This window comes from Kitasatospora sp. NPDC094015 (genome assembly GCF_040304075.1).
In the GTDB taxonomy this organism is placed as follows: Bacteria; Actinomycetota; Actinomycetes; order Streptomycetales; family Streptomycetaceae; genus Kitasatospora.
This window is the reverse complement of sequence record NZ_JBEOUL010000003.1, coordinates 1-113248: the sequence shown is the minus strand read 5'-3', so window position 1 is coordinate 113248 and position 113248 is coordinate 1. Positions and strand designations below refer to the sequence as shown.

At 72.7% G+C, this 113248-nt stretch carries 101 protein-coding genes, 1 tRNA gene, 1 pseudogene and 1 riboswitch (1 of these 104 cut by a window edge); of the genes and pseudogenes, 62 read left to right on the top strand and 41 right to left on the bottom strand.

Annotated elements, in window-relative coordinates:
- A protein-coding gene (locus tag ABT014_RS04810) for an SDR family NAD(P)-dependent oxidoreductase (RefSeq protein ID WP_350637138.1) crosses the window boundary here: on the bottom strand, nt 1–215 show its 5' portion. 226 nt of this gene lie to the left of the window's left edge; only the first 215 of its 441 coding nucleotides appear in the window; it begins with the start codon at nt 213–215; the stop codon falls past the left edge of the window.
- Nucleotides 216–375: 160 nt separating this feature from the next.
- On the opposite strand from ABT014_RS04810, the gene ABT014_RS04805 reads away from it, so the two are divergent.
- The 7 genes and pseudogenes from ABT014_RS04805 (at nt 376) to ABT014_RS04775 (ending at nt 8199) form a co-directional block, all read left to right on the top strand.
- Nucleotides 376–1623 (top strand): cytochrome P450 family protein, encoded by a 1248-nt coding sequence (locus ABT014_RS04805; protein WP_350637136.1) that lies wholly within the window; start codon nt 376–378, stop codon nt 1621–1623.
- A gap of 223 nt (nt 1624–1846) precedes the next feature.
- A riboswitch (cyclic di-AMP (ydaO/yuaA leader) is annotated at nt 1847–2041 on the top strand.
- Between the two features lies 1 nt (nt 2042).
- A pseudogene (locus ABT014_RS04800) lies at nt 2043–2732 on the top strand (transglycosylase family protein); the annotation flags it as partial.
- 202 nt (nt 2733–2934) lie between these two features.
- The gene (eno, locus tag ABT014_RS04795) at nt 2935–4221 is read left to right on the top strand and encodes a phosphopyruvate hydratase (protein ID WP_350637132.1); all 1287 of its coding nucleotides are present in this window, start codon (nt 2935–2937) and stop codon (nt 4219–4221) included.
- 118 nt (nt 4222–4339) lie between these two features.
- Nucleotides 4340–4813, top strand: a complete 474-nt coding sequence (locus ABT014_RS04790; protein WP_350637130.1) for an FtsB family cell division protein — start codon at nt 4340–4342, stop codon at nt 4811–4813.
- A gap of 13 nt (nt 4814–4826) precedes the next feature.
- Complete coding sequence (locus tag ABT014_RS04785) at nt 4827–5462, top strand: DUF501 domain-containing protein (protein ID WP_350637128.1); 636 nt, start codon at nt 4827–4829, stop codon at nt 5460–5462.
- Nucleotides 5459–6400, top strand: a complete 942-nt coding sequence (locus ABT014_RS04780; protein ID WP_350637126.1) for a Ppx/GppA phosphatase family protein — start codon at nt 5459–5461, stop codon at nt 6398–6400. Before ABT014_RS04785 ends, ABT014_RS04780 begins: the two co-directional genes overlap by 4 nt.
- A gap of 428 nt (nt 6401–6828) precedes the next feature.
- Nucleotides 6829–8199, top strand: a complete 1371-nt coding sequence (locus ABT014_RS04775; protein ID WP_350637124.1) for an NAD(P)/FAD-dependent oxidoreductase — start codon at nt 6829–6831, stop codon at nt 8197–8199.
- A gap of 244 nt (nt 8200–8443) precedes the next feature.
- Here the strand turns inward: ABT014_RS04775 and ABT014_RS04770 are convergent, their stop codons facing one another.
- Nucleotides 8444–10999 (bottom strand): ABC transporter permease, encoded by a 2556-nt coding sequence (locus ABT014_RS04770; RefSeq protein WP_350637122.1) that lies wholly within the window; start codon nt 10997–10999, stop codon nt 8444–8446.
- A 110-nt stretch (nt 11000–11109) separates the two neighbouring features.
- Nucleotides 11110–11862, bottom strand: a complete 753-nt coding sequence (locus ABT014_RS04765; RefSeq protein WP_350637474.1) for an ABC transporter ATP-binding protein — start codon at nt 11860–11862, stop codon at nt 11110–11112.
- A gap of 345 nt (nt 11863–12207) precedes the next feature.
- On the opposite strand from ABT014_RS04765, the gene ABT014_RS04760 reads away from it, so the two are divergent.
- The 3 genes from ABT014_RS04760 (at nt 12208) to ABT014_RS04750 (ending at nt 13696) form a co-directional block, all read left to right on the top strand.
- Nucleotides 12208–12292 (top strand) — tRNA-Leu (locus ABT014_RS04760).
- Between the two features lie 118 nt (nt 12293–12410).
- Complete coding sequence (locus ABT014_RS04755; protein WP_350637120.1) at nt 12411–13301, top strand: Bax inhibitor-1/YccA family protein; 891 nt, start codon at nt 12411–12413, stop codon at nt 13299–13301.
- Nucleotides 13302–13375: 74 nt separating this feature from the next.
- A complete protein-coding gene (locus ABT014_RS04750) occupies nt 13376–13696 on the top strand; it encodes a hypothetical protein (protein ID WP_350637118.1) in 321 nt (106 codons plus the stop codon).
- A gap of 99 nt (nt 13697–13795) precedes the next feature.
- On the opposite strand, the gene ABT014_RS04745 is transcribed toward ABT014_RS04750, so the two are convergent.
- The 3 genes from ABT014_RS04745 to ABT014_RS04735 all read right to left on the bottom strand — a co-directional run bounded on the left by ABT014_RS04745 (nt 13796) and on the right by ABT014_RS04735 (nt 17386).
- Nucleotides 13796–14740 carry a hypothetical protein gene (locus tag ABT014_RS04745; RefSeq protein ID WP_350637116.1) on the bottom strand — a complete coding sequence of 315 codons (945 nt, stop codon included), beginning with the start codon at nt 14738–14740 and terminating at the stop codon, nt 13796–13798.
- A 280-nt stretch (nt 14741–15020) separates the two neighbouring features.
- Entirely contained in the window at nt 15021–16241 is a 1221-nt protein-coding gene (locus tag ABT014_RS04740) for an acetyl-CoA C-acetyltransferase (protein ID WP_350637114.1), read from the bottom strand.
- A gap of 83 nt (nt 16242–16324) precedes the next feature.
- Complete coding sequence (locus ABT014_RS04735) at nt 16325–17386, bottom strand: SGNH/GDSL hydrolase family protein (RefSeq protein WP_350637112.1); 1062 nt, start codon at nt 17384–17386, stop codon at nt 16325–16327.
- 160 nt (nt 17387–17546) lie between these two features.
- Here ABT014_RS04735 and ABT014_RS04730 point away from each other — a divergent pair, with 160 nt between their 5' ends.
- The 6 genes from ABT014_RS04730 to ABT014_RS04705 all read left to right on the top strand — a co-directional run bounded on the left by ABT014_RS04730 (nt 17547) and on the right by ABT014_RS04705 (nt 23101).
- On the top strand, nt 17547–18947 hold the full coding sequence (locus tag ABT014_RS04730) for a cystathionine beta-synthase (RefSeq protein WP_350637110.1): 1401 nt from the start codon (nt 17547–17549) through the stop codon (nt 18945–18947).
- A 537-nt stretch (nt 18948–19484) separates the two neighbouring features.
- Nucleotides 19485–19811, top strand: a complete 327-nt coding sequence (locus tag ABT014_RS04725; protein WP_350637108.1) for a hypothetical protein — start codon at nt 19485–19487, stop codon at nt 19809–19811.
- Nucleotides 19812–20052: 241 nt separating this feature from the next.
- A complete protein-coding gene (locus ABT014_RS04720) occupies nt 20053–21333 on the top strand; it encodes a L,D-transpeptidase (RefSeq protein WP_350637106.1) in 1281 nt (426 codons plus the stop codon).
- A 92-nt stretch (nt 21334–21425) separates the two neighbouring features.
- Entirely contained in the window at nt 21426–21947 is a 522-nt protein-coding gene (locus ABT014_RS04715) for a DUF1203 domain-containing protein (protein ID WP_350637104.1), read from the top strand.
- Between the two features lie 108 nt (nt 21948–22055).
- A complete protein-coding gene (locus tag ABT014_RS04710; RefSeq protein ID WP_350637102.1) occupies nt 22056–22496 on the top strand; it encodes a hypothetical protein in 441 nt (146 codons plus the stop codon).
- A gap of 146 nt (nt 22497–22642) precedes the next feature.
- Complete coding sequence (locus ABT014_RS04705; protein ID WP_350637100.1) at nt 22643–23101, top strand: hypothetical protein; 459 nt, start codon at nt 22643–22645, stop codon at nt 23099–23101.
- 51 nt (nt 23102–23152) lie between these two features.
- Here the strand turns inward: ABT014_RS04705 and ABT014_RS04700 are convergent, their stop codons facing one another.
- A complete protein-coding gene (locus ABT014_RS04700; RefSeq protein WP_350637098.1) occupies nt 23153–24775 on the bottom strand; it encodes a M48 family metallopeptidase in 1623 nt (540 codons plus the stop codon).
- Nucleotides 24776–24930: 155 nt separating this feature from the next.
- Here ABT014_RS04700 and ABT014_RS04695 point away from each other — a divergent pair, with 155 nt between their 5' ends.
- On the top strand, nt 24931–26085 hold the full coding sequence (locus ABT014_RS04695) for a cystathionine gamma-synthase (protein ID WP_350637096.1): 1155 nt from the start codon (nt 24931–24933) through the stop codon (nt 26083–26085).
- 69 nt (nt 26086–26154) lie between these two features.
- Here the strand turns inward: ABT014_RS04695 and ABT014_RS04690 are convergent, their stop codons facing one another.
- On the bottom strand, nt 26155–26628 hold the full coding sequence (locus ABT014_RS04690; protein WP_350637094.1) for a MarR family winged helix-turn-helix transcriptional regulator: 474 nt from the start codon (nt 26626–26628) through the stop codon (nt 26155–26157).
- Nucleotides 26629–26751: 123 nt separating this feature from the next.
- On the opposite strand from ABT014_RS04690, the gene ilvA reads away from it, so the two are divergent.
- From ilvA to ABT014_RS04675, 3 genes are all read left to right on the top strand, one after another.
- The gene (ilvA, locus tag ABT014_RS04685) at nt 26752–27963 is read left to right on the top strand and encodes a threonine ammonia-lyase (protein ID WP_350637092.1); all 1212 of its coding nucleotides are present in this window, start codon (nt 26752–26754) and stop codon (nt 27961–27963) included.
- A 274-nt stretch (nt 27964–28237) separates the two neighbouring features.
- Complete coding sequence (locus tag ABT014_RS04680) at nt 28238–29257, top strand: ATP-binding cassette domain-containing protein (protein WP_350637090.1); 1020 nt, start codon at nt 28238–28240, stop codon at nt 29255–29257.
- Between the two features lies 1 nt (nt 29258).
- The gene (locus ABT014_RS04675; protein ID WP_350637088.1) at nt 29259–30116 is read left to right on the top strand and encodes an ABC transporter permease; all 858 of its coding nucleotides are present in this window, start codon (nt 29259–29261) and stop codon (nt 30114–30116) included.
- A gap of 92 nt (nt 30117–30208) precedes the next feature.
- Here ABT014_RS04675 and greA read toward each other — a convergent pair whose 3' ends face one another.
- Together greA and ABT014_RS04665 are read right to left on the bottom strand one after the other, a co-directional pair.
- Complete coding sequence (greA, locus tag ABT014_RS04670) at nt 30209–30706, bottom strand: transcription elongation factor GreA (protein ID WP_350637086.1); 498 nt, start codon at nt 30704–30706, stop codon at nt 30209–30211.
- Between the two features lie 279 nt (nt 30707–30985).
- Nucleotides 30986–31402 carry a DUF4307 domain-containing protein gene (locus tag ABT014_RS04665; protein WP_350637084.1) on the bottom strand — a complete coding sequence of 139 codons (417 nt, stop codon included), beginning with the start codon at nt 31400–31402 and terminating at the stop codon, nt 30986–30988.
- 149 nt (nt 31403–31551) lie between these two features.
- On the opposite strand from ABT014_RS04665, the gene mca reads away from it, so the two are divergent.
- Together mca and ABT014_RS04655 are read left to right on the top strand one after the other, a co-directional pair.
- Nucleotides 31552–32421: a mycothiol conjugate amidase Mca gene (mca, locus tag ABT014_RS04660; protein WP_350637082.1), complete on the top strand. Its 870-nt coding sequence runs from the start codon at nt 31552–31554 to the stop codon at nt 32419–32421.
- Nucleotides 32422–32487: 66 nt separating this feature from the next.
- Nucleotides 32488–32679 carry a hypothetical protein gene (locus tag ABT014_RS04655; RefSeq protein ID WP_350637080.1) on the top strand — a complete coding sequence of 64 codons (192 nt, stop codon included), beginning with the start codon at nt 32488–32490 and terminating at the stop codon, nt 32677–32679.
- 892 nt (nt 32680–33571) lie between these two features.
- Here the strand turns inward: ABT014_RS04655 and ABT014_RS04650 are convergent.
- The gene (locus tag ABT014_RS04650; RefSeq protein ID WP_350637078.1) at nt 33572–34459 is read right to left on the bottom strand and encodes a hypothetical protein; all 888 of its coding nucleotides are present in this window, start codon (nt 34457–34459) and stop codon (nt 33572–33574) included.
- A gap of 1004 nt (nt 34460–35463) precedes the next feature.
- On the opposite strand from ABT014_RS04650, the gene ABT014_RS04645 reads away from it, so the two are divergent.
- Nucleotides 35464–37500, top strand: a complete 2037-nt coding sequence (locus ABT014_RS04645; RefSeq protein ID WP_350637076.1) for a thioredoxin domain-containing protein — start codon at nt 35464–35466, stop codon at nt 37498–37500.
- Between the two features lie 72 nt (nt 37501–37572).
- Nucleotides 37573–38427 carry a GNAT family N-acetyltransferase gene (locus ABT014_RS04640; protein ID WP_350637074.1) on the top strand — a complete coding sequence of 285 codons (855 nt, stop codon included), beginning with the start codon at nt 37573–37575 and terminating at the stop codon, nt 38425–38427.
- A gap of 31 nt (nt 38428–38458) precedes the next feature.
- Here the strand turns inward: ABT014_RS04640 and ABT014_RS04635 are convergent, their stop codons facing one another.
- Nucleotides 38459–39391 carry a hypothetical protein gene (locus tag ABT014_RS04635; RefSeq protein WP_350637072.1) on the bottom strand — a complete coding sequence of 311 codons (933 nt, stop codon included), beginning with the start codon at nt 39389–39391 and terminating at the stop codon, nt 38459–38461.
- 244 nt (nt 39392–39635) lie between these two features.
- On the opposite strand from ABT014_RS04635, the gene ABT014_RS04630 reads away from it, so the two are divergent.
- The 3 genes from ABT014_RS04630 (at nt 39636) to ABT014_RS04620 (ending at nt 41677) form a co-directional block, all read left to right on the top strand.
- A complete protein-coding gene (locus tag ABT014_RS04630; protein WP_350637070.1) occupies nt 39636–40343 on the top strand; it encodes a papain-like cysteine protease family protein in 708 nt (235 codons plus the stop codon).
- A 10-nt stretch (nt 40344–40353) separates the two neighbouring features.
- The gene (locus ABT014_RS04625) at nt 40354–41217 is read left to right on the top strand and encodes a hypothetical protein (RefSeq protein ID WP_350637068.1); all 864 of its coding nucleotides are present in this window, start codon (nt 40354–40356) and stop codon (nt 41215–41217) included.
- Between the two features lie 178 nt (nt 41218–41395).
- Entirely contained in the window at nt 41396–41677 is a 282-nt protein-coding gene (locus ABT014_RS04620) for a hypothetical protein (RefSeq protein WP_350637066.1), read from the top strand.
- On the opposite strand, the gene trhA is transcribed toward ABT014_RS04620, so the two are convergent.
- A complete protein-coding gene (trhA, locus tag ABT014_RS04615) occupies nt 41648–42340 on the bottom strand; it encodes a PAQR family membrane homeostasis protein TrhA (RefSeq protein ID WP_350637063.1) in 693 nt (230 codons plus the stop codon). The two genes, ABT014_RS04620 and trhA, sit on opposite strands and share 30 nt — an antisense overlap.
- A gap of 276 nt (nt 42341–42616) precedes the next feature.
- On the opposite strand from trhA, the gene ABT014_RS04610 reads away from it, so the two are divergent.
- Nucleotides 42617–44443, top strand: coding sequence for a phosphoenolpyruvate carboxykinase (GTP) (locus ABT014_RS04610; RefSeq protein WP_350637061.1), 1827 nt, complete (start codon nt 42617–42619; stop codon nt 44441–44443).
- 82 nt (nt 44444–44525) lie between these two features.
- Here the strand turns inward: ABT014_RS04610 and ABT014_RS04605 are convergent, their stop codons facing one another.
- Nucleotides 44526–45740 carry a pyridoxal phosphate-dependent aminotransferase gene (locus ABT014_RS04605; protein WP_350637059.1) on the bottom strand — a complete coding sequence of 405 codons (1215 nt, stop codon included), beginning with the start codon at nt 45738–45740 and terminating at the stop codon, nt 44526–44528.
- Nucleotides 45741–45918: 178 nt separating this feature from the next.
- Here ABT014_RS04605 and ABT014_RS04600 point away from each other — a divergent pair, with 178 nt between their 5' ends.
- Nucleotides 45919–46656: a prepilin peptidase gene (locus ABT014_RS04600; RefSeq protein WP_350637057.1), complete on the top strand. Its 738-nt coding sequence runs from the start codon at nt 45919–45921 to the stop codon at nt 46654–46656.
- Between the two features lie 32 nt (nt 46657–46688).
- Here the strand turns inward: ABT014_RS04600 and ABT014_RS04595 are convergent, their stop codons facing one another.
- Together ABT014_RS04595 and ABT014_RS04590 are read right to left on the bottom strand one after the other, a co-directional pair.
- Nucleotides 46689–47264: a hypothetical protein gene (locus ABT014_RS04595; RefSeq protein ID WP_350637055.1), complete on the bottom strand. Its 576-nt coding sequence runs from the start codon at nt 47262–47264 to the stop codon at nt 46689–46691.
- Between the two features lie 57 nt (nt 47265–47321).
- Nucleotides 47322–48296 (bottom strand): LuxR C-terminal-related transcriptional regulator, encoded by a 975-nt coding sequence (locus ABT014_RS04590; protein ID WP_350637053.1) that lies wholly within the window; start codon nt 48294–48296, stop codon nt 47322–47324.
- A 400-nt stretch (nt 48297–48696) separates the two neighbouring features.
- Between ABT014_RS04590 and ABT014_RS04585 the strand changes: the two genes are divergently transcribed.
- The 3 genes from ABT014_RS04585 (at nt 48697) to ABT014_RS04575 (ending at nt 51039) form a co-directional block, all read left to right on the top strand.
- Nucleotides 48697–48837, top strand: a complete 141-nt coding sequence (locus ABT014_RS04585) for a hypothetical protein (protein WP_350637051.1) — start codon at nt 48697–48699, stop codon at nt 48835–48837.
- 6 nt (nt 48838–48843) lie between these two features.
- A complete protein-coding gene (locus tag ABT014_RS04580) occupies nt 48844–49173 on the top strand; it encodes a hypothetical protein (RefSeq protein ID WP_350637049.1) in 330 nt (109 codons plus the stop codon).
- Between the two features lie 240 nt (nt 49174–49413).
- Nucleotides 49414–51039 carry a hypothetical protein gene (locus tag ABT014_RS04575; RefSeq protein WP_350637047.1) on the top strand — a complete coding sequence of 542 codons (1626 nt, stop codon included), beginning with the start codon at nt 49414–49416 and terminating at the stop codon, nt 51037–51039.
- 179 nt (nt 51040–51218) lie between these two features.
- On the opposite strand, the gene ABT014_RS04570 is transcribed toward ABT014_RS04575, so the two are convergent.
- Nucleotides 51219–52802, bottom strand: coding sequence for a chitinase (locus ABT014_RS04570; protein WP_350637045.1), 1584 nt, complete (start codon nt 52800–52802; stop codon nt 51219–51221).
- Nucleotides 52803–53171: 369 nt separating this feature from the next.
- Here ABT014_RS04570 and ABT014_RS04565 point away from each other — a divergent pair, with 369 nt between their 5' ends.
- From ABT014_RS04565 to ABT014_RS04550, 4 genes are all read left to right on the top strand, one after another.
- A complete protein-coding gene (locus ABT014_RS04565) occupies nt 53172–53966 on the top strand; it encodes an isoprenyl transferase (protein WP_350637473.1) in 795 nt (264 codons plus the stop codon).
- Nucleotides 53967–54286: 320 nt separating this feature from the next.
- The gene (gene phoH2 / locus ABT014_RS04560; protein WP_350637043.1) at nt 54287–55621 is read left to right on the top strand and encodes an RNA 5'-3' helicase PhoH2; all 1335 of its coding nucleotides are present in this window, start codon (nt 54287–54289) and stop codon (nt 55619–55621) included.
- 452 nt (nt 55622–56073) lie between these two features.
- Nucleotides 56074–56766 carry an aggregation-promoting factor C-terminal-like domain-containing protein gene (locus tag ABT014_RS04555; RefSeq protein ID WP_350637041.1) on the top strand — a complete coding sequence of 231 codons (693 nt, stop codon included), beginning with the start codon at nt 56074–56076 and terminating at the stop codon, nt 56764–56766.
- A gap of 424 nt (nt 56767–57190) precedes the next feature.
- The gene (locus ABT014_RS04550; protein ID WP_350637039.1) at nt 57191–58651 is read left to right on the top strand and encodes an AI-2E family transporter; all 1461 of its coding nucleotides are present in this window, start codon (nt 57191–57193) and stop codon (nt 58649–58651) included.
- A gap of 125 nt (nt 58652–58776) precedes the next feature.
- On the opposite strand, the gene ABT014_RS04545 is transcribed toward ABT014_RS04550, so the two are convergent.
- Both ABT014_RS04545 and ABT014_RS04540 read right to left on the bottom strand, forming a co-directional pair.
- Nucleotides 58777–59313, bottom strand: coding sequence for an alkyl hydroperoxide reductase (locus ABT014_RS04545; protein ID WP_350637038.1), 537 nt, complete (start codon nt 59311–59313; stop codon nt 58777–58779).
- A 3-nt stretch (nt 59314–59316) separates the two neighbouring features.
- Nucleotides 59317–59868 carry a peroxiredoxin gene (locus ABT014_RS04540; protein ID WP_350637037.1) on the bottom strand — a complete coding sequence of 184 codons (552 nt, stop codon included), beginning with the start codon at nt 59866–59868 and terminating at the stop codon, nt 59317–59319.
- A gap of 199 nt (nt 59869–60067) precedes the next feature.
- Between ABT014_RS04540 and ABT014_RS04535 the strand changes: the two genes are divergently transcribed.
- The 3 genes from ABT014_RS04535 to ABT014_RS04525 are packed head-to-tail and all read left to right on the top strand — an operon-like array spanning nt 60068 to nt 62896.
- Nucleotides 60068–61018, top strand: coding sequence for a LysR substrate-binding domain-containing protein (locus tag ABT014_RS04535; protein ID WP_350637035.1), 951 nt, complete (start codon nt 60068–60070; stop codon nt 61016–61018).
- Between the two features lie 46 nt (nt 61019–61064).
- Nucleotides 61065–62165, top strand: a complete 1101-nt coding sequence (locus tag ABT014_RS04530) for an AAA family ATPase (RefSeq protein ID WP_350637033.1) — start codon at nt 61065–61067, stop codon at nt 62163–62165.
- On the top strand, nt 62162–62896 hold the full coding sequence (locus tag ABT014_RS04525; RefSeq protein ID WP_350637031.1) for an HNH endonuclease: 735 nt from the start codon (nt 62162–62164) through the stop codon (nt 62894–62896). Before ABT014_RS04530 ends, ABT014_RS04525 begins: the two co-directional genes overlap by 4 nt.
- On the opposite strand, the gene ABT014_RS04520 is transcribed toward ABT014_RS04525, so the two are convergent.
- From ABT014_RS04520 to ABT014_RS04505, 4 genes are all read right to left on the bottom strand, one after another.
- Nucleotides 62879–63373, bottom strand: coding sequence for a hypothetical protein (locus tag ABT014_RS04520; protein WP_350637028.1), 495 nt, complete (start codon nt 63371–63373; stop codon nt 62879–62881). The genes ABT014_RS04525 and ABT014_RS04520 overlap by 18 nt on opposite strands.
- Before the next feature lie 404 nt (nt 63374–63777).
- Nucleotides 63778–65634 carry a SpoIIE family protein phosphatase gene (locus ABT014_RS04515; protein WP_350637026.1) on the bottom strand — a complete coding sequence of 619 codons (1857 nt, stop codon included), beginning with the start codon at nt 65632–65634 and terminating at the stop codon, nt 63778–63780.
- A 39-nt stretch (nt 65635–65673) separates the two neighbouring features.
- On the bottom strand, nt 65674–66360 hold the full coding sequence (locus tag ABT014_RS04510; RefSeq protein ID WP_350637472.1) for a class I SAM-dependent DNA methyltransferase: 687 nt from the start codon (nt 66358–66360) through the stop codon (nt 65674–65676).
- A gap of 518 nt (nt 66361–66878) precedes the next feature.
- Nucleotides 66879–69848, bottom strand: coding sequence for an AfsR/SARP family transcriptional regulator (locus tag ABT014_RS04505; protein ID WP_350637024.1), 2970 nt, complete (start codon nt 69846–69848; stop codon nt 66879–66881).
- A gap of 217 nt (nt 69849–70065) precedes the next feature.
- Between ABT014_RS04505 and ABT014_RS04500 the strand changes: the two genes are divergently transcribed.
- Nucleotides 70066–70281 carry a hypothetical protein gene (locus ABT014_RS04500; RefSeq protein WP_350637022.1) on the top strand — a complete coding sequence of 72 codons (216 nt, stop codon included), beginning with the start codon at nt 70066–70068 and terminating at the stop codon, nt 70279–70281.
- A 178-nt stretch (nt 70282–70459) separates the two neighbouring features.
- Here ABT014_RS04500 and ABT014_RS04495 read toward each other — a convergent pair whose 3' ends face one another.
- Nucleotides 70460–72127 carry a fumarate hydratase gene (locus tag ABT014_RS04495; RefSeq protein ID WP_350637020.1) on the bottom strand — a complete coding sequence of 556 codons (1668 nt, stop codon included), beginning with the start codon at nt 72125–72127 and terminating at the stop codon, nt 70460–70462.
- A gap of 206 nt (nt 72128–72333) precedes the next feature.
- Here ABT014_RS04495 and ABT014_RS04490 point away from each other — a divergent pair, with 206 nt between their 5' ends.
- Nucleotides 72334–73014 (top strand): DUF1707 SHOCT-like domain-containing protein, encoded by a 681-nt coding sequence (locus ABT014_RS04490; RefSeq protein WP_350637471.1) that lies wholly within the window; start codon nt 72334–72336, stop codon nt 73012–73014.
- 258 nt (nt 73015–73272) lie between these two features.
- Nucleotides 73273–73665 carry a WhiB family transcriptional regulator gene (locus tag ABT014_RS04485; protein ID WP_502894848.1) on the top strand — a complete coding sequence of 131 codons (393 nt, stop codon included), beginning with the start codon at nt 73273–73275 and terminating at the stop codon, nt 73663–73665.
- 61 nt (nt 73666–73726) lie between these two features.
- On the opposite strand, the gene glpX is transcribed toward ABT014_RS04485, so the two are convergent.
- Nucleotides 73727–74767 carry a class II fructose-bisphosphatase gene (gene glpX, locus ABT014_RS04480; RefSeq protein ID WP_350637018.1) on the bottom strand — a complete coding sequence of 347 codons (1041 nt, stop codon included), beginning with the start codon at nt 74765–74767 and terminating at the stop codon, nt 73727–73729.
- A gap of 223 nt (nt 74768–74990) precedes the next feature.
- Here glpX and ABT014_RS04475 point away from each other — a divergent pair, with 223 nt between their 5' ends.
- Nucleotides 74991–75494, top strand: a complete 504-nt coding sequence (locus tag ABT014_RS04475; protein WP_350637016.1) for a DUF4245 domain-containing protein — start codon at nt 74991–74993, stop codon at nt 75492–75494.
- Nucleotides 75495–75738: 244 nt separating this feature from the next.
- Here ABT014_RS04475 and ABT014_RS04470 read toward each other — a convergent pair whose 3' ends face one another.
- The 4 genes from ABT014_RS04470 to ABT014_RS04455 form a co-directional block, all read right to left on the bottom strand.
- Nucleotides 75739–76332 (bottom strand): malonic semialdehyde reductase, encoded by a 594-nt coding sequence (locus tag ABT014_RS04470; RefSeq protein WP_350637014.1) that lies wholly within the window; start codon nt 76330–76332, stop codon nt 75739–75741.
- Between the two features lie 134 nt (nt 76333–76466).
- A complete protein-coding gene (locus ABT014_RS04465; RefSeq protein ID WP_350637012.1) occupies nt 76467–76706 on the bottom strand; it encodes an exodeoxyribonuclease VII small subunit in 240 nt (79 codons plus the stop codon).
- A 66-nt stretch (nt 76707–76772) separates the two neighbouring features.
- Nucleotides 76773–77984 carry an exodeoxyribonuclease VII large subunit gene (gene xseA, locus ABT014_RS04460; RefSeq protein WP_350637010.1) on the bottom strand — a complete coding sequence of 404 codons (1212 nt, stop codon included), beginning with the start codon at nt 77982–77984 and terminating at the stop codon, nt 76773–76775.
- An 84-nt stretch (nt 77985–78068) separates the two neighbouring features.
- Nucleotides 78069–79415 carry an APC family permease gene (locus ABT014_RS04455; protein WP_350637008.1) on the bottom strand — a complete coding sequence of 449 codons (1347 nt, stop codon included), beginning with the start codon at nt 79413–79415 and terminating at the stop codon, nt 78069–78071.
- A 76-nt stretch (nt 79416–79491) separates the two neighbouring features.
- Here ABT014_RS04455 and ABT014_RS04450 point away from each other — a divergent pair, with 76 nt between their 5' ends.
- Together ABT014_RS04450 and ppgK are read left to right on the top strand one after the other, a co-directional pair.
- Entirely contained in the window at nt 79492–80466 is a 975-nt protein-coding gene (locus ABT014_RS04450) for a 4-hydroxy-3-methylbut-2-enyl diphosphate reductase (protein ID WP_350637006.1), read from the top strand.
- 153 nt (nt 80467–80619) lie between these two features.
- A complete protein-coding gene (gene ppgK, locus ABT014_RS04445) occupies nt 80620–81372 on the top strand; it encodes a polyphosphate--glucose phosphotransferase (RefSeq protein WP_350637004.1) in 753 nt (250 codons plus the stop codon).
- A 151-nt stretch (nt 81373–81523) separates the two neighbouring features.
- On the opposite strand, the gene ABT014_RS04440 is transcribed toward ppgK, so the two are convergent.
- Nucleotides 81524–82084: a DUF6542 domain-containing protein gene (locus ABT014_RS04440; protein WP_350637002.1), complete on the bottom strand. Its 561-nt coding sequence runs from the start codon at nt 82082–82084 to the stop codon at nt 81524–81526.
- Between the two features lie 108 nt (nt 82085–82192).
- On the opposite strand from ABT014_RS04440, the gene ABT014_RS04435 reads away from it, so the two are divergent.
- The 4 genes from ABT014_RS04435 (at nt 82193) to ABT014_RS04420 (ending at nt 84417) form a co-directional block, all read left to right on the top strand.
- Entirely contained in the window at nt 82193–82603 is a 411-nt protein-coding gene (locus ABT014_RS04435) for a VOC family protein (RefSeq protein ID WP_350637000.1), read from the top strand.
- A 76-nt stretch (nt 82604–82679) separates the two neighbouring features.
- A complete protein-coding gene (ychF, locus tag ABT014_RS04430) occupies nt 82680–83753 on the top strand; it encodes a redox-regulated ATPase YchF (protein ID WP_350636998.1) in 1074 nt (357 codons plus the stop codon).
- 131 nt (nt 83754–83884) lie between these two features.
- Complete coding sequence (locus ABT014_RS04425; protein WP_350636996.1) at nt 83885–84166, top strand: type II toxin-antitoxin system Phd/YefM family antitoxin; 282 nt, start codon at nt 83885–83887, stop codon at nt 84164–84166.
- The gene (locus ABT014_RS04420; protein ID WP_350636994.1) at nt 84163–84417 is read left to right on the top strand and encodes a Txe/YoeB family addiction module toxin; all 255 of its coding nucleotides are present in this window, start codon (nt 84163–84165) and stop codon (nt 84415–84417) included. Before ABT014_RS04425 ends, ABT014_RS04420 begins: the two co-directional genes overlap by 4 nt.
- Before the next feature lie 47 nt (nt 84418–84464).
- Here ABT014_RS04420 and ABT014_RS04415 read toward each other — a convergent pair whose 3' ends face one another.
- The 5 genes from ABT014_RS04415 to ABT014_RS04395 all read right to left on the bottom strand — a co-directional run bounded on the left by ABT014_RS04415 (nt 84465) and on the right by ABT014_RS04395 (nt 88444).
- Nucleotides 84465–85034, bottom strand: coding sequence for a GNAT family N-acetyltransferase (locus ABT014_RS04415; RefSeq protein WP_350636992.1), 570 nt, complete (start codon nt 85032–85034; stop codon nt 84465–84467).
- 17 nt (nt 85035–85051) lie between these two features.
- Nucleotides 85052–85312, bottom strand: coding sequence for a Txe/YoeB family addiction module toxin (locus ABT014_RS04410; RefSeq protein WP_350636990.1), 261 nt, complete (start codon nt 85310–85312; stop codon nt 85052–85054).
- Nucleotides 85309–85563 carry a type II toxin-antitoxin system Phd/YefM family antitoxin gene (locus ABT014_RS04405; protein WP_350636987.1) on the bottom strand — a complete coding sequence of 85 codons (255 nt, stop codon included), beginning with the start codon at nt 85561–85563 and terminating at the stop codon, nt 85309–85311. Before ABT014_RS04405 ends, ABT014_RS04410 begins: the two co-directional genes overlap by 4 nt.
- 98 nt (nt 85564–85661) lie before the next feature.
- Nucleotides 85662–88259: a class IV lanthionine synthetase LanL gene (gene lanL, locus ABT014_RS04400; RefSeq protein WP_350636985.1), complete on the bottom strand. Its 2598-nt coding sequence runs from the start codon at nt 88257–88259 to the stop codon at nt 85662–85664.
- A 2-nt stretch (nt 88260–88261) separates the two neighbouring features.
- On the bottom strand, nt 88262–88444 hold the full coding sequence (locus ABT014_RS04395; RefSeq protein ID WP_350636983.1) for an SflA family class IV lanthipeptide: 183 nt from the start codon (nt 88442–88444) through the stop codon (nt 88262–88264).
- Between the two features lie 576 nt (nt 88445–89020).
- On the opposite strand from ABT014_RS04395, the gene ABT014_RS04390 reads away from it, so the two are divergent.
- Nucleotides 89021–90238: a transposase domain-containing protein gene (locus ABT014_RS04390; protein WP_350636981.1), complete on the top strand. Its 1218-nt coding sequence runs from the start codon at nt 89021–89023 to the stop codon at nt 90236–90238.
- Nucleotides 90239–90321: 83 nt separating this feature from the next.
- Here ABT014_RS04390 and ABT014_RS04385 read toward each other — a convergent pair whose 3' ends face one another.
- Nucleotides 90322–91854, bottom strand: coding sequence for an MFS transporter (locus tag ABT014_RS04385; RefSeq protein ID WP_350636979.1), 1533 nt, complete (start codon nt 91852–91854; stop codon nt 90322–90324).
- Nucleotides 91855–91994: 140 nt separating this feature from the next.
- Between ABT014_RS04385 and ABT014_RS04380 the strand changes: the two genes are divergently transcribed.
- Nucleotides 91995–92726, top strand: a complete 732-nt coding sequence (locus ABT014_RS04380; protein WP_350636977.1) for a TetR/AcrR family transcriptional regulator — start codon at nt 91995–91997, stop codon at nt 92724–92726.
- Here the strand turns inward: ABT014_RS04380 and ABT014_RS04375 are convergent.
- The 4 genes from ABT014_RS04375 to ABT014_RS04360 form a co-directional block, all read right to left on the bottom strand.
- On the bottom strand, nt 92723–93508 hold the full coding sequence (locus ABT014_RS04375; RefSeq protein ID WP_350636975.1) for a hypothetical protein: 786 nt from the start codon (nt 93506–93508) through the stop codon (nt 92723–92725). The genes ABT014_RS04380 and ABT014_RS04375 overlap by 4 nt on opposite strands.
- 132 nt (nt 93509–93640) lie before the next feature.
- Nucleotides 93641–94297, bottom strand: a complete 657-nt coding sequence (locus ABT014_RS04370) for an HAD-IA family hydrolase (protein ID WP_350636973.1) — start codon at nt 94295–94297, stop codon at nt 93641–93643.
- 55 nt (nt 94298–94352) lie between these two features.
- The gene (locus ABT014_RS04365) at nt 94353–94814 is read right to left on the bottom strand and encodes a cytidine/deoxycytidylate deaminase family protein (RefSeq protein ID WP_350636971.1); all 462 of its coding nucleotides are present in this window, start codon (nt 94812–94814) and stop codon (nt 94353–94355) included.
- Nucleotides 94811–95497 carry a RibD family protein gene (locus ABT014_RS04360; protein ID WP_350636969.1) on the bottom strand — a complete coding sequence of 229 codons (687 nt, stop codon included), beginning with the start codon at nt 95495–95497 and terminating at the stop codon, nt 94811–94813. Before ABT014_RS04360 ends, ABT014_RS04365 begins: the two co-directional genes overlap by 4 nt.
- A gap of 152 nt (nt 95498–95649) precedes the next feature.
- On the opposite strand from ABT014_RS04360, the gene ABT014_RS04355 reads away from it, so the two are divergent.
- The gene (locus ABT014_RS04355) at nt 95650–97026 is read left to right on the top strand and encodes a DUF3616 domain-containing protein (RefSeq protein ID WP_502894846.1); all 1377 of its coding nucleotides are present in this window, start codon (nt 95650–95652) and stop codon (nt 97024–97026) included.
- Nucleotides 97027–97056: 30 nt separating this feature from the next.
- Here the strand turns inward: ABT014_RS04355 and ABT014_RS04350 are convergent, their stop codons facing one another.
- The gene (locus tag ABT014_RS04350) at nt 97057–97641 is read right to left on the bottom strand and encodes a pyridoxamine 5'-phosphate oxidase family protein (protein ID WP_350636967.1); all 585 of its coding nucleotides are present in this window, start codon (nt 97639–97641) and stop codon (nt 97057–97059) included.
- Nucleotides 97642–97929: 288 nt separating this feature from the next.
- Between ABT014_RS04350 and ABT014_RS04345 the strand changes: the two genes are divergently transcribed.
- From ABT014_RS04345 to ABT014_RS04300, 10 genes are all read left to right on the top strand, one after another.
- Nucleotides 97930–98082 carry a hypothetical protein gene (locus ABT014_RS04345; RefSeq protein WP_350636965.1) on the top strand — a complete coding sequence of 51 codons (153 nt, stop codon included), beginning with the start codon at nt 97930–97932 and terminating at the stop codon, nt 98080–98082.
- A gap of 11 nt (nt 98083–98093) precedes the next feature.
- Entirely contained in the window at nt 98094–98492 is a 399-nt protein-coding gene (locus ABT014_RS04340) for an NUDIX domain-containing protein (protein WP_350636963.1), read from the top strand.
- Between the two features lie 275 nt (nt 98493–98767).
- Nucleotides 98768–101581 (top strand): SpoIIE family protein phosphatase, encoded by a 2814-nt coding sequence (locus tag ABT014_RS04335; protein ID WP_350636961.1) that lies wholly within the window; start codon nt 98768–98770, stop codon nt 101579–101581.
- 384 nt (nt 101582–101965) lie between these two features.
- Complete coding sequence (locus tag ABT014_RS04330; protein ID WP_350636959.1) at nt 101966–104434, top strand: SpoIIE family protein phosphatase; 2469 nt, start codon at nt 101966–101968, stop codon at nt 104432–104434.
- A 119-nt stretch (nt 104435–104553) separates the two neighbouring features.
- The gene (locus ABT014_RS04325) at nt 104554–106290 is read left to right on the top strand and encodes an ABC transporter family substrate-binding protein (RefSeq protein WP_350636957.1); all 1737 of its coding nucleotides are present in this window, start codon (nt 104554–104556) and stop codon (nt 106288–106290) included.
- A gap of 354 nt (nt 106291–106644) precedes the next feature.
- Nucleotides 106645–108513 (top strand): translational GTPase TypA, encoded by a 1869-nt coding sequence (typA, locus tag ABT014_RS04320; RefSeq protein ID WP_350636955.1) that lies wholly within the window; start codon nt 106645–106647, stop codon nt 108511–108513.
- A gap of 423 nt (nt 108514–108936) precedes the next feature.
- Entirely contained in the window at nt 108937–110565 is a 1629-nt protein-coding gene (locus ABT014_RS04315; protein WP_350636953.1) for a peptide ABC transporter substrate-binding protein, read from the top strand.
- A 137-nt stretch (nt 110566–110702) separates the two neighbouring features.
- A complete protein-coding gene (locus ABT014_RS04310; RefSeq protein WP_350636951.1) occupies nt 110703–111629 on the top strand; it encodes an ABC transporter permease in 927 nt (308 codons plus the stop codon).
- A complete protein-coding gene (locus ABT014_RS04305) occupies nt 111622–112560 on the top strand; it encodes an ABC transporter permease (RefSeq protein ID WP_350636949.1) in 939 nt (312 codons plus the stop codon). The genes ABT014_RS04310 and ABT014_RS04305 overlap by 8 nt, the downstream gene beginning before the upstream one ends.
- 17 nt (nt 112561–112577) lie before the next feature.
- A partial coding sequence (locus tag ABT014_RS04300; RefSeq protein ID WP_350636947.1) for an ABC transporter ATP-binding protein occupies nt 112578–113248 on the top strand: 671 nt, incomplete at its 3' end.

The window sequence follows — 113248 nt, the reverse complement described above, 5'->3', positions numbered from 1 at the left end:
GCGGCCACGTCGCTGGGCTGGCGGACGTCCGCGCTCACCCCGACCACCGGGCAGCCCGGCCGGTCCAGCTCGGTGGCCAGGTCCTCGGCCACCCCCGGGTGGAGATCCGCGATCAGGAGTCCGGCCGCGCCCGCGGCGCTGAACCGGCGGGCCAGGTCGGACCCCGATCCCCCGCCCAGCACCGCGATGACCACCACTGCCCCGGCTACTCGCATGGCCTGCTCCTCCTTCAGAGCGAAACCCCGTGGACCGCACCGCACAGCCGCCCACCGATGATTGTCGGAGGATCGTAGGCACGCAGCGACCCTCCGCAACAGGGATTACCCCTCAGGTGACCAGACTCACGCCCGCGCAGGCAAAGGTTACGGTCATGACATGCCGGAATCCGTCGAGTCCACCCAGCCGCAGCTCTTCACGTGGGAGTTCGCCGCCGATCCCTACCCCGCGTACGCCTGGCTGCGCGAGCACGCCCCCGTGCACCGCACCACGCTCCCCAGCGGGGTGGACGCCTGGCTGGTCACCCGGTACGCCGACGCCCGGCAGGCGCTGGCCGACGGCCGGCTCTCCAAGAACCCGGCGCACCACAGCGAGCAGGCGCACCGCAGCGGCCGGGTCGGCATCCCGGGGGAGCGCCAGGCCGACCTGATGACCCACCTGCTCAACATCGACCCGCCGGACCACACCCGGCTGCGCCGGCTGGTCTCCAAGGCCTTCACCCCGCGCCGGGTCGCCGAGTTCGAGCCCAGGGTGCAGCAGCTCACCGACCGGCTGATCGACGGCTTCGCGGCCCGCGGCTCGGCCGACCTGATCCACGAGTTCGCCTTCCCGCTCCCCATCTACGCGATCTGCGACCTGCTCGGCGTGCCCGCCGAGGACCAGGACGACTTCCGGGACTGGGCCGGCATGATGATCCGGCACGGCGGCGGCCCGCGCGGCGGGGTGGCCCGGGCGGTCAAGAAGATGCGCACGTACCTGCTGGAGCTGATCCACCGCAAGCGCGCCGACCTCGGCGACGACCTGATCTCCGGGCTGATCCGGGCCAGCGACCACGGCGAGCACCTGACCGAGAACGAGGCCGCCGCGATGGCCTTCATCCTGCTCTTCGCCGGCTTCGAGACCACCGTCAACCTGATCGGCAACGGCCTGTACGCGCTGCTCGGCCACCCCGAGCAGCGGGCCCTGCTCCAGGAGTCGGTCCACCGCGGCGAGCGCGCCCTGCTGGCCACCGCGGTGGAGGAGCTGCTGCGCTACGACGGGCCGGTGGAGCTGGCCACCTGGCGCTTCGCCACCCGGCCGCTGACCATCGGCGGGGTGGACATCCCGGTGGGCGACCCGGTGCTGGTGGTGCTGGCCGCGGCCGACCGCGACCCGGCCCGGTTCGCCGCCGAGAACACCCTCGACCTCGCCCGCCGGGACAACCCGCACCTCGGCTTCGGCCACGGCATCCACTACTGCATCGGCGCCCCGCTGGCCCGGCTGGAGGGGCAGCTCGCGATCGCCACCCTGCTCACCCGGCTGCCGGACCTCTCGCTCGCCGCGGACCCGGCCGAGCTGCGCTGGCGCGGCGGTCTGATCATGCGGGGTCTGCGCGAACTGCCGGTGGCCTTCACCCCGCGTCCCTGATCACCCGCCCGGACGCCCGGGGCCCGTTCTGACGGCGTGTCGAACGTGCGTGTCGCGCCGCCGTCCGAAACGTCATCAACCTGGACATACCTAGACGGTTGGTGAACGATCTGGCGATGTTCGTAATTTCCTCGTGATACCCACGATATGAGCTTGTGATTGACCGACAGATCTGCCTAACCTCCGTGCAGCCCGCAGCCGTGGGCCCCGGACCCGGTACGCCGAATCCTGTCCGCCGTGCCCGGGAAACCGACCAGACCAAGGACAGGGGCGGGGGACCCAGGTTTGTTGCCGTCCCCGACGGCTCGGGGTGAAGCCGCCGGCGGGCACAGGTCCTCCCTGTGACCCGCCGAGCGGCCGGGCCACCTCCCGGTCCGAACCCGACAGCTCACCTCGCAGGCGTTCGGAGAGGGAACCACATGCTCTTCACCGGTACGGTCTGTCACCGCCGCTGGACCCGGGCCGAGCAGGCCATCGTCGCCGGCGTCGCCGGCGCCGGGCTGGCGCTGCCGCTGCTCACCGCCGGCGTCGCCGCCGCCGCGCCCGTCTCCACCTGGGAGAAGGTCGCCCAGTGCGAGAGCGGCGGGAACTGGGGCATCAACACCGGGAACGGCTTCTACGGCGGCCTGCAGTTCACCCCCAGCACCTGGCGCTCCTTCGGCGGCACCCAGTACGCGGGCCAGGCCCACCAGGCCACCAAGGCGCAGCAGATCACCGTCGCCGAGCGGGTGCTGGCCGCACAGGGCCCGGGCGCCTGGCCGGTCTGCTCGCTCAGAGCCGGCCTCGCCAAGGGCGGTTCACCGGCCCGGGTGGACGCCGACGGTCCCGGTCGGGACGAGGCGCCGGGCCGCTCCGGCGCGAACGGCTCGAACGGCGGGAACAGCGCGAACGGCTCGCGCGGACCGCGCGACGCCGAGGCGCAGGCCGCCCCCGAGCCGGCCGCCGCGCCGTCGGGCGAGGGCTCGTACACCGTCTCGCCGGGGGACACCCTGTCGGCGATCGCCGAGGCGCAGCGCGTCGAGGGCGGGTGGGAGCGGCTCTACCAGGCCAACCGCTCGGTGGTCGGCACCGACCCGGACCTGATCGAGCCGGGCCAGGTGCTCCACCTCGGCTGATCCGGCGGCCCGCGCGCCGGGCCGGTCCGGCGGCCGCCCCCGGGACCGGCCTGGTTTGCGGGCATTCAGGTGAACTACCGGCGAGTAGCCGGGTCACACGGTGAGACGGAGCCGAGGTCTGCGCGGCCGGGCAGCCGGGTGCGGTTAGGCTCTGGTCGTAACGACAACACATCCCGCTTCCGCAAGGAGATGCCTCGTGCCGTCCATTGATGTCGTCGTAGCCCGTGAGATTCTCGACTCGCGCGGTAACCCCACGGTCGAGGTCGAGGTCGGGCTCGACGACGGCAGCACGGGCCGTGCCGCCGTCCCGTCCGGCGCCTCCACCGGTGCCTTCGAGGCCCTCGAGCTGCGCGACGGCGACAAGAACCGCTACTTCGGCAAGGGCGTCGAGAAGGCCGTACTGGCCGTCATCGAGCAGATCGGCCCGGAGCTGGTCGGCTACGACGCCACCGAGCAGCGCCTGATCGACCAGGCCATGCTCGACCTGGACGCCACCCCGGACAAGTCCTCGCTGGGCGCCAACGCGATCCTCGGCGTCTCCCTCGCCGTCGCGCACGCCGCCTCCGAGGCCTCCGACCTGCCGCTGTTCCGCTACCTCGGCGGTCCCAACGCGCACGTGCTGCCCGTCCCGATGATGAACATCCTCAACGGCGGCTCGCACGCGGACTCCAACGTGGACATCCAGGAGTTCATGATCGCTCCGATCGGTGCGGAGTCCTTCTCCGAGGCCGTCCGCTGGGGCGTCGAGGTCTACCACACGCTCAAGGGCGTGCTGAAGGAGCGCGGCCTGTCCACCGGCCTCGGCGACGAGGGCGGTTTCGCGCCGAACCTGGACTCCAACCGCGAGGCGCTCGACCTCATCACCGAGGCGATCAAGAAGGCCGGCTACACCCCGGGCAAGGACGTCGCCCTGGCCCTGGACGTCGCCGCCTCCGAGTTCCACCAGGACGGCACCTACCAGTTCGAGGGCAAGGCGATCTCCTCCGCCGAGCTCATCGACTACTACGCCGAGCTGGTCGCCGCCTACCCGCTGGTCTCCATCGAGGACCCGCTGGACGAGTCGGACTGGGACGGCTGGAAGGCCATGACCGAGCGCCTCGGCGACAAGGTCCAGCTGGTCGGTGACGACCTGTTCGTCACCAACCCGGAGCGCCTGCGCCGCGGCATCGAGTCCGGCACCGCCAACGCGCTGCTGGTCAAGGTCAACCAGATCGGCTCGCTGACCGAGACCCTGGACGCCGTCGAGCTGGCCCAGCGCAACGGCTACCGCTGCATGATGTCGCACCGCTCGGGCGAGACCGAGGACGTCACCATCGCCGACCTCGCCGTCGCCACCAACTGCGGCCAGATCAAGACCGGCGCCCCGGCCCGCTCCGAGCGCGTCGCCAAGTACAACCAGCTGCTGCGCATCGAGGAGATCCTCGACGACGCCGCCGAGTACGCGGGCCGCGGGGCGTTCCCCCGCTTCCGCGCCGCCGAGTGAGCAGCCGCTAGGCAGCTGAGCGACAAGACCGGCTGACACACGGCCGGTGCACCTGGGCCCCGGTCCTCACCCCGTAGGGTGGGGGCCGGGGCACCAGTGTTCGCAGGAGGGGTACGAGATGGCCAGGTGGAGGATTCCGGGGCTGGCGGCACGGCCGCGGTTCACCAGCCGGGCCACCGTCCTCGTGCTCGTCCTGTGCTCGCTGGTGGCGATACTCGCCTACCCCGCGCGGCAGTTCATCGCGCAGCGCGCCGAGCTCGCCGAGCAGCGGGCCCGCGCCGAGCAGGTCCGCCAGCAGGTCGACCAGCTCACCCGCGACCGGGCCCGCTGGCAGGACCCGGAGTACGTGAAGGCGCAGGCCCGCGAACGGCTGCACTACGCGCTGCCGGGCGAGACGCCGTTCGTGTCGGTGGACCCGTCGCCCTCGGCGACCGTCAGGTCGTCCTCGACCGGTGCGGCGCCCGCCGCCCAGACGCAGGCCGGCAAGCCGTGGTACGCCGGTTTCTGGGAGTCGGTCGACCTGGCCGACGCCGCCCCGCCGCCGGCCGCGCCCGTCGCCGAAGCACACCCCCTCACCCCCGCCCCTCACTGAAGACAGACCGCTGATGACCACTGAGCACACCCCCGTCGCCGACTCCGACGTCGCCGCCATCGCGGCCCAGCTCGGCCGCGTTCCGCGCGGCCTGCGCGGGGTCGCCCACCGCTGCCCGTGCGGCAACCCGGACGTCGTGGAGACCGCGCCCCGGCTGCCGGACGGCACGCCGTTCCCGACCCTGTACTACCTGACCTGCCCCAAGGCGGCCTCGCTGATCGGCACCCTGGAGGCGGACGGGGTGATGAAGGACCAGACGGCGCGGCTGGCCGAGGACCCGGAGCTGGCCGCCGACTACCGCACGGCGCACGAGGACTACATCGCGCGCCGGGACGCCATCGAGGTGCTGGAGGGCTTCCCGAGCGCGGGCGGCATGCCGGACCGGGTGAAGTGCCTGCACGTGCTGGTCGGCCACTCGCTGGCGGCCGGCCCCGGCGTCAACCCGCTGGGCGACGAGGCGATCGGCATGCTGGAGGACTGGTGGGCCAAGGGCCCCTGCGTCTCCCCGGCCGAGGTCGAGGCGAGCGCCGCCCGGGTCGCCGAGCAGCGGGCGGCCGCGCAGGACGACGAGGCCGTGATCGCGGCCAAGGAGCAGAAGGCCGCCGAGCGTGCCGCCAAGCGCGCCCGGGCCGAGCAGGAGGACCAGTGACGCTCAGCAGGGTCGCCGCCATCGACTGCGGCACCAACTCCATCCGGCTGCTGATCGCGGACCTCGACCCCGCGACCGGTGCGATCACCGACCTGGACCGCCGGATGGTGATCAACCGGCTCGGCCAGGGCGTGGACAGCACCGGCCGGCTGGCCCCCGAGGCGCTGGAGCGCACCTTCGCGGCCTGCCGCGAGTACGCGGCCCTGATCACCGGGCACGGCGTCACCCCGGACCGGATCCGGCTGACCGCCACCAGCGCCTCCCGGGACGCCGAGAACGCCGAGGAGTTCACCAAGGGCGTCCGGGAGATCCTGGGCGTCGAGCCGGAGGTGATCACCGGCGAGGAGGAGGCGCACCTGTCCTTCCTGGGCGCCACCAAGGAGCTCGCCGGCTCCGACCTGCCCGCCCCCTACCTGGTCTTCGACCTGGGCGGCGGCTCCACCGAGTTCGTGCTGGGCGCCGAGGACGTGCAGGCGGCCCGCTCGGTGAACATCGGCTGCGTCCGGATGACCGAGCGGCACTTCGCCCCCGCCGAGCTGCCGACGCTCGGTCAGATCTCCCGGGCCAAGGCGGACATCAAGGCAGCGCTGGACCAGGCCGCCGAGAGCGTCCCGCTGGACGCCGCCGCCACCCTGGTCGGCGTCGCCGGCACCGTCACCACGGTGGCCGGCATCGTGCTGGAGCTGCCCGAGTACGACTCCGCGCGGATCCACCACAGCCGGCTCACCCTGGACCAGGTGCGCGAGGTGACCGGCCGGCTGCTCAGCTCCACCCACGCCGAGCGCGCCGCGATCCCGGTGATGCACCCGGGCCGGGTGGACGTGATCGCGGCCGGCGCCCTGGTGCTGCTGGAGATCATGGAGCGCACCGGCGCCGCGGAGCTGGTGGTCAGCGAGCACGACATCCTGGACGGGATCGCCTGGAGTATGGCCTCCTGAGCGCACTCACCCCTTACCGGAACGGCCCCGGGACGGCATCCGCCGCCCCGGGGCCGCGGTCCGGATGGCGTGTCGCGAGAAAGTTCGTGAATTTCTTCACATGACGATCCGGCCAATCGACGCACCTCCTGGCCCGCTCCGTCCGATATGCGGGACCGAAGGCGTGATCGCCGGATCCTCCAGCGGATCCCAGGCAGGGCCTCCGGATCGGCGGTGGAATCGAAACGGTGCGCGGGAACCCGGCTCCCGCCCGGATCGTTGCTGCTCAGCGGGGCCGCCGTCGGAGGGCCGCCACGCACCGGGCCGGCGGGGCCGCCCGGTGCCCCTCCGGGGCCGTCGATGTGGCCGCGCAGTGTAGCAGAGGGTGTCCAGGGGGTTGTGACGGGCCTCACGAAGGGCGCTCGGGGCGGGGGTGGATACTTTCGGATATGAGCACCACGGAGCGTCCTCGCATCCTCATTGTCGGCGGTGGTTACGTCGGCCTGTATGCCGCGATGCGCATCCTCAAGAAGATGCGTTATGGCGAAGCGACCGTCACGGTCGTGGACCCGCGGCCGTACATGACGTACCTGCCCTTCCTTCCCGAGGCGGCCGGCGGCAACGTCGCGCCTCGCAACCTCGTCGCCCCGCTGCGCAGCGCCCTGAAGAAGGCGGAGGTGCTCACCGGTGCGGTCACCGGTGTGGACCACGCCCGCAAGGTCGCCACCATCCAGCCCGCGGCCGGCGACCCGTACGAGCTGCCCTTCGAGTACCTGGTCGTCGCGACCGGCTCGGTCTCGCGCACCTTCCCGATCCCGGGTCTGGCCGAGCACGGCATCGGCATGAAGACGGTCGAGGAGGCGATCAGCCTCCGCAACCACGTCATGGCGCAGCTGGACAAGGCCGAGTCCACCACGGACGAGGCGGTCCGCCGCAAGGCCCTGACCTTCGTGGTGATCGGCGGCGGCTTCGCCGGCGTCGAGACCATCGCCGAGGTCGAGGACATGGCCCGCGACGCGGCGAAGATCTACAAGACCGTCAGCCGCGAGGACATGCGTTTCATCCTCGTCGAGGCGGCCAACCGGATCCTCCCCGAGATGGGCCCGGACCTCGGTCTGTGGACCAAGGAGAAGCTCGAAGAGCGCAACATCGAGATCTACATCGAGACCTCGATGGACTCCTGCGTCGACCAGCACGTGGTGCTGAAGAACGGCGTCGAGGCGGACGCCTCCACCATCGTGTGGACGGCCGGCGTGAAGCCGAACCCGGTGCTGGCCAACTTCGGCCTGCCGCTGGGCCCGCGCGGCCACGTGGACACCGCCCCGACCCTCCAGGTCAAGGGCTTCGACTACGTCTGGTCGGCCGGCGACAACGCCCAGGTGCCGGACCTCGCCGCCGGCGAGGGTGCCTGGTGCCCGCCGAACGCCCAGCACGCGGTCCGTCAGGCCATCGTGCTCGGTGACAACGTCATCTCCGGCATGCGCGGCTTCCCGCAGGCCGAGTACAAGCACAAGAACCTCGGTGCGGTCGCCGGTCTCGGCCTGCACAAGGGCGTGGCGATCCTCTTCGGCAAGTACAAGCTGAAGGGCCGTCCGGCCTGGTGGTTCCACCGCCTGTACCACGGCAGCCGGGTGCCGACCATGAACCGCAAGATCCGGGTCTTCACCGACTGGACGCTGGCGATGTTCCTCAAGCGCGAGACCGTGGGCCTCGCCGAGATGGAGAAGCCGTTCGTGGCGTTCCAGGAGGCCGCCGCTCCGGCGCCGAAGATCGTCGCGCAGGCCGCTCCGGCCGAGAAGGAGCTCGCGGCCAGCAAGTAAGCGACCAGATCCGGGCGCCTTGACGCCCGGGTACGAGTCGGAGGCTCTCCGCCCGGCAGTGTCGCCGGACCACGACCTCCGTGGTGCTCAGCCGGCAGTGCGACCGGGCGGAGTACAGAAGTCCGAAGAAGTGGAACCGCAGAAGGCCCCCGGCCGACCCCCACCCTCCGTGGGGGGTCGGCCGGGGGCCTTCCCGCGTAACCGGACCGGGGGTGCGCGCCGGGCGGCGCGCACCCCCGTGCGGTCAGTCCGTCTTGATGCTGGTCAGGATGTCGAGCTTGGCGGCCCGGCGGGCCGGCCAGATGGCGGCGAACATGCCGACCAGGCCGGCCAGGACCAGGAAGAGCAGCATCCTGCCGTAGGGGATCACGGTGACCAGGCCGGGCAGGTCGCTCGCCAGGGTCCGGTTGGTGGCCCAGGCCAGGAAGCAGCCGAGCCCGACCCCGATCACCGCGCCGAACAGCGAGATGACCACCGACTCCAGCCGGACCATCCGCTTGATCCCGCGCCGGTCCAGGCCGATCGCCCGCAGCATGCCGATCTCCCGCTTCCGCTCGAACACCGACATCGCCAGGGTGTTGACCACGCCCAGCACCGCGACCACCACCGACATGCCCAGCAGGCCGTACATCATGTTGAGCGCGAAGGAGATCGCGCGGCTGGACTCGTCCCGCATGTCCTGCTTGCTCTTGACCTGGATCACCGGGTTGCTGCCGGTGGCGTCCTTGATCGCCTGCTTGAGCGCGGGGGTGGCGCCGTCCTTGCCCTTGACCAGGATCTCGTTCACGTACGGCTGGACGGTGTGGCCCAGCACCTCGGAGTTGGCCAGCACCACCGGGGCGAGCATCTCGGTCCGCTGGAACACCCCGCCGACCGTGACGGTGCCGGTGGTCTCGTCGGCGTACGTCACCTGGAGGGCGGAGCCCACCGAGGCGCCCGAGCTCTTCGCCATCTCGGTGTCGATCAGCGCCTGGCCGTGCTTGATGGCGTCGGTCGAGCCGCTCGTCATGGTCGGGTGGATCACCTGGTCGAAGGCGTCCGCGTCGAAGCCGTTGACCGCCTGGTGCCGGCCGCCGAAGGACCAGTAGGCGTTGGAGACCGGGCTGGAGGCGGCCACCCCGGGAGCCTTGGCGATCGCCTTGGCCACCTCGGGGGACAGGTCGTCGTGGGTGGCCATGGCCACGTTGTAGTCGGCCTGCATGGTGCCGGTGACCGTCCGGGCGACCACGTCGTTCACCGAGGCGCCGAGCACCGTCATCGTGCTGACCAGGGTCAGACCGATGGTGAGGGCGGCGGCGGTGGCGGCCGTCCGGCGCGGGTTGCGCACGGCGTTGCGCCGGGCCAGCTTGCCGGGGGTGCCGGCCAGCTTGGCGAGCAGCGGGCCCACCAGGGCGATCACCGGGCGGGAGAGCAGCGGCAGCAGGACGAAGATGCCGATCAGGGTGAGCGGTGCGCCGCCCTCGATCAGCGTCCGGCCGCCCGAGTCGGCGGCGGAGGCGCCGGCCAGGATCAGCGCCAGACCACCGGCCGTCACCAGCGAGCCGATCGTGTTGCGGACGATCAGGCCCTTCTGGGTGGTCGGCTGGTCACCGCTGCTCATCGCGGCGACCGGGGGGATCCGGGAGGCCCGGATCGCGGGCAGCACCGCGGAGAGCACGGTGACCAGGATGCCGACCGTCAGCGAGGTGATCACGGTGGCCGGGGCTATCACCAGCGGCCCGGTGGGCATCCCCGGGCTGATCGCGGCGATCAGCGCCTGCATCCCGGCGCCGATCCCGACGCCGACCAGCAGGCCGGCGACCGACGCGCTCGCCCCGATCAGCAGCGCCTCGACCAGCACCGAGCCGGTGACCTGGCCGCGGGCCGCGCCGACCGCGCGCAGCAGGGCGAGCTCCTTGATGCGCTGGGCGATCAGCATGCTGAAGGTGTTGGCGATGATGAAGATGCCGACGAAGAGCGAGATCGCGGCGAAGATCAGCAGCATGGTCTTCATGGTGCTGGTGGTGGCGGCGATGTTGGTGGTCTGCTCGTCCGTCAGCTGCTTGCCGGTCTGGACCTCGAAGCCGTCCTGGGGGAGCTTGGCCTGCACGGCGGCGAGCAGCGCCGACTCGGCGGTGCCCGGCTGCGCGGTCAGCACCACGCTGTTGTAGCGGCCGGGGGTCAGCAGGGTCTGCTGGGCGGTGGCGGTGTCCATCAGGACCAGCGTGCCGCCGGAGGTGACGGTCGGGTCGTCGGTGGTGACGACGCCGGTGAGGGTGGCGTTGACGACGGGGCCGTTACCGGCGATCCGGACGGTGTCGCCGACCTTGAAGCCGTTGCCGTCCGCGGTGGTGCGGTCCAGCGCGATCTCGCTGCCGGTCTTCGGGCCGCGGCCCTCGACCAGCGGGTAGCGCGGGTCCTGGCCGTTCGCGCCGGGCACGAAGTTGGCCCCCTGGGCGCTCCAGGGCTGGCCGATCAGGTTCCCCTTCTTGTCCGCCACGCCGGTGAAGCCGGAGACCACGCCGCGGGACTGCTGGACGCCCGGCAGCGCGCCGAGCTCCTTCACGGTGGCGTCGGTGAGGGTCGGCGCGGCGTCGTCGCCGCGCTGGTCGGCCCGGAGCGAGGCGCCGGCCGCCCGGTCGGACACCAGCACCGAGACGTCGGAGTAGCTCTTCGAGTAGCTGTTCTTCATGGCCTGGCCGAGCGTGTCGGAGAAGACCATGGTGCCGGCGACGAACGCGGTGCCGAGCATGATGGCGAGCGCGGTCATCAGCAGTCGGCCCTTGTGGGCCAGCACGTTGCGCAGTGCGGTGCGGTACATGGTGGGTGTCGCGTCCTGGGGTCGGTGGGCGGCCTCGGACAAGTCCCAGGGCCGGTGTCGGTGGGGCGGCGGTGCGGATCGGCCGGTGGTGATGGGCCGGTGCCGGAGGGTCAGCTGGTGCGGCCCTTGGCGTCGAACCGGCGCATCCGGTCCAGGACGGTGTCGGCGGTGGGGTGGGCGAGTTCGTCGACGATGCGGCCGTCGGCGAGGAAGATCACGCGGTCGGCGTACGAGGCGGCGACCGGGTCGTGGGTGACCATGACGACGGTCTGGCCGAGCTCGCGCACGGAGTTGCGCAGGAACGAGAGGATCTCGGCGCCGGAGCGGGAGTCGAGGTTGCCGGTGGGCTCGTCGGCGAAGACGATGTCGGGCCTGGAGGCCAGCGCGCGGGCGCAGGCGACGCGCTGCTGCTGACCGCCGGAGAGCTGGCTCGGGCGGTGGCTGAGGCGGCCGGAGAGGCCGACCGTCTCGACCACCCGGTCCAGCCACTGCTGGTCGGGCTTGCGGCCGGCGATGTCCATCGGGAGGGTGATGTTCTCCAGCGCCGTCAGGGTCGGCAGCAGGTTGAACGCCTGGAAGACGAAGCCGATCCGGTCGCGGCGCAGCTGGGTCAGGCGCCGGTCGTTCAGCCCGACCAGCTCGACGTCACCGATGGTGGCGGAGCCGGAGGAGACCGTGTCCAGGCCGGCCATGCAGTGCATCAGGGTCGACTTGCCGGAGCCCGAGGGGCCCATGATCGCGGTGAACTCCCCCTGGCCGAAGGCCACGCTGACCTCGTCCAGCGCCACCACGCGGGTCTCGCCGTCGCCGTAGACCTTGTTCAGGCCCACCGCCCGGGCGGCGGCGGTGGTGGTGGTGGTCATGGTGCTCACGGAAGGCTCCTGTCGGGAGGGGACGGGCGGCGACCGGGAAGCTGACCCGACCGGTACTCCATGCTCCGCCGGACCCGGGCCCCATTCCGTCGCTCCGGCGGACGGTTGGACCCACCACCGCTGGGTGTACACCGGACCGTCACCCTCCTCCTGCGGTATGACACCACCCCTGAGGTCGGCACCGGTGGCCGATAACAGTGCTTCGGCTGGCCGGATCGCGAACGGTTCGTCAGATGGCAAGGAAGCATGACAACTTCCGGGGCCGGGAACATGCGAAACGGGGAGTCGGGCGACTAGGCTCAGGGCGTGGCCCGACGAGGGGCGGGAGCGGTTCACGCCCGGGTGGTGGAACGCAGACACGGGCAGCTTAAAACTGCTTGGCCGGAAGGCCGTGCCGGTTCGAGTCCGGCTCCGGGCACCAGCTCCGCCGTCCCCGCACCGCGAGAGATCATCCTCGCGGCGTACGCGCATCCCTTTGCCAAGACATTACTCTTGTGCGGTGGTGGGTGGTGCCGTGCCACCCCCCGGAGGGAATGAGCATGAGAAGCAGCAATCCGGTCTTCTCGCGGGAGGGGTCCTTCACCCGCGACACCGGCTACGCCGGTTTCACCACCGGACAGCAGCCCGGCGCCGCCGACGGGCACGCCGACAACCCCTATGCCGCCGGCCCCTACGCCAACAACCCGTACGGCCGGCAGTCCCACGGCGGCCAGCTCACCGACGAGCAACTGGTCCAGCTCTACCAGGCGCCCGCGGCCGGCCCGCTGGACACCGGCCGGATGACCATGGACGACGTGGTCGCGCGGACGGCGCTCACCCTGCTGATGCTGGTCGCCGCCGGCGCGCTGGCCTGGTTCACCGTCCCGGTGGGCAACTTCGGCCTGGCGATCGGCGCCTCGCTGGTCGCCTTCGTGGTCGGCCTGGTGATCACCTTCAAGCGCAGCGTCAGCCCGCCGCTGATCCTGACCTACGCGGCGCTGGAGGGCTTCGCGCTCGGCGTGGTCTCCAAGGCCTTCGAGACCATGTGGGACGGCATCGTCATCCAGGCGGTGCTGGGCACGGCGGCGGTCTTCGCCGCGATGCTCATCGCCTACCGGAGCGGCCGGATCAGGGTCACCCCGCGCTTCGCCCGGATCGGCATCGCGATGGCCATGGGCTTCGTGATCCTCATGACGATCAACCTGGTGGCCTGGATGCTGGGGGCCGACCTCGGCCTGCGCTCCGGCCCGCTGGGCATCGTGGTGGGCCTGATCGGGATCGCGCTCGGCGCCTTCTTCCTGGCCCTGGACTTCAACGAGATCGAGACCGGCATCCGCGGCGGCGCCCCGCAGCAGGAGGCCTGGCGGGCCGCCTTCGGGCTGACCCTCTCGCTGGTCTGGATCTACCTGGAGATGCTCCGGCTGATCGCCATCCTGCGCGGCGACGACTAGTCGAAGCCGCATCGCCGTCCGGGCCCCGGGAGTCTGCTCCCGGGGCCCGCGGCGTGTCCGGGTAGCCTCGCTGCATGTCCGAAGCCCTCACCCTGACCGCCGCCGTCGACCGGCTGGCGGACCGGTTCCGTTCGATGCCGCAGAGCCGGCTGCGCGGCGCCGTCCCCGGCCATCCTTCGCGGGCCGCCGCCGCGCTGGAGCTGGCCCGGCGCCTGGCCGCCACCGCCCTGGAGCTGGCGGGCGAGCCGGCGCGGGAGTTCCCGGACGCCGGGGACTTCGCGGTCGGCGACCAGCTGGCGGTGGCCGGCCACGACCTGGCCGCCGCGACGCGGGACGAGGCGGTGCTGGCCGCCGCCGTGGCGCAGGTGTCGGCCCTGGCCGACCTGGTGGCCTGAGCGCCCGGGCCACCAGGTCGGCACGGCGAAGGGCCGGCCGGACGCCGTAACCCCGTGGCGTCCGGCCGGCCCGGCCGTTGCTGCTGTCTTGCTGTGCTGCTAGATGCTGGCGACCACCCGGTCGGCCAGCACGTACACGGTGTCGTCGTCGGTGGAGAAGGTCAGCGAGTACGAGCCGGAGAAGCGCGAGCCGCCGAGCAGCCGGACGTCCTCGCCGGCCCGGACGGCGTCGATCAGCCGGTACGCCGCCTCGCGGTCGCCCGGGGCCACGCAGAGCGTGGTGCCGTCGGCGAAGGCGTAGACGTCGAGGGTGCCCAGCGGGCCCGGGCGGACGTCGGTCAGGCCGACCCGCTCCTCGGCCAGGGCGGCCAGCCGGTCGTCGGTCCACTCGCGGGACGGCGTCGGGCTGGGGATGAAGTCGGGGTGCGAGGGGTGCCGGCGCGGGTCCGGGGCCTGCACGGGCTCGGTCTCGGCGTCCAGCAGTCCGGCTTCCAGGCCGGTGGCGAGCAGGTCCGCCTCGCGCCGGGCGCGGGCCTCTCCGGTGTCGGCGGGGTGCACCGCGCCGCCGCCGTGCCCGGGGTGGGCCGGCATCGCGGGGTGGCCGCCGCCGCCCTGGGCCGGGCCGCCCTCGTTGATCAGGTCCTCCAGCGCGGAGCGCAGCGCCTCGCCGAAGGCCGGGTCCATGGTGCCCGCGTTGCCGGTGGTGTCCGCGGCCTCCTCCGGACCGGTCGGCCGGGGGAAGAACAGCGGCCACTCCTCGCCGACGGTGGTGAAGGGGGCGTCGAACAGCGGGGCGTCCTCGGCCGCCCTGGCCTCCTGCTCGGCCCAGAACGCCCGGGCCTCGGAGATCTCCCGCTCCCGGTCGGCCGCGAGGGCCTCGGTCACGGCGCGGCGTATGACGGCCTCGTCGAGCGGGGCCGGGCCGGCGGTGGTCGCGGGGGCGGCCGATCCGTCCAACCGCCGTGCGACGCGGCGCAGCTGGAACAGGACGGCGGTCGACACGGAGATCAGGATCAGCAGCAGGACGGTGTAGACGGCGCTCACGGAACGTACTCCTTGCGAGGAGTGGAACGGGGTTACGTCTCCACACTGCCGCATGGGAGCCCGATACTGCAGTGGCTGATGTCTGATTTGTCTGTGACTTTCCTCCTTGTCCTCAAATTGTTAGGTAATACCGTTCTACGCTGTGCAGTTGCCCGATTCCGGAGTGTCGACCAAACCGGCCGAACGGACAACGAGAAGGGCCGGATCACACCCGAGGTGTGATCCGGCCCTCAATTACGGACGGTGAGTCCGAACGGGTGGCGCGGGTGTCCGGAACGGGTCAGCTGAGCCGCTCGATGACCATCGCCATGCCCTGGCCGCCGCCCACGCACATGGTCTCCAGGCCGAACTGCTTGTCGTGCCACTGCAGGGAGTTGATCAGCGTGGTGGTGATCCGGGCGCCGGTCATGCCGAAGGGGTGGCCGACCGCGATCGCGCCGCCGTTGACGTTGAGGCGGTCCAGGTCGATGCCCAGGTCCCGGTAGGACGGGATGACCTGGGCCGCGAAGGCCTCGTTGATCTCGACCAGGTCGATGTCGCCGATCGACAGGCCGGCCCGCTTCAGCGCCTGCCGGGAGGCCTCGACCGGGCCGTAGCCCATGATCTCGGGGGAGAGCGCGCTGACGCCGGTGGAGACCACCCGGGCCAGCGGGGTGATGCCGAGCTCGCGGGCCTTGGTGTCGGACATGATCACCAGGGCGGCGGCGCCGTCGTTCAGCGGGCAGCAGTTACCGGCGGTCACCGTGCCGTCGGGGCGGAACACCGGCTTGAGGCCGGAGACGGCCTCCAGGGTGACGCCGGCGCGCGGGCCGTCGTCCGCCGAGACCACGGTGCCGTCCGGGGTGGTGACCGGGGTGATCTCGCGCTGCCAGAAGCCGGCCTTGACGGCGGCCTCGGCCAGGTTCTGCGAGCGGACGCCGAACGCGTCCTGGTCGGCCCGGGTGACGCCCTTGAGCGCCGCCAGGTTCTCCGCGGTCTGCCCCATCGCGATGTAGGCGTCCGGGACCAGGCCGTCCTCGCGCGGGTCGTGCCACTCGCCGCCGCCGTTGGCGGCCCGCTCGGCGGTCCGGGCGAGCGCGTCGTCGAAGAGCGGGTTGAGCGTGCCCGGCATGCCGTCCGAGGTGCCGTTGACGCTGCGCGAGACGGTCTCGACGCCGGCCGAGACGAAGATGTCGCCCTCGCCGGCCTTGATCGCGTGCAGCGCCATCCGGGTGGTCTGCAGCGAGGAGGAGCAGTACCGGGTGATGGTGGTGCCCGGGAGGTAGTCCATGCCCATCTGGACCGCGACGATCCGGGCCAGGTTGTGGCCCTGCTCGCCGCCGGGCAGGCCGCAGCCGAGCATCAGGTCGTCGATCTGCCGCGGGTCCAGCTCGGGCACCTTGGCGAGCGCGGCACCGATGATCTGCGCGGTCAGGTCGTCCGGCCGGACGTCCTTGAGCGAGCCCTTGAAGGCCCGGCCGATCGGCGAACGGGCGGCGCTGACGATGACGGCTTCGGGCATGACGGGCTCCTCGCTGGCGGGTCCTGGGTGAGCGCCGACCGGGCAGGGCGGAGCCCCGGGGGTCGCTCGAAGGAAAGTTACCGCTAAGTAGCTCCGGCGTCACCCGCCCCCGGATGTGAGTTGGCCGACGCGGATTCCGGCTGCGGGGCGCTGCCCGCCCCGGGCAGGCCGAGCCGCAGCCGGTGCCGCAGCTGCGCCCAGCGCCGGGCGCCCTCGGGGCCGACCGCGACCACCTCGGTGCCGGACTGCCCGGCCGCCGCGGCGGCCGCCACGGCCACCGGCAGCACCGCGTCGCCCTGCACCGGCACGGCCGGGCCGGTCTCCTGCGGCCAGAGGTCGATGGCGGCGCAGAGCGAGGGCAGCAGGGCCATCGCGGCCGTCGCGTAGCCCTGGGCGGAGGGGTGGTAGCGGTCCGCCGCGAACATCTCCGGCCGGGCGGCGAACTCCGGGCCGAGCAGCGAGCCCAGCGAGACCGTCCGCCCGCCCGCCTCCACCACCGCGATGGTCTGGGCGGCCGCCAGCTGCCGGCTGACCCGCCGGGCCACCCAGCGCAGCGGCGGCCGCACCGGCTTGATGGTGCCGAGATCCGGGCAGGTGCCGACCACCACCTCGCAGCCGGCGGCCCGCAGCGCCAGCACCGCGTCGGCGAGCTGGCGCACCGACTGGGAGGCGGGGCTGCGCCGGGTCACGTCGTTGGCGCCGATCATGATCACGGCCAGCTGCGGCCGGTACGGCAGGGCCAGGTCCACCTGGCGGGCGAGGTCCGAGGAGCGGGCGCCGGACAGGGCCACGTTGCGCAGCCGTACCCGGCGTTCGGCCACCGAGGCGAGGCCCGAGGCCAGCAGGGCGCCGGGGGTCTCCTGCCCGCGGGTGACGCCCAGCCCGGCGGCGGTGGAGTCGCCGAGGAAGACCAGCCGCAGCGGCGGCCGGACGTCCCCGGGCTCCAGGAACGCCTCCCCGTACACCCCGTCGGCCCGCGGCGCGTCCCCGTCCAGCAGGCCGATCGCGCGCACCGCCATCCGGCTCTCGGTCAGCAGCAGCCCGGCCACCCCCACCCCGAGCAGGCCCAGCCCGCCCCCGCCGTAGGCCGCGGCGGTCGCGATCCTGCGGGCCACCCGGGCCCTCGACGCCTGTGCCCCTGGCATCCGGCACCCCCTTGTGCGTAGGCCCCGCACCGGCTCGTGCGGCGGCTCCGTAGTCCTAGGTACCCGCGGGGACCCGCGCGCTATCGGCGCCCATCGGCCATCCGTGGCCATAGGCTTTCAGTACCCACAGTCACAGAAGCCACAGACCGGGAGGATCCCCGTGCGGTACCACAACTCGATCATTGATCTGGTCGGCAACACACCTCTCGTCAAGCTCAACAAGGTCACCGACGGAATCAGTGCCACGGTGCTGGCGAAGGTCGAGTACTTCAACCCCGGCGGTTCCGTGAAGGACCGGATCGCGATGCGCATGATCGAGGCCGCGGAGGCCTCCGGCGCGCTCAAGCCCGGTGGCACCATCGTCGAGCCCACCTCGGGCAACACCGGCGTGGGCCTGGCGATCGTGGCCCAGCAGAAGGGCTACAAGTGCATCTTCGTCTGCCCTGACAAGGTGTCCACCGACAAGATCAACACGCTCCGGGCGTACGGCGCCGAGGTGGTGGTCTGTCCGACCGCCGTCGCGCCCGAGCACCCGGACTCGTACTACAACGTCTCCGACCGGCTGGTCCGCGAGACCCCGAACGCCTGGAAGCCGGACCAGTACTCCAACCCGGACAACCCGGCCTCGCACTACCACTCCACCGGCCCGGAGCTGTGGGAGCAGACCGACGGCAAGATCACCCACTTCGTCGCCGGCGTCGGCACCGGCGGCACCATCTCCGGCACCGGCCGCTACCTGAAGGACGCCTCCGAGGGCGCCGTCAAGGTGATCGGCGCCGACCCGGAGGGCTCGGTCTACTCCGGCGGCACCGGCCGCCCGTACCTGGTCGAGGGCGTCGGCGAGGACTTCTGGCCGACCGCCTACGACCGCGAGGTGGCGGACGAGATCGTCGCCGTCTCCGACAAGGACTCCTTCCAGATGACCCGCCGCCTGGCCAAGGAGGAGGGCCTGCTGGTCGGCGGTTCCTGCGGGATGGCCGTGGTGGCCGCGCTCGAGGTGGCCCGCCGGCTCGGCCCGGACGACGTGGTCGTCGTGCTGCTGCCGGACGGCGGCCGCGGCTACCTGTCGAAGATCTTCAACGACGACTGGATGGCCGACTACGGCTTCCTGCCGACCGCCGCCGACGAGGCGCACATCGGCGAGGTGCTGGCCCGCAAGGACGCCGTCGAGCACGAGGGCATCCCGCAGTTCGTCCACATGCACCCCACCGAGACGGTCGCCGAGGCCGTCCGGGTGCTGCGCGACTTCGGCGTCTCCCAGATGCCGGTGGTCTCGGCCGGCGCCGGGCACCCGGACATCATGGCCGGCGAGGTGGTCGGCTCGGTGGTCGAGCGCGAGCTGCTGGACGGCCTGTTCGCCCAGCGCATCCAGCTCACCGACACCCTGGACAGGGTGATGTCCAAGCCGCTGCCGGTGGTCGGCTCCGGCGAGTCGGTGACCAGCCTGATGGCCGTGCTGGAGAAGGCCGACGCGGCCGTGGTGCTGGTCGAGGGCAAGCCGCAGGGCATCGTCACCCGGCAGGACCTGCTGTCCTACCTGACCAGCCGCGCCGGTCACTGACCCGGGGTCAGCAGGCGGCGCGCGGCCGCCGGGTGGGGTCGGGTCGCCGGGCTGCCGGATGGGTCGGGCGCCGGGCTGCCGGGTGGGGTCGGGCCGGTCGTGGCGGTTGGTACACCGACGTCACGTCCGCGCAGCACGGGGTTAACACGGCTGCGGCAACGTAGTGGTCGACGGCGGGACACCGAGCACGGTGGCCGCGGAGGTCCGGGAGCGGCTCCCCGGCGCCGCAGCCATCGCGGACACGTCGGTCGGCCCTGACCCGGCCCACCGTGTCCCGTGCGCGGGGGCTGCCGTCGTCCCGCCCCTGTCCGGCTCCGGCCGGGGCACAGGGTGTGGTGGCCCCCGCGCCACCCCATCGCGCCGCCAGGCGCGTCTCCGCGGGCTCCCGGGTGGGGGAGCTCCGCGGGGGTGGCAGGGCCGGTTCCCGAACTCCGGGGGCCGGCCCTGTCGCACGGCGGCCCCCGGCCGCGGCCCGCGCCGTGCGTCCGGCGCCGCCCCCGTTTCCGTGCGGCCCTCCGCTCGCCTACGCTCGCAGGCATGACCAGCACTGATCTTTCCGGGCAGGACACGCCGCGTTACGTCCGCCTCACCATAGAGCTCATCGCGGAGATCACCGATGAGCAGGCCCTGAAGGCCGCCGCACTGGCCCAGGTCGACAGCGACGAGTACCTCGACGACGACGAGCGGGCCCAGTCCGTCGACGCCATCGAGGTGGACCCGTCGGGTTCGCTCGCCCACTTCGTCGACCCGGTCGCGCTGCTCGGCGAGGTGCCGGGCGTCGAGCTGACCTCGGCCACCTGGGAGTCGGCGATCACCGACTACGACCCGGAGGACGAGACCTGGGAGGAGCACGAGGTGGAGTAGCCCGTCCGGGCCTCTCCCCTTGCCGCCGCCCGTCCCGGAGTTCACCGGGGCGGGCGGCGCTTTTGCGCGCCCGTGCGATCGGCTGCACTCCCGGGCTACCCCGCTTTTCGTTCGTTTGTCCGTTCTGGTGGGATGTTGAGTACTCTCATACGGTCTCGACCATTTCGTACGGAACCGCACCGGATCCCCTTGCGTCGGTTGTAGCCGTCATGTCCTGATACCGAGCAGCAGGGAGCGCCCAGTGACCGGACCGGAGAAGCAGGACCGCCCGCTCGGCGGCCGGTGGAGCCGCCGTGGCGTCCTGGGCGGCCTGCTCGGCGCGCCGGTGCTGTTCGTCGCGGCCTGCACGGGTGACAAGGGCTCCTCCGGCTCCTCCGGCTCCTCCGGCGGCGCTGCGGGGTCCTCGGGCGGACCGGTCGCCGACACCGGGTCGCCGAGCCCGAAGACCTCGGTGGCGAAGATCACCGTGTTCCCGGTCACCGGCACCACCGACGCCGAGTTCAACCAGCCGGTCAAGGTCACCGTGACCGGCGGCACCCTGACCTCGGTCAAGCTGGCCGACCTGGCGGGCACCGAGATACCCGGGCAGACCTCCGCCGACGGCACCACCTGGACCTCGACCGGCCAGCTGCGCAGCGGCACCCGGTACACGGTCGCGGTGTCCGCCGTCGACCGGGACGGCCTGGAGGCGGTCGCCAACACCGGCTTCGCCACCGCCACCCCGGCCAGCACCTTCGTCGGCTACTTCACGCCCGAGGACGGCTCCACGGTCGGGGTCGGGATGCCGGTCTCGATCCGCTTCAACAAGGTGATCACCAACCGCACGGCCGTCCAGGAGGCCATCACCGTGGTCGCCGAGCCCGGGGTGGAGATCGTCGGCCACTGGTTCTCCGACACCCGGCTGGACTTCCGGCCGCAGCAGTACTGGGCCAAGGGCACCAAGGTGACGCTCAGCCTCCGGCTGAAGGACGTCGAGGGGGCCAAGGGCGTCTTCGGCACCCAGTCCAAGGACGTCACCTTCACCATCGGCCGCAGCCAGACCAGCGTCGCCGACCTCGCCTCGGACATGCTCACGGTGACCACGGACGGCAAGGTGACCGCCACCTACCCGATCATCGGCGGCTCCCCCGAGCACCGCACCTGGGGCGGCAAGCTGGTCATCTCCGAGCAGTTCCAGCAGACCAAGATGGACTCGGCCACCGTGGGGCTCGGCGACGAGTACAACATCCCGGACGTGCCGCACGCCCAGCGCCTGACCACCTCGGGGACCTTCATCCACGGCAACTACTGGTCGCCGGGCTCCCAGTTCGGCCACGCCAACACCAGCCACGGCTGCATCTCGCTGCGGGACGTCCAGGGCGGCACCGACCCCACCACCAACGCGGCCAAGTTCTACGCCGGTTCGCTGATCGGCGACGTGGTCGAGGTGGTCAACTCCGGTGACAAGACGGTCGATCCGGCCAACGGGCTGAACGGCTGGAACATGACCTGGGCCCAGTGGAAGGCCGGCAGCGCCGTCTGACCCTCCGGTGGCCCTCCGGCCGGCCGGCCCCGGGGTGACGTGACGTCCGAATCCCGCCGGACCGCGGGCCGCCGGCCCGGCAGGGTGGAGGCATGACCTCCTCCCCGGCCCTCTCCCCGGCCGTTTCGCCGCCCACCCTGGACGTCCGCCCGATCGCCCCCGAGGTGCTGCGCGCCCTGCGCACCCTGGACGACGCCGGCCGGCCGCCGGTCCGCTCCACCGACACCGCCGGCGGCGCGCCGCTGCGCTGCTGCCTCACCCGGGCCAGGCCCGGCGAGCAGATCCTGCTGCTCTCGTACGCGCCGCTGCGCCGGTGGGCCGCGGCGAGCGGCACCGACCCGGGCCCGTACGACGAGCAGGGACCGGTCTTCGTGCACGCCGGCGACTGCCCGGGCCCGGCCGGGGACTGGCCGCGCGACCTGCACCAGGGCGACCGGGTGGTGCGCTGCTACGACGCCGGCGGCCGGATCCTGCGCGGGCGCGCGGCCGGACCGGCCGAGGTCCGGCAGGCGGTGACCGAGGAACTGGCCGACCCCGAGGTGGCCGTGGTGCACGTGCGCGCGCTCGCGTTCGGCTGCTTCCTGCACGAGGTGCGGCGCGGCCCGGCGGCATGACATCCGTCATGGCGGACCCGTGCGCTGCGGCCCTGCCGGGCCCCGGCGGCGGACGCCAGGATGGATCCCGCCGGCGCACCCGCCGGCCGCACACCACCGGGGGAGACCATGAACGCCGTCGTCGAGGCACCGCATCCGGCCGTTGCCGACCAGGCCGTCGCGGACGGCGCCGAACTGGCGCTGCCGGTCTGGTTCTTCGCCTTCGAGGGTGTGCTCTCGGCCGCGTTCGACCTGATCAAGGCCGTTCCGGCGGTCTGGCCGGCGCTGGTGGCGCTGTTCGTGGTCAACCTCGCCGTCTCGCTGACCATGATGCGCAAGCGGCTCAAGCTGGCCAAGGCGCTCTGGCGCGGCCGCGGCACCCGGCGGATCGCCATCGGCCTGCTGGTGTTCCGGGTCGGCAGCCACCTCCTGCTCGCCGCCGCCGGGCTCGCGGTCACCGGCACGGTGGCCCACCTGGCGTTCGCCCTGCTGCTGGCCGGCGCCACCGTCACGCTGCTCGCGTACAGCCAGCGCACCGCGCTGCGGGCCCTCGCCGCGCAGTCGGCCTGAGCCCCGCGGGGCAGGTCGGCTCCCGGTGCGGGGCAAGCGGGGGGCTGTTGCGGGCGGCGCCGGGCGGAGGGAGGCTGACAGGAAGTCCTGCCCCGGCCGGACCGCGCACCGGCGGGCCCCGGCCGCGGGCGTCCCGAGGAGCGCACATGTCCACGATCCACTTCCACCAGACGACCACCGCCACCCCCGAGCAGTTCGTCGCCGGGCTCACCGACTTCGGTCCGGGCCGCGCGGAACTCTTCGGCAACAGCTCCGAGAAGTACCTGAAGGTGCACCGGCGCGGGGACCACGAGGCGGACGTCACCGAGGGCGCGGGCGGGGTCTGGGAACGCCTGCACTACGACTGGTCCGACCCCGACCGGGTGGTCATGACCACCACCGACTCCAACGTGTGGGGCGGCCACTCGGGCCACACCTACACCTTCACCCGCAAGCCGGACGGGACCACCGAGGTCGACGCCGTCGTGGTCCGCGAGGGCAAGAACGTCAAGGGGCACCTGCTCGGCGCCGTCGTCGGGACGGTCGGGAAGCACAAGCTGGAGAAGGCGTTCACCGACAGCGGCCGGGCCATCGAGGCCCGGCACTACGGCGCCCCGGGAGCCTGACCGGCCCGGGGCGCACCGGCCGGCGGGACCCCGGCAGGGCCGCCGTCGCCGTCAGACCGCGGCCGGCTGCAGACCGGCCCCGGCGAGCAGGGCACGCAGCGGGCCGGTGTCCGGGGCGTCGGCGGCCACCGCGTCCAGCGCGGCGTCGAACCGCTCGGCCATCCCCTCCGGCAGCACCAGCGCGGACGCCGACGACCAGGACAGCTCCCAGCGGGCCAGTCCGGCCGTGGCCAGCGCCAGCACGACCAGCCGCCCGGTGGCGGTGCGCAGCGCACGGCCGGGCGCCGCGGGCGCGGCGGGATCGGCCGGCAGCCGGCCGGCGAGGTCCGGGCCCTCGCCCCGGTCGACGGCGTCCAGCAGGGCGTCGACCGTCCCGGGCCGACCGGAGCCGGTCAGCGCGCGCAGGATCGGCTGCGCGGCCGCCTTGGCCTGCGCCAGGTGGCTCTCGGCGACCAGCTCGGGCCAGTCGAGGCGGCGCTTGCCGGCGGCCTCGGGCACCAGGGTGGCCTTCTCCAGCGCGGCCAGCGTCCGCTCCGGCCGCTCCAGCAGTCCCAGCGCCGGTCCCGCGCCGGCGTCGGCGCGGCCGTCGGCGGGCAGTGCCTCGATCGCGGCGACCCGCTGGGCGATCGGCGGGTGCGAGTCGTACGGGTCGGCGGCCTGCTCGGGCAGGGCGAGGCCGAGCGCCGCCAGCTCCTCCCGCCGCGCCGGATCGGCCAGCAGCCGGGCGAGGCCGCCGTACACCTGGCCGGGGACGGGCAGCAGCCCGGCGTCCCAGCCGACGGTGGCGTAGGCGTCCAGGTAGAAGCTCTGGGCCGCGGCCAGGGTGGGGATCTTCCGCAGCGCCGATGCGGTCGCGTCCCGGCCGGCGATCGCGGCGGCGGCCCGGTCGGCGGCGTACTCCTGGCGACGGCCGACCGACTCGGAGACCCGGAAGAAGAGCTTCGCGTACAGGGTGAACATGTGCGCCAGCACCCGCTGGACGCCGCCGGTGGCCTCGTCCTGCGCTTTCGGCTTCCGGCCGCGGGCCAGCCGGTCCTCGGCCAGCGCCCGCTGCTCGGCCTCCTCCTCGGCCTGGTACCGGTCGGCCCGCTCGTGCAGGGTGCCGATGCTGTGCAGGATGGCGGTGCGACCCGCCACGGTGACGCCGGCCAGCCGGACGTCCTGATGGCTGAAGTGGCCGAACTCGTGCGCCAGCACGGCGTCCAGCTCCGCCTCGGTGAGCCCGATCAGCAGCGGTGCGCCGATCTCCAGGTGCCGCTTGCCGGGGATCAGGCCGAGCAGCCGGGTGTCCTCCCGGACGGCCGCGTTCACCTCGGCCGTCAGTCGCAGCTCGGCGGGCCCGCGGACCCCGGTCAGTTCGGCGATCCGGTCCACCCGGGCCCACAGCGCCGGCTGGTCGGCCCGGGTCACGGGCAGCCCGCCCGCCTCGCCGCCCTTGGGGCGCCGGGTCAGGAAGACCACCCGGAGCACCGGGTAGATCACCACGGCGGTGAGCGCCCAGATCTTGAACAGGGCCGCGCGCAGGTGGTCCGACCCGAGGTAGAGCGCGACGTCGAGACCGAGCAGGCCGAGCACGACGGCGGCGGCGAGCAGGTAGAAGCCCGCCAGCAGCGCGACCGCCTGCAGGGCGCGCGCAGGAACGGACAGACCGGTGCCGTGCTGGACCGCGGCCATGGCGAGTCCACCCCCCCGAGAAGACGACGACCGGTGCGGTCGATGGGCAACGGGTGGTGATCGTAGCGGTGCGGCAGGCGGGCCGACAGGGAGTAAATCGCGACGGTCCCGTGCTCGGCCGCCCCGCCCGGCCGGGCGCGCACTAGGCTCGTGCCATGACCGAGCACCAGCTTCCCCAGGGCTTCGAGACCCTCGCCATCCATGCGGGTCAGGAAGCAGACCCCCAGACCGGGGCCGTCGTCACGCCGATCTACCAGGTCTCCACCTACAAGCAGGACGGGGTGGGCGGCCTGCGCGGCGGGTACGAGTACAGCCGCTCCGCCAACCCGACCAGGACCGCGCTGGAGGAGTGCCTCGCGGCGCTCGAGGGCGGCAGCCGCGGCCTCGCCTTCGCCTCCGGCCTCGCGGCCGAGGACACCCTGCTGCGCACCGTCCTCAAGCCCGGCGACCACATCGTCATCCCCAACGACGCCTACGGCGGCACCTTCCGGCTGTTCGCCAAGGTGCTGACCCGCTGGGGCGTCGAGTTCTCCGTCGCCAACATGCAGGACCTCTCGGACGTCCGGGCGCAGCTGCGCCAGGCCACCCGCGCGGTGTGGGTGGAGACCCCGTCCAACCCGCTGCTCGGCATCGCCGACCTGGCCGGCCTGGCCGAGATCGCGCACGGCGCGGGCGCCATCCTGGTGGTGGACAACACCTTCGCCAGCCCCTACCTGCAGCAGCCGATCGCGCTCGGCGCCGACGTGGTGGTCCACTCCACCACCAAGTACATGGGCGGCCACTCGGACGTGGTCGGCGGCGCGCTGGTCGCGGCCGAGGCGGGCCTGGGCGAGGAGCTGGCGTACCACCAGAACGCGATGGGCGCGGTCTCCGGCCCGTTCGACGCCTGGCTGGTGCTGCGCGGCATCAAGACGCTGGGCGTACGGATGGACCGGCACTGCTCCAACGCCGAGAAGATCGTCGAGCTGCTGAGCGGCCACCCGAAGGTCAGCCAGGTGCTGTACCCGGGCCTGCCCGAGCACGCCGGCCACGACATCGCGGCCAAGCAGATGAAGGCGTTCGGCGGCATGGTGTCGTTCCGGGTCGCCGGCGGCGAGGCGGCGGCGGTCGAGGTCTGCAACCGGACCGAGCTGTTCACCCTCGGCGAGTCGCTCGGCGGCGTCGAGTCGCTGATCGAGCACCCGGGCCGGATGACCCACGCCTCGGTGGCCGGTTCGGCCCTGGAGGTCCCGGCGGACCTGGTCCGCGTCTCGGTGGGCATCGAGTCGATCGACGACCTGCTGGCCGACCTCCAGCGGGCGCTGGGCTGAGCCGGCCGGCTCACGGCGAGGCGCCCTGACGGCCGCTCCGGCCCACGGTGCGGCGGCCCTGACGGCCGCTCACTCCGGCCGGCCGGTCCAGTACGACTCCAGCGAGTCGTTGAACCGGGCGAGCAGCATGCAGAAGGCGTGCTGCTCCTCGGCGGGCCAGCCGGCCGTCAGGGCGCGCATCAGCTCCTCCCGGTCGGCCCGGACCTCGGCCAGCCGGCGCCCGCCGAGCGGGGTCAGCGCGAGGTGGACCGAGCGCCGGTCGGCCGGGTAGGGCACCCGGCCGACCAGGTCGGCCCGCACCAGCGGGGCGGCCTGCCGGGTCACCGTGGAGGAGTCAATGCCCAGCGCCTCGGCCAGCGACTTGACGTTGGCCGGCCCGTGCCGGTGCAGGTGGTCCAGCAACAGGTAGCCGGCGCGGTCCAGGGCGCCCACGGCGCCGACCCGGACCTGCTCCATCCGGCGGGCGAACACCGCGACCTGGTACTGGAGTTGGGCGTGGAGCGGGTCGTTGCTTCCGGTGGCCTGGGGCGAGGTGGTCGTCATCGCGGCTCACGATCGGGGTGCGGTGAGGGTGGCTCGTGAACCAGCAGCGTACGCGCGCCGGGCGGGCCCGGGAACAGCGCCGTCGTCCCGGCTTCCGGCCGGCGGCGCCCGTACCCTGACCGCATGCACAGTTGGCCGATCACCATCGACGATGTCCGCGGCGCCCAGAAGATGCTGGCCGGGGTCGCCCGCGTCACCCCGATGGAGACCAGCCGGCACCTGGCCGAGCTGGTCGGCGCGCCGGTCCACCTCAAGTGCGAGAACCTCCAGCGCACCGGCTCGTTCAAGCTGCGCGGCGCGTACGTGCGGATCGCCGGCCTGACCCCGGTGCAGAAGGCGGGCGGGGTGGTGGCGGCGAGCGCCGGCAACCACGCCCAGGGGGTGGCGCTGGCGGCGGCCCTGCTGGGCGTGCGCTCCACGGTCTTCATGCCGCTCGCGGCCCCGCTGCCCAAGGTGTCGGCGACCCGCGGGTACGGCGCCGAGGTGCGCCTGCACGGCGCCACGGTGGACGAGGCGCTGCACGCGGCCCAGCGGTACGCGGAGGCGACCGGCGCGGTGTTCATCCACCCCTTCGACCACTGGGACGTGGTGACCGGCCAGGCCACCGTGGGCCTGGAGATCCTGGAGCAGTGCCCCGAGGTGCGCACCATCCTGGTCGGGGTGGGCGGCGGCGGGCTGCTGGCCGGGATCGCGGCCGCGGTGAAGCCGCTGCGGCCGGACGTGCGGGTGGTCGGGGTGCAGGCGGCGGCGGCCGCCGCGTACCCGCCCTCGCTGGCGGCCGGCCGGCCGATCACGCTGGAACGGTTCGCCACCATGGCGGACGGCATCCAGGTGGGGCGGCCCGGCGACATTCCGTTCGAGGTGATCAACACCCTGGCGGACGGCATCCGCACGGTCTCCGAGGAGTCGCTGTCGCGGGCGCTGCTGCTCGGCCTGGAGCGGCTCAAACTGGTCGTCGAGCCGGCCGGGGTCAGCCCGGTGGCGGCCCTGCTGGAGGAGCCCGGGGCGTACGAGGGCCCGGTGGTGGCGGTGCTGTCCGGGGGCAACATCGACCCGCAGCTGATGCAGCGGGTGCTGCGGTACGGCCTGGTGGCGGCCGGGCGCTACCTGTCGCTGCGGGTCCGGCTGGCCGACCGCCCGGGGGCGCTCGCGGACCTGCTGGCCGTGCTCACCCGGGTCGACGCCAACGTGCTGGACGTGGCACACGTGCGGATCGACCCGCGGCTTGGGCTGACCGAGGTCGAGGTGGACCTGCACCTGGAGACCAAAGGCCCGGAGCACTGCGCAGCCGTCCTCGGCGAGCTGCGCGAGGAGGGGTACGTGGTCTCGCAGTAGGGCGCCGGGCGTTGTCAGTGGTGCCTGGGAGGCTGTGGCGGCCGTGGTGGGACACCACCCGGACGGCCGGAGGACCGGACCTTGACGCGATATATCGCGACCTGCCAAGCTCGCGATGTATCGCGAGCTTGCCGATCGGTCGGCCCGGGTAGCAATCCCCACACAGTGGACATTTCAGCCATTCCACCTAGTCATTCCAGCCACTCGTTCCACCCGCTCGTTCCATCCCACTCATTCCGCTCCGTCATTCCGCAACAGGAGATGAGGCAGGCTCATGGCGCCAGCCATCCAAGCCGAGAACCTGGTGAAGACCTTCGGGGACGTCCGCGCGCTCGACGGCGTCAGCCTCGACGTGCCCGAGGGCACCGTGCTCGGACTGCTCGGCCCGAACGGCGCCGGCAAGACCACCACGGTGCGGGTGCTGACCACCCTGCTCCGCCCCGACTCCGGCCGTGCCACGGTCGCCGGGGTGGACGTGCTCAAGCACCCCAACAAGGTGCGCAGCCTGATCGGCCTGTCCGGTCAGTACGCCGCCGTCGACGAGTACCTGACCGGCCGTGAGAACCTCCAGATGGTCGGCGAGCTCTACCAGATGACCCCGCGGGACGCGAAGGCCCGCGCACTGGAGCTGCTGGAGTGGTTCAACCTCAGCGAGGCGATGGACCGCACGGCCAAGACCTACTCCGGCGGCATGCGGCGCCGGCTCGACCTGGCCGCCGCCCTGGTGGTCCGCCCGCCGGTGATGTTCCTGGACGAGCCGACCACCGGCCTCGACCCGCGCAACCGGCTGGCGCTCTGGGAGGTCATCGAGACCCTGGTCGAGCAGGGCACCACGCTGCTGCTGACCACCCAGTACCTCGAGGAGGCCGACCGCCTCGCGCACGACATCGCGGTGGTCGACCACGGCAAGGTGATCGCCCGCGGCACCGCGGACGAGCTCAAGGCGCAGATCGGCGGCGAGCGGGTCGAGGTCGTGGTGCACGACCGCGCCGACGTCACCGAGGCGGTCGCCGCCCTGACCCCGTACGCCAAGGGCGACCCGGCGGTGGAGAAGAACACCCGGAGGATCACCGTCCCGGTCAGCGGCGGCGCCAAGGTGCTCGCCGACGTGATCCGCGAGCTGGACGCCCGGTCGATCGAGATCGACGACATCGGGCTGCGCCGGCCCACCCTGGACGACGTGTTCCTGTCGCTGACCGGCCACGTCACCGAGGGCGGGGAGAGCGGCGAGGACGCCGAGCAGCCCGCCGAGGGGCCCGCCAAGGGGCACAAGAGCCACGGGAAGGACGCCTGAGATGACCACCGCCACCTCGCACGCCATCGGCGGCGCCGTCCCCCGTCAGCGCGGCGGCATCGCGGCCATGGCCCACGACTCCTGGGTGGTCGCCAAGCGCAACCTGCGCCGGATGACCCGCATCCCGGAGATCGTGGTCTTCGGGCTGATGCAGCCGGTGATGTTCGTGCTGCTGTTCTCCTACGTGATGGGCGGGGCGATCCAGATCCCCGGCACCACGGCCAGCTCCTCGACGTACACCCAGTTCCTGATGGCCGGCATCTTCGCCCAGACGGTCACCTTCGCGGTGGCCGGCGCCTCGGCCGGCATCGCGGAGGACATGACCAAGGGCCTGGTCGACCGCTTCCGCTCGCTGCCGATGACCCGCTCCGCGGTGCTGGTCGGCCGTACCCTGGCGGACCTGGTGCAGACCGCCTTCACCCTGCTGGTGCTGGCCATGGTGGCGCTGCTGGTGGGCTGGCGGATCCACGAGGGCTTCCCGAAGGCGCTGGCCGCGTTCGGGCTGCTGCTCCTGCTCGGGTACTCGTTCTCCTGGATCGGCGCGCTGATCGGCCTGTCGGTCCGCAGCCCCGAGGCGGCCACCTCGGCCGGTCTGATCTGGCTGTTCCCGCTGACGTTCGTCTCCAACGCCTTCGTGCCGGTCTCCTCGATGCCGGGCTGGCTGCAGCCGATCGCCTACTGGAACCCGTTCAGCGCCACCGTGCAGGCCTGCCGCGAGCTGTTCGGCAACCAGGTCGGCCCGACGCCCTCGGCCTGGCCGATGCAGAACGCGATCCTGGTCTCGGTGCTCTGGTCGCTGGTGATCATGGCGGTGTTCTCGTGGCTGTCGGTGCGCAAGTACCGCTCCGCGGTCGGGTAGCGGGGGTCGCTCCGCGGTCGGGTAGCTCTTGCTGTGGAACGCCGAAGCGGCCGTGACCCCTCGGGGTCGCGGCCGCTTCGGCGTCGCTGCGGTCAGCCGTTGTACGGCTTGGCCTCCAGGATCTTCACGGTGGCCTTCTTGCCGTTCGGCAGCTCGTAGGTGGCGTCCGCGCCGACCTTCTTGCCGTTGATGCCGCGGCCGAGCGGGGACTGCGGCGAGTAGACGTCGAGCGCGTCGTCGGTCACCTCGCGGGAGGCCAGCAGGAACTCCATGGTGTCGTCCGGGTCGCCGTCGAAGGCGACCGTCACCAGCATGCCGGGGGCCACCACGCCGGAGTCGGCGGGGGCCTCGCCGACCTTGGCGCGCTCCAGGAGCTGGGTCAGCTGGCGGATCCGGGCCTCGGTCTTGCCCTGTTCCTCCTTGGCCGCGTGGTAACCGGCGTTCTCCTTGAGGTCACCTTCCTCGCGGGCCGCCTCGATCTTCTGGGCGATCTCGACGCGCCACGGGCCGGTCAGGTACTCCAGCTCGGTCTTGAGCTGGTCGTAATGGGCCTGAGTGAGCCAGGTCACGTCATCGCTGGTCTGGGTCACAGGTGCTCCTCGTCGGTGCTGGGCGGTGCTGAGGGTTTTTCGTCAGCAGGTGGCGATATCGGGCGTACTACAAAGCAACGCCCGCTTCCGAGCCGGCGGCCGGGAAGGGGCGAAACCACGAGCCTAACAATTTCCGCCTCCCGGTGGGAGGGCGATCGACGGAGCGTTAACGCACGGTTGCGCCGGGATGACCGGGGCTCCCCGGTCTGGTTCCCGCCCGGCTCCTCGAATATGCGCCCGAACGGGTGAGTTGCGCAAAGACCGCCCGACCGGCCGCGTTCACTTCGCCGGCGTGCAGCCGAGCACCTCCGCGGTGGTCCCCCGGGCGGTGGTACGCAGCGTGACCACCGCGCTGTACCGGTCGCCCGCCGCCGGCACGGGGAAGTCGGACATGCCGACCACCGAGCCGTCCGCCCCCTGCGAACGGACGGTGCACGAGCCCGCGGTGCCCTCGCTCTTGCTCACCGACAGCTGGAGCTGCAGCTCGCTGTCCGAGACCGACTCGAAGGTCGGCACGGTGGCGTTCATGGTGGTCTCGCGCAGCAGGTACGAGACGCCCAGCCAGCCGAACAGGCCCAGGAACAGCGCACCGCAGACCACCGCCGCGATCCGCAGCCTGCGGTCCGCCTCCTGGTCGGTGCGGCGGCTGTAGCGGCCCTCGGGGACGCCCGGGGTGGTCCTGGTACTGGGGGCCATGGTTGGCTCGGTCCTTTCACTGAGGGGCCCTAGGTCGGCAGCGGGAATCGACGGGCCCTCCAGTCCGTCACTATAGGAGGGGCAGGTCCGCGCCGACGGCGGCGGGGGAGCCGCCCGACGAACCGGACATACCTGGAAGGAACCAGGCGTTGACTGAGCAGTTGCGACTGATGGCGGTACACGCGCACCCGGACGACGAGTCCAGCAAGGGCGCGGCGACCATGGCCATGTACGTGTCCCAGGGGGTGGACGTCCTGGTCGCCACCTGCACCGGGGGGGAACGCGGTTCCATCCTCAACCCCAAGCTCCAGGGGGACGCGTGGGTCGAGGAGAACATCCACGAGGTGCGCCGCAAGGAGATGGACGCGGCCCGCGAGATCCTCGGTGTCGACCAGGCCTGGCTGGGCTACGTCGACTCCGGGCTGCCCGAGGGCGACCCGCTGCCGCCGCTCCCGGAGGGCTGCTTCGCGCTCCAGGACGTGGATGAGGCGGCCGGTGCGCTGGTCAAGCTGATCCGCGAGTTCCGCCCGCACGTGATCACCACGTACGACGAGAACGGCGGCTACCCGCACCCCGACCACATCATGACCCACAAGATCTCCATGGTGGCCTTCGAGGCGGCCGGCGACCCGGAGGCGTACCCGGAGGCGGGTGAGCCCTGGCAGCCGCAGAAGCTGTACTACAACCACGGCTTCCCGATGGGGCGGATCCGCGCCCTGCACGCCTACCTCACCGAGCACGGCATCGACTCCCCGTACGGCGAGTGGATCGAGGGCTGGGAGAAGAGCGGCCGCGCCGAGCGGGAGATCACCACCCGGGTGAAGTGCGACGACTGGTTCGAGATCCGGGACAAGGCGCTGATCGCGCACGCCACCCAGATCGACCCGGACGGCCCGTGGTTCCGCGTCCCGCTGGACGTCCAGCGGGAGGTCTGGCCGACCGAGGACTACGAGCTCGCCAAGTCGCGGATCGACACCGACCTGCCCGAGGACGACCTCTTCGCCGGCCTGCGCAAGTAGCCGCGGGCGCCCGACACGCACCACCCCGGTGACCCGGCCCGTGTAGGGCCGGGTCACCATGGAGAGATGAGTACCCCGATGAACCTCACCCACCTCGCCACCGGGCTCGCCCTGGACGAGACCAAGGTGACCCCCGGCCTGCTGGGCTTCGTCGTCTTCGCCGCCCTCGGCGTGGCCACCTGGTTCCTGCTGAAGTCGATGAACACCCGGTTCAAGAAGATCGACTTCGTCGAGGAGCCCGAGACTCCCAAGGAGTAGCAGCCCCACGGCGCACGGCCTCCGCCCCCGGCCCATCATGGCCGTGGGATTGCCAGAAGCCATGCCGCGCGGGGTTGCCGGTGGGTCGACAACCAGGTGCGCATTGCCCGAGCAGAGCGTCGTCGCGGTGGACCCCACGCGGCCCGGAGCGCCATATCCGGTACGGGCGGGAGGGCTTCGGCCTTGAGGACGTGCTGCTGATCGCCGAAGTGGTCTAGATCTTCTTCGCGCGCAAGGGTTTGGACGACCGCGGCGCGAAGTGCAACCGCTGGGGTAACCCGATCTATGTGATGGTTGATCCCTACGCCACGGAGATCATCGTTCACACCTGACCCACCCAGCGCTGGCTACGTCGCGGCCCAAATATTAGTACGGTGCGGGCAGGCTGCCATCAACCTCGCTGATGGACGAACTGCCCCGGCCGGACGCAGATACCCGCTGACGCTTGGAACAGCTCCCTAGCATCCCGATCGGTGAGACCAGGTTCGAACTGCGGTCGCGCACTTCGGTCTCGGTCGATGTCCTTCCCCCGGGCGCAGTAGGCAAATGCGCTCTGCGTAGGTGAGGCCCGCATAGCGGGGAAGGAAACAGCGAGGAGCGCCCCTGGGACTGAACGTTGGGGGAGCGCGTCGCTGTGACGTTCGTGCCGCTGATGCCACCCGCGACCGTAGTCGCGGGGAGCTTGAATCTGTGCTCTGCCTCTGAGCTCGACGTGCCGACTACGATCACCTGGGCCGAAGGTGTTGTCGATACTCCCCGCCGATGACAGGGCGGGTGTGCTGAAGCGCCTACCGATCGAAGCCTCGCCTGACCCATATGTGAGTTCCTTCAGCCTGTCCCATACGCCGAAGCGGTCCACCGGAAGCGCCGGCGGACCGCCTCTAGGACAGGCCTATTGGGCGGCGGGCTCCTCCGGGAGCACCTGCACGGGCTTGGGCATCTTTTCGCCCCGCTGGAAGCGGAGCTGCTTGACCGGCTTCTGGAGAACCCAGGCATTCCATGCCTTCAAGTAGAGGCCGAGCTGTCCCCTGGAGTCGCTGCGTCGGCGGCCGCTCGTGCCCGTGCCCAGCGAGATCAGGGCGTTTCGAAGAGCGAGCCGGGGGTCCCCCGAGGAGAGGCTGGCGCCTGTAGTCACACCTTCCACCCAGGACTCCTGATCTACGCCCGGTGACGCCTCTCGAGTGGTGTAATAACCGACTGCTGCCGCGGTAGGGATGATTAGCCGCTCATTACTCATGCGGCGGGCGACTCTGCATGCCTCGGTCAGCCTTTCCCGATGCAAAGCCAGGTAGGCGAGCACCTGGGCGTTGGTGAGTCGGGAAGAGCTGCCTTTCCACTCCATATCGGGCATGCTGCGGAGGAGATGGATGTGACGGATCGCCGCAGCCAGCAGTGATGAATCATGTTCGTTTTGCATCGCAAGTACTGTCGACGCTGTCCGCGATCGACCGGTATCCATTACCGAAAATGTCTCGACAGGAACATTCTCGAACACAATGACTGGCACGCTGCGGCCCGACAACCGGATGGCCTCCAGTCGGTGCTGGCCGTCCAGCAAGCGGCTGTTCTGCCAGGCGCCTGCAAAAGCGATGCCCTGGTGACTGACGAGCCACTCTCCCCTCAGGATCGCCGCCCTGAGAAGTGCGATTCTCCCCCTGTCCAGAGGGCGGTTCCCGCTATTTCGGGTCAGCATCTCAGCGGCGGCGATGGGTGAGATCTCGATGATCTGTGATGAGATCGATACTTCATGGATTGATGTTGCCCCTTGAGTGCTGGTCATAGCACCCAGTGTCGCATCGGCCTTTTGCCCGCCATCACTGATGGTCAAATACTGTCGGAAGTGATGTAAAACATTTCATCGACACCCTGATTTGTCTGATCGTGATGCGCATGATGACCGATTTGGCGTGCAAGCTTCGAGCTGACGGTGGCTGAGGTTCTGCGTGTGCTCGATGGATCGCTCGCTGTATCCCTGACTGGTCCATAGTCGTGGTGACGGGGGCCGCCGAGCGGTGCGGAGGATGCACGGCCCAGTGAGTGGTGTGCACAGCCCTCATCGGCATAGGTCGGATCGTGGGAGGGGTCGGCTCGTTGGTGTAGGGCTGGATCCATGGACGGATCCCGGGGCCTGATCTGCAACGTCGGCGAGCGCGGCGATACGGCCATGGACCGCGTCGGACGCGGCATTGCCTGCGAGCAGTATCGCCGCGGAGTCGGCACATGATCAAGGAGCGGTTTTACGCGGGAAAGCCCCACTTTCCGAGCCCAGCGATGACTGCAGTGTTGACGAGGACGCTTCCAGTCGTTACCCACATTGGCTGCCGGCAGGATCCCTCTGGCCACATGGGCGGCACAGGTGTGATGAGGAAGCTCAAGCAGGGGTGTCCCGGACGGGTGACATGGCGAGCTCGAAGTGTCTCGGCGGCCAGGGCTTCGGCGTTCAGGTGCGCAGGTGCGGGCAACGAGGCGCCGTGGTGATGGCCCGTCGCGGGATCGTCGGCCTCCTGGACGGCTATATGTGGCAGGGACAAATGGCGGTCTCGTGGAGACCGGTAGTCATGTGCGGATGAGCTCGGCAGGCTGTTCGAAGAGCGTTGCGGACCAGACTCCCAGGGATGCCATCTCAGCAGAGCCGGGGTTTCCAGCGATGGCCGGCTCCGGGCGCTGGTGGCGGGAGCGTCGAGAATGTGGCAGGTGGGATCTGTGTGCTTACAGCCCCGGGAAGCACAGGAGGGGAAGCACCGGCCGACCGGTCGGCGGTTTGCTGTGTGGGACAGTAGGGACATGAACCGGCTTGCCGATGCGACCTCGCCGTACCTGCTGCAGCACGCCGAGAACCCGGTCGACTGGTGGCCTTGGGGGCCGGAGGCCTTCGAGGAGGCCCGGCGGCGCGGGGTGCCGGTGCTGCTGTCCGTCGGGTACGCGGCGTGTCACTGGTGTCACGTGATGGCGCACGAGTCCTTCGAGGACGAAGCCGTCGCCGCGTACGCGAACGAGCACTACGTCGCCGTGAAGGTGGACCGCGAGGAGCGGCCGGACGTGGACGCGGTGTACATGGAGGCCGTGCAGGCGGCGACCGGGCAGGGTGGGTGGCCGATGACGGTCTTCCTGACGCCCGACAAGGAGCCGTTCTACTTCGGGACCTACTTCCCGCCCGAGCCCCGGCACGGCATGCCGGGCTTCCGGCAGGTGCTGGAGGGCGTCACCGCCGCCTGGCGCGACCGCCGCGAGGAGGTCGGTGAGGTCGCGGCCCGGATCCGGGCCGAACTCGCCGAGCGCGCCTCGGTGTACGGCGCCGCCGCCCACCACCCGCCCGCCGAGGCCGACCTGCACCAGGCCCTCGCCGGACTCGGCCGCACCTTCGACGACAAGCGCGGCGGCTTCGGCGGCGCCCCCAAGTTCCCGCCGGCCATGGTGATCGAGTTCCTGCTCCGCCACCACGCCAGGACCGGCTCCGAGGCCGCGCTGGAGATGGCGGAGCGCACCTGCGGGGCGATGGCCCGCGGCGGCCTCAACGACCAGCTCGGCGGCGGCTTCGCCCGCTACTCGGTGGACGCGCAGTGGGTGGTCCCCCACTTCGAGAAGATGCTCTACGACAACGCCCTGCTGCTGCGCGCCTACCTGCACCTGTGGCGCACCACCGGAGGCGAGCAGGCCCGCCGCACCGCACTCGCCACCGCCGACTTCCTGCTGCGCGAACTGCGAACCCCCGAGGGCGCGTTCGCCTCCGCGCTGGACGCCGACTCGCTCGACCCGGCCACCGGCCGGTCCGCCGAGGGCGCCTACTACGCCTGGACGCCCGAGCAGCTGACCGCCGTGCTCGGCCCCGAGGACGGCGCGCTCGCCGTCGAACTCTTCGAGGTCACCGGCACCTTCGAGCACGGCAGCTCGGTGCTCCAGCTGCTGCGCGACCCCGCCGACCCCGAGGCCTTCGAGCGGATCCGCACCCGGCTGCTGGCCGCCCGCGCCGAGCGCCCCGCGCCCGCCCGCGACGACAAGGTGGTCGCCGCCTGGAACGGCCTGGCCATCGCCGCCCTCGCCGAGACCGGCGCGCTGCTGGACCGTCCCGACCTGGTCGAGGCCGCCGAGCGCGCCGCCGACCTGCTGCTCGCCGTCCACCTCACCCCCGAGGGCCGGCTGCTGCGCACCTCCCGGGACGGCCGCCCCGGCGCCAACGCGGGCGTGCTGGAGGACTACGCCGACACCGCCGAGGGCTTCCTCGCGCTGTACGCCGTCACCGGCGAGGGCTCCTGGCTCGCCCTGGCCGGCGGCCTGCTGGACACCGTGCTCATGCACTTCCTGGACGCCGGCTCGGGCGCGCTCTACGACACCGCCGACGACGCCGAGCAGCTGATCCGCCGCCCGCAGGACCCGACCGACAACGCCACCCCCTCCGGCTGGACGGCCGCGGCCGGCGCGCTGCTCTCGTACGCCGCGTACACCGGCAGCGAGCGGCACCGCACCGCCGCCGAGCGGGCGCTCGGCATCGTCGGGGCGCTCGCGGCGAAGGCACCCCGGTTCATCGGCTGGGGCCTCGCGGTGGCCGAGGCGCTGCTCGACGGGCCGCGCGAGATCGCCGTGCTCGGCCCGGCCGGCGACCCCGCCACCGCCGCCCTGCACCGCACCGCCCTGCTGGCCACCGCCCCCGGCGCCGTGGTCGCGGTAGGCGCGCCCGGCCCGTCCGAGGTCCCGCTGCTCGCCGACCGCCCGCTGCTGGGCGGGCGGCCCGCCGCGTACGTCTGCCGGCACTTCACCTGCGACGCCCCGACGGCGGAGCCGGCCGAGCTGGCCGACCGGGTGGGCGCCCGCACCGCGGGCTGAGCCGCGCCGGGCCGCGCGGATCGACCCGAAAGCCGGGTGCGACCGGCGGCGGCCCACGGCAGGATCGGTCCCATGACCTGGACACTGACCGACTCGCTGGACGAATTCCTGGCCCGGGCACGGGAGTTCCTGCACGCCGGCCCGGCCGAGAACACCGTGCTGCTCTCGCTCTGCGACCGGCTCCGGCGCGACGGCGCGCACGCCTTCGGCGACCAGGAGCCGCAGTACGGCTGGTGGCGGACCGGGCCGGCGGCGCCGGTGGAAGGGGCGTTCGTGCGGACGCCGCCGTTCGGGCCGCGACTCGGCCCGATGCCCGCCGCGGCCGGCGCCGAGCTGGCCCGGACCCTGCACGCCGGCGGCGCCCGGCCGGCCCGGGTGAGCGGCGGGGCGGTGGCCACCGCCGCGTTCGTGGAGGCCTGGGAGCTGCTGGTCGGCGTCCCCGGCACGGTGCACGCGCGTGAGCGGCTGCACCGGCTGGGCGAGCTGGTGACGCCCGAACCCGCCCCCGCCGGCCGGGCCCGGCGCGCGGTGGCCGCCGACCGCGAACTGCTGGTGCGCTGGTACCGGGAGTTCGGGGCGGAGGCCGCGGTCCAGCTCCCGGCCGACCTCGGCGGGCAGGTCGACCGGCGTACCGCCGAGGGCGCGCTGCACCTCTGGGAGGACGGTGACGGCCGCCCGGTCTCCTTCATCGGCGTCGGCCCGGTGATCGCCGGGACGTCCCGGATCGGCCCGGTCTACACCCCGACCGACCTGCGCGGCCGGGGCTACGCGGGCGCACTGGTGGCGGCCGGCTCGGCGTGGGCGCGCGCCGCGGGGGCGGCCGAGCTGGTCCTCTTCACCGACCTCGCCAACCCGACCAGCAACGCGCTCTACCACCGGATCGGCTTCCGGGCCGTCGAGGACTGCCTGGTGGTCGACCTGGGCTGACGCCGCGCCCCCGTCCGCCTTCGCGGCGCCCCTACTCCCAGTCCCAGCGGATGCCGAGCAGGCAGGGCGGCACCCCGCCGGCCACCAGGTGGACCCGGTGGTGCCCGTCCACGGTCAGCTCCTCCGTCTCGTACGCCCGCCCGCCCGGGGTGCGGCTGCTGAAGCGGTGGCAGCGCACCGGCAGCGCCTCCGGGTGGAAGGCGACCTGCAGGACGTACTGGCCGGCGCCGGCGTTGAAGCCGCGGACGTACTCGCTGCTGGGCTCCGGGCCCGGCGCGTCCTCGAAGCCGTAGCCGAGCAGATGGGTGTCACCGGTCCGCAGCCGCCGGTCCAGCAGCAGCTCGGCGACCAGCAGGCCGGCGGTCGGGTCCCGCCGGATCCGGCCCGGCCGGCAGTTCTCCTCCGCGCGCAGGGCGACCCGGGTGATGTCGCAGCCCGGGTCGCCCTGGTAGATCGCCAGGTAGCGGTCGATGCCGTCGCGGTGCGCCCGCAGCACGTGCTGGGAGCTGCGCCGCAGCTGCCGGCGGTCGGCGCCGATGCTGATCCGCTCGATGTGGGTGACGGTGTGCAGGCCGGTGCCGGGCGGACCGGCGATGGTTTCGAGCAGGCCGTCGACCGCCTCGGCCGGCCCGATCAGGTCCCGGTACGGCCGGGTGGGCGGCCCGGCCGGCACCGGCTCGCCGCTCTGCCGGGGGCCGAGCAGCCGGGTGAGCGAGTGCGCGGGGAGGTCCAGCACCTGCTCCAGGGCCTGCACCGCGCGCAGCGACTCGGGCCGCTCCGGCCGCCGGTGGCCCTGCTGCCAGTAGCTCAGGCTGGTCACCCCGACCTGGACGCCGTGCTGCGCGAGGTGCTGGCGCACCCGGTGCAGGGCCAGTCCCCGGGCGGCGATCGCGGTCCGCAGGGCCAGGTGGAACGGGCCGGTGCGCAGGGCCGCGGCGAGCTCGGGTCTGACGGTCTGGTGCATGGGGGCCTCCCGGACTGAGCGTGAATATTCACACCTGGGGCCCGAGTTGTCACCGGACCCGGTCATCGCCGCTGGTCGGGGCGGTGCGGTTCACACCCCGACAGCGCCGTTCACACGGCCGCACTCCTGCTCTCCGGGCCCGTTGACCATGAGGCGTCAACGGGCCGATGCTCTCTCCCATCGCGTCCGGACGCGGCAACCCCCACATCCCCACTCCTGCGTAGCCGCAAGGAGGAAATCCCCCATGCCAACACCCCGGACACGTCTGCGCCGTGCGGTCGCCGCGCTCGCGCTCGGCGTCCTGGCCCCGGCCCTGACGGTGGCCGCGACCACCCCGGCCGCCGCCGCCCAGGCCCAGCCCGCCCAGTCCCTGACCCTCCAGCCCCCGCCCGCCCAGGACCTGCCCCTCCAGGTCCACCCCGCCCAGGCGCACCCCGCCCAGGCCCACCCGGCCGCGGCCGGCCTGAGCGCCACCTGGCGCAAGCTCAACATCACCATGCAGCAACAGCAGCAAAGCAACTGGTGCTGGGCCGGCAGCGGCAACACGGTGGCCGCGTACTTCGGCTACAGCTACACCCAGAACCAGTTCTGCAACGCCGCGTTCAACCGGTCGATCAACTCGACCTGCCCGAACAACCAGGCCACCCTGGGCAACGTGCAGACCGCGTTGAACTGGATCGGCATCAACCCGGGCTCGTACGTGACGGGTTACCTGCGCTACAGCACGGTCCAGAGCGAGATCGACGCCGACCGGCCGATCGAGACCCGGATCGAGTGGAGCTCCGGCGGCGGCCACATGCAGCTGATCTACGGCTACGACGTCTCCAGCAACTGGGTCTACTGGGGCGACCCGTGGCCGTCCAACTCCCGCTACAACTGGGCGGACTACTGGTACTACGTCAGCAACAGCTCGTTCTCCTGGACCCACTCCCTGTACCGGATCGGCGCGTGAGGAGACGGCCATGACCGACAACCGGAACATCCTGCGGCGGGCCGCGTCCTGCGCCGTCGTCACGGCGGGCCTGCTGCTCGCGGCCGCCCCGCTCGCCCGGGCGGCCGACCCCGCGCCCCTCCCGGCGCCGGTGGCGCCCGCCGACCTGGCGGCCGCCTGGGCCGCCGCCTCGGCCCCGGCCGTGCTCGACCAGCTGGGGCACTTCTTCGCCCGCAAGGGCGTCCCGCCCACCGGGCGCGCGGAGTCCGGCGCGGCGGACGAGGCGCGGGCCGCCGCGCTCGCCGCGCCGCGGCTGACCGGCGAGAGCGCGACCGTGTTCACCCTCGACCCCGGCTTCGTGGCCGGGACGGCCGGTGCCCCGGTGGCCTCGGCCGACTTCGTCGCCAGCCGGGCGGTCGCCGCCGACGGGCAGAGCGCCTCGGTCTGGACCGTGCGCCAGGGCGGCGGCTGGCGGGTGGTGAACATCGCCACCGGCGGCGACGAGACCGACTATCCGGCCGCGGCGGCCGCCACCGGCGGTGGCACCGCCTTCCGCGAACCGCAGCTGGACGCCTGGTACGTGCTGCGCGACGGCCGGGTGCTGCCGCTCGACGAGGACGCCCGCCGCTCGGTGGGTGCGCAGGGGGTGAGCCTGGCCGCCTACCGGCAACTGGTGCACCAGCGGTACGGCGACAAGCTGCCCGGCAGCGCCTACGACCGGACCGGCACCGGCGGCGGTTTCGACCAAGCCCCGCCCGTGCCCGCGGCGCCCGCGGCCCCGGCGGCCGGCCGGCTGCCGCTGCTGACCGGCGGGGCGGCGCTCGGCGCGACCGTGCTGGCCGGGCTCGCCCTCGCCGTCCGCCGCCGGGTGGTGACGGTCCCCGGAAGGGGGTGAGGGAGCGGTGAGGGAGCGGCCCGGCGTGCGGTTGCGCCGGGCCGCTCCCGCGCGCCGTCCTGCTCCCGCACATTTAATTGATGCAGCGTTGATCCCCCGTTCGCCCCGGAGCGTGGTGCGGGTGTCACCTTGGGTGGGGAGAATGTCCGGTCCACGGTCATACGGCGGAGAGGTGCCGATGGCGATCAGGCGTACGCAGTTCTGGGGCACGGTGCTGGCGGTGGTCGCCGGGCTCGCGGTGGTGGTCGGCTACCTGCTCGGTGGGGCCCGGCTGGTGTGGGGGGTGTCCGCGGTCGAGGTGCTGCTGGTGATGGCGCACGTGGCGGTGCGGTTCCGCGCCAAGGCGCGGGTGCGCACGGCAGGCGAAGGGCCCGAGGCGGCGCACTGCGAGCGCTGCCGTCGGGCCCGGGAACGGCTGGACGCGCGGGTGTCAGCGGGCCGCGCTGTACGCGACCAGTGAGATCCCCACGTACTGCACGATGAACGCGCCGAGGGTGAAGGCGTGGAAGACCTCGTGGAAGCCGAACCAGCGCGGTGACGGGTCGGGTCGCTTGAGCCCGTACACCAGGCCGCCGAGGGTGTAGAGCACCCCGCCGACCACGATCAGGGTGAGCACGGCCGCGCCGCCGTTGTGCAGGAAGTCCGGCAGGAAGAACACCGCCGCCCAGCCGAGCGCCACGTAGCACGGGGTGTACAGCCAGCGCGGAGCGCCGACCCAGAACACCCGGAAGCCGATCCCGGCCAGCGCGCCGCCCCAGACCAGCCAGAGCAGCACCTGCTGGGCGGTGCCGTGCAGCAGCAGGATGGTGAACGGGGTGTAGGTGCCCGCGATGATCAGGAAGATGTTCGCGTGGTCCAGCCGGCGCAGCACGGCGTCGCCGCGCGGGCCCCAGTCGAAGCGGTGGTAGACCGCGCTCACGCCGAACAGCATCCAGGCGCTCACCGCGTAGACCGTGCAGGCCACCCGGGCGGCGGTGGAGTCGGCGAGGCAGATCAGCACGATGCCGGCCGCCAGCGAGGCCGGGAACATCCCGGCGTGCAGCCAGCCGCGCCACTTCGGTTTGAGCAGCTCGACCACGCTCGCATCGGCCTGGTCCGCCGTCATGGGCTCCTCCACTGTCATGGGCGTCATCCTACTTACGGCACCGTAGGTTACTAGTCCGTAGGAAGTGGTGATCCTCACTTTTGGACGTTCTGGAGTGTTCGGCCTCCGCGATGCGGGCCTCCGAGGTGGCCGAGAACGCCTTGTTACTTCCAAGTAGATGGACATAATGTACTAAGAATTGGCTCGATCACTCCGTTCTGCCCCAAATGGGGGTGTCTGGCGGAGCTACGCTGCTACCACCCTCAACCCCCGCGATGCCGTCTCCTGGCCGAGATGGTGTGAAACGGAGCGATCGTGTCGTACGAGAACTCTGCTCTCAGCGCATCCGCGCCCACCCGCCACAAGCGTCTGCTGGCCTGGGTGAGCGAGATCGCGGAGCTGACCCAGCCCGACCGCGTCGAGTGGTGCGACGGTTCCGAGGAGGAGTACCTCCGCCTCGCCGAGCTGCTGGTCGCCCAGGGCACCTTCAAGAAGCTCAACGCCGAGAAGCGCCCGAACTCCTACTACGCCGCCTCGGACCCCACGGACGTGGCCCGGGTCGAGGACCGCACCTACATCTGCTCCGAGCAGGAGAAGGACGCCGGCCCGACGAACAACTGGAAGGCCCCCGCCGAGATGCGGGAGGTCTTCTCGGGCGCGAACGGGCTGTTCAAGGGCGCGATGAAGGGCCGCACGATGTACGTCGTGCCGTTCTCGATGGGCCCGGTCGGCTCCCCGCTCGCCGCGTACGGCGTCGAGATCACCGACTCCGCCTACGTCGCCGTCTCGATGCGCGTGATGACCCGTATGGGCCAGGCCGTGATCGACCAGCTCGGTGAGGACGGCGACTTCGTCAAGGCCGTGCACACCGTCGGCGCGCCGCTGGCCGAGGGCGAGGCCGACGTCGCCTGGCCGTGCAACACCACCAAGTACATCTCGCACTTCCCGGAGACCCGCGAGATCTGGTCCTTCGGCTCCGGCTACGGCGGCAACGCCCTGCTCGGCAAGAAGTGCTACGCGCTGCGGATCGCCTCCACCATGGCCCGCGACGAGGGCTGGCTGGCCGAGCACATGCTCGTCCTCAAGCTCACCCCGCCGGCCGGCGAGGCCAAGTACGTCGCCGCCGCCTTCCCGTCCGCCTGCGGCAAGACCAACCTGGCGATGCTCCAGCCGACCATCCCGGGCTGGAAGGTCGAGACCATCGGCGACGACATCGCCTGGATGCGGTTCGGCGCCGACGGCCGGCTCTACGCCATCAACCCGGAGGCCGGCTTCTTCGGCGTCGCCCCCGGCACCGGCGTGGACACCAACGCCAACGCGATCGAGACCCTCTGGGGCAACACCGTCTTCACCAACGTCGCGCTCACCGACGACGGTGACGTCTGGTGGGAGGGCCTCACCGAGGAGCCGCCGGCGCACCTGACCGACTGGCGCGGCAACGACTGGACCCCGGAGTCCGGCACCCCCGCCGCCCACCCGAACGCGCGGTTCGCGGTGCCGGCCTCGCAGTGCCCGACCATCGCCCCGGAGTGGGAGGACCCGGCGGGCGTGCCGATCTCGGCGATCCTGTTCGGCGGCCGGCGCGCCAGCGCCGTCCCGCTGGTGACCGAGTCCTTCGACTGGCAGCACGGCGTCTTCCTGGGCGCCAACGTCGCCTCCGAGAAGACCGCCGCCGCCGAGGGCACCGTCGGCGAGCTGCGCCGCGACCCGTTCGCGATGCTGCCGTTCTGCGGCTACAACATGGGCGACTACTTCGGCCACTGGCTGAAGCTGGGCGCGCAGGCCGACGCCGGCAAGCTGCCGAAGATCTTCTACGTCAACTGGTTCCGCAAGAACGCGGCCGGGGACTTCATCTGGCCGGGCTTCGGCGAGAACAGCCGGGTGCTCAAGTGGATCGTCGAGCGCCTCGACGGTGCGGGTGAGGGCGTGGAGACCCCGATCGGCGTGCTGCCGACCGTCGAGGGCTTCGACCTGGACGGCCTGGACATCGCGCCGGCCGACCTCGACCTGCTGTTCTCCGTGGACGCCGACATCTGGCGCCAGGAGGCCGCGCTCATCCCGTCCCACCTGGAGCTGTTCGGCGAGCACACGCCGACCGAGCTGTGGGACGAGTACCGCGCGCTGGTCAAGCGCCTGGGCTGACCGGCCCGTACCCGAGCCTCCGCCGCCCCCGTCCTGACCGGGGGCGGCGGTGCTCGTGGCGCACGAACACGACTGCCGGCGGCTACGGCTGGACGTACCCGCCGAGGAAGTCGCCGATCCGGGTGACCGCGTCGGTGATCTCCTCCGGGCGGGGCAGCGTGACCAGCCGGAAGTGGTCCGGCTCCGGCCAGTTGAAGCCGGTGCCCTGGACGATCAGGATCCGCTGCGAGCGCAGCAGGTCCAGCACCATCTGCGCATCGTCCTTGATCTTGTACACCTGCGGGTCCAGCCGTGGGAACGCGTACAGCGCGCCCTTCGGCTTCACGCAGCTGACGCCCGGGATCTCGTTCAGCAGCCGGTACGCCGCGTCCCGCGACTCCAGCAGCCGCCCGCCCGGCAGCAGCAGGTCCTTGACCGACTGCCGGCCGCCGAGCGCCGCCGCCACCGCGTGCTGCGCCGGCATGTTGGCGCACAGGCGCATCGAGGCGAGCACGGTCAGCCCCTCGATGTAGCTGCGGGCCCGGTGCCGGTCGCCGGACAGCACCATCCAGCCGGAGCGGAAGCCGGCCACCCGGTAGGCCTTGGACATGCCGTTGAAGGTGACGCAGAAGAGGTCCGGCGCGAGCGTGGCCAGCGGCACGTGCTCGGCGTCGTCGTAGAGGATCTTGTCGTAGATCTCGTCCGCGTAGACCACCAGCTGGTGCCGGCGGGCGATCTCGACGATCCCCTCCAGCACCTCGCGGGGGTAGACCGCGCCGGTCGGGTTGTTGGGGTTGATCACCACGATGGCCCGGGTCCGGTCGGTGACCTTGGCCTCGATGTCCGCCAGGTCCGGGTACCACTCGGACTGCTCGTCGCACCGGTAGTGCACCGCGGTGCCGCCGGCCAGGCTGACCGAGGCCGTCCACAGCGGGTAGTCCGGCGCGGGGACCAGCACCTCGTCGCCGTCGTCCAGCAGTGCGGTCATCGCAAGCTGGATCAGCTCCGAGACGCCGTTGCCCAGGAAGACGTCCTCCACACCGAGGCCGTGCAGGCCGCGCTCCTCGTAGTGCATCACCACCGCGCGGCGGGCGGAGAGCAGCCCCTTGGAGTCGCCGTAGCCGTGCGCGCCGGCGAGGTTCTTCAGGATGTCCTGGAGGATCTCCGGCGGCGCCTCGAAGCCGAAGGCGGCCGGGTTCCCGGTGTTCAGCTTGAGGATGCGGTGGCCCTGGTCCTCCAGCCGCATCGCCTCGTCGAGCACCGGACCGCGGATGTCGTAGCAGACATTGGCGAGCTTGCTGGACTGGATGACCTGCATACCCGACTACTTTACGGCGGTGGCATGCGGATCATCACGTGGGATGGGCCACAGATCACCCGCCCGGGGTGCGGCGACGGCCGTAGGCTCGGGCCCGGCCGGATCGGGAGGGGCCCCGGGCCGACGGGCCCGGCGCCGCCGGTTCGGCCGGCCGGGCCGTTCACCGAGGGGGATCCTGATGACACTTCCCTGGACCATCGCCATGGCGGCCGTCGGGGCCCTGCTCGGCGCCGGCCAGCGCGGGCTGGTCTTCCACCTGTCGGTCGCCGACGGCGAACCCGGGCGGCACTCCTGCCCGGCCTGCGCCCGCCGGGTGCTGCCCGCGCGCCGGTTCGCCGCGGCGGCCGTGCTGCCGTACCGCTGCCCGGGGTGCGCCGCGCGGCTCGGCAGCCCACCGCTCGTCCCGGAGCTGGTGACCGCGGCGGTGGTCGGCTGCCTCGCCCTGACGGCCGGCTCGGGCTGGGAGCTGCTCACGACGGCGACCCTGTTCACCCTCTGCACCGCGCTGGCCCTGGTCGACCTGGCCGTGCACCGGTTGCCCGACCTGCTGACCCTCCCCGCCCACCTGCTGACCCTGGTGCTGCTGGCCCTCGCCGCCGCCGCGGACGGCCAGGGCTGGGGCCCGTGGATCCGGGCCCTGCTCGGCGGACTCGCCCTTGCCGCCGTCTACTTCGGCTCCGCCCTGGCCAGCCCGGCCTCGATGGGCCTGGGCGACGCGAAGCTGGCCCTGGCCCTGGGCAGCGTGCTGGCCTGGCACAGCTGGACGGCCGTGTTCCAGGGCACCGTGCTGGCGTTCCTGCTCGGCGGCGGCTACGCGGTTCTCCTCCTGCTGGCCGGGCGCGCCGGCCGCAAGGCGTCCATCGCCTTCGGCCCGTTCATGATCGCCGGCGCCCTCCTGGCCCTGCTGCTCGCCTGAGTCCTGCGTGAACACGGGCCCGGCAGCCCTGTTCAGCGGGTCCAGAGCGTGAGGTCGCTGCTGGTGGCGACGGCGAGAGTGCGCCCCGACGGTGAGAAGCCGGCGGCCCGCAACTCGGAGCGGTCGGAGTCGAAGATGTGCCACCAGCGGTCGGCGTACGGGCCCGCGTGCGGCATCCCACCGTCGGTGGACAGCAGAACGCGGTGGTTCGGCCACTCGGGGCTGATGACCTCCAGGGTCCAGCCGTCGAGGGTGGTGGTGTGCAGGCCCCCTCCGTGCAGTCCCGCGATCCGTACCCGCGTCGCGGCGACGGGGCCGAGCCCGGGGCAGGAGAGGTCCGGCACCGCGTCCGGGGTGCTGTCGTCGGGGTCGGGATCCCGGTTCCGGGCGATCTTTTCTCCGCTGACGGCGTCGAAGAGCCCGTGGCCGTCGACGGAGACCACCATGACGAGGTCGTTGCCGTTGTCGGGTGCGACGGCGAATCCGATCCCGAGCAGTCCGCCCACCGGAGTTCGCCGGTCCAGGACGGGACGCCAGGGAGCGGGCGGCGGAGTCTCGGGGACGGACAGGAAGCGCTCTCGCAGGTGCTGCTGGTAGTCCGAGATCAAGGTGTCCCCTCGTGGTCCTTCGGGCAGCGCACCGCCCCGTCCGGTGCCGGGCAGTCGCTAGAGCCAGCCCTTCTGGGCGGCCTTGATGCCGGCCTCGAACCGGCTGCTGGCGTTGAGCCGCTCCATGATCGAGGCCATGTGGCGCCGCACGGTGCGGGCGGACAGGCTCAGGCGCTGGCCGGCGGCGTCGTCGGTCAGGCCGGTGCCCAGCAGGCGCAGCAGCTCGCGCTCGACGTCGGCGAGGCCGGTGACCGGGTCCTCGGCACGGGTCGCGCCGAGCGGGACGGCGGTGGCCCAGGCCTGCTCGAACAGGTCCACGAGCGCGCTGACGATGCCGGGCTCGGTGACGTGCAGTGCGCCCTTGCGGGTGTCGGTCGGGTCGATCGGCACCATGGCCTGGGCGCGGTCGAAGACGACCAGGCGCTGGGGTATCACCGGGGCGGTGCGCACCTCGCCGCCGCTGCTGAGCAGCCAGTGGGCGAAGGCGGTGCGGCCGGGGTCGTTGCGGACCGCGTCCTGGTAGAGCGTCCGGATGCTGACACCGCGCCCCAGGATCCCGGAGTTGACGTCCCGTGCGGCGGCGAGGTCCTCGACGCGGGCGGTGGCGCCCGGGTGGACGCCCAGGCACTCGGCGGTCGCGGACCGGCCCATCTGTTCCAGCCGGCCCTGGATGGCGTCCATGCCCCAGAGGCGCTCGCCGTGGTCGGTGCGGATGTCGGCCCGTTCGGCGACCAGCCGGGTGACGGTGGCGCGGGAGGCGGCGAGCTGGGCCTGGCGGGCGGCGAGGTCGGCCTCCTGCCTGGCCAGCATGTCGGTGAGACCGATCTCGGGGGTGACGGCGCGCATCCGCCCGGGGTGCTCGCTGGAGGCGCGCACCAGCATCAGCGCCGCCAGGTCGTCCAGGCTGTCGTGGACCTGGCTCGCGGTCAGGCCGCAGTGCTCGGCGAGCTGGTCGACGCCGTGGCCCGGATGGTCCAGCATCGCCTGGTAAACGGCCCCTGACGTGGTACTCAGCCCGAGTGCTTCCAGCATCGTCTCTCTCCCCCGTGTGGTGGCGCGGCTCCCCCGCCGCTGCTCACCGGGTCATGATCGCAGTCGCCCGCCCCGGCCATCAAGATCAAATATCGGGCACAAGGGACACTGCGGGACACCGGCCGACGGGGAAGTGCGAAGGCCCGGCCGGCGCCCCCGCGAAGAGTGGAACGAGGGCTTTCGCGGCCCCCCTTGAGTGACGTGAGCATGCCCGGGTGTCCGCAAGCGGACAGGCCGGTTCGGGACGCCGGGAAGACCTTCCGGTGGGGTTGATCAGCGACGAAGCTGTTCATTGCCAGCAGGGAACAGCCCGAAAGGCACCGGACGAAGCGCCACCGCGGGGCGCACGACCGGTACAGGACAGCCCAGCCGACCCTTCTCCGGAACAGGACCCACCACCATGATCCGCACCCGCCTCGCCAAGACCGCCGCGGTCGCCGTCGTCGCCCTCGTCGCCGCCGTCCTGCCCGCCGCCGCTGCCGCAGCCATCGACAGCCCCTCCGCCGGCACCGTCACCGTGGCCAGCGCCGAGTGGGGCTGAGCCGGGATGGACATCGTCTACACCTCGCTGACCCGCCGTAGCCCGACGGTCGAAGCGGAGCCGGGCCCGAACGAAGGGGCCGAGGTGGTGGACGTCCTGTGGGTGCACGCCACCCCCGAGGACCGGCTGGAGCACGCCAGCAGCCGGATCACACCGGAACGGGTCGACCTGCTGCTCTTCCTCCGCCCCACCGGTGAACCCGCCCCCGGCGCCGAACGCCAGGCCGCCGAACTCCTCCACCGCAGCCACCGCGCCTCGCCGTTGCTGCAACGCCGGTACCTGCCGCCGGCGGCGGACCTGCTGCCCCCGGCACCCGGGCCGCGCACCGCGCACTGACCTGCCGGGCTCCGACCCGCCGCGCACCGCGCTCCGACCCGCCGCCGTACCGCTTCTCGCACATCCCGCCCGGGCCACCGCCCCGACCTCGTCGCGCCCGGCCCTGCCCCGTGCGGACCGTCCGGCACCCGACCGCTGCTCCTGCAGGGCAGCCGTCCGCCGACAGCGCGCCACCGAACCTCCGCAGCCCGTCGCTGCACCCGACCTTCCTTCCGCATGCCCACGCCCAGGAGACCAGCCATGTCCGCCAAGTCCGTCCGCGTTTCCCGCCTCGTCCTCGCCGCCGCCATCGCCACCTCCGCCCTCACCGGCTCGCTCGCCGCGAGCACCGCGGCCCACGCCGTCGGCAGCTCCGCCGTCAACGGGCAGATCTCCCGTACCGAGGTGCTGGCCCGCGCCCAGTCCTGGGTCGACGAGGGCGTTCCGTACAGCCAGGACGGCGGCCACCCGTGGGTGGACAGCAACGGCTCGTACCGCTCGGACTGCTCCGGCTACGTCTCGATGTCCTGGCACCTCGGCCGCAGCGAGACCACCTGGACGCTGCCGGGCGTCTCCACCCGGCTCGGCAGCTTCGACGAGCTCAAGCCGGGCGACGCGCTCGACCGCTACAACCCCTCCACCGGCGAGTTCGACACCCACGTGATCCTCTTCGCCGGCTGGGTCGACGGCGCCCACACCTCCGCGAACATCTACACCGAGTCGACCTGGGGCACCAACGCCGCCAAGAAGACCTACAGCCGCGGCTACCTCAACTCCGCCAACTACGTCGGCTTCCGCTACAACCGGATCGTCGACTCGTCCGGCTCCCAGTCGTACCCGAACCCGTCCGGTCTCCCCAGCGGGACGCTGGTCAAGTCCGCCAACAGCCCGACGGTCAAGGTCATGATCGGTGGGGCCGGCCTGTCGGTGGCCGGGTCCGACGTCGCCCCCGACGGGTACGACCTGAGCAAGGTGGTCACCGTCGACGAGGCCGGGTTCAACGCCCTGCCGACCGCGCCGGCCGACGGCACCGTGGTGCACGACATGGCCGGTGGCGCGGACCGCTTCCTGATCGTCGGCGGCGCGGCCCTGCCGATCGCCGGCTCCGAGTGGAACGCGAACGGCTACAACACCCGCCCGGACATGGGCGTCCCGACCGCCTGGCTGCAGAACGCCCGGCAGAACTCGCTGCCGGCCGGCACGGTGGTGCACGACGAGGCGGGCGGCGCGGACCGCTTCGTGGTGGTCGGCGGCGTGGCGCTGCCGATCTCCGGCGCGGAGTGGAACGCGGACGGCTACAACGTCCGTCCCGACCTGGCCGTCCCCGGCGGCTGGCTGGCCTCGGCCAAGCAGGGGACGCTGCCCGCCGGCCTGCTGGTCAAGGGCCAGGGCGGCACCGACTCCTCGGTCTACGTGATGATCAACGGCTCGGCGCTGCCGATCACCGGTGCCGAGTGGACCGCCGACGGCTACAACACGCAGACCCTGATGGGTGTCCCGGAGACCTGGCTGCAGGGCACCGTCGCCAAGCCGCTGAAGAACGGCACCGTGGTCAAGGAGGTCACCGGCGCCGACCCGACCGTCGCCGTCATGGTGGGCGGCGCGGCGATCCCGCTGAGCTACGCCGACTTCACCGGTCTCGGCTACGACAAGCAGTCGCTGATGGGCGTCCCCGGCACCTGGCTGCACGGCGCCATGGCCAAGCCGGCCCCGAGCGACGGCACCATGCTGGTGTCGCCCGACAGCAACACCGTCTGGATGGTCACCAACGGCGGCAGCAAGAAGGCGATGACCGCCGACCAGTTCGGCCCCGGCAAGTACAGCTTCTCCGACGTGGTCACCGTCCCGACCGCGCTCACCGCCAAGCTCCCCACCGTCACCCAGTAGTCGGCCCCGCCCCGCGCCGCCCGGTCCGTCGGACCGGGCGGCGCGGGCGTTGTCGGCGCGGCGTTGTCGCTCCGGGCGCGCAACGGCCGGAGCCCGCCCGGGGCCGGGGTCGCGGCTTCGGGCGGGCTCCGGTGCGGCGCGGTCCGCCCCACCCTCGAGGGGAGGCGCGCCGGGGGGAGTTACGGCATGGCGTGGGCGTGCGCACCCACGTTGGTGGAGAAGTCGTTGCCGTTGGCGGCGTCCCAGTTGGTCGACCAGGTCATCGCACCGCGGATGGTCGGCCACTTGGCCGGCGGGACGAAGCTGCCGCAGTGGGTGCCGGCGGCCAGGCAGTCCAGCGCGTTGTTGACCACGGTCGAGTTGACGTAGCCGCCGCCCGCCGCGCGGCTGGAGGCCGGGACGCCGATGCCGACCTGGTCCGGGCGCAGGCCGCCCTGGATGTGGGTGCAGACCTGGGCGGTGATGAAGTCGACGGTGCCCTGGGTGTAGACCTTGCCGTCGCAGCCGTTCATGCCGCCCGAGTTGTAGAACTGGGTGTTGACGACGGTCAGGATGTCCTTGGTGTTCAGCGCGAGCTGGAAGTAGTTGCCGGAGGTCGAGTACATCCCGATGGTCTCGGGCGCCATGGTGAGGATGAAGCCGGAGCCGACCTTGCTCTGCAGGGTGTGCAGCGACTGCGCCATGTAGGTGGGGTCGACGCCGTTCTCCAGGTCGATGTCCACGCCGTCGAAGCCGTACTGCTGGATCAGCGCGTAGGCGGAGTTGGCGAAGTTGGCGGCCGCCGTGGCGTTGTTCACCGTGATGGTGCCGTTCTGGCCGCCGATCGACAGCACGACCTTCTTGCCGGCCGCGTGCTTGGTCGCGATGTCGGCCTTGAAGTCGGCGGCGCTGTAGCCCCCGAGCTTGCCGGCCAGCGCCGGGTCCAGGGTGAAGCTGATGCCGCCCGGCGTCGTGGTGGCGTCGGCGAAGGAGACCGCGATGATGTCGTACGCGCTCTGCACGTCGCGCAGCCGCTGGACGGTGGCGCCGTTGTCGAAGTTCTGCCAGTAGCCGGTCAGCGCGTGCTTGGGCAGACCGGTGGTGGGGCCGGTGGAGGTCGGGGACGGCGACGGCGAGGACGGCGGGCTGCTGCTGGCCGACGGCGAGGGCGAGGCCGGGGCGGAGCTGGACGCCGACGGGGACGGCGAGGCGGGGGCCGAGGAGGACGCCGAGGGCGAGGGCGAGGAGGTGCCGCCCGGACCGGTCAGGGTGATGTCGTCCGCGCCGTAACCGCCCTGGCCGTACCAGCCGTGCACGTAGACGGTGATGCTGGTGGTGCTCGCCCCGGTGGTGAAGGTCGAGCTGAGCTGGTTCCAGTCGCTCTGGCTGGACCAGGTGCTCGGGTCGGCGCCGCCCGTCCCGCTGGCACCCAGGTAGACGTACGGGCCCTGGACCCAGCCGGCCAGCGTGTAGCTGGAGTTGGGGAGCACGCTGACGGTCTGGCGGCACTCGGCGGTGTCCGAGGCGCTCGGCGTGGCCCGCAGCGCGGCGCTGCCGGCGTGCGCGGGGGCGCCGGCCTGGGCGGTGCCGACGCAGGTCCAGCCGGACAGGCCGGACTCGAAGCCGCTGTTGCCCACCAGGTTGCCCACCGCCGCGCTGGCACCGCCGGCGAACAGGGCCATGCCGGTACCGGCGAGGGCGAGTGCGGTGGCGCCCGCGGCGAGGGCGGTGGGGACGGAGGTGCGCCGGCGCCGGTGGGACGGCTGCTGCAGCGTACGGGCCATGTGCGAACTCCTGGGGGAGGAGGGGGAGCCGCCGCGGTGGGGGTCGCGGCGGCTCCGCGTGGGGGAGGGAAGGTCCGCAGAGGTGCTGTGGGGGACGGCGGGTGGGGTCCGCCGTGTCCTGGGTCACAAGCTGGACTAGACCAATGCCGGGCGTCAAGGACCCGGCGGCAGGCTTAGGGGTCGTTTAAGGAAGCGGACACCTTTCCGTGTCCGACCTTGACGTGAGCGTGACCAAACGCATCCGAACCGTTCCGGGACGTGCTCGTGACACCTTCGGTACCTGCGGCTTTACTCCGGCGCACGGCACCGGAGTAGGCTGCGCGGGGGATTTCGCACCCGGGGGTCATGAGCTCGGAGGGGCAGTACGACATGGGTCTGCGCGACGTGGTCGAGCGCACGCCAGGGCTACGCACCCTGTTGGACAACGCGTACCGGCTGTACGGGCGCCGGGTCGAGGTGCACCTCGCCACCACCCCGAACCACATCGGCGTGATCCTCGACGGCAACCGCCGCTGGGCGAAGGCGACCGGCGGGACCACGGCCGACGGCCACCAGCGCGGCGCCGACAAGATCAGCGAGTTCCTCGGCTGGTGCGGCGAGACCCACGTCCAGGTGGTCACCCTCTGGATGCTCTCCACCGACAACCTCTCCCGGCCGGCCGACGAACTGGTGCCGCTGCTCGGGATCATCGAGGACACCGTCCGCCGGCTCGCCGCCGACGGCCGCTGGAAGGTCAACCCGGTCGGCGCGCTCGACCTGCTGCCGCAGCACACCGCGGACACCCTCAAGCAGGCCGCCCAGGCCACCGCGCACGTCCACGGCGTCACGGTCAACGTGGCGGTCGGCTACGGCGGCCGGCACGAGATCGCCGACGCGGTCCGCTCGCTGCTCCAGGACCACGCCGGCCGCGGCACCTCGATCGAGGAGCTGGCCGAGATCCTCTCCGTCGAGCACATCGCCGAGCACCTCTACACCACCGGCCAGCCCGACCCGGACCTGATCATCCGCACCTCGGGCGAGCAGCGCCTGTCCGGCTTCCTGCTCTGGCAGAGCGCGCACAGCGAGTTCTACTTCTGCGAGGCCTACTGGCCGGCGTTCCGCAAGGTCGACTTCCTGCGGGCGCTGCGTGACTACCAGCTGCGGAACCGGCGGCTCGGGCTCTGACCGGGCGGCCCGGGCGCACCCCGGGCGCCGCCGCTCGGGCCGTCCCGCGGCGGCTTCCGGTCGGCCCGCAACCGCCTCCGGCGGCCCCTGCGGCGGTCGGTCGGATACGTCCGACCGGGGGTCCCTGACAGCCGGTCAATCTGAATACCCGCAGGCCAGCACGGCAAACGTTCATCATTTGTGATCCCGCCGTTCCTTCCGGCGGGCATGCGACACGCCGACCCTGGGAATAGAACCAGTCAAGACCGGTACCCCGGCCACCGGGGTCGCGGGGACCGGTGAGCCGCGGGTGACGCTGGGTCATCCGCTCTGGAGGCCTAGTGGTCAGTTCCAAGAGCCGCCGGACACCAGACCGGCGGACGTACGTACTCGACACCAGCGTGCTCCTGGCAGACCCCCTCGCCATGACGCGCTTCGAGGAGCACGAGGTCGTGCTCCCGGTGGTGGTGGTCACCGAGCTGGAGGCCAAGCGGCACCACCCCGAGCTGGGCTACTTCGCCCGTCAGGCGCTGCGCCTGCTGGACGACTTCCGGGTGCGCTTCGGGCGCCTCGACGAGCCGATCCCGGTCGGGGAGCTCGGCGGCAGCATCCGGGTCGAGCTGAACCACTCGGACCCGTCGATCCTCCCCGCGGGCTACCGGGCGGGCGGCGGCGAGGCCGACACCCGGATCCTGGCCGTGGCCCGCAACCTCCAGGCGGAGGGGTACGACGTCACCGTCGTCTCCAAGGACCTGCCGCTGCGGATCAAGGCGTCCTCGGTGGGCCTGCTCGCCGAGGAGTACCGGGCCGAGCTGGCGATCACGTCCGGGTGGACGGGGATGGCCGAGCTCCAGGTCTCCGGCGACCAGGTGGACGCGCTGTTCGGCGCGGGCCACGACGTCGCGGTCGAGGTCGAGGGGGCGGAGGCGCTCCCGGTGCACACCGGTCTGGTGCTGACCTCCGAGCGCGGGCGCGCGCTCGGCCGGGTGACCCAGGACGGGCGGGTGCGGCTGGTGCGCGGCGACCGCGAGGCGTTCGGCCTGCGCGGCCGCAGCGCCGAGCAGCGGATCGCCCTGGACGTCCTGCTCGACCAGGAGGTCGGCATCGTCTCGATGGGCGGCCGGGCCGGTACCGGCAAGTCCGCGCTGGCGCTGTGCGCCGGGCTGGAGGCGGTGCTGGAGCGTCAGCAGCACCGCAAGGTGATGGTGTTCCGCCCGCTGTACGCCGTCGGTGGCCAGGAGCTCGGGTACCTGCCCGGCTCCGAGGCGGAGAAGATGAGCCCCTGGGCGCAGGCGGTCTTCGACACCCTCTCCGCCGTCACGACCCCGGACGTGATCGAGGAGGTGATCGCCCGGGGCATGCTGGAGGTGCTGCCGCTGACCCACATCCGCGGGCGCTCCCTGCACGACGCCTTCGTGATCGTGGACGAGGCCCAGTCCCTGGAGCGCAACGTGCTGCTGACGGTGCTCTCCCGGATCGGCCAGGGCTCCCGGGTGGTGCTCACCCACGACGTCGCCCAGCGCGACAACCTCCGGGTGGGCCGGTACGACGGCGTGGTCGCGGTGGTCGAGAAGCTGAAGGGCCACCCGCTGTTCGCACACATCACGTTGACCAGATCCGAGCGTTCGCCGATCGCCGCGCTGGTCACCGAGATGCTGGAGGACGTCCAGCCGTGAGCCGACCGGGCGCCCCCGCGGGCGTCCCGGGCGCGGGCAAGTCGCCTGGATGAAATCGGACAATCCGCCATGAAGGGGCCTGCCGCCGAGCGGCAGGCCCCTTGTCCGCCACCACATCTGACTGCCCCTTGTCCATCGATCGGCCAAACCGGCCGCCGCCAAGATTGTGAGATGCGCCACGCAGACGGGAATTGCGTAGACGCGGCCCGGTGCGGCATGGTGAGGGTTCTGTCAGGCCCCGCGTACGGCCCGAACGCGTTCGGCAACTCCGGTTGTCGAGCGGAAAACTGAACACCGATGAGTCGTACGCCGCCCGATCTGTTCGTCGTTCCGAGCTTCTCGGGCCGGCGCCGGGCCAGTGCCTCCCGTGACCAGAGCAGGGGTGGAGGCCAGCGCCAAGGGGCAGATTGCGTCCGCACGGTCACGCGCGGGCGACGCTGGAAGGAAACCATGTGACTCGGATCTCGGTCCGGGGAGTCGCCGTGGCCTCCGCCACCGCGGTCACCGCAGTCGGTGCCGTCGTCGGCGCGGCCTCTGGCAGCGAGGGCAAGGCCGTCACGACGGTCGATGTCGCGAGCGCCACGCTGCTCGCCGACATTCCCTCGGGTGACCAGGCGCAGACCGTCAGCGACAACTTCGGCCGCCAGGCGACCGCCCAGCAGGTGTCGGCCGACGCCGCGGCCAAGAAGGCCGCCGAGGAGGCCGCGCGCCAGAAGGCCGCTGCCGACGCGCAGGCCAAGGCCGACGCGGAGAAGGCCGCCAAGGCCGCCGCCGATGCCGCCGACGCCAAGCGCAAGGCGGACGAAGAGGCCGCCAACCGCGACAAGGCACGCACTGCGCTGGCCGCCGTCAGCCCGGGCTCCGTCCAGGACATGGCGCTCCAGATCATCGGCGACGACGCGCAGTTCCAGTGCTTCAGCCAGATCGTGAAGCGCGAGAGCGGCTGGAACTACACCGCCACCAATGCTTCCTCCGGCGCGTACGGCCTGGTCCAGGCGCTGCCCGGGTCGAAGATGGCCTCGGCGGGCGCCGACTGGCGCACCAACCCCGCGACCCAGATCAAGTGGGGCCTGAACTACATGAACGACCGCTACGGCAGCCCCTGCGGCGCCTGGTCGTTCTGGCAGTCGCACCACTGGTACTAGTCGCTCCGCCGGCACCCCTGCCGGCCCGCGTACCTCGAGAGCCCCCGACCGGAGACGGTCGGGGGCTCTCGCCGTGCCGCGGGGCCGCGGCTCGAAGGCGGGCCGCGCCGCCCGGGCGGCGCTGACCAGTGCGCTCGCGGGCGGTGCGGTCCTGGTGCGGACGCGGGGAGCACGGAGAGGGTCCTGGTGTCTCCGGCCCCGGCCGGTCCGCGGACAGTTGGTCGTGGTTATTCGGTCTCCTCCCCCGTCTGCTTGGTATGAAACCAGACAGTTCGTACCTGTTCGAGCCGGTTTCGAGGGGGCGTCCGACCGGAACGTAATCCGGGCCCCGCGCACCACCGGCGCCCCGGCCGGGTAGCGTCGTCCCGGACGCCCGTGGCCGGACCTGCGGTGCGGTGACCGAGCGGGGAACAGGGGAGCACGGATGGCGCGGGACTCGAAGGCGTGGAAGGCGCTGGCCAAGGCCGGCGCGGTGACCGCCGGCGTGCTGGCGGCGGTCGAGCGCCGGCGCCGGGCCGCCGCGGCCGAGGCCGCCGCCGAGGCCGCCCTGGTGGCGGCGGCCGCGCTCGGCGAGCTGCGGACGCTGGAGCCGGCCCACCACGTGCTGGCGCCGGCCGACCCCGCGGTCGATGCGGCCGCGGCCGAACCGGCGACCGAGGACGGCGGGCGCATCCCGGCGCCCCGTCCGGCCGGGCCGGTGTCCAGGTCCGCCCAGGTCCGCGCCTTCCCGCCGGGCCGGCCTGCGACCCCCGTCGAGGCGGTGCCGTGGGGTCTGCGGGTGGCCGCCGAGTCGACCTGGCGGCTGCTGCTGCTCGGGGTGGCGCTGTACGTGCTGTTCCGGGTGGTCGACATGCTGCGGCTGGTCGCCTTCGCGGTGCTCGCCGCGCTGCTGATCTCGGCGCTGCTGGAGCCCACGGTCTCCTGGCTGCGGCGGCACGGGGTGCCGCGCTCGCTCGCGGCGGCCGGCACCTTCCTCAGCGGGCTGGCCGGCATCGGCCTGGTCGGCTGGTTCGTGGTCTGGCAGGTGAGCACCAATCTGGAGTCGGTGACCGGCAAGGTCCAGGCCGGCGTCAACCAGCTCCGGGACTGGCTGGTGGACGGCCCCCTGCACCTGACCCAGCAGCAGATCGAGGACTTCGCCCGGCAGATCTCCACCGCGATCGGCACCAACTCGGAGCAGATCACCTCGGCCGGCTTCACCGGCGTCACCATCGCGGTCGAGGTGCTGACCGGGGTGGTGCTGGCGGCCTTCACCACCTTCTTCCTGCTCTACGACGGCGCCCGGATCTGGGGCTGGGCGCTGCGCGGCCTGCCCAGCCGGTCCCGGTACGCGATGGCGGGGGCCGGCCCGAAGGCCTGGGCCACGCTGACCGCGTACGTGCGCGGCACGGTCTTCGTGGCCTTCATCGACGCGCTCTGCATCGGCATCGGGATCCAGCTGCTGGGCGTGCCGCTGGCGATGCCGCTGGCCGTGATCATCTTCCTGGGCGCCTTCGTGCCGCTGGTCGGCGCGCTGGTCACCGGGACGATCGCGGTGCTGATCGCGATGGTGACGGTCAATCCGTTCACCGCGCTGATGGTGCTGGTGGTGCTGGTCGCGGTGCAGCAGATCGAGGGACACGTGCTGCAGCCGCTGATCCTCGGCCGGGCGGTCCGGGTCCACCCCCTGGGCGTGGTGCTCGGGGTCGCGGCCGGCTCGATCGTCGGCGGGATCGCGGGGGCGATCGTGGCGGTGCCGCTGATCGCCGTCACCAACACCGTGGTCGGGCACCTGCGCCGGCGCAACGCGGCGGGCCTGGAGGTCTTCGTGGCGCTGGAGGCCGCCCGCGAGGCGGCGGAGGCCGAGCGCGCCGCCGCGGCCGACCCGTCCGCCGCCACCGTCTGAGCGTCACCGTCCGCGCGTCACTGTCCGAGCGGCGCCGTCCCGGCGTCACCGTCCGGGTACGACCGAGGGGCCCTGCCGTCCGGCAGGGCCCCTCGGTCGTACGAGCTGGTGCGAGCCGGGGTGGCTCAGAGTGCGGCGAGCACGGCCTCGGAGTCGAGGGTCGCGGCCACCGCCTGCAGCACCGCGGCGATCTTCATCGAGGCCTGGACGACCTCGCGCTCGACACCGGCCTTGCGCAGCACGGCCTCGTGCGAGTCGAGGCACTGGCCGCAGCCGTTGATCGCGGAGACCGCGAAGCACCACAGCTCGAAGTCGGCCTTCTCGACGCCCGGGGTGCCGATGATGTTCATCCGCAGGCCGGCCCGCATGCTGCTGTACTCCTTGTCGGAGAGCAGGTGCAGCGTCCGGTAGTAGACGTTGTTCATCCCCATGACGGCGGCGGCGCCCTTGGCGGCGTTGTACGCCTCCGGCTTGAGGTTCGCCTTGGCCTCGGGCTCCAGCTCGCGCAGCACGGCGGGGGAGCGGGTGGCCATCGCGCAGGCCAGCACCGTGCCCCAGAGCTGCTGGGCGGGGAGGTCGGAGTTGCCGATGACCGCGCTCAGGTTGAGCTTGAGGTCCTTGGCGTAGTCCGGGAGGGCGGCCTTCAGTTCGTCGAGGGCCATGGGTCAGCCGGCCAGCAGGGCCTGGGCGTCGAGGGTGTCCTCGCCCTTGGTCCAGTTGCAGGGGCACAGCTCGTCGGTCTGCAGGGCGTCCAGCACCCGCAGGACCTCCTTGGGGTTACGGCCGACGGAGCCGGCGGTCACCATGACGAACTGGATCTCGTTGTTCGGGTCCACGATGAAGACGGCGCGCTGGGCGGTGCCGTCCTCGGCCTCGACGCCACAGGCCTGCATCAGCTCGTGCTTGATGTCGGCGAGCATCGGGAAGGGCAGGTCGCGCAGGTCCTTGTGGTCCTTGCGCCAGGCGTGGTGGACGAACTCCGAGTCGCCGGAGACGCCGAGGATCTGCGCGTCACGGTCGGCGAACTCCTCGTTCAGCTTGCCGAACGCGGCGATCTCGGTCGGGCAGACGAACGTGAAGTCCATCGGCCAGAAGAAGACGATCTTCCACTTGCCCTCGTAGGTCTTGTGGTCGATGTCGGCGAAGGCGCTCGCGGCGTCGAGGTCCACGCAGGCCTTGAGGTCGAACTCCGGGAACTTGTCACCGATCGTGAGCACGTTCACTTCTCCTGGTGTGAGAAATCGAGGGAATTTCGTCCGATCTGCCTATGATTCGACGGATTCGGACGAGATCCAGGGTTACACAGCGGGCACTGATCAGGGAAATAGCTACACTCGATGCATCTGATCGGAGAGAGCTATCAGTACTCAACGCCCCGCCAACCGCACGGACCGCTCCCGTAAACCTGACGCCGGTGTGTCGACCGCCACAGCGCGCCCGCCCCGCGCCCCCACCGTCGCGCAGCTGCGGTCCTTCCTGGCGGTGGCCGAGCACCGGCACTTCCGGGACGCCGCGGCGGCGATCGGCGCCAGCCAGCCCGCGCTGTCCGGGGCGGTGGCCGCGCTGGAGGAGGCGCTCGGGGCGCAGCTGGTGGAGCGTACGACACGGAAGGTCATCATCACCCCGCTGGGGGAGCGCGTCGCGGGGCACGCGCGCCGGGTGCTGTCCTCGCTGCACGCGCTGACCGAGGAGGTGGAGGCGGCCCGCCGCCCGTTCACCGGACCCCTCCAGCTCGGGGTGATCCCGACCGTCGCCCCCTACCTGCTGCCGGTGGTGCTCCGGCTGGTCCGCGACCGCTACCCGGATCTGGAGCTGCACGTCCACGAGGAGCGCACCCCCGCACTGCTGGAGGGGCTGGCCGCCGGCCGGCTGGACCTGCTGCTGCTGGCGCTGCCCGCCGGCGGTTCGGCGGCGACCAGGGACATCCCGCTCTTCGACGAGGACTTCGTGCTGGTCACCCCGCCCGACCACGAGCTGGCCGGGCGGGCGGACGTCCCCCGGGACGTGCTGCTGGACCTGGACGTGCTGCTGCTGGAGGAGGGCCACTGCCTGCGCGACCAGGCGCTCGACATCTGCCGGGAGATCGGCGCCGACCCCCGGGGCGGCTCCACCCGGGCCGCCGGTCTCTCCACCCTGGTGCAGCTGGTGGCCGGCGGCCTCGGGGTCACCCTGCTGCCCGCCACCGCCCTGGACGTGGAGGCGGGCCGCACCGACCGGCTCGCCGCCGTCCGCTTCGCCGCCCCGGCGCCCGGCCGGCGGATCGGCCTGGCCACCCGGGCCGGATCGGCCCGCTCCGCCGAGTACGACCGTTTCGCCGACGAGCTGCGCGAGGTGTTGCGGGAGCTCCCGGTGCGCATCGTGGAGTGATCCACCGGGCATACCTGGAACGGTGGTTCGAGCCTGAGGGGGTGCCGTGGACGTCTCCCGGATCAAGGTGTCCGGCCTGAAGTGCTTCAACGGTCCGCGCGAGGTCGACCTCGATCTCGCCCGGCCGGACGGCACCGCGGCCGGCTGGACGGTCCTGGCCGGGCCCAACGGCTCCGGCAAGACCACGTTGCTGCAGGCCGTCGCGCTCGCGCTGGGTGCCCACCCGGCGGTGCCGGCGGAGCGCTGGCTGGCTGCCGGCAGCCCGGCCGGCGCGGTGGAACTGAACGGGGGAGCGGCCTGGCGGATCACCCGCACCGGCGACGCCGCGCCGAGGGCCGAACGGACCGGCCCGCTCTCCGCCCGGCACCGCTACTTCGGCCCCGGCGCCCGCCCGGCGCCCGCCACCATCCACGGACCCGCCGCCGCGCTGGTCGAGGACGGTCTGTTGCCGGACGGCTGGCGGCTGGAGCCCCCCGGGCCGGCCGGGCAGGGTGCCGGCGACCTCGACGGGCCGGGCGCCGGCGACCGCGACGGCCCGTGGGTGCGCCGCGCCGGCCTCGCCCTGCCGCTCGCCGAACTCGGCGACGGCATCGCCCGCCTCGCCGCCCTGGTCGCCGACCTGGCCACGCTCACCCGCCGGACCAGGCCGGAGGTGGTGGACGGCCGCCCCACCCTCCCGGTCCGCGCCACCGTGCTGATCGACGACATCGACCTCCACCTGCACCCGGCCTGGCAGCAGCGCGTCGGTGGCTGGCTCACCACGCACTTCCCGCAGGTCCAGTTCATCGTCGCGACCCACAGCCCGTACGTCTGCCAGGCCGCCGACCCCGGCGCGCTGATCCGGCTGGCCGGCCCCGAGGAGGAGGCCGTCCCGCCGCGCCTGCTCGGCGAGGACCTGCACCAGCGGGTCCTGTACGGCAGCGGCGACGACACCGCGCTCTCCGAACTGTTCGGCCTCGCCAGCGCCTACTCGGCGAACGCGGAGGCCGAGCGCCGCCTGCTGGTGCGCCTGGAGCGCAAGCTCTACGCCGGGGACGCCTCGGCCGCCGAACTCGCCGAGTACCGGGAGCTCGGCGCCAAGCTCAACAGTTCGCTGACCGCGCGGGCCGACGAGGCCACCGCCCGCCTGCTCGGCCGGGACCGGTGATCCCGCTCCAGCGGCCGCCGCTGCGCCCCGCACTGCTGGCCGAACTCACCCGCCGCACCGAGGCGATCCGCACGAACGGGCCGAGCACCGCGACCGGCCGCGCCGCCTGGCGGGGCGCCCGCCAGCCCAAGGCCCAGCTGCGGCTGATGCTCCGCCAGATGGCCCCGGGCCTGGAGCGGTGCATGTACTGCGGGGACAACCTCGGCACCGACATCGACCACTTCGAGCCGATCGCCCGGGCCCCGCTGCGCACCTTCGACTGGCAGAACCACCTGCTCGCCTGCGCCCACTGCAACAGCAACCACAAGCGCGACCGCTTCCCCTGCGACCCGGTCACCGGTGACCACCTGCTGGTCGACCCGTCCCGCGAGGACCCGGCCGACCACCTGCTGCTCTACCTGGAGTCCGGCGCGTACGACCCGCTGACCGCGAAGGGCGAGGCGACCATCGACGTGTTCGCGCTGAATGCCCGGGCGGAGCTGGTGCGCGGCCGGCGGATGATGTTCACGGTGGTCAAGGCGGTGGTCCAGGGCTGGCACCGCAGCCACCTGGCGGGCGCCGCGGCCCAGGCCGGGGAGTACCTGGACGCGCTGCGGCTGCTCCACAACGCCGATGTGCTCCGGGCGGTGCTGCGGCTGCGGCACCGCCCGGAGCTGGCCGCGGCCGTGCTCGGGCCGGAGGTGTTGCTCGCGCTGGAGCAACTGGCGAAGGTATCAAGGGAGTTCGGCTGAACCCCGACCGTCCTCCGGTTCCGCCGGCGTGGCCGCCGGTGGCTCCACCGGGGCGGGCGGCATCGGGACCGTCCCGGCCGCCCGCAGGGTGTTGCGGGTGAGCAGCCACGCCGCACCCAGCCCGGCCGCGCCGGCCAGCAGGCAGAGGTAGTCCGGGGCGCCGGCCCAGACGGCGGCCGCGGCCATCCCCACCCCGAGGCACAGGTGCGCGAGGCTCACCACCAGGACGGCGAAGGCCGCCGGCAGCAGCGGCCCGGTCGGGGCGGCGGTGTGCATCTCGGCCTCGATGCTCAGACCGGTGGTGAGACCGAGGTGGACGGCCACGTGCGCGGCGTCGGCGTCGGCCCGCTCGCCGTGCTCGTGGTGACCGGCGTGCTCGTGATGCTCGTGATGGTCGTGGTACTCGTGGTGACCGCCGTGGTCGTGGTGCTCGTGGTGGTCGGCCGGGGGGTGGTGCGGCGCCGGCCCGGGGGGCACGGCGCACCCGGCGTGCTCGGGGCACGGGTGATGCGCCGGGCGGGGGAGGTGGGGGCAGGGGGCGGGCGGCTCGCCGGAGCCGGCCCCGTCGGATGCGTCGGCTGCACGGCTCACGCTGGCTCCAGTGCTCGGGGCTCCACGTCGCCCGCCGGTGCACCGGGGCGGGGCGGTGCACGGGCGTCGGTTCGTACCGGATCGGTACCTGGTCAATACCCCTCGGGGCGGAATCTGCACCGCGCCGGCCAGGAAACGCGCGCCGGGGGCGCCGGATGGCGGAGGGTCGCGGACACACCGTCAGCGCACCACCCCGTCGTACCGCTTCGCGCCTGCCCGCCCCGGCGCGTGCGGGGGCCGCACGCCCCCCGCGAGCCCCGAGAGCCTGCCCGGTCGCGGGGTGGCCCCGGCTACGGCAGCCGCTGCTCGAACCAGACGACCTTCCCGGCGCCCAGCCGGGTCGCGCCCCAGCGGTCCGCGCACCGGGCCACGATCTGCAGCCCGCGCCCGCGCTCGTCCTGGGGCCCGGCCCGGCGCGGGCGCGGCAGCGCGGCGTTGTCGTCGCCGACCTCGCACCGCAGCAGCGAGGTGCGCACCAGCCGGAGCGTGACCGGTCGGGTGGCGTGCTGGATCGCGTTGGTCACCAGCTCGCTGACCATCAGTTCGGTGCTCTCCGCCAGCCCCTCCAGCCCCCACCGCCGCAGCGCGTGCGAGGCCAGCCGGCGGGCCCGGCTGGGCGTCTCGTGGCGCGGCTGGAGGAACCAGTAGGCCACGTCCTCGGCCGGGATGCCGTCGAAGGCGGCCGCGAGCAGCGCGATGTCGTCGCCGCGGTCGCCGGCCGGCAGGATCCGCAGGGCCTCCTGGCAGAGGTGCTCGGGGGAGTGCCGGTGGGCGCCGGCGAGCCGGCTGCGCAGCAGCTCCAGGCCGGTGGTCAGCGGGCGCCGCCGGGTCTCCACCAGACCGTCGGTGAACAGCAGCAGGGCCGAGCCGGGCGGTGCGGGCAGCTCCACCGAGGAGAAGTCCACCCCGCCGACGCCGATCGGCGCCCCGGCGGGCAGGTCCAGCAGCTCGCTGCGGCCGTCCGGCTGGACCAGCACCGGCGGCACGTGGCCGGCGTTGGCCAGCACCACCCGGTTGGCGATCGGGTCGTAGACCGCGTACACGCAGGTGGCCAGGTGCTGTTCGTGGCCGAGCCGCTGGGCCTGCTCGTCGAGGTGGTACAGCACCTCGTGCGGCGGCAGGTCGAGGCCGGCCAGGGTCTGGGCGCTGGTGCGCAGCTGGCCCATGATCGCCGCGGAGGTGAGCGAGTGGCCCATCACGTCGCCGACGATCAGCGCCACCCGGTTGCCGGGCAGCGGGATCGAGTCGTACCAGTCGCCGCCGACCTGGGCGCCGCTCTCGCCGGGCAGGTAGCGGTGCGCCAGCCGGACCCCGTGCGGCTGGGGCAGGTGGGTCGGCAGCATCGAGCGCTGCAGCTCGTCGGCGATCTCCCACTCCCGGGAGTACCGCAGGGCGGTGTCCACGGCGATCCCGGCCTGGGTGGCGAGATGGCTCGCGGTGGCGGTGTCGGCGGCGTCGTAGCGGGCCGGTTCGTCGTCCACCGGGCGGCGGATCAGCAGCAGCATGCCGAGGACGGCCCGGCGGCCGCGCAGCGGCAGGGCCAGCAGCGCCGTACCGGGCCGCAGCCGGCCGAGCGCCCGGGCGCCGACCAGTTCGGCCAGCAGCGGGTGCCGGCGGGCCGGGTCCGGACCGGTGAGCACCACCGGGCCGGCGGTCGCGGGGCGGGCCAGCGCCCGCGCGAGCGGGCCGTGCGGGCCGACCGGGCGGGGGCCGCCGCCGCGGCCGAGCCGGGTGCCGGCGGTGTGGTGGACGAGCAGCGCGGCGGGCGCCCCGGGGTCGCGCTCCACGTCGGGCAGCGGATCGCGGAGCAGCACCACGGCCGCGTCCGCCAGCGCGGGCACCAGCACCCGGCCCAGGTCGCGCAGGGTGGCCGGCAGGTCGAGCGAGCTGTTGATCCGGCGGGCCGCGCCGTCCAGGTAGGCGAGCCGCTCGGCCAGCCGCAGCCGGTCGGCCCCGCCCGCGCCGTCCGTGGTGTCCGTGCCGTCCGTGCTGTCCGGGCCCGGTCCGTCGGCGGCCCGGCCCGGTACGGGTTCGGGCGGGCCCTGCGGGGGTTCGGGTGCCCCGTCCGGGTGTTCGGGTGGTGGTGGGTGCCGCTGGACGGGAACGGCCGGCGGCTGCGCCGCCCTGGGGGTGAGTTGGTCGCGCACGGGCCGCCCGTTCTGGAGGTGTCGAGGAGGAGGGACTGGTCAGCTGACTCGCCGGCACCGCAGGAACAGCTGTTCCTCGGGGGGCAGGGTGGTGCTGGCCGGCGCGTACGGGTGGCCGGAACCGGACTCCACCGAGAAGCCGGCCCCCGCCAGGGTGCGGGCGAGTTCCTCCCGCAGGTAACCGCTGATCCGCAGCTCGTGACCGAGGAACGGGAGCGGGACGTGGTCCAGGTCCGCCTCCACCATGCCGAGCGCCAGCAGCCCGCCGGGACGGAGCAGGTCGCGGATCCGGCCGAGCACCGGCGGGATCTCGTTCTGCGGGAGCAGGATCAGCGAGAAGAACGCGGTGGCCGCGGCGAAGCTCCCGGCCGCGGCGGGGCCCAGCTCCGGCACGCCCCAGGCCCGGACGGCCTGCGGGGTGGCCAGGTCGTACAGGTCGATCCGGTGGAACGAGGCCTGCGGCACGGCCCGGCGGGCCAGCCCCAGCATGCCGTCCGAGAGGTCGGCCGCGGTCACGTCCAGCCCGCCGTCGGCCAGTTGGCGCAGGGGCGGCTCGCCGGTGCCGCAGCCGATGTCCAGCACCCGGGCGCCGGGCTCCAGCTCGCGCAGCAGCCACTCGCCGCACTCCAGCTGGCCCGATTTGGCCGGGAACGCCTCGTTGTAGCGGGCGCCGATCGAGTCGAAGGCCAGCGCCTGCAGCGCGCGTTCGGCGCGGCGGCGGCACATTCGCGCGTGCGCGCGGGCCTCAGGGGTGGTGGCGGAGGGGCCGTGGCCCTGGGCGGGGTCGGATATCTGTCCGGTCGTCACGATTCGCAAGGCACCTTTCCACCCTGGCCGCCGACCGGCCGACTGCCCTGCCCCCGGCGGCCGTCACGCTCCCCGTCTCCACAGCTTCGTACCGGCCCGCGCGCGGACCGGCGGTGTGTGCACCGGCCTTCGAGAATATGCGTGATCACTGCGCCATGGGGTCCCTTTTTGGCCAACTCGTGGCCGGTAGGGTGAATTCGCCCCGGTGCCGGAAGCATTCGGGTGCGGGGCGGGGTGGTGCGACAGTGGCCCGCACGCCGCATGGCGCGCGCGCCGCCCCCGCTGACCTGCGAGGACGCCGGGGTGCCCGGCCGTTTATCGAATGTCAATCGAGCCCTGGCAGAGTTCGGTGCAGCGCCGGGGAAGCGCCGAGCGTTCCCGCAGCCGGGGGGCTGCGGGAACGCGGACGCTGGGGGGACGACCCGCCGGGGGACGGGTCACGGCGCGGGGGGTGGGAAGGGCTCGGTGTGCTGCTGCGCGTCGATGAGGCTCTGCACGGGGAGAGCCTCGGGCACACCGAGCCGCGTGAAGACCGAGTGCGCCTCCTGAAGACACGCCAGCCCACGCGCGGGCTGACCGAGCTTCAGGAGCGCCTCGCCCAGGGCCGCGTTGGCGAGGCCCTGGCAGTACGCGGCATCGATCTCCTGCGCGATGGACAGCGACTCCTCGGCGGCCTCCGCGGCCTCCGGGTACTGCGCGTCACCGATCAGGCAGGCCGCGAGCCGGGCGAGTGAGTACGCCTCCCAGATCCGGTGCTGCTGGGCCTGGTAGAGCTGGTGCGCCTCGCGGAGGTGTTCGGCGGCCTCCCCCGGTGATCCGGTCGACCTCAGCACCACGCCCAGCTGATAGAGGGTGTCCGCCAGGCAGGGGGCGTTGCCGGACGTGCGGGCGGCCTCGACGGCGGTCCGGGCGGACAGGACCGCCGCCTCGTGCCGGCCGAGGCCGAGCTGGGCCCGGGCGATGTTGCCCAGCAGCCGTGCCTCGCCGATCGCGGCGCCCAGCCGGCGGCTGATCGCGTGCGCCTGCTCGAAGAACGGCAACGCCTCGGCGGAGCGGTCGCCCAGGCTCAGCACCACCGCGAGCAGGTTGGCGACCGAACTCCTGAGCTGCGTGGTGTCGTCCGCGGGCAGCAGCTCCAGGCTCTCCCGCAGCGAACCCTCCGCGTGCTGGAACTCGCCGGCCACGTGCTGGAGGAAGCCCTGGGCGAAACGGATCCGGGCCAGCACCCCGGTGTCCTGCTTGGAGCCCGGGTTCTCGTCGGCGGTCCTGAGCGCCACCCGGATCCGCTGACCGTACGTCGGGTCCTCGACCAAGGTGTTGAGTACGAGGAGGAGGTCGACCGCGGGGCGGAGCAGCTCGCGCTGGTCCTGCACGGCGGCCTCCACCGCACTCAGCACCAGGGAGACCTCGGCCCGCAGCCAGGTCTGGGCGGCCCGGCTGTCCTCGAAGCGCAGCCCGTTCGAGCTGCTCGGGTGCAGGGGCTCCGGGAGCAGGTCGTCCGGCTCGATGGCGTGGGCGGCGTTGCGCAGCGTGGCGAGCACCAGGTCCAGCAGCCTGACCAGCGCGGCCTGTTGGTCGCCGCCGGTGAGCTCGTTCTGGCGCTGGGCGAAGAGCCGGAGCAGATCGTGGTACCGGTAGCGACCGGGCGTGAAGCACTCCAGCATGTTGGCCTCGACCAGCGCCTCCGCCACGCTCTCGGCCCGCTGCTCGTCGGTACCGAGCAGGGCGGCGACCGCGGGGAGCGGCAGGTCCGGCGCGTCGACCAGGGAGAGCAGGCGGAACGCCCGGGCCTCCTCGGTCCGCAGCTGCCCGTAGCCGAGGCCGATGGTGGTCTCCACCGCGAGGTTCCCCAGCTGCAGCTCGTGGAGACGACGCCGCTGGTCCGCTAACCGCCGTGCGAGGTCCGACACGCTCCACCGCGGACGGCTGGCCAGACGGGCCGCGGCGATCCGCACGGCGAGCGGCAGGAAGCCGCACGCGGTGACGACGGCGAGCGCCGCCTCGGGCTCGGCGGCCACCCGTCGCTCGCCCACGATGGCGGAGAACAGCGCGAGCGCCTCGGCCGGGGACAGCTCCTCGACATCCACCAGGTGGGCACCGGGGATCCCGGCCAGCCGCGAGCGGCTGGTGACCAGCACGGCACTGCCGGACACCCCCGGGATGAGCGGGCTGAGCTGGAGCGCGTCCCGGGCGTTGTCGAGCAGGATGAGCATCCGCCGCTCCGCGAGCAGCGACCGGTACATGGCGGCGCGCTGGTCGAGCGAGTCCGGTGCCTCGGCGGCGCCGAGCGCGTAGAGGAAGTCGCCGAGCACCGCGGCCGGGTCGGCCGGCGCGGCGCCGGTGCCGCGCAGGTCCACGTAGAGCTGGCCGTCCGGGAACTCGGTGCGCAGCCGGTGCGCGACGTGGACCGCCAGCGTGGTCTTGCCGACCCCGCCGATGCCGGCCAGCGAGGTGACCACCACGGCCTGGCCCGACCCGCTGCTCAGGACGTCCTGGAGCTCGTCGACCAATTCGGACCTACCGCTGAAGTCCGATACGTCGGCCGGGAGTTGGGCCGGCGGGGTGAAGGTGGAGCTCTCGTCCGGCTCGTACCTCGGCTCGGCGAGGGCGGTCGGCATCAGTGCCGGGTCGGCGGCCAGGATCCGGGCCTGCATCCCGGCGAGTCCGGAGCCGGGCTCGACCCCGAGTTCATCGATCAGCAGCTTGCGGGTGTCCGCGTAGACGCCGAGCGACTCCGCCTGGCGGCCGCACCGGTAGAGCGCGAGCATCAACAGCTCCCGCAGCCGTTCCCGCAGGGGGTGCTCGGCGGCGAGGGAGCTGAGCTCGGCGACCACTTCCGCGTGCAGACCGACCTCGAGCGCCGCGGCGTAGCGCTCCTCCTCGGCGGTCACCCGGCGTTCGCCCAACCGGCTCCGCTGGGCCTCGGCGAATTGTCCCGGTATACCCGCGAGCGGGCGTCCGCTCCAGAGTGCGAGTGCGGAGACCAGCAGGCTGTGCGAACTGCGAAACTGCCCGGCCGCGCGGGCCGCCGTGGCATCCGCGAACATGCCGTCAAATATCGGTAGATCGAATGATTTCGGCTGAATCCGCAGTGCGTATCCGTCGCTCACCGAGACCAGGATCTCCGCCGGTCTGCGGACCTCGCGGTGGGGCTCGATGACGTTGCGAAGACGTGAGATGTAGGTGCGCAGCGCGGCCACGGCCTGCGGCGGGGGGCGATCACCCCATAGGCCGTCCACCAGTTCCTGGGTGGTGACCGGCCTGCCGTTGCTGAGGAGCAGGGCGACCAGTACCGCTTGCTGCTGCGGCGACCCGAGCGAGAGCGGCACGTCGTCCCGCCACGCCTGGACCGGACCGAGCACCTGGAAGCGCAACGCGTGGGCGTGCGGCCTCTCCTGATGCTCCATGAATTCCCCCGATGGCCTTGCCGATGCTGTCCCGGAGCATGCTGCTCGCCGGTCAACGGTGAGGCGCCAGCCTAAGGCGAAGCGCGCAAACGTTGGAGAAGAGGACAGGCTTCGGAGTGTTTATAGGACATTTAACGGCCCCTAGGATACTGTCCGGGCGCCCTGGCCGCCGAGGTCGGGACGAGGAGAACCCAAAACCTGAAAGGCGGTCATTCCCATGGCTGACAACGAGACCACGGCCACCGCCCCGGCAGTCGCCGAGACCTCACCCTCCGAGCACATCCTGCCTGCCGTGGACGCCCAGCCGATCCTCGACGTCCTGGAGGGACTCGACGAGGAGCCCGCAGGCGAGCCGGCCGTCGTTCCGGCCGTGGACAAGAAGGGGCCGGGCGAGGTCTTCGAGCCGCTCGGCAGCATCACCAACCACCCCTGAGCCGCCCCCGACCCGACCGTGACCAGGTCACGGTTCGGCCGAAACCCGATCCCTGCCGACCATCCGGCAGGGATCGGTCCGTCTCGGCCGCCTGCTGCTCCGCTCACTCCGCGGAGCGGCTCTGTTCGTTGCTCCGCGGAGCGACGGTGCCTGCTGCTCCGCGGAGCGACTGTGCCTGCTACTCCGCGGAGCGGATGCGCACGCTGGTGATCAGCGGCCCGTCCGTGACCTCCGCGAAGAAGTCGTTGCCCTTGTCGTCGACGACCACGAAGGCCGGGAAGTCCTCGACCTCGATCCGCCAGACCGCCTCCATCCCGAGCTCGGCGTACTCCAGCACCTCGACCTTCTTGATGCAGTCCTGGGCGAGCCGGGCCGCCGGGCCGCCGATCGAGCCGAGGTAGAAGCCGCCGTGCTCGGCGCAGGCCTTGGTGACCTGCTTGGAGCGGTTGCCCTTGGCGAGCATGACCATCGAGCCGCCGGCCGCCTGGAACTGGTCGACGTACGAGTCCATCCGCCCGGCGGTGGTGGGGCCGAAGGAGCCGGAGGCGTAGCCCTCGGGGGTCTTGGCGGGGCCCGCGTAGTAGACCGGGTGGTCCTTCAGGTACTGGGGCATGCCCTCGCCGCGGTCCAGCCGCTCCTTGATCTTGGCGTGGGCGATGTCGCGGGCCACCACCAGGGTGCCGCTGAGCGAGAGCCGGGTCTTGACCGGGTACTTGGACAGCTGGGCCCGGATCTCGGACATCGGCTGGTTCAGGTCCACCCGGACCACCTCGTCGTCGAGGTGCTCGTCGGTGGTGTCCGGCAGGTACTTGGCCGGGTCGGTCTCCAGCTGCTCCAGGAAGATCCCCTCGGCGGTGATCTTGCCGAGCGCCTGGCGGTCGGCCGAGCAGGAGACGGCCATCGCGACCGGCAGCGAGGCGCCGTGCCGCGGCAGCCGGATCACCCGCACGTCGTGGCAGAAGTACTTGCCGCCGAACTGCGCGCCGATGCCGATCTTCTGGGTCAGCTCGGTGACCTTGGCCTCCAGCTCCAGGTCGCGGAAGCCGTGCCCGGTGGCGGCGTCGCCCGAGGTGGGCAGCTCGTCCAGGTAGTGCGCGGAGGCGTACTTGGCGGTCTTCAGGGCGAACTCGGCGCTGGTGCCGCCGACCACGATCGCCAGGTGGTACGGCGGGCAGGCCGCGGTGCCCAGCGAGCGGATCTTCTGCTCCAGGAAGGCCAGCATCGAGTCCTCGTTGAGGATCGCCTTGGTCTCCTGGTACAGGTACGACTTGTTGGCGCTGCCGCCGCCCTTGGCCATGAACAGGAACTTGTAGGCGCCGCCGTCGGTGGCGTACAGCTCGATCTGGGCCGGCAGGTTGTTGCCGGTGTTCTTCTCGTCCCACATGGTGACCGGCGCCATCTGCGAGTACCGCAGGTTGAGCTTGGTGTACGCGTCGAAGACGCCGCGCGCGATGGCGGCCTCGTCGCCGCCCTCGGTCAGCACGTTCTGGCCGCGCTTGCCCATCACGATGGCGGTGCCGGTGTCCTGGCACATCGGCAGGATGCCGCCGGCCGAGATGTTGACGTTCTTCAGCAGGTCCAGCGCCACGAAGCGGTCGTTCGGGCTGGCCTCCGGGTCGTCCAGGATGCGGCGCAGCTGGGCCAGGTGGGCCGGGCGCAGGTAGTGCGAGATGTCGTGCATGGCCTCGGCGGTCAGCCGACGCAGGGCCTCCGGCTCGACCTTCAGGAAGGTGCGCCCGTCCGCCTCGAAGGTGGAGACGCCCTCCGAGGTGATCTTGCGGTACGGCGTGGGGTCGGCACCGATCGGGAGCAGGTCACGGTAGGCGAACTCTGGCGTGGCGGCCATGGGGAGGTCCTCAAGTCTTTCGGCTGCGTCGACGAAGCACCCTCCAGGGTAGGCGCCGCGCCGGGGAGGCCGGAGCGAAGGTCAGCCTGCGTGACCGGAGTCACGCGGACCGAATGAAACTCTCGTTCGGGGGCGGTCGCAGTGGCTAGTCTTTCCCCGTGGACAACTCGCCGTCGCAGGACGCCCAGGGGCACGAGCCCGTACCCATGACGAAGGCCGGGGCGACGCCCGCGGCCCGCCCCGACGCCGCTCCGGTCGCGGAGGCCGAGCTCCGGGCCTCGGACGCCGACCGCGAGCGGGTCGCCGAGCTGCTCCGGGACGCCTACGCGGAGGGCCGGCTCTCCGTGGAGGAGCACTCCGAGCGGATCGAGGCGGCGTACAGCGCCAAGACCTTCGGCGAGCTGGTCCCGCTGACCAGGGATCTGCCGGCGCACGGGCGGATCTCGATGGACAAGGCCCCGCTCGGCGCCCCCCGGCCGGCCCGCGCCCCGCAGGCGCCGGCCCGTACGGAGTCGCCCTCGATGGTGGCGATCTTCGGTGGGGCCAGCCGCAAGGGCCGCTGGCGGGTCGGCTCGCAGCTGCGCGCCGTGGCCGTGTTCGGCGGGGTGGACATCGACCTGACCGACGCGGTCTTCGAGTCCCCGGAGGTGGTGATCGAGGTCACCGCGATCTTCGGCGGGGTGGACATCAAGGTGCCGGAGAACGTCAGCCTGCACGGCGGCGGGGTCGGCATCTTCGGCGGCTTCGACGTCAAGGAGCAGACCTCGGCCGACCCGTACGCCCCGGTGGTGCGGGTGAAGGGCGCGGCGGTGTTCGGCGGTTGCGAGGCGCGGCCGCGCCGCGGCAAGAAGCTCAAGGAGTGGGTGCGCAAGCAGCTGGACGGCTGACGGCGGCCGCTCCCGCGGGCCGCACTCGGCGTCAACTGGCCGGATGGCACCGGGCGTTGTGCCGAGTGCAGTCCGTGGTCGGTTGCGTGCGGTGTGCATGAATCGGGCGGTGGCGGGGTAGTTCCTCTCGCATCATCGTTCCTGTGAGGCTGTGATCCCGGGCGTCGGCGTGCCGATGCCGAGGCGGGGTGAGCGCGGGGCAGCCGGTCAGGGGCGCGAGCCTTCCCCCCGAGTCTTGAGCCTGGTCAGGAGTACGCCGTGCTGCATCCGATCGAGTCCAGTGCCCCCGGTGCCGTCGCCGCCCGCCGCAGTCCGTCGGGTGCGGCGGCGCAGCAGCACGGTCACCTGGACGACAATCCCTGGCACACCGGTGCGGCCTGCCGCAGCGACGAGGCGGGGCTGTTCTTCGCCCCCTCCAAGGAGCCGACGGCCGCCCGGCTGGCCCGGGAGGAGCAGGCGAAGCGGGTCTGCGCCCGCTGCCCGGTGCTGCTGGAGTGCCGGGAGCACGCGCTGGCCCAGCCCGAGCCGTACGGGGTGTGGGGCGGGCTGACGGCGGCCGAGCGCCGGGTCGTGCTGAGCCGCCGCCGGCGCCGGGACGGCGAGCTGCGCGAGGTGCGCCGGGTCGGGGTGGAGCGCCGGATAGCCGGCTGAACGCGACCGCGGCGGCCCCCCGGATGACCGGGAGGCCGCCGCAGCCGTGCGCCGGGAGCCGTCAGTTGGCCCGGTCGAAGTCGATCGCGCTGTACGCCCGCAGCTTGGAGAGCTTGTGGGTGGAGTCGATCTGGCGGATCGTGCCGCTCTTGGAGCGCATCACCAGCGAGCTGGTGGTGGCGGTCTCCTGGCGGTAGTGGACACCGCGCAGCAGCTCGCCGTCGGTGATGCCGGTGGCGACGAAGAACACGTTCTCGCCGCTGACCAGGTCGTCGGTGCTGAGCACCCGGTCCAGGTCGTGGCCGGCCTCCAGGGCCTTGCGCCGCTCGGCCTCGTCCTTGGGCCACAGCCGGCCCTGGATGACACCGCCCATGCACTTCATGGCGCAGGCCGCGATGATGCCCTCGGGGGTGCCGCCGATGCCCATCAGCAGGTCGACGCCGGTGCCCTCGCGGGCGGCCATGATCGCGCCGGCCACGTCGCCGTCCGAGATGAACTTGATCCGGGCGCCCGCCTCGCGGATCTCCCGGACCAGGCCGTCGTGGCGCGGACGGTCCAGGACCACCACGGTGACGTCCTCGACGGCGCTGCCCTTGGCCTTGGCGACCCGGCGGATGTTCACCGCCGCCGGGGCGGTGATGTCGACGAAGTCGGCGGCCTCGGGGCCGGCGACCAGCTTGTCCATGTAGAACACCGCGCTGGGGTCGAACATGGTGCCGCGGTCGGCCACCGCCAGCACCGCCACCGCGTTGCCCATGCCCTTGGCGGTCAGCGTCGTGCCGTCCACCGGGTCGACCGCGACGTCGCACTCGGCGCCGGTGCCGTCGCCGACCCGCTCGCCGTTGAAGAGCATCGGGGCCTCGTCCTTCTCGCCCTCCCCGATGACGACGACGCCGTTCATCGAGACGGTCGAGACGAGGGTGCGCATGGCCTTGACGGCCGCGCCGTCGGCGCCGTTCTTGTCGCCCCGGCCGACCCAGCGGCCCGCCGCCATGGCGGCCGCCTCGGTGACCCGGACGAGCTCCAGCGCGAGGTTCCGGTCGGGAGCCTCGGGGGCCACCTCCAGGGCGCTGGGCAGGTTGTGCGAGAACTGCGTGGTCATCGTCGTTACCTCTCTGTACGCGACGGCCAGTGAGCGCTCGACTACTGCCTGCGTCGAACGCCGTGGTGAGGGTGGTGCGATCGTATCTGCCCCCCGGACGGGTGTCTGTGGCGCACTCCTCGCCCACCTGCGACTACGGGCGCCGCAAGGGCTCACGGGGACCCCGGGTGACGGTGGTGCGCCCGCGATGGGTCACCATGAGGGGGTGGCAGGCAAGAGCAGCATGAGAAGCCGGCAGTCGGTGCGGGACATGGTCCTGTCGATGCTGGCCGTCGGTGGCGTGGTGGCCGTGGGGTACCTGTTCGTACCGCACTCGGCGGGCGACGGGGTGCACGCGGTGGAGTACCGCACGGCGCTGGCCTCGGCGAAGCGCGCGGCGCCGTACCCGGTGCTCGGCCCGCAGGGGCTGCCGGACCGCTGGCGCGCCACCTCGGTCGAGTACCGCAAGGACAAGAACGGCCACAACGTCTGGCACCTGGGCTTCGTCACCCCCTCCGGCGAGTACGCGGCGATCGAGCAGAGCAACGGCGCCAAGGCGGACGTGCTCTCCGCCGTGGTGCCCGGCGGCGCGGCGGACGGCAGTGCCCCGGTCGCCGGCCAGGACTGGGAGCGGTACCAGGGCGACCGCTACCGCGGCCTGACCCGCCAGGACGGCACCGCCACCACCGTGGTCGCCGGCAGCGCCTCCTACGCCGAACTCACCGAACTCGCCCAGTCCCTCCACTGAGCCCGGCGTTCACTCCCAGGGGCCCAGGGCTCACCTCCGACAGCACGAGGCTCACCCCCAGGGGCGCGGGGAACTGCGCGAGTCCGGCAGGAATCCGGCCCGCGGCCGAGGTCTCGGTGGTCACCCGCGCGGACCCTGCGTTCCCTGTGGCTCACGGTTCCCCGCGCCCCCGGGGGGCTCCCCGCCGCAGGGGATCAGCAGAAAGGGCCCCCGGAAGCCGGGGGCCCTTCGTGCGTGCCGTTGCTCAGACGGTGGTGACGACCTCGTCGTACGCCAGGCGCGGGGAGCGCGGGTACCAGGCGTCCGCGCCCGGCTTGCCGATGTTGATCACGGTGACGACCGAGTGCTCGCCGTCCGCGAAGAACTCCTTGTTGATGCCCTCGGCGTCGTAGCCGAGCATCGGGCCCGCGGCCAGGCCGGCGGCGCGGACGCCGATGATGAAGTAGGCCGCCTGCAGGGTGGCGTTCATCGCGGCGGAGGCCTCACGGGCCGGGCGCTCGGCGAAGACGACGTCCTTGGCCTGCGGGAAGTGCGGGAACAGGGTGGGGAGCTCGTGGTGGAACTCGTTGTCCTGGGCCAGGATGGCGACCAGCGGGGCGGCGGCGGTCTTGGCCTTGTTGCCGTCCGACATCAGGTTGACCAGGCGCTCGCGGGCCTCGGGGCTGCGCACCAGGGTGATCCGCAGCGGCTGCTGGTTCATCGCCGTCGGGGCGTACTTGACCAGGTCGTAGATGGCCTGGACCTGCTCGTCGCTGACCGGCTCGTCGGTGAAGGTGTTGGCGGTGCGGGCCTCACGGAACAGCAGGTCCTGGGCGGCGGCGTCGAGAGCCAGAGTCATTGCGGGTCACCTTGTCACGGGGGGACTACGGGGGGAAGCGTCTCGGCGGAATCCGCCGATCCGGTAGTCCACAACAGTCTGTGAATCTTAAACAATTCCTCCGCCGTACTGTGATCCGGGTCACGTCCCCCGGGCTACCCCTGGTCGCCCGGACCCTCCTCGACCGCCAGCGCCGCGTCCAGCCGCGCCCGGGCCCCGTCCAGCCAGCGCTGGCAGACCTTGGCCAGCTCCTCGCCGCGCTCCCACAGGGCCAGCGACTCCTCCAGCGGGATGCCGCCGCCCTCCAGCCGGCGCACCACCTCCAGCAGCGCGTCCCGCGCCTGCTCGTAGCCCAGGCTGTCGTCGGCGCCGACCGTGCTCTGCTGATCTGCCATGGCGCCAGCGTAGGGCCTGCCGCCGACAGACCAACGGCGTACTGGCCGGGGCCGCCCGCGCCCGGGTCAGTCCTCCTCGACGGCGACCCCGAAGCCGCCCGCCGCCACCCGGGCGTGCAGCCGCTCACCCGCCGCCACCTGCGCCGGATCCGTCACCACCGTGCCGTCCGCGCGCTGCAGCACCGCGTACCCGCGCTCCAGGGTGGCCAGCGGCGACAGCGCCACCACCCGGGCCAAGGTGTGCCCCAGATCCGTCTGGGCGTGGTCGAGCCGGTGCCCGAGCACCCGCCGCGAGCGCTCCAGCAACGCCGTCACCTCCGCCGCCGGGCCCTCCACCAGCCGGTGCGGCGCGGCCAGCACCGGACGGCTGCGCACCCCCTCCAGGCCGGCCTGCTCCCGTTCGACCCGGGCGGTGATGTGCCGCCGGGCCCGGTCGCGCAGCTGGTGCACCCGGGCCAGCTCCTCGCCGACGTCCGGCACCACCCGCTTGGCGGCGTCGGTCGGGGTGGCGGCCCGCAGGTCGGCGACGAAGTCCAGCAGCGGCTGGTCCGGTTCGTGGCCGATCGCGCTCACCACCGGCGTACGGGCTGCCGCCACGGTGCGGATCAGCTCCTCGTCCGAGAACGGCAGCAGGTCCTCGACGCTGCCGCCGCCGCGAGCGACCACGATCACGTCCACCTCGGCCAGCGCGTCCAGCTCGCGGACGGCCGCGGCCACCTGCCCGGCCGCGCTGGGCCCCTGAACCAGCACGTTGCGCACCTCGAAGCGGACCGCCGGCCAGCGCCGCCGGGCCACCTCCAGGACGTCCCGCTCGGCGGCCGAACCGCGCCCGGTGACCAGCCCGATCCGGTGCGGCAGGAACGGCAGCGGCCGCTTGCGGTCGGCCGCGAACAGCCCCTCGCCGGCCAGCCGCTTCTTCAACTGCTCCAGCCGGGCGAGCAGTTCGCCCAGTCCGATCATCCGGATCTCGGAGGCCCGCAGCGACAGCGACCCGCGCGCGGTGTACCACTCGGCCTTGGCGTGCACCAGCACCCGGGAGCCCTCCTGCACCACCTCGGCCACCTGGTCGAAGACCGAGCGGAAGCAGGTGACGGTGAGCGACACGTCGCGGTCCGGGTCACGCAGCGTCAGGAACACCATCCCGGCCCCCGGCCGCCGGTTGAGCTGCGCAATCTGCCCCTCGACCCATACCTCGCCGAGCCGGTCGATCCAGCCGCCGATCAGCGCGGAGACCTTGCCGACCGGGATCGGCGCTTCGGGGGAGCTGGAGTTGGCCATACCCACGAGGCTAGCGCCGCGCACCCACAGAACCGCCGGCCCGCAGCGCCGCCCGCCGACTGGCCCGGACGGCACCGACCCGCCTCACCGGTTACCTGCAGCCACCCCCTGCACCGCCAGCACCACCAGGCCCACCGCCAGCCACACCGCCCCCACCAGCTGCGCCGGGTGCGAGGCCGACCGGACCACCGCCACCAGCACCGCGATCCCGAGCACCGGCACCACCAGGTGCCGCAGCAGGTCCCGGGAGCGCCGCCGCACCACGTACCAGCCGATCACCGAGGCGTGCAGCAGGACGAACGCGGTCAGCGCCCCGACGTTCACCACCGAGGTCAGCTGGTCCAGGCCGTCGTCCCGGCGGGCCGCCCAGACCGCCGCCACCAGCGTGATCAGCGCCGTCGTGAGCAGGGCCCGGCCGGGCACCCCCGAGCGTGGCTCCACCGCGGCGAGCGCCCGGGGCAGCCGTCCCTCCCGCGCCATCGCGAACACCAGCCGGCCCGCCGCCGCCTGCCCCGCCAGCGCGGCGAACGCGGCGCCGATCGCCTTGGAGAGTGCGACCAGGGTGCGCAACCAGTGCCCGATCGCCGCGTCCACGGTGTCGTAGAAGGCCGAACCCTGCGCGGCCGGATCGGCCGCCAGCTGCTGCGGGGTCAGCGGCTCCAGCAGCGCCGCCAGGTAGGTCTGCGCCACGAACAGCAGGCCGGCCAGCGCCAGGCACCACAGCACCGCCCGCGCCACCGCCGCCGAGGCCCCGACCGCCTCCTCCACGAACGAGGCGATCGCGTCGAAGCCCAGGAAGGACAGCACCGCCACGGAGACCGCCGACAGCACCGCGGACAGCGAGAAGCCGCCCACCGCGGCCAGCGGCGACCACCAGTCCCGCACCGCCCCGTGCCGCACCAGCTCCACCGTCGCCGCCACCGTGAACACCGCCAGTACCGCGACCTCCAGCGCCAGCACCGCGAACCCCACCGCCGCCGCGGTCCGCACCCCGGCCAGGTTGAGCCCCGTGGTGACCAGCACCGCCAGCGCCGTCCACACCCACCGCGACACGCCGGGCACCAGCGCGTTCAGCGCGATCCCGGAGAACAGGTACGCCACCGCCGGGATCAGCAGGTAGTCCAGCATCGCCATCCACCCGGCGACGAACCCGGCGCCCTCGCCCAGCCCGGCCCGCGCGTACGCGAACACCGACCCGGCCCGCGGCACCGCCCGCACCATCTGGGCGTACGACAGCGCCGTGAAACCCATCGCCACGGTCGCCACCAGGTACACCGCGGCGACCGCGCCGCGGCTCTTCGCGTCCAGCACGCCGAACACCCCGACCGGGGCCATCGGGGCGATGAACAGCAACCCGTAGACCACCAGATCCCGCAGGCCGAGGCTGCGCCGCAGCGCACCCGACCGGAGTTGCTCGTTCACCCCACCCATTTGATCACCCGTGCCGTTCGCCGCCCGACCGGCCACGCGCGTGGGGCCGCCCCGGCATCGCCCGTACGATGGAGCCATGTCCACCACTGCTCAGCGCCGTGTCCTGCTCGCCGCCCCCCGGGGCTACTGCGCGGGCGTCGACCGCGCCGTGATCGCCGTGGAGAAGGCCCTGGAGCAGTACGGGGCCCCGATCTACGTCCGCAAGCAGATCGTCCACAACAAGTTCGTCGTGCAGACCCTGGAGAAGCAGGGCGCGATCTTCGTCGACGAGACGGAGGAGGTGCCGGAGGGCTCGATCGTGGTCTTCTCGGCCCACGGCGTCGCGCCGGCCGTCCACGACGAGGCCAAGGCCGGCAAGCTCGCCACCATCGACGCCACCTGCCCGCTGGTGACCAAGGTGCACAAGGAAGCCGTCCGCTTCGCCGACGAGGACTACGACATCCTGCTGGTCGGCCACGAGGGCCACGAAGAGGTCGTCGGCACCATGGGCGAGGCCCCGGAGCGGATCCACCTGGTGGACGGCGCCGAGGACGTCGCCAACGTCCGGGTCCGCGACGAGTCCAAGGTCGTCTGGCTCTCCCAGACCACCCTTTCGGTGGACGAGACCATGGCCACCGTCGGCGAGCTCAAGAAGCGCTTCCCGCTGCTGGTCTCCCCGCCCAGCGACGACATCTGCTACGCCACCCAGAACCGCCAGGTGGTGGTCAAGCAGATCGCCCCCGACACCGACCTGCTGATCGTGGTCGGCTCCAAGAACTCCTCCAACTCCGTGCGCCTGGTCGAGGTCGGCCTCGAGTACGGCGCCAAGGCCGCTCACCTGGTCGACTTCGCCGACGAGATCGACGAGGCCTGGCTGGAGGGCGTCACCACGGTCGGCCTGACCAGCGGCGCCTCGGTGCCCGAGATCCTGGTCGAGGGCGTGCTCACCTTCCTGGCCGAGCGCGGCTACGCCGACGTGGAGACCGTCAAGACCGCCGAGGAGCACCTGCAGTTCTCGCTGCCCAAGGAGCTCCGCCGCGACCTGCGCGCCGAGGCCGCCGGCAAGCTCTGACCTGCCGCCGGCAGGATCCGATCCGCTCCGATGCCCGGGGCCCGCCCGTCGGGTCCCGGGCATCGTGCTGTCCGGGCCGGGGTATCAGCAGGCGGGGGCGGACCTGCGCCCGTACGTTTGTGCACAGGCTGTGGATGACGGAGGTCGCGGCAGATGACGAAGGTATTCGGTGTGGACATCGGTGGATCGGGCATCAAGGGTGCCCCGGTCGACCTGGAACGCGGGGCGCTGGCCCAGGAGCGGCACAAGGTCCTCACCCCGCACCCCGCCTCGCCCGAGTCGGTGGTGGCGGCCGTCCAGGAGGTGGTCAGACACTTCGACCACCAGGGCCCGGTCGGCCTCACCTTCCCCGGCGTGGTGGTGGACGGCCACACCCGCACCGCCGCCAATGTGGACAAGGGCTGGATCGGGGTGGACGCGGCGGGCCTGTTCGGCGACGCGCTCGACCTGCCCGCCACCGTGATCAACGACGCCGACGCCGCCGGGCTGGCCGAGCTCACCCACGGCGCCGGACAGGCGCACCGGGGCGTGGTCATGGTGCTCACCTTCGGCACCGGGATCGGCAGCGCGCTCTTCGTGGACGGCACCCTGGTGCCCAACACCGAGCTCGGCCACCTGGAGCTGCGCGGCAAGGACGCCGAGCACCGGGCGTCCTCGGCGGCCCGGGAGCGCCACGACCTGAGCTGGCCCGACTGGGCGGAGCGGGTGGACGAGTACCTCGGCATGGTGGAGCGGCTGTTCTCGCCGCAGCTGATCATCATCGGCGGCGGGGTGAGCCGCAAGCACGAGAAGTTCCTGCCGCTGCTGACCGAGCGCGGGGCCGAGGTGGTGCCGGCCCGGCTGCGCAACGACGCGGGCATCGTCGGGGCGGCGATGGCGGCGCAGGCGGCGGCCGAGGCGCACTGAGCCGGGCGGACACCGGCCCCGGGGCCCGGCCCGGGCTGCGGGGTCGGGCCGGCGGCGCGGGATCGGGCGGGTGCGTCGGCCGCGGTTCGGAGCCGGCCGTGGTGGGGCGTCGGCCGTGGTGGGGCGTCGGCCGTGGTGCGGAGCCGGCCGGTCAGCGGGCCCGGCGGATCCGGCGCTGGGCGAGGAACCGGGCCGCCACGATCAGCACCGCCAGCCCCGTCCCGGCGAACAGCCAGCCGGCCCGCAGCGCCAGCCCGCCGGCCAGCGCCACCACCTCGCCGGTGATCCCGGGCACCTCGTTCGGCTGGCAGAGCACCAGCGCCGCCGCGAAGGCGATCGGGCCGCTGATCGGGGCGGCCGGCAGGTCCGACAGCCGGACGCGGACCGCGAGCTGGAAGCAGATCGCCAGGTACCCGAGGCCGAACAGCACCCCGAGCCCGCCGAACAGCAACCGGTCCGCCCCCGCCACCAGCAGCGTCGCCAGCACGGCGACCACCCCGGTCCCGATCGCGGTCAGCCGGGTCGGGCGCCCGCTGCGCCGGCGGTCGGCCGGCAGCCGCAGGCGCAGCCTCGGCGCGGCCCGCGGCCCGGAGGCCGGCCGCAGCCGGGTGTCGGGGGGCGCGGACTGCCCCGGTACGGCGGCCTCGGCGGCGGCACCTGTCGGCGGCCGCCGCCTCGGCCCTGGCGGCTGGGTACGGATGCTCTGCTCCACCAGCCCAACGTACGGTCCGATCATCGCCACACTGTGTAATGCCCGCGGAATGCTTCCTCCGTGTCCGGGCCGGGCGTAGGGTCGCAGGGCGTACGACGGGGGTGGACCATGGCCGGATTCGTGTTCGAGCGGCTGCACCACGTGCAGCTGGACGTCCCGGTGGGGGCGGAGCAGCGGTGCCGGGAGTTCTGGGCCGGGGTGCTCGGGATGGTGGAGCTGGTGAAGCCGCCGGTGCTGGCGGCGCGCGGTGGCTGCTGGTTCCGCGGCGGCGGCGTGGAGGTGCACCTCGGGGTCGTCCCGGAGCACCGGCCGTCGGCGAAGGGGCACCCGGCGTTGCTGGTCAGCGGGCTGGACGGGCTGGCCGAGCGGCTGGCGGCGTACGGCAGCCCGGTGGGCTGGGACGACGGCTTCCCCGGCTACCGGCGGTTCCACTCGGCCGACCCGTTCGGCAACCGGCTGGAGTTCCTGGAGCCGCTCGGTGCGCCCGCGGAGTTGCCGGAGCCGGACCAGCTGCCCTGAGCGCGCCCCGTAGACTGGGGGATCGGCCCGGACCGGTGCCGCTCCACCTCCCTCCAAGCCCACGGGACATCGCTACATGTCGCTCACGATCGGAATCGTCGGTCTGCCGAATGTCGGCAAGTCGACCCTGTTCAACGCCCTGACCAAGAACGACGTGCTGGCGGCCAACTACCCGTTCGCCACCATCGAGCCCAACGTCGGCGTGGTCGGTGTCCCGGACTCCCGGCTGGCCAAGCTCGCCGAGATCTTCGGCTCGCAGCGGATCCTGCCGGCGACGGTGGACTTCGTGGACATCGCGGGCATCGTCCGCGGCGCCAGCGTCGGTGAGGGCCTGGGCAACAAGTTCCTCGCCAACATCCGTGAGTCCGACGCGATCTGCCAGGTCATCCGGGCCTTCGTCGACCCGGACGTGGTGCACGTGGACGGCAAGGTCTCGCCGAAGGACGACATCGAGACCATCAACACCGAGCTGATCCTCGCCGACCTCCAGTCGATCGAGAAGGTGCTGCCCCGCCTCCAGAAGGAGTCCCGCCTGAAGAAGGAGTCGGCGGCCACCCTGGCGGCGGCCGAGGCGGCCCAGAAGGTCCTGGAGTCCGGCAAGACCCTGTTCGAGGTCGGCTTCGACGCCTCCTCGGTGCGGGAGCTGCACCTGCTCACCACCAAGCCGTTCCTCTACGTCTTCAACGTCGACGAGGACGAGCTGACCGACGAGGCCTTCAAGGACGAGCAGCGCGCGCTGGTCGCCCCGGCCGAGGCGATCTTCCTCAACGCCAAGATCGAGTCCGAACTGATCGGCATGGACGAGGACGAGGCGCTCGAACTCCTCCAGTCCATGGGCCAGGAGGAGACCGGCATGGCCACCCTCGGCCGCGTCGGCTACGAGACCCTCGGCCTGCAGAGCTACCTCACCGCCGGCCCCAAGGAGACCCGGGCCTGGACCATCAAGAAGGGCGCCACCGCCCCCGAGGCCGCCGGAGTCATCCACACCGACTTCCAGAAGGGCTTCATCAAGGCGGAGGTCATCTCCTTCGACGACCTGGTCGAGACCGGCTCCATCGCCGAGGCCCGCGCCAAGGGCAAGGCCCGCATCGAGGGCAAGGAGTACGTCATGCAGGACGGCGACGTGGTGGAGTTCCGCTTCAACGTCTGATCGCGTGGTGCTGCGAGAGGGCCGGACTCCGCGGAGTCCGGCCCTCTCCCCGTTCCCGTGCGGGACGACGCCCGAGGGTCTGCCTTGGGTGGTACGTTATTCGGTACCACTTGCCGAAGGGGGTACGTGCCGTGTCCATCACCGCGAGCGAGGCGCGCAGGGATCTCTTCCCGTTGATCAAGAAGGTCAACGAGGATCACGACGCCATCGAGATCGTGTCCAAGCACGGGAACGCCGTGCTCGTGTCCGCCGAGGACTACGCCGCCCTGCGGGAGGGCTCGTACCTCCTGCGGTCGCCGGCGAACGCGCGGCGCCTGCTCAAGGCGTACGACAATGCGCTGAACGGCACAGGGCTTTCCGAGCGCACGCTCATCGACCCCGACTCGGCCGATGCCGGGCGGGGTGTCGAGTGAGGCTCGTCTTCGAGGAACAGGGCTGGGAGGACTACACCTCCTGGCTCAAGAACGATCGCAAGACGCTCGCGCGGATCAACAAGCTCATCGAGGACGTCCTGCGCGACCCGTTCACCGGGATCGGCAAGCCGGAGCCGCTGAAGTACTACCTGCCCGGCGCGTGGTCCCGCCGCATCGACGACGAGCACCGGCTTGTCTGCCTGGTCACGGACCGGGAGATCGTCGTCCTGGCGGCGCGCTACCACTACTGACGGCGGAGGCTGCTCGACCCGAGATGCAGCGGGGCGGGCCTTCGGGGTCAGTGGTTGCGCGGGCGGATGTGCAGGTGGCCGGTGCGGGGGTGGGCGGGTGGGGCGGACGGCAGCACGGCGCTCAGCTCGTACCGGCACTTCTGTGCGACGCGGCAGGACGCGGTGTTGTCGACCTGGTGTACGAGTTCGAGGCTCGTCGGCCCGGCGCCGGGGAAGAGGTCGAAGGCCCAGTCCGTCAGGGCGTCGAGCGCCCGGGGTGCCACGCCCAGGCCGCGGGCGTGCGGCGCGGTCCAGTAGCCGACCTCCGCGGACGAGGCGCCCGGCACGGCGCCCTTGAGCACCACGTGGCCCGCCAACCTGCCCTCGCCGCCCGCGGGTTCGGACATGAGGACGGCGAAGGCGAGCCGGTCCCCGGCCTCCTGGCCGCGCTGCTGCTCCTCGATCCACCGGGCCGCGCTCGCCTCGTCGTGCACGGCGAAGCTCGTCCACCGGCGCAGCGCTTCGTCCCGCGCCAGCCCGACCAGGTCGGCGGCGTCCGCTGGGCCCCAGGGGCGCAGGACGAGCGCGGGGCCCGACGGGGTGGCGGCCGCCGTCGGTCGCGTAGTGATCTTCTCCATCGGTCGAGGGTAGGGGCTCAACTCTCGTAGTGGTAGCGGCACTGCGCGATCAGGATGGCGTCGTCGGTGACCTTGTGGATCAGGCGGTGTTCGTCATTGATCCGACGTGACCAGTAGCCCTGGAAGCCGTGTTTGAGCGGCTCCGGCTTGCCGATCCCCTCGTTGCCGTTGCGTGCGACATCCGCGATGAGCGTGTTGATCCGCTTGAGCGTCCTGCGGTCCTGGAGCTGCCACCAGAGGTAGTCCTCCCAGGCTCGGGAGGCGAAAGTGATCTTCACTCCGGTGCCAGCTCCCGTACCGTCCCGCCGCCGTTCTCCAGCTCGTCGATGGACGCCAGCAGGCGACGGGCGTTGGCCGGGCTGCGGAGCAGGTAGGCGGTCTCCTTGAGGGACTGGTAGTCCTCCAGGGAGACGATGACCACCGGCTCGTGGCCGGCGCGGGTGATCACTATCTCCTCGCGATCGTCGGTGACCGCGTTGAGCACCTCGGCGTAGCGCGCGCGGGACTCCGAGTAGGTCATCGTCTTCATGACTCGACTCCTCCGGTAGGTACAAGAAACTGTACGCCCTGAGGAAAGGCGCGACAAGGACGCGCGAGGCCGTCCGGTCACCGCCACGGAGGCGGGTGTCACCCGGTGGTGGCGGGGACCGGGGTGGTGGGGAAGCCGAGGCGGGGGCCGGTGGGGTCGTGGAGGCGGCGGAGGAAGGCGAGGACGCCGGCGGAGCCGCCGGCCCAGGTGGCGGCGGGGCCGGTGAGGCCGGGGTCGGGGAAGGTGGGGCGGGCGCGGGGGCCGCCGCTGCGGGCGAGGATGATCAGGGCGGTGGTCTCGGCGGCGGTCCGGAACTCCTCGGCCCCGGGCCCGCCCGCGGCCGCCACGTCCACCAGCAGTTCGCCGACCCCGGCCAGCCCGCAGCACTGCGTCACCAGCGGCATCCGCGGCGCCAGCGCGGCGCAGGTCCGGGCGGCCCGCTGTGCCAGCCGCAGGTGTTCGGGTTCGCCGAGCAGCGCCGCGGAGCGGACCAGGACGGCCCCGATGCCGGCCAGGCCCCGGCACCACGACCCGTACCGCCGGGTGGCGCCGGGCCGTTCGGCCGCCGTGACGAGGCCGGGGGTGACGGCGGCGAGCCGTCCGCAGGCCGCCGTGGCGCGCTCGATCGTGGCCGGGTCGCCGGTGGCACCGCCGTGTTCGAGCAGGAAGTACGCCACCCCTGCCGCGCCGTGGGCGAGTCCTTCGCGCAGCGCGGCGCTGCCGACGGTGTCGGCGCCGGTCGCGGTGAGGCCGGCCGCGCCGGAGGCGAGCATCCGTTCGCACCCGGCGGCGATCGCGAGATGGTGCTCGGCGAGCCGGGGCCGACCGCTCGCGCGCGCGTGCCGGGCGAGCAGCAGCCGGCCCAGACCGATCCCGGCGGCGCCCTCGATCAGATCCGCCTCCGGTGCTCCGCCGTCGGGCCGCGGACCGGGCAGTGCGGCGACCTCGGGCGGCGGGCCGTCCGGGGCCGGGTCGGCGGGCGTGCCGGCCTCCGCCATGAACAGCTCGACGCCGGTGCGGCCGGAGTAGAAGGCCGGGGTCAGCGTCCTGGACTGCCGGGCGGTCCACCGCGCGAGGGCCTGCGCGCTCTCCCGTGCCTGCGGGTGGCGCAGGAGTTCCAGCCCGAGCCCGGAACTCCCGCCGTAGAGGTCGATCGGCGTCGGGATGTGCAGGCGGGCGGCGTGCGCCGGGTCGACGATCCGGTGGGCCTGGTCGACGCAGTAGCCGGTGGTGTGCTCGATGATCTCCTGGAGCAGGTCGGGGTCGAGCCGGTCGATCCGGTCGGGCCGCGCGCGCCGGGAGGGGCCGGCCGGGCCCGGCGTCCCGGAGCGCAGCCGGTCGGCGGCGGCGGTGCGCGCGGCGGGGTCGAGGCTCATCAGGCCGCCGATCGTCGCCCGGAGCGCGCGGTCGCCGGGGCCCGGCAGTGCCCACGCCAGGCCGTCGAGGGTGCGCTCGCGGTTGGCGGCGGCCTCGGCGTCGACGATCACCGGGTCCAGGCCGGTGGCGGCGAAGTACAGCGTCGCGCCCAGCGCGTAGTGGTCGTCGGCGGGTCCGGCCGGGCCGGTCGCGCGCAGCACCGGCTCGCTGTACCCGGGGGTCGAGCCGCCGGGGCCGGCGCCGTCCAGCTCGCTGATCCCGAAGTCGATCAGGTGGCAGCGCCCGTCCGCGTCGAGCACCACGTTGCCGGGCTTGAGGTCGCGGACCACCACGCCGCGGGCGTGGACGGCGTCCAGGATGCGCAGCAGGGCGGTGGCCAGCGCGGCGGGGGTGCGCCAAGCGCGGGTGTCGTCCGGCCGGTACGGGCCGTGCTCCTGGACCTCGCGCCGCAGGTCGCGGTCGCCGCAGCTGGTCAGCACCAGGTACTCGTCGGTGCCGTGCCGGAAGTGGTCCAGGGCGCGCGGTACGCCGGGGACGGGGGCGAGCGCGGCCAGCACGGTGCGCTCGTTGCGCAGCCGGTCGCGGGTGTCCCGGCCGGATTCGTCCTCGGCCACGAAGGCTCGGGCCTGCTTGATCACGACCGGCCGGCCGGAGTGCCGGTCGAGCGCGCGGTAGAGGTTGCCCTGCGGTTTGCGCACGATGCCGGCGGTCACCCGGTAGCGCCCGCCGCCGAGCCCGACTGCGACGGTGGCCCGGTCAGCAGCAGCAACAGCGGCAGCGGCGGCAGTGGCGGCGAACGGGTCCTCGGCCCAGGGCGGGCACCGGTAGGTGCCGGTGGCCAGGCCGTCAAAGAGCCGGCCGTCCGGGCCGACCATGACGGACTCGATCCGCCCGCTGCGGCCGGTCCGGTAGTCCCCGGTGAAGGGCCCGTACCGGTAGTAGACGGGCGAGCGGGGGTCGAGGCGCCGGTCGCTGACCACCTGCGGGCCTTCCCGGTCGCGGAGCACGGTGACCAGCTCCCGGGCGAGCGCGAGGAGGGCGGTCGGCGCCGGGTAGACGGTGATCGCCTTGCCGACCGAGCCGGGGCTCGACACCCCGGAGTTGAGGGCGCGCAGGATCTGCGGGTCCTTGGCGAACTTCGCGTGGCAGACGTGCCGCAGCAGGACCGGCAGGACCAGGGCGGTGACGGCTTCGAGGTCGCCGGGGCGGGTGGAGAGGTGCAGCTTCCAACCGTGCTCCATCGCCGGCATCCGAGGATCGTTCAGGTACGACCAGGTGTCGTCGGACCATCCGCTGCGGCCGGCGATGGATCCGGTCACTGCTAGGAGTTCTTCTCGCAGGCGAACCGCGTGGTGGCGGTCACCCAGGGGTCGGCGAGGCAGGCGGTGTGCTCGAGCTCGCTGCGGTCGTCGTCCTCGAACACGATCACCTCGTCGTCGACCTCCAGCGGGCCCGCGTCGCGGAATTCGTCGACCTTCGGGAGTTCCATCATGGCAATGGGCATGTGACGCCTCCATGTTCCGTCGTGCATTCGCCGACGCCGCTGGTCGCGGCCGGTGCGGACCGGAAGCCTGCTGGGCCCCGGTCCTGATCCCGAAGGTAGGGAGAAGGGATCTGATCTGACAAGGGGTCAGGAACCGCTAACTTTGGCCGCCGGCCGGCACGGTGGTGGGTGTGCGGAATTGCCGGTCGGTCGGACGGCCGAATGCGGAATGCGCCGGGAAATGGGTGGCCGGCCCTGCCCGCGGCAGCCCCGGCGCCCGGGGGCCGGGGCCTTCACGGGTTCCCCGTCGCGCCGCCATGTCCTGCGCTCCGACAGGTTCCGTCGAACACACAACCGTGGTTGCATATGCCAGCAGTGGCCGGTGATCCGCGGCCGGGGGAGGCGCGCGGAGCATTTCCGGGCTGCCCGCGGCCGGAATTCCCGGGCGACCGGATGGTGGTCGACCGACTTCCCCTGCCGCACCGCCGACGGCGGTAAGGCGTCGAAGTGGCGCAGGAATGGCGGCAATTCGCCGCGGAAGTATTCACCGACCGGACCGCTGGATCGGCGGCCGCTCCAGGCTGGGGGCTCGAAATCATGGCACGGACCGGGCAGTTCGCACCCGTGGCGGGAGAGCGATTAACGGATCTGCTCGGCGTCTTCGCACTGACCTGGGCCCTGCCGAGCGCCGTGGTGGACGGCGCGGTCGCGGCCGCCGGGCGCACCGAGCGGCGGCGGCGGTCGCTGCCGGCGCGTACGGTCCTGTACTTCACGCTGGCGATGTGGCTCTACCCCTCCAGCGGCTACGGGGAGGTGATGCGGCTGCTCTCGGCCGGCCTGGCCCGCAAGCACCGCTGGGTGCCGCCCTCGCCGGTGCCCTCGACGGCGGCGATCACCAAGGCCCGCCAGCGGTTGGGCCCGGACCCGCTGCGGCTGCTGTTCGAGCGGGTGGCCGGCCCGGCCGCCGGGCCCGGGGCGCCCGGCGCGTTCCACCGGGAGTGGCGGGTGCTCTCGCTCGACACCACGCTGCTGGACGTGCAGGACTCGCCCGCCAACCGCGCGGCGTACGGTGTCGCCGGCGCTCCGCTGCCGCAGGTGCGGGTGGTGGCCCTCGCGGAGGGGGCGAGCCGGGCGGTCTGTGCGGCGGCGCTCGGGGCACCCGGCCCGGCAGCGGCCGGCCTGACAGTGCCCGGCCCGGCAGCGCTCGGCCCCGCGGCGGCCGACCCGGTGCGTACGGTGCTCGGCGGGCTGCGGCCCGGGCAGCTCGTCCTGGCGGGGCACCGCACCCTCACCCCGGAGTTGTGGACCGGGGCCCGCGCGCTCGGGGCGGACCTGCTCTGGCGGGCCGGGCCCGGCCTCGACCTGCCGGTCCTGCGCGCCCTGGAGGACGGCTCGTACCTGTCCCGGCTGGCCGGTCCGGCGGCGGGCGGCGGTGTCCCGGTGCGGGTGGTCGAGTGCCCGCTCCCCGCGGCCGGTCGCTCCGGCGGCGCCCCGGTGCCGCGCCCCGCCCGATTGCTCTGCTCGATCCTGGAGCCGGCCCGGGCCGGAGCGGCGGAGCTGGCCCGGCTGTACGGCGGGCGCTGGCGGCTGGAGGCGCTGCTCGACGAGCTGGGTGCCCTGCGGGGCGGGGCCCGGCCGGTGCTGCGGTCGAAGTCGCCGGCCATGGTCGAGCAGGAGGTCTGGGCGATGTTCCTGGCCCACCACGCCGTCCGGGCACTGGTGGTGGGCGGCGGCGAGAGCAACCCGGTCGGCCCCGCCGTCCGGGCGCAAGCGCCGACCCCCGGACGGACGGGCAGCCGGGCCGGCCAGGGCTGATCCGACGATTCGCGTCGGACCAGCCCTGGCCGCCCGGCCCTGCTTCTCCTTGGATCCAGCGGCGACCGGCGGGGCCGGCCCGGTCAGGCGGCGGCTTCGAGGGTCTCGGCCGGGGCGGGCGCCGCGGCCTCCGGGGCGCGCATGACCACGGTGGCCAGCAGGGCGGCGGCCAGGACGCCGATCGCGCCGATGGTGAAGGTGCTGGACATCGAGGCGGTGAACGCCTCCCGGGCGGCGCGGACCAGGCCGGCGTCGCCGTGGGCGGTGGCCAGCGCGCCGGCGATCGAACGCTTCGCCTGCGCGGGGGAGTCGGCGGGCATCTCCCCGGCGAAGCGGCTGGACAGCAGCGAGCCGAGGATCGCGATGCCGAGCGCGGTGCCGGCCTGCTGGATGGTGTCGTTGAGGGCCGAGCCGACGCCGGCCTGCTCGGCGGGGATGGTGCTCATCAGCGCCCCGACCGCGGCCGGCATGGCCAGACCCGCGCCGAGGCCGAGCAGGCCGAGCGCGACGGCCGGCAGGGTGAACCCGCCGTCGGCGCCGACGGCGGACAGCAGGGCGAAGGCGGCGGCCATGACGAGCATCCCGCCCAGCACCAGCACGCGGTTGCCGAGCTTCGCGGCCAGGCCGGCCCCGGCGAGGTTGCCCAGCAGCGCGGTGACCGCGAGCGGCACGAACGCCAGGCCCGCCTTGACCGGCGAGTACCCGAGCACGAACTGCAGGTACTGGGTGAGCACCAGCAGCAGGCCGCCGTTGCCGATCTGCACGAGGGTCAGCGAGAGCGAGCCGCCGCTGAAGTCGCGGTGCTTGAACAGCACCAGCGGCGCCATCGGCTCCGGGGTGACGTTCTCCCAGACCACGAACCCGCCGAGGGCGAGCACCGCGACGGCCAGGGTGATCGCCGAGCGGCCGCCGAGCGCGCCGTGCTCCGGGAGTTCGATGATCCACCACACCAGGGCGGTCATCCCGGCCGCGGACAGCACCGCGCCGAGCGGGTCGGGCCGCCGCCAGGGGCCCTTCGACTCGGGCATCAGGAGCAGGGCCGCGACCACCGCCAGCACGACGACCGGGACGTTGATGAAGAAGATCGACTGCCAGGAGAAGTGGGCGATCAGCACGCCGCCGAGCACCGGGCTGCCGACCAGCCCGAGCATCGAGACCGAGCTCCAGGCCGCCATCGCCCGGCCCCGCTCGTCCCCCTCGAAGACGGTGATCAGGATCGACAGCGTCGACGGCATGATCAGCGCCCCGCCGACGCCCATCAGCACCCGGACCGCGATCACCTCGCCGGGACCGGTGCAGTAGGTCGCGGCCAGCGAGGCGGCCCCGAACAGCAGCAGGCCGACGACCATCACCCGCCGGCGGCCGAACCGGTCGCCGAGGCTGCCCGAGGTGAGCAGCAGCCCGGCGAAGACCAGGACGTAGGAGTCCAGGATCCACTGGGTGTCCTGGGCGCTCGCCCCGATCTCCGCGGTCATCTGCGGCACCGCGACGGTGAGCGCCATGGTGTCGACCACCAGCACCAGCGAGCTGAGGCACAGCACGATCAGGATCCACCAGCGGCGCGGGTCCCGGGCGTCCGGCCGGGGTGCGGGGCGGTCTTGCGAACGGGTCTTCATGGGTTCCCCTCCATGGTGCGCACGGTGTTCCGCCGGTGGATCGGCGTTCCCTGCTGCGCACACTGTACGCACAGTGGAACGGCGTGCGCAATGTCCCCTGATGTACGCTGCCGCGAACGGTGTACTCGGGAGGGTGGGCGATGGCGGCCAAGGCGAAGCAGATCCCGTCGGTGTGGGCCAGGGAGCAGCGCGAGCCCGACCAGCCCGCACTCAGCCGGGCGGCGATCGTCCGGGAGGCGATCGCCGTGCTGGACGCGGACGGCATCGAGGCGCTCAGCATGCGCAAGCTCGGTGCCCGGCTGAACGCCGGCGCGACCTCGCTCTACCGGCACGTCGCGACCAAGGACGAGCTGATGGAGCTCGCCGTGGACGAGGTGGTCGCCGAGATCACCGTCCCGCCGGCCGCGGCCGCCGACTGGCGGGCGGCCGCCACCGAGGCGGCGCACTCCTTCCGCGCGACGGCGCTGCGCCACCCGTGGCTGTCCGCGGTGCTGGGGCAGGCGGGCCTGGCCTACCTGGGGCCCAACCTGATGGCCTTCTCGGAGCGGTTGGCCGCGCTGTTCACGGCCGCCGGCTTCCCCGAGCCCAGCAGTGCGATCGACACCCTCCTGCCGTACGTGATCGGGATGAGCAGCACCGAGGCGGCCTGGCTCACCACGGTCGCCCGCTCCGGCGAGACGGAGGCCGCCTTCATCGCCCGGCTGATGCCCGCCGCCCAGCAGGCGGCCGCCGGCCACGACCACCTGGCCGACGCCTACGCGAGGGCCGCCGACGAGCCGCTGGACCCGGCCACGATCCGGGACGCCAAGTTCGCCTACGGGCTGGACGTGGTCCTGGACGGCCTGGCGCTACGGCTGCCGGGCAAGGCCTAGCGGCGGCGCGCCGGCAGCGGTCCGGCCAGGCCGGTGACCCAGGTCTCGCGGGCGACGGGGTCGGGGGCGTACCACAGGCGCAGTCCGTCGGCGCCGCGGTAGGCCCAGTGCTCCAGCTCCCGGCCGCCGATCGTCGCGGTGCCCAGGGCGCCGCGCAGCGGCGTGCGCAGGCAGTCGAGCTTCAGCGGTTCGGACATCACCTCGGACCAGGCGGTCGCCGCGCCGGCGGGGTGCTCGTGCAGCAGTTGGTCCCAGACCGCCCGCAGCTCGGGGTGGGCCGGCTTCAGGCCGTCGTCCGGGAGGTGGCCGCGCAGCAGCGGTCCGGGGCAGGTCAGTTCGGTGCGGGTGGTGGTGAACGGCCCGCGCAGGGTGGCGGCCCACCCTGGCCGGGCGGCCGCCTCGGCGGTGGCCCGCCAGGCGGCCAACTCGTTGGCGAACACGGCCGGGTGGCCGGTGCGGGCGCTGCCGCGGAGCCCGTCGGCGAGGTCCTGGGCGAGGGCGGTCAGCTCGTCCGGCGGCAGCGCCCGCGACCACGGCAGCGCCTCGGCCGGCGCGTCCACCGGCAGGGCGCCCGCAGGCACCCCGTCCACCGGCAGCACGCCCATATCCAACGCGCCCGCCCGCAGCGCGCCGAGCCCGGCGAGCCGGTGCTCCGCCTCGGCCACCGCGCGCAGCTCGTCCGCGCAGAGCCGGCGCTCGGCGGCGATCCGGTACGGCCCGCCGGTCAGCGGGAAGGTGTCCGGGGCGTGCCGGCACCCGTAGGAGAACTCGGTAGCCGCCATCGCCTCGCCCCTTCGCGCCCTGCCGCACCGGCCGGAAGCCCGGTCCCGCTCCACCCCACGGCCGGACCGGGCGCGGCGGTTCACCCGGGCCGGGTGCGGCGGTCCACCGAGCCGGCCGTGGGGCGCCCGGGCTCAGCCGATCCGGAGTCGGATCGAGCCGTCCGCGAGCGCCTCCGCCGAGACCCGGGTGAGGTCCTCGACGTGCACCGACGGGCCGTGCGCCGCGGCGCGCGGGCCCACCCCGACCACCTGCATGCCGGCGGCCAGTCCGGCAGCGATGCCGGCCTCGGAGTCCTCGAGGACCACGCAGTCGGCGGGCGCGAAGCCCAGCGCCGCGGCGGCCTTGAGGAAGCCCTCGGGGTCGGGCTTGCTGGCGCCGACCGATTCGGCGGTGACCAGCAGCTCCGGCAGCGGCAGCCCGGCGGCGCCCATCCGGACCCGGGCCAGCGCCTCGTCGGCCGAGGTCACCAGCGCGTGCGGCAGCCGCTCGACCGCGGCGAGCAGGGCGGCGGCGCCGGGGACGGCCACCACGCCCTCGACGTCGGCGGTCTCCTCGGCCAGCATCTGCCGGTTCTCCGCGAGGTTCTGCTCCATCGGGCGCTCGGGCAGCAGGATGGCCATGCTCAGGTGGCCCTGGCGGCCGTGCACCACCTTCATCGCCTCGTCCGGGTCCAGCCCGTTGCGCTCCGCCCAGCGGCGCCAGCAGCGCTCCACCACGGCGTCGGAGTTGACCAGGGTGCCGTCCATGTCGAACAGCAGGGCGCGGGCGGAGAGGGTGAGGGCGGGCATGCGGGGGCCTCCTGGCGACGGGTTTGTTTTCACAGCATACAAAATCGCCCGGCGCTCACCGCCCCAGCAGGTGGGCGTTCACCTCCCGGGCGGCCGCGGCCAGCTCCGGCAGCTCGACCACCTCCACCCCGGCGGCGGTGAGCAGCGCCGTCCCCTGGCAGGCCGTGACGAACAGGTCCGGCTCGCGCCAGGCCACCACCACCCGGGGTACCCCGGCCGCGATGATCCGCTGGGCGCAGGTGAGCGGGCGCGAGGCGCGCTGCCCGCACGGCTCCAGCGAGCTGTAGACGGTCGCGCCGCGCAGCCGCGGGTCGCCGGCCGGGAGCTTGGCGAGGGCGGCCTCCTCGGCGTGGTCGTGCGGGTCGGTCTCGCGGCTCCAGCCCTCGCTGATCGGCCGCCCGTCCGCGTCGACGATCACCGCGCCGACCGAGAAGGCGGTGTCGGAGGGCGGGCAGTTGCGGGACAGCTCGACGGCGCGGGCCAGCCAGCGCAGATCGGCGGCGGCGGGGCTGGTCACGGGGCGGACTCCTTCGGGGCGTACCTGAGCAGGACGACATCGCCCACCGTACGTGCCTCCAGCAGCCGCATCCGTCGCCCGGGTCCGCCGGGGAACTCGGCCGTGCCCAGGAAGCGCGGCGCCCCGGCCTGGCCGACCAGCAGCGGGGCGACGGCCAGCTGGAGCTCGTCGGCCAGGCCCTGGGCCAGGAACTGGGTGTGCACGCTGCCGCCGCCCTCGACCATCAGCCGCTCGATCCCGCGCGCGCCGAGGTCGTCCAGCACCGCGCCGAGCCCCACCTGCGGGCCCACCCCCACCACCTCGGCGAGGCCCGCCAGTTCGGCCCGCAGCCGGGGCGCGGCGGCGTCCGTGGTGTAGGCGACCTTCGCCCCGCCGGTGTGCCAGAAGTTCAGCCCTGCCGGCAGCTCCCCGCTCGCGCTGAGCGTGACCTTCAGCGGGTACGGGGGCCGGCCGGCCGCCTGCCGGGCGGCCCGGCGCTCGGCGGAGTTGACCAGCAGCCGGGGGTTGTCGCGCCGCAGGGTGTTCCCGCCGACCAGGATCGCGTCGCTGGCGGCGCGCTCGCGGTCCACCCGGTCGAAGTCCTCGGCGTTGGAGAGCAGCAGCCGTTCGGGTCCGGCGTCGTCGAGCCGGCCGTCGATCGAGACGGCGGCGCTCAGCAGCACGTGGGGGCGGGGCGCGGGCATGGGCGGCGGGTCCAATCTGTCGGTGCGGGCCCCACGCTACGGGGAGCGGTGTGCTGTTCGCCGAACCACCGGACGATGTATCTCCGCCGTTCGCCCGGCGGCACCACCCTGGTCCGGACCTCGCAACCCCCCGTCCGTCGAAGGGCCATCAGGTGTCCCGTCCCAGCTCGCTCGGTCTCGCCGCGGCAGCGCTGCTGCTCGCCGCCGTCCCCGCCCTCGCCGCTCCCGCCTCGGCGGCGAGCTACGGCACGCCCGTCATCTCGCTCTCGGCGAGCTACCTGTCCGGCGCGGTCGGCGCCACCGGTGACCCGGCCGTCACCGTGACGGTGTCCCAGAGCGGCGCGGACGTCTCGGCGTTGACCGTGGCCGCCTCCGCGACCAGCAGGAGCGCGGTGGCCAGGACCACCGACGTGGCGGTCACCGGCACCACCGGCAGCCGTACCCTGACGGTCGCCGCCCACGGCGTCGGCTACACCGATCTGACCGTCAAGGTCACCGGCCTGGGCGGCAAGACGGCCACCAAGACCCTGCACTACGCGGCCTCGGCCGCGGTGCAGCAGTCCGCCGACGCCCGCTACCTGACCGGCTCCAGCGACGCCTCGGCGGCCGTGGATGCGGGTGGCGGCTACATCGTGGTCGCCGACGACGAGTCCAACGTGCTGCGGCTGTACGACCGCAGCCGCTCCGGCGCGCCGGTGCGCACCTGGGACTTCTCCTCCTCGCTCGGGGTCTCCAAGGAGATCGACATCGAGGCGGCCAGCCGGGTCGGCAACACGATCTACTGGCTGGGCTCGCTGGGCAACAACAAGGACGGCGAGATCAAGGCCGACCGGGCGACCCTGTTCACCACCACGATCAGCGGGTCGGGCGCCTCCACCCAGCTGGCGCTGGGCGGCTCGTACAAGGGCCTGCGCGCCGACCTGATCGCCTGGGACAAGGCGAACGGCAACCGCTACGGCTTCGCCGCCGGCGCTGCCTCGGGCGAGATCCCCAAGGAGATCGACGGCTTCAACGTGGAGGGCCTGGAGTTCGCGCCGGGCTCCACCACCACGGCGTACGTCGGCTTCCGGGCGCCGCTGGTGCCGCCGGCCAACGGCGGCAAGGCGCTGCTGGTGCCGGTCACCAACATGGACAGGCTGGCGGGCGGTTCGGTGCACGCCACCTTCGGCACCCCGATCACGATGGACCTCGGCGGCCTGTCGATCCGCGACATCCGCAAGAACGCGGCCGACCAGTACCTGATCGTGGCCGGCTCCTGGGCCGCCGACGACAACTCCGACCCGTACGCGGTCTACCGCTGGACCGGGCGGCCGGCCGACGCCCCGGTGAAGGTCCTGGACCTGCCGACCAGCGACGCCGGCGGCTGGGAGGCCGTGGTGGACGTACCGGACCTGACCGTGCCCGGCGCCCGCGCGCAGCTGATCACCGACGACGGCTCGGCGGACCTCTACAACGACGGCACCGAGGCCAAGGACCTGACCCACGCCGAGTGGAAGAAGTCCCGCACCACCTGGTTCACCGTCTCCTGACCTGCTGACCGCCGCCCTGCCGTCCCGGCCTCAGCTCGGCCGGGGCGGCAGCGGCAGCGGGAGGGCGGGCAGCCCGTCGATGCTGGTGCCCACGTACTGCTTGCCCTCGCAGTACGCGCCGAACTCCTCCTCGGACTTGCGCGCGAAGTGCTGGGCGTGCAGCTCCCGGTCGGCGCGGTAGTCCATGAACGGCACGGCGAACCCGCAGGAGTCGCTGATCCGTTCGGCGTGCACCAGCACCACGGCCCGCAGGCCCGCGCCGTCCGCCTCCGGCGGGAAGTGGCCGAGCAGTTCGGTGAAGCGCGGGTCGTCCCGGAAGACCGGCTCGCCGTGGCCGTGCACCCGCACCACCGTGGGCGGGCCCTCGAAGGCGCACCACATCAGCGTGATCCGGCCGTTCTCCCGCAGATGGGCGATGGTCTCCGCGGTGCTCCCGCCGAAGTCCAGGTAGGCGAGGGTCAGTTCGTCCAGCACCGCGAGGGTGCCGGAGCGGCCCTTGGGGGAGACGTTGACGTGGCCGTCCGCGGTCAGCGGCGCGGTGGCGGCGAAGAAGACCGGCTGCCCCTCGATGAACTCCCGCAGGCGGCCGTCGATGCGCTGGTAGGTCTTGCCCATGCGCCCGATTGTCCTCGCCGACCGCCCCGCGGGTCGAGCACATTCGCGGGCCGTACCAAGGGGTGGGACGGTTGGTCGCCCGTAGTTTGCCGGGGGTTGGCCGACGGTATGTCCCTCTCCGGCGCGGTCCGGTAGTCTCGCGCCGCCCTGCCGCCGGCCGCGCCGGCGCACGGGCTTACCTGTTGTTAACGACCTCCGTACCCGCCGGTAGCAAAGTGCCCCTACGGTCGGAGTCCTGCTCCGGGCCCGGCCTGTCCCCCACCGGGCCGGGCCCGGTACCGTCACGCCGTGGAAACCTTTCGGGTGATGCGCCAGGACCACAACGGCAACCGCTTCCCGGTGGCCGGCGGGCTCTCCCGCACCGAGGCCGAGGCGCTGGCCGCCGAGTACGAGGCGCGCGGCCACAAGCAGCTGTACTGGGTGGAGCGCGAGGCCGCGTAGGGTCGGCGCCCATGGAGACGCGGATCGTGGTCGGCGGGGCACTCATCCACCGGGGCCGGGTACTGGCGGCGCGGCGCAGCGCCCCGCCCGAGGTGGCCGGCTACTGGGAGTTCCCCGGCGGCAAGGCCGAGCCGGGGGAGACCCAGCAGCAGGCCCTGGAACGGGAGCTGCTGGAGGAGTTGGGCGTCCGCGCCCGGGCGCTGCGCGAGCTGCCCGGACGCTGGCCGGTACGGCCCGGACTGGAGCTGCGGATCTGGGCCGCCGAACTCGTCTCCGGCGAACCCCGGCCGCTGGAGGACCACAGCGAACTGCGCTGGCTCGGCCCGGGTGAACTGCACGACGTCGACTGGCTGGAGCACGACCGCGAGGTGCTGCCGCACATCGCCGAGCTGCTCACCGGCACGGTCTGAGCCGGGCCCGCCCAACAGGCGCGAGCCCCGGCGGCAGCCGCTTGCAGGAACCGCCGGGGGCCACCCGCCGGCCCCGCCCGCGGCCCGCGTTGGTCCAGGTAGGTCAATCGGTAAAGACGACCCATATGCCGGGATAGCGCCGTGTTCCGCTGGGTATGTCACTGTTCGGCAGCATTCGTCACCATCGGTGAGCCAGCCGGCCGCCCGGTGGCGAACGCCCGCACCCCGGCGTCCCGCCGCGGTGCGCCGCCCGGAAGCCGGAGGCCCGGTAGGTGGTGAGCACGGGAAGCGGCGAGGGAGAGCGGGCCCGGGGCCTTCCCGGTCGTGGGTCGCGGCGCGCTCCCCGGTTCGGCCTGCGCGCGGGCCCCGCTCCCGGCGGCGCCGCCGCCCGGGCCCGCCTGCGCGGCCCGGCCAGGCCCCCGCGCGGCGAGCCGGGCGATGACGCGCACGGCGCCGACCGCCCTCCCGACCGCCCGGGCCAGGCCCCGCCGCCCGCCTTCGCCCCGCTGCGCGGCCGCCCGACCCTCGGCTACCCGGGCCGGGCCGCTCCGGGGGCCGACCGACCGGGTGGCCCGCCGCCCGCCCAGGCCACGGTCGACCGCGCCGCCGGCAGCCTGTTCGACGTGGTCAAGCTCGCCGTCGCGATCCTGGACACGGCCGGCCGCGTGGTGCTGTGGAGCCCGGCGGCCGAGGAGATGCTCGGCTGGCCCAGCGAGGTGCTGGTGGGCCGGCTGATCGACGAGCTGATGGGCGACCCGGAGCTGGTCGCGCAGGCCCGTACGGCGCTGCAGGAGACCCTGCGGACGGGCCGCTGGCACGGCCTCACCGAGCTGACCGACCGGGACGGCGCGAACGTCCCGGTGGAGGCCCGGATCTCGCTGCTGGTGGACGGTGACGGCACGCCGTTCCTCCAGGTCGCCATGGCGGACGCGGCCACCCTGCGGGCGGTCGAGCGCGACCTCGCGGTCCGCGACGCGCTGTTCGAGCAGTCGCCGCTGGGGATCGCGATCCTGGACACCGACCTGCGCTACACCGCCGTCAACCAGACCCTGGCCGAGATGAACGGCGTGCTGCCCGAGGACCACGTCGGCCGCACCACCGGCGAGACGCTCCCCGAGCGGGCCGCCGACGAGATCACCGCGATCCAGCGCCAGGTGCTGGCCACCGGTGAGCCGGTCATCGACGTCACCCTGGCCTCGCCGCTGACCGCCCGCTCCGGCTTCCGCTCGATCTCCTACAGCCGGATGACCGACCGCTCCGGGCGGGTGCTCGGCATCTCCGGCACCGTGATGGACGTCACCGAGCGCTACCGCGCGGTCGCCAAGGTCGAGCACGCCCGGCGCCGGCTCTCGCTGCTCAACGAGTTCGGCTCGCGCGTCGGTGACCTGCTGGACGCCTCCCGGATCGCGCAGGAACTGGCCGGCGCGGTGGTGCCCCGGCTGGCCGACTACGCGGGCGTGATCCTGCTCCAGGCGGTCGCACACGGTGACGACCTCCCGCGGCACGGCCACGACCGCCGCACCTCGCTGCTCCAGCTGGGCGTGGCCTCCGTGCAGGACGGCCCCGAGGTCGAGGCCATGCTCCGCCGGGGCGCCCGGATCACCTTCTCCGAGGACTCCGCCTTCGGCCGGGTGCTGCGCAGCGGTGTCCCCGAACTCCTCTCCGGCAGCGACGAGTTGAGCGACATCAGCTACCCGGGCGACCCCAAGGTGCAGGCCGCCCACGAGCTCGGGGTGCACTCCCGGCTGGTGGTCCCGCTGCGGGCCCGCGGGATCGTCATCGGCCTGCTGGTGGTCAGCCGGGCCGGGTACCGCGAGGGCTTCGACCGCGACGACCTGGCCTTCACCGTCGAACTCGCGGACCGGGCCGGCTCCTCGCTGGACAACGCCCGGCTGTACGCCCGCGAGCGCACCGCCGCGCTCACCCTCCAGCGCACCCTGCTGCCTCAGCAGGTCCCGCAGCCGGCCGGGGTCGAGGTGGCCTACCGCTACGTGCCGGGCAGCAGCGGCACCGAGGTCGGCGGCGACTGGTTCGACGTGATCCCGCTGCCCGGTGACCGCACCGCGCTGGTGGTCGGCGACGTGATGGGCCACGGCCTGCGGGCGGCCGCCACCATGGGCCGGCTGCGGACGGCGGTGCGCACCCTGGCGGGCCTGGACCTCGCCCCGGAGCTGCTGCTGCGGCACGTCCACGAGCTGGCCGACGACCTCGCCCAGGGCCCGGACGAGGCGCTGCTGGCCACCTGCGTCTACGCGGTCTTCGACCCCGCGACCGGGCGGCTGGTGGCCACCAAGGCGGGCCACATCCCGCCGGTGCTGGTGGTGCCGAAGGACGGCGGGGCCGACCCGCCGCCGCAGGCCGGCGGCCCGCTGCCCGGCGGCGTCGGCCAGGTGCTCGACCTGCCCTCCGGCGCACCGCTCGGGGTGGGCGGCGTGCCGTTCGAATCGATCGAGCTGGACATCCCGGAGGGGAGCCTGCTGGCGATGTGCACCGACGGTCTGGTGGAGTCGCGCGACAAGGACCTCGACGTCGGCCTCGGCCGGCTGCTCAGCGTGCTGGAGCAGCCGTACGCCTCGATCCAGCAGGCCTGCGAGGCGGTGCTGGACACCATGGAGCAGGGGCGCGAGCCGGACGACGTGGCGTTGCTGCTGGCCCGGCTCGGCCGGGGGAAGGCCGGCGTGCCGACGGCCGGCTGGACGCTGCCGGCCGAGCCGACCGCGGTCTCCCGGGCCCGCCGGCTGGTGCGCGGCGCGCTCGCCGAGTGGGCCATGGAGCACCTGACCGACACCGCGGAGCTGCTGGTCAGCGAGCTGGTGACGAACTCGGTCCGGTACGCCAGCGCCCCGATCGGGGTCCGTCTCACGCTCGGCGAGACGCTGCTGGTGGAGATCTCCGACCCGCTGCCCGACCCGCCCCGCGAGCGGCACGCCGCCGAGGGCGACGAGGGCGGCCGCGGGCTGGAGCTGGTCCGCCGGCTCGCGCTGCACTGGGGGGCCCGGGCGGAGGGGATGGGCAAGGTTGTCTGGTTCGAGCTGCTGCCCGGCGGTGAGGAGGCGGCCGTGCTGCCGGTCGTGGAGATCGACCTCTAGACCCGCTCCGGTGACCGGGCACGGCGGCGCGGACACGGTTCGGATGTACGGCGATCGCACATCCGTTCCCCTCCCGGAGGGTCGGTTTCACGCTCCCGGAACGGCGGGATCCTGCCACCGCGGCGAGGAAGTGGCCGATTGCTTATACCGTCGGGACACAGGGTTCAGCTGCCCGATTCGATGTTGTGATGTCAGGGACGTGTGCGCGTGCGCTCGGATGATGAATACTCGGACTTCGAATATTCGGTCTTCTCGACATCCGGATGGGCACGGGTTGGAGGGGTCGGTCCGTTGAACAGTCTCCCGGCGCGGAACGCGACGAGTGGCAGCGGTCATGCCGCCGTGCCCGGTCAGCCGGGTGCCCCGATCGGGGCGAGACGCCCGGTGCCGGCACCCGCGCCGGCCGGCTGGGGCCGCGGCCCGGCCGGATCCATCTACGACTTCATCCGGGTCGCCACCTTCGCGATCGGCCCCGACGGCCGGATCAGCCAGTGGAGCGACCGCGCCGCCGAGTTCTTCGGCGTCCCCGCCGCCGACGCGGTCGGCTCCGACCCGGTCACCACCTTCGTCCCGCGCGAGCTGTGGCAGCGCGCCAGGGCCCGCCTGGAGCGCATCCTCACCGGCGAGGAGTGGGTCGGCACCGCCCCCTACCGCGACCTGGCCGGCGGCGAAGGCCTCGCCGAGCTCTACCTGATGCCCGCCAGCGCCGGCCACGAGTCCGCCGGCGCCACCTGCCTCGCCGTCGACCTCGGCCGGCTGCGCACCATCGAGACCGAGCTGGCCGCCTCCGAGGCCGTCTTCGGGCAGACCCCCACCGGGTTCTTCCTGTTCGACCCTCAGCTCGTCCTGCAGCGGGTCAACGACGCCTTCGCCGCGGTCGTCGGCCTGGCCCCGCTGGACCTCCAGGGGCTCGGCCCCGCCGACCTCTTCCCGCCCGGCGACGCCGACCGGCTCGCGGTCGCCCTGCGCAAGGTCCTCGACAGCGGCGTCCCCATCCTCGACCTGCGGTTCAGCGGCGCCGTCCCGGTCAACCGGGGAGCCCACGGCGGCGAGCCCGCCCGCCGCGACGAGAACCGCGCCTGGTCGATCTCGCTCTACCGGCTGAACGGCGCCGCCGGCCACCCGATGGGCGTCGCCGGCCAGGTCCAGGACGTCACCAGCCGCCACGTCGCCGAACGCGAGGCCGCCGGCGTCCGCCGCAACCTCGCGCTGCTCAACGAGGCCAGCAGCCACATCGGCTCCACCCTCGACCTGGAGACCACCGCCAACGAGCTGCTCGACGTGATCGTCCCGCAGTTCTGCGACGTCGCCAACGTCGACCTGTACACCGCCCTGCTCACCGGCGACGCCGGCCCGCTGACCGGCCGCCCCGGCGTCCTGGACGGCTGCGGCGAGCTACGCCGGGTCGCCGTCCGCAGCAGCGTCGGCAACGCCGCCTCGGTCTACGGCTCCCAGGGCGGCACCGTCCAGGTCGCCGAGGCCGGCGGCACGCTCTGCTACCCGCCCCGCTCCCCGCACGCCCGCGCCCTGCGCACCGGCCGCTCCACCGTCCCCCAGCCCGGCCCCGACCCGCTGCTGCGCTCCACCCTGGTGGTCCCGCTGGTCGCCCGGAACCAGGTGCTCGGCCTGGTCCAGCTCTCCCGCGCCATCGGCAGCGAACCCTTCGACGCCCGCGACGTGGCGATCGCCGAGGAACTCGTCGCCCGCGCCGCCGTCTGCGTCGACAACGCCCGCCTCTACCGCCGCGAGCACGAGCGCGCGCTGATCCTCCAGCGCAGCCTGCTGCCCCCCGGCAAGCCCGCCGCCAGCGGCCTGGAGATCGCCCGCCGCTACCTGCCCAGCAACAACAACACCGAGGTCGGCGGCGACTGGTTCGACGTCATCCCGCTGCCCGGCAGCCGCACCGCCCTGGTGATCGGCGACGTGATGGGCCGCGGACTGCGCGCCGCCGTCGCGATGGGCCAGCTGCGCACCGCCGTCCGCACCCTGGCCATGCTCGACCTCGACCCGGCCGAGGTGCTCTCCGCCCTGGACGAGATCGCCCGCGGCCTCGGCGACGACACCCAGTCCGGCGAGGAGATCTCCGAGGTCTACCTCGCCACCTGCGTGTACGCCGTCTACGACGCGGTCAAGCAGCGCTGCGTGTTCGCCAACGCCGGCCACCTGCCGCCGGCCCTGCTCGCCCCCGGCGAGCCGGCCCGGATGATCGAGGTGCCCCCCGGCCTGCCGCTCGGCGTCGGCGGCGAGCCCTTCGAGGAGGTCGAGGTCACCCTCGGCGAGGGCACCGTGCTCGGCCTCTACACCGACGGCCTGGTGGAGTCCCGCAAGCACCAGCTCGACGAGGGCCTACGGGCCTTCCGGGAGGCCCTCGACAACGGCTCCCGCGAGCTGGAGCAGCTCTGCGACGAGGTCCTGGAGGAGCTCAACCCGCACCACGGCGAGGACGACATCGCCCTGCTGATGGCCAAGGTGGTGCCGCTGGCCGAGGACTCGGTCGGCGACTGGAAGCTGCCCCCGCACCTCACCTCGGTCGCCAAGGCCCGCGAGCTCGCCTGCGGCTGGCTGCTGGTGCGCGGCCTGGACGAGCTGGTCGACACCACCGAGCTGCTGGTCAGCGAGCTGGTCACGAACGCGCTGCGGCACGGCCGGGGCGACATCCGGCTGCGCCTGCTGCGCGACCGCACCATGGTCTGCGAGGTCTGGGACGACGGCTACGCCCAGCCCCGCCAGCGCCGGGCCCAGGAGACCGACGAGGGCGGCCGCGGCCTCCAGCTGGTCAGCCTGCTCGCCGAACGCTGGGGCAGTCGCCGCACCCCCAAGGGAAAGATCGTCTGGTTCGAGCTCGCGCTGTAGCCCGGCCGGGTGCTTTGTGCACCCCGGCCCGCCGTGTCGCCGCCACCGGCGGCCGCGACCGTCGTTCAGTGGTCCCCACCCGTGTCTTCGGGTCGGCTGACTATCCGACGGAGGAGCGCATGCGCGCCAACCAGGTCGTCGCGGCGGCCCTCGCCCTGCTCATGGCCGCCACCGCGGCCGGCTGCTCGGACGACCCCGCGCCCGCACCCGCCGCCGACCTCGGCGGCACCGACCGCTCGACGGTCCGCGACGGCGGCACGCTGCGGTGGGCGGTGGACACCGTCCCCACCACCCTGAACGTCCACCAGAGCGAGGCCACCGCGGACTCCGCGCTGCTGGCCCACGCCCTGCTGCCCAGCCTGTTCCGGCTGGACCAGCACGCCCGGGCCGGCGCCGACCGGGACTACCTGGAATCGGCCTCCTCCACCCCGGCCGGGCAGCAGCCGCAGACCATCACCTACCACCTCAACCCGAAGGCGGTCTGGAGCGACGGCAGCCCGCTGTCCGCCGCCGACTTCACCGCCCAGTGGAAGGCGCTGTCCGGCGCCGACCCGGCGTACCACAGCGACCACCCCGACGGGTACGGGCAGATCGAGTCCGTCACCCAGGGCTCCGACCCGCAGGAGGTCAGGGTCGTCCTCAAGCAGCCGTACGCGCCCTGGCGGTCCCTGTTCAGCCCGCTCTACCCGGCCGCCGTCACCGGCACCCCGGACGCCTTCAACCAGCCGCTGGCGGACACCTTCCGCACCTCGGCCGGCCCCTTCGCGGTCGCCTCCTACGACAAGGCCGCCGGCAAGGTGGTGCTCACCCGCAACCCGCACTGGTGGGGCGATCCGGCCAAGGCCGAGGAGCTCGACTTCCTCGCCGTCCCGGCCGCCGAGCGGCTGGACGCGCTCGACCAGAACCGCCTCGACATCGCCGCGCTGACCTCCTCGGTCGACCGCGCCGTGCCCGCCGACAGCCCCGGCGCCGCCCCGCCGGACGCCGCTGCGGTGGCCGAGGCCTCCGCCCAGGCGCTCAAGCGCGCCGAGGCGCTGCCCGGCCTCACCCTGCACCGGGCCGCCGCCCCCGCCTTCACCCAGCTCACCCTGAACTCCACCCGCGGCCCGCTGACCGACCCGAACGTGCGCCGCGCCGTGGCTCGCGCGGTCGACCGGCAGAAGACCGCCACCGCCGCCCTCGGCCCGCTCGGCCTCAAGGCGGCCGCGCTCGGCAACCACCTGCTGATGACCGACCAGGACGGCTACCGGGACAACAGCGCCGCCCTCGGCACCGCCTCCGCCACCGAACTGCTGGACCAGGCCGGCTGGGCCGCCAACGGCGCCGCCCGCACCAAGGACGGCCAGCAGCTCACCCTCGACCTGCTGCTCCCGGAGGGCTCCGCCACCGCCCGCCGCACCGCGGACGAGCTGGCCACCGAACTCGCCGCGGCCGGCATCACGGTCAAGCCGCAGGCGGTCGCCCCGGACACCTTCGTCGCCCAGCACCTGGCCACCGGGGACTTCGACCTGGCGCTGTTCTCCTGGCCGTCCACCGGCTTCGCCGGCGGCGAGGAGCGCGCGCTGTACGCCAAGCCCCGGCCCGGCCCGGACGGCGTGCCGGTGGTCGGCCTGAACTACGCCAGGACCGGCAGCGAGGAGATCGACCAGCTGCTGGACCGGGCCGCCGCGGAGCTGGACCCGGCCGCCCAGCGCGACCTGCTCCAGCAGGCCGACGCCCGGATCTGGCAGGAGGCCCACTCGGTGCCGCTCTACCAGCGGCCCGACCTGGTCGCCGTGCGCTCCACCGTGGCCGGCGCCGGCGCGTACGGCTTCGGCGGCCCCCGCTACCAGGACCTCGGCTTCCTCAAGGGCTGACCGCCCCGGCCGCCCCGACCTCCAGCAGCCCGATCCGGCGCCCGACCCGAGCGGCCCGGCCGGCACCGCCGTCGCGGTCCCGGCCGGGCCGGCGGCCGTCCGGGCGGGGGCACGGCACCGGGTGCGGCGGGTGCCCGCACGGTCACCCAGCTGTGATCTTGACCCCCTCGGGGGCCTCCGTTTCGGCCCGGGTGGGGGGTTCCCCGTACGATAGGAGGAAGCCGAGGCATGTCGTGCCCGGCAGGTGGACCGGTAGTAGCAGGCGGTACGGCGGCAGCGATCAACAGGGGTCGCAGGATCGCAGGGTCGCAGCCGGGGCGCCGTAACCCACGATTTCGGGAGAGTTCGCTCCGCATGCCCACGCGCAATGACATCCGCAACGTTGCCATCGTCGCCCACGTCGACCACGGCAAGACCACCCTGGTCGACGCCATGCTGAAGCAGGCCGGCGCCTTCGCCGCCCACCAGCACCTCGACGACCGAATGATGGACTCGAACGACCTGGAGCGCGAGAAGGGCATCACCATTCTCGCGAAGAACACGGCCGTCAAGTACCACCCCAAGGAGGGTGGCGCCCCGATCACGATCAACATCATCGACACCCCCGGCCACGCCGACTTCGGTGGCGAGGTCGAGCGCGGCCTGTCGATGGTCGACGCGGTCGTCCTGCTGGTGGACGCCTCCGAGGGCCCGCTGCCGCAGACCCGCTTCGTGCTCCGCAAGGCGCTGACCGCCAAGCTCCCGGTCATCCTCTGCATCAACAAGACCGACCGTCCGGACTCCCGGATCGACGAGGTCATCAACGAGACCTACGACCTCTTCCTGGACCTCGACGCCACCGAGGAGCAGATCGAGTTCCCGATCGTCTACGCCTGTGCGCGTGACGGCGTCGCCTCGATGACCAAGCCGGAGAACGGCACCGTGCCGCCGGACAGCGACTCGCTGGAGCCGTTCTTCTCCACCATCCTGGAGCACGTCCCGGCCCCGACCTACGACGAGGACGCCCCCCTCCAGGCGCACGTCACCAACCTGGACGCCGACAACTTCCTCGGCCGCATCGCGCTCTGCCGCGTCGAGCAGGGCGAGCTGCGCAAGGGCCAGCAGGTCGCGTGGATGAAGCGCGACGGTTCGGTCCAGCAGGTCAAGATCACCGAGCTGCTGATGACCGAGGCGCTCACCCGCAAGCCGGCCGAGGTGGCCGGCCCCGGCGACATCTGCGCCGTCGCGGGCATCCCCGACATCATGATCGGTGAGACCCTGGCCGACCTGGAGAACCCGGTCGCGCTGCCGCTGATCACCGTGGACGAGCCGGCCATCTCGATGGTCATCGGCACCAACACCTCGCCGCTGGTCGGCAAGGGCGGGAAGGGCCACAAGGTCACCGCCCGCATGGTGAAGGACCGCCTGGACCGCGAGCTGATCGGTAACGTCTCGCTGCGCGTGCTGCCGACCGAGCGCCCGGACGCCTGGGAGGTGCAGGGCCGCGGTGAGCTGGCGCTGGCCATCCTGGTCGAGACCATGCGCCGGGAGCTGTTCGAGCTGACCGTCGGCAAGCCGCAGGTGGTCACCAAGGTCATCAACGGCAAGACCCACGAGCCGGTCGAGCGGATGACCATCGACAGCCCCGAGGAGTACCTCGGTGCGATCACCCAGCTCATGGCGACCCGCAAGGGCCGGATGGAGACCATGACGAACCACGGCTCCGGCTGGGTCCGCATGGAGTTCATCGTCCCGTCGCGCGGCCTGATCGGCTTCCGCACCCAGTTCCTCACCGACACCCGCGGCACCGGCATCGCGCACTCCATCTTCGAGGGCCACGAGCCGTGGTTCGGCGAGCTGCGGATGCGCAACAACGGCTCCCTGGTGGCCGACCGCGCGGGCGTCGTGACGCCGTTCGCGATGATGGGCATCCAGGAGCGCGGCACGCTGTTCGTCGAGCCCACCACCGAGGTGTACGAGGGCATGATCGTCGGCGAGAACTCGCGCCAGGACGACATGGACATCAACATCACCAAGGAGAAGAAGCTCACCAACATGCGTGCGGCTTCCTCGGACACCACCGAGAACCTGGTGCCGCCGCGCAAGCTCTCGCTGGAGCAGTCCCTGGAGTTCTGCCGCGAGGACGAGTGCATCGAGGTCACCCCGGAGACCGTGCGCATCCGCAAGGTCGTCCTGGACCAGAAGGAGCGCGGCCGCACGGCCTCGCGCGCCAAGAAGAACTGACCCGGTAGCGGCGTCGGCCGGCCCTCCGCCCTCCGGGGCGGGGTGGCCGGCCGACGCCTTTCTTACGCTCTGTGGTCGACGCGCGTAGGAGTTGCGCCGACGATGACCACTCAGTAGTTCGTTAATCGGACGTGACAGACCGTCGTGCACGACAACTGTCCGTTTCGACCCTGTCTGTGTATGTCCTGAATGTCCGTTTCTCGAAACCAACTCGCCACCCATGTGACCAAATTGAGATCCCTAGTGGTCATGTTCGTATCCGTGTGTGACCGATAGTGGGTTCAGTCGAGCTCGGGTCAAGGGTTACGCGCAGGGGTGCGCGCCGAACCTCGGGCGAGGAAAGCACCGTTCGGCCGCGGCAGTGATGCCGGCCGACCCCCGCGGTGCGCTCTCGTTTGAAACACGGATTCAGGAGGCACACCCATGCGCGGTGCCAGCCAGGCCAAGTGGGTCGTCGCAGCAGTCGCGGTCGCCCTCGCAGCGACCGCTTGCGGCAGCAACGGTTCGAGCGGTGGGAGCGGCGCGGCCGTCAACGCCGCCGGTACCTTCAGCTACCAGAGCAGCGAGCCGCAGAACCCGCTCCAGCCGGCCAACGCCATGGAGGTCGGTGGCGGTCGCATCATCAAGCAGCTGTTCAAGGGCCTCGTCGACTACGACCCCACCGACGGCAAGCTGCGCAACCAGGTGGCCGACAAGATCGAGACCACCGACGCCACCAACTACACCGTCACCCTGAAGTCCGGCTGGACCTTCCACGACGGCACCCCGGTGACCGCGGCCTCCTTCGTCGACGCCTGGAACTGGTCGGCGAACACCAAGAACAACCAGATCAACTCGGACTGGTTCTCCGACATCGCCGGCTACGACGCCGTGCACCCGGCGACGGGCGACCCGACCGCCGAGACCATGTCCGGTCTCAAGGTCGTCGACGACACCCACTTCACCATCCAGCTGACCGGCCCGGTCTCGTACTTCGAGTACAAGCTCGGCTACACCGCCTTCTCGCCGCTCCCCAAGGCGTTCTTCACCGACCCGGCGAAGTACGGCCAGAACCCGATCGGCAACGGCCCCTACAAGTTCGTCTCGTGGGAGCACAACAAGGCGATCACCGTGGCCGCGTACGACAAGTACGCGGGCCTGGACAAGCCGAAGAACGCCGGCATCGTCTTCAAGAACTACTCGCAGGCCGAGGCCGCCTACAAGGACCTGGTCTCCGACAACCTGGACGTGCTGGACCAGGTCGACCCGAGCGACCTCGCCTCGTACAAGGCCGACCTCGGCGACCGCGCCGTGGACCAGCCGCAGGGTGCCATCCAGAACATCTCGTTCGCGATGTACCAGGACGGCTGGAAGCCGGTCGAGAAGGCCAAGGTCCGCCAGGGCCTGTCAATGGCGATCGACCGCGACACCATCACCAAGACCGTGCTGAACGGCTCCCGCCAGGCGGCCAATAGCTGGGTCGCCCCGGGCGCGATGGGCTACAAGGACAACACCTGTGGCGACGCCTGCAAGTTCGACCCGGCCAAGGCCAAGCAGCTGATCACCGAGGGCGGCGGCGTCCCCGGCAACAAGATCAGCATCGTTTACAACTCCGACGGTGGCCACAAGGAGTGGGTGGACGCGGTCTGCAACTCCATCCGCCAGTCCACCGGCGTGGAGTGCATCGGCGACCCGAAGCCGGACTTCAAGACCTCGCGCGACCTGATCAAGAAGAAGCAGGTCGAGAGCATGATGCGGACCGGCTGGGTGCAGGACTACCCGCTGAACGCCAACTTCCTGCGCGACGTCTACGGCACGGGTGCCGCGGCCAACGACGGCGGCTACTCCAGCCCGGAGTTCGACAAGTTCGCCGCCGAGGCCGACAAGGCCACCTCGGTCGACAAGACCGCCGAGCTGTACCAGCAGGCCGAGGCCCAGCTGGCCAAGGACATGCCGGCGATCCCGCTCTGGTACTACAAGACCACCTCGGGCTACTCGAAGAACGTCCAGAACGTGAAGTTCGACTCCTTCGGTGACCCGGTCTTCACCCAGGTCGAGGTCAAGCAGAAGTAATCAGGCCGGCACCGCACGGCTTGACGCGACACGGCCGGTGCCCTCCGCCCCACAAGGGCGGACCGGCACCGGCCTTGTCACGCCATGGAATCTCTGAATCGGGATGACGGCCCGTCAGAGCACTGGATGGAGGCATGATGGGGCGCTTTGTCGCGAGGCGACTGCTCCAAATGATCCCGGTCTTCCTGGGCACGGTCACGCTCATCTTCCTGATGACGCGCCTGCTCCCCGGAGACCCGGCCGCAGCGATGTGGGGCGACAAGGCGGCAGACCCGGCCCAGCTCGCCGCGTTCAAGCACAGGATGGGTCTCGACGTCCCGTGGTACGAGCAGTACTACCACTACATGATCGACCTGTTCCAGGGTAAGTTCGGCACCACCATGTCCGGCCGCCCGGTCATCGACGTGATCACCGACGCGCTGCCGGTGACGGTCCGACTGGCCCTGCTGGCCTTCGTCATCGAGATCGTCCTCGGTGTCACGATCGGCCTCTTCGCCGGTCTGCGCCGGGGCAAGGCGTTCGACAAGAGCACCCTGATCCTGACGCTGCTGCTGATCTCCATCCCGGTGCCGGTGCTGGGCTTCATCTTCCAGAACGTCTTCTCCACCCAACTGGGCTGGGTCACCCCGACCGTCCAGGACTCCGAGAACCTCGGACAACTGGTGCTGCCCGCGATCGTGCTGGGCTCGCTGTCGCTGGCCTACGTCGCGCGGCTCACCCGCACCTCGATAGCCGAGAACATCAAGGCCGACTACATGCGCACCGCGGTGGCCAAGGGCCTGCCCAAGCGCCGGGTGATCGGCACGCACCTGATGCGCAACTCGATGATCCCGGTGGTCACCTTCCTCGGTACCGACCTCGGCGCCCTGATGGGCGGCGCGATCGTCACCGAGGGCATCTTCAACGTCAAGGGCGTCGGCAACGCGCTGTACCACGCGATCAACCTCAACGAGGGCGCGACCGTGTCCGGTTTCGTCGTCGTGCTGGTGCTCATCTACCTCGCCGCCAGCCTGATCGTCGACCTGCTCTACGCGGTCCTGGACCCGAGGATCCGGTATGCCTGACCTGACCGACACCAAGACCGAGATTCCCGCGCAGCGCGCGGCCGAGGCCCCCGCGGCCAAGCAGGAGAAGGCCCGCAGCCTCGGGCTGGACGCCTGGCACGACCTGCGCCGCCGGCCGATCTTCATCGTCTCGGCACTGCTCATCGTGCTGCTGATCGTGATCGCGATCGCGCCCGGCCTGTTCACCTCGGTGGACCCGCGCGCGGGCGACCTGCGCCTGCACTACCTGACGAAGCCGAACTACTCGCACCTGTTCCAGGCCGACTGGTTCGGCTACGACGGCCAGGGCCGCTCGATCTACGCCCGGGTCATCTACGGTGCCCGCGCCTCGGTCGTGGTCGGCATCTGCGTGACCGCCGGCGTCACCATCCTCGGCGGCCTGGCGGGCATGTTCGCCGGCTACTTCGGCGGCTGGGTCGACACGATCATCTCCCGGGTCACCGACATGTTCTTCGGGATCCCGCTGCTGCTCGGCGCCCTGGTGGTGCTCAACGCCTTCACCTCGCGCACCGTGTGGAGCGTGGTCTTCGCCCTGGTCGCCCTCGGCTGGACCCAGATGACCCGCGTCATGCGCGGCTCGGTGATCACCGTCAAGCAGTCCGACTACGTCACCGCCGCCAAGGCGCTCGGCGCCGGCACCACGCGGATCATGGTCAAGCACATCCTGCCGAACGCGATCGCCCCGGTGATCGTGGTCGCCACCATCGCGCTCGGCGGCTACATCGCCACCGAGGCGACGCTGAGCTTCCTCGGCATCGGTCTGCAGGACCCGACCATCTCCTGGGGCATCGACATCAACTCGGCCCAGAAGGTGATCCGCACCGCCCCGTTCGCACTGTTCTTCCCCGCGGGCATGCTCAGCATCACGGTGCTGGCGTTCATCATGCTCGGCGACGCGGTGCGTGACGCCCTCGACCCCAAGCTGCGCTGAGAGAGGTGGCACGCACCATGACCACTGCGATCGAGAAGCCCGCCGAGGCCAAGGACCGCCTCGTCCCCGGCACCCCCCTGCTCGAAGTCCGCGACCTGCACGTGGAGTTCAAGACCCGGGACGGCATCGCCAAGGCCGTCAACGGCGTCAACTACAGCGTCGCCGCCGGCGAGACGCTCGCCGTGCTCGGTGAGTCCGGCTCCGGCAAGTCCGTCACCGCCCAGACCATCATGGGCATCCTGGACATGCCGCCCGGCCGGATCAGCTCCGGCGAGATCCTGTTCCGCGGCCAGGACATGCTCAAGATGTCCAACGAGGAGCGCCGGAAGATCCGTGGCCGGAAGATCGCGATGATCTTCCAGGACGCGCTCTCCTCGCTGAACCCGGTGCTCAGCGTCGGCTACCAGCTCGGCGAGATGTTCCGGGTGCACCAGGGCGCCTCCCGCAAGGAGGCCAAGGCCAAGGCCATCGAGCTGATGGACCGGGTGCGCATCCCCGCCGCCGCCCAGCGGGTCGGCGACTACCCGCACCAGTTCTCCGGCGGTATGCGTCAGCGCATCATGATCGCGATGGCGCTGGCCCTGGAGCCGGATCTGATCATCGCGGACGAGCCCACCACCGCGCTGGACGTCACCGTCCAGGCGCAGGTGATGGACCTGCTGGCGGAGCTGCAGGCCGAGTACCACAT

Bases quoted from the DNA above. Each gene is read 5' to 3' on its own strand.
- ABT014_RS04680 (WP_350637090.1), top strand. From the start codon at position 28,238: ATGGCGCCAGCCATCCAAGCCGAGAACCTGGTGAAGACCTTCGGGGAC.
- ABT014_RS04350 (WP_350636967.1), bottom strand. From the start codon at position 97,641: ATGGGCAAGACCTACCAGCGCATCGACGGCCGCCTGCGGGAGTTCATC.
- ABT014_RS04765 (WP_350637474.1), bottom strand. From the start codon at position 11,862: ATGACCACCACCACCACCGCCGCCGCCCGGGCGGTGGGCCTGAACAAG.
- ABT014_RS04360 (WP_350636969.1), bottom strand. From the start codon at position 95,497: ATGCCCGCGCCCCGCCCCCACGTGCTGCTGAGCGCCGCCGTCTCGATC.
- ABT014_RS04575 (WP_350637047.1), top strand. From the start codon at position 49,414: ATGTCCGCCAAGTCCGTCCGCGTTTCCCGCCTCGTCCTCGCCGCCGCC.
- typA (WP_350636955.1), top strand. From the start codon at position 106,645: ATGCCCACGCGCAATGACATCCGCAACGTTGCCATCGTCGCCCACGTC.
- ABT014_RS04505 (WP_350637024.1), bottom strand. From the start codon at position 69,848: ATGGAGCATCAGGAGAGGCCGCACGCCCACGCGTTGCGCTTCCAGGTG.
- ABT014_RS04385 (WP_350636979.1), bottom strand. From the start codon at position 91,854: ATGAAGACCCGTTCGCAAGACCGCCCCGCACCCCGGCCGGACGCCCGG.
- ABT014_RS04700 (WP_350637098.1), bottom strand. From the start codon at position 24,775: ATGGCCGCGGTCCAGCACGGCACCGGTCTGTCCGTTCCTGCGCGCGCC.
- ABT014_RS04315 (WP_350636953.1), top strand. From the start codon at position 108,937: ATGCGCGGTGCCAGCCAGGCCAAGTGGGTCGTCGCAGCAGTCGCGGTC.
- xseA (WP_350637010.1), bottom strand. From the start codon at position 77,984: ATGGCCAACTCCAGCTCCCCCGAAGCGCCGATCCCGGTCGGCAAGGTC.
- ABT014_RS04565 (WP_350637473.1), top strand. From the start codon at position 53,172: ATGGGTCTGCGCGACGTGGTCGAGCGCACGCCAGGGCTACGCACCCTG.
- ABT014_RS04625 (WP_350637068.1), top strand. From the start codon at position 40,354: ATGACCGACAACCGGAACATCCTGCGGCGGGCCGCGTCCTGCGCCGTC.
- ABT014_RS04710 (WP_350637102.1), top strand. From the start codon at position 22,056: ATGAACGCCGTCGTCGAGGCACCGCATCCGGCCGTTGCCGACCAGGCC.
- ABT014_RS04325 (WP_350636957.1), top strand. From the start codon at position 104,554: ATGCGCGCCAACCAGGTCGTCGCGGCGGCCCTCGCCCTGCTCATGGCC.
- ABT014_RS04705 (WP_350637100.1), top strand. From the start codon at position 22,643: ATGTCCACGATCCACTTCCACCAGACGACCACCGCCACCCCCGAGCAG.
- ABT014_RS04640 (WP_350637074.1), top strand. From the start codon at position 37,573: ATGACCTGGACACTGACCGACTCGCTGGACGAATTCCTGGCCCGGGCA.
- ABT014_RS04645 (WP_350637076.1), top strand. From the start codon at position 35,464: ATGAACCGGCTTGCCGATGCGACCTCGCCGTACCTGCTGCAGCACGCC.
- ppgK (WP_350637004.1), top strand. From the start codon at position 80,620: ATGACGAAGGTATTCGGTGTGGACATCGGTGGATCGGGCATCAAGGGT.
- ilvA (WP_350637092.1), top strand. From the start codon at position 26,752: ATGCACAGTTGGCCGATCACCATCGACGATGTCCGCGGCGCCCAGAAG.
- ABT014_RS04375 (WP_350636975.1), bottom strand. From the start codon at position 93,508: ATGGCGGCTACCGAGTTCTCCTACGGGTGCCGGCACGCCCCGGACACC.
- ABT014_RS04600 (WP_350637057.1), top strand. From the start codon at position 45,919: ATGACACTTCCCTGGACCATCGCCATGGCGGCCGTCGGGGCCCTGCTC.
- ABT014_RS04740 (WP_350637114.1), bottom strand. From the start codon at position 16,241: ATGCCCGAAGCCGTCATCGTCAGCGCCGCCCGTTCGCCGATCGGCCGG.
- ABT014_RS04455 (WP_350637008.1), bottom strand. From the start codon at position 79,415: ATGGGTGGGGTGAACGAGCAACTCCGGTCGGGTGCGCTGCGGCGCAGC.
- ABT014_RS04495 (WP_350637020.1), bottom strand. From the start codon at position 72,127: ATGGCCGCCACGCCAGAGTTCGCCTACCGTGACCTGCTCCCGATCGGT.
- ABT014_RS04620 (WP_350637066.1), top strand. From the start codon at position 41,396: ATGGCGATCAGGCGTACGCAGTTCTGGGGCACGGTGCTGGCGGTGGTC.
- ABT014_RS04725 (WP_350637108.1), top strand. From the start codon at position 19,485: ATGACCAGCACTGATCTTTCCGGGCAGGACACGCCGCGTTACGTCCGC.
- ychF (WP_350636998.1), top strand. From the start codon at position 82,680: ATGTCGCTCACGATCGGAATCGTCGGTCTGCCGAATGTCGGCAAGTCG.
- ABT014_RS04490 (WP_350637471.1), top strand. From the start codon at position 72,334: ATGACGAAGGCCGGGGCGACGCCCGCGGCCCGCCCCGACGCCGCTCCG.
- ABT014_RS04435 (WP_350637000.1), top strand. From the start codon at position 82,193: ATGGCCGGATTCGTGTTCGAGCGGCTGCACCACGTGCAGCTGGACGTC.
- glpX (WP_350637018.1), bottom strand. From the start codon at position 74,767: ATGACCACGCAGTTCTCGCACAACCTGCCCAGCGCCCTGGAGGTGGCC.
- ABT014_RS04735 (WP_350637112.1), bottom strand. From the start codon at position 17,386: ATGCCAGGGGCACAGGCGTCGAGGGCCCGGGTGGCCCGCAGGATCGCG.
- ABT014_RS04500 (WP_350637022.1), top strand. From the start codon at position 70,066: ATGGCTGACAACGAGACCACGGCCACCGCCCCGGCAGTCGCCGAGACC.
- ABT014_RS04805 (WP_350637136.1), top strand. From the start codon at position 376: ATGCCGGAATCCGTCGAGTCCACCCAGCCGCAGCTCTTCACGTGGGAG.
- ABT014_RS04550 (WP_350637039.1), top strand. From the start codon at position 57,191: ATGGCGCGGGACTCGAAGGCGTGGAAGGCGCTGGCCAAGGCCGGCGCG.
- ABT014_RS04775 (WP_350637124.1), top strand. From the start codon at position 6,829: ATGAGCACCACGGAGCGTCCTCGCATCCTCATTGTCGGCGGTGGTTAC.
- ABT014_RS04585 (WP_350637051.1), top strand. From the start codon at position 48,697: ATGATCCGCACCCGCCTCGCCAAGACCGCCGCGGTCGCCGTCGTCGCC.
- ABT014_RS04715 (WP_350637104.1), top strand. From the start codon at position 21,426: ATGACCTCCTCCCCGGCCCTCTCCCCGGCCGTTTCGCCGCCCACCCTG.
- ABT014_RS04340 (WP_350636963.1), top strand. From the start codon at position 98,094: ATGGAGACGCGGATCGTGGTCGGCGGGGCACTCATCCACCGGGGCCGG.
- ABT014_RS04395 (WP_350636983.1), bottom strand. From the start codon at position 88,444: ATGCCCATTGCCATGATGGAACTCCCGAAGGTCGACGAATTCCGCGAC.
- ABT014_RS04630 (WP_350637070.1), top strand. From the start codon at position 39,636: ATGCCAACACCCCGGACACGTCTGCGCCGTGCGGTCGCCGCGCTCGCG.
- ABT014_RS04370 (WP_350636973.1), bottom strand. From the start codon at position 94,297: ATGCCCGCCCTCACCCTCTCCGCCCGCGCCCTGCTGTTCGACATGGAC.
- ABT014_RS04790 (WP_350637130.1), top strand. From the start codon at position 4,340: ATGGCCAGGTGGAGGATTCCGGGGCTGGCGGCACGGCCGCGGTTCACC.
- ABT014_RS04665 (WP_350637084.1), bottom strand. From the start codon at position 31,402: ATGGCCCCCAGTACCAGGACCACCCCGGGCGTCCCCGAGGGCCGCTAC.
- ABT014_RS04580 (WP_350637049.1), top strand. From the start codon at position 48,844: ATGGACATCGTCTACACCTCGCTGACCCGCCGTAGCCCGACGGTCGAA.
- ABT014_RS04785 (WP_350637128.1), top strand. From the start codon at position 4,827: ATGACCACTGAGCACACCCCCGTCGCCGACTCCGACGTCGCCGCCATC.
- ABT014_RS04450 (WP_350637006.1), top strand. From the start codon at position 79,492: ATGTCCACCACTGCTCAGCGCCGTGTCCTGCTCGCCGCCCCCCGGGGC.
- ABT014_RS04755 (WP_350637120.1), top strand. From the start codon at position 12,411: ATGAGAAGCAGCAATCCGGTCTTCTCGCGGGAGGGGTCCTTCACCCGC.
- ABT014_RS04380 (WP_350636977.1), top strand. From the start codon at position 91,995: ATGGCGGCCAAGGCGAAGCAGATCCCGTCGGTGTGGGCCAGGGAGCAG.
- ABT014_RS04770 (WP_350637122.1), bottom strand. From the start codon at position 10,999: ATGTACCGCACCGCACTGCGCAACGTGCTGGCCCACAAGGGCCGACTG.
- ABT014_RS04510 (WP_350637472.1), bottom strand. From the start codon at position 66,360: ATGTGCCGCCGCCGCGCCGAACGCGCGCTGCAGGCGCTGGCCTTCGAC.
- ABT014_RS04465 (WP_350637012.1), bottom strand. From the start codon at position 76,706: ATGGCAGATCAGCAGAGCACGGTCGGCGCCGACGACAGCCTGGGCTAC.
- ABT014_RS04750 (WP_350637118.1), top strand. From the start codon at position 13,376: ATGTCCGAAGCCCTCACCCTGACCGCCGCCGTCGACCGGCTGGCGGAC.
- ABT014_RS04570 (WP_350637045.1), bottom strand. From the start codon at position 52,802: ATGGCCCGTACGCTGCAGCAGCCGTCCCACCGGCGCCGGCGCACCTCC.
- trhA (WP_350637063.1), bottom strand. From the start codon at position 42,340: ATGACAGTGGAGGAGCCCATGACGGCGGACCAGGCCGATGCGAGCGTG.
- ABT014_RS04655 (WP_350637080.1), top strand. From the start codon at position 32,488: ATGAGTACCCCGATGAACCTCACCCACCTCGCCACCGGGCTCGCCCTG.
- ABT014_RS04635 (WP_350637072.1), bottom strand. From the start codon at position 39,391: ATGCACCAGACCGTCAGACCCGAGCTCGCCGCGGCCCTGCGCACCGGC.
- ABT014_RS04690 (WP_350637094.1), bottom strand. From the start codon at position 26,628: ATGACGACCACCTCGCCCCAGGCCACCGGAAGCAACGACCCGCTCCAC.
- ABT014_RS04305 (WP_350636949.1), top strand. From the start codon at position 111,622: ATGCCTGACCTGACCGACACCAAGACCGAGATTCCCGCGCAGCGCGCG.
- ABT014_RS04675 (WP_350637088.1), top strand. From the start codon at position 29,259: ATGACCACCGCCACCTCGCACGCCATCGGCGGCGCCGTCCCCCGTCAG.
- ABT014_RS04310 (WP_350636951.1), top strand. From the start codon at position 110,703: ATGGGGCGCTTTGTCGCGAGGCGACTGCTCCAAATGATCCCGGTCTTC.
- ABT014_RS04650 (WP_350637078.1), bottom strand. From the start codon at position 34,459: ATGACCAGCACTCAAGGGGCAACATCAATCCATGAAGTATCGATCTCA.
- ABT014_RS04470 (WP_350637014.1), bottom strand. From the start codon at position 76,332: ATGACTCTGGCTCTCGACGCCGCCGCCCAGGACCTGCTGTTCCGTGAG.
- ABT014_RS04695 (WP_350637096.1), top strand. From the start codon at position 24,931: ATGACCGAGCACCAGCTTCCCCAGGGCTTCGAGACCCTCGCCATCCAT.
- ABT014_RS04545 (WP_350637038.1), bottom strand. From the start codon at position 59,313: ATGGCCCTCGACGAACTGAAGGCCGCCCTCCCGGACTACGCCAAGGAC.
- ABT014_RS04590 (WP_350637053.1), bottom strand. From the start codon at position 48,296: ATGCTGGAAGCACTCGGGCTGAGTACCACGTCAGGGGCCGTTTACCAG.
- ABT014_RS04390 (WP_350636981.1), top strand. From the start codon at position 89,021: ATGGCACGGACCGGGCAGTTCGCACCCGTGGCGGGAGAGCGATTAACG.
- ABT014_RS04475 (WP_350637016.1), top strand. From the start codon at position 74,991: ATGAGAAGCCGGCAGTCGGTGCGGGACATGGTCCTGTCGATGCTGGCC.
- ABT014_RS04415 (WP_350636992.1), bottom strand. From the start codon at position 85,034: ATGGAGAAGATCACTACGCGACCGACGGCGGCCGCCACCCCGTCGGGC.
- ABT014_RS04605 (WP_350637059.1), bottom strand. From the start codon at position 45,740: ATGCAGGTCATCCAGTCCAGCAAGCTCGCCAATGTCTGCTACGACATC.
- ABT014_RS04405 (WP_350636987.1), bottom strand. From the start codon at position 85,563: ATGAAGACGATGACCTACTCGGAGTCCCGCGCGCGCTACGCCGAGGTG.